Annotated in this window: 111 protein-coding genes, 1 other RNA gene, 4 pseudogenes, 1 riboswitch and 1 other annotated feature; of the genes and pseudogenes, 19 read left to right on the top strand and 97 right to left on the bottom strand. The window is 40.7% G+C overall.

The annotated features are described in order from the left end of the window. Positions 1-250: 250 nt before the first annotated feature. From ACZ9AO_RS08990 to ACZ9AO_RS08980, 3 genes are all read right to left on the bottom strand, one after another. Entirely contained in the window at positions 251-1,438 is a 1,188-nt protein-coding gene (locus ACZ9AO_RS08990; protein ID WP_476108894.1) for a Ger(x)C family spore germination protein, read from the bottom strand. 26 nt (positions 1,439-1,464) lie between these two features. After that, positions 1,465-3,090, bottom strand: a complete 1,626-nt coding sequence (locus tag ACZ9AO_RS08985) for a spore germination protein (RefSeq protein WP_476108996.1) — start codon at positions 3,088-3,090, stop codon at positions 1,465-1,467. Between the two features lie 659 nt (positions 3,091-3,749). After that, the gene (locus ACZ9AO_RS08980) at positions 3,750-4,103 is read right to left on the bottom strand and encodes a GNAT family N-acetyltransferase (RefSeq protein WP_095392012.1); all 354 of its coding nucleotides are present in this window, start codon (positions 4,101-4,103) and stop codon (positions 3,750-3,752) included. A gap of 565 nt (positions 4,104-4,668) precedes the next feature. Between ACZ9AO_RS08980 and ACZ9AO_RS08975 the strand changes: the two genes are divergently transcribed. From ACZ9AO_RS08975 to ACZ9AO_RS08960, 4 genes and pseudogenes are all read left to right on the top strand, one after another. Then, a complete protein-coding gene (locus ACZ9AO_RS08975) occupies positions 4,669-4,824 on the top strand; it encodes a hypothetical protein (protein WP_476108893.1) in 156 nt (51 codons plus the stop codon). Then, positions 4,815-5,668 (top strand): annotated as a pseudogene (locus ACZ9AO_RS08970) (GerAB/ArcD/ProY family transporter). The gene ACZ9AO_RS08975 and the pseudogene ACZ9AO_RS08970 overlap by 10 nt, the downstream one beginning before the upstream one ends. Before the next feature lie 238 nt (positions 5,669-5,906). After that, positions 5,907-6,473 (top strand): DUF2238 domain-containing protein, encoded by a 567-nt coding sequence (locus ACZ9AO_RS08965; RefSeq protein WP_476108892.1) that lies wholly within the window; start codon positions 5,907-5,909, stop codon positions 6,471-6,473. A 20-nt stretch (positions 6,474-6,493) separates the two neighbouring features. Further along, positions 6,494-7,069 (top strand): DUF2238 domain-containing protein, encoded by a 576-nt coding sequence (locus ACZ9AO_RS08960; protein WP_034307807.1) that lies wholly within the window; start codon positions 6,494-6,496, stop codon positions 7,067-7,069. A 969-nt stretch (positions 7,070-8,038) separates the two neighbouring features. Here the strand turns inward: ACZ9AO_RS08960 and ACZ9AO_RS08955 are convergent. After that, positions 8,039-8,509 carry an endolytic transglycosylase MltG gene (locus ACZ9AO_RS08955; RefSeq protein ID WP_048688488.1) on the bottom strand — a complete coding sequence of 157 codons (471 nt, stop codon included), beginning with the start codon at positions 8,507-8,509 and terminating at the stop codon, positions 8,039-8,041. Continuing rightward, positions 8,499-8,879, bottom strand: coding sequence for a hypothetical protein (locus ACZ9AO_RS08950; protein ID WP_222619893.1), 381 nt, complete (start codon positions 8,877-8,879; stop codon positions 8,499-8,501). Before ACZ9AO_RS08950 ends, ACZ9AO_RS08955 begins: the two co-directional genes overlap by 11 nt. Positions 8,880-9,343: 464 nt before the next feature. Here ACZ9AO_RS08950 and ACZ9AO_RS08945 point away from each other — a divergent pair, with 464 nt between their 5' ends. Then, the gene (locus ACZ9AO_RS08945; RefSeq protein WP_048688486.1) at positions 9,344-9,790 is read left to right on the top strand and encodes a DUF5392 family protein; all 447 of its coding nucleotides are present in this window, start codon (positions 9,344-9,346) and stop codon (positions 9,788-9,790) included. Between the two features lie 191 nt (positions 9,791-9,981). Here ACZ9AO_RS08945 and ACZ9AO_RS08940 read toward each other — a convergent pair whose 3' ends face one another. From ACZ9AO_RS08940 to hmpA, 14 genes are all read right to left on the bottom strand, one after another. After that, on the bottom strand, positions 9,982-11,013 hold the full coding sequence (locus ACZ9AO_RS08940; protein WP_476108891.1) for an aromatic ring-hydroxylating oxygenase subunit alpha: 1,032 nt from the start codon (positions 11,011-11,013) through the stop codon (positions 9,982-9,984). A gap of 63 nt (positions 11,014-11,076) precedes the next feature. Beyond that, the gene (locus tag ACZ9AO_RS08935; RefSeq protein ID WP_476108890.1) at positions 11,077-12,519 is read right to left on the bottom strand and encodes an aldehyde dehydrogenase family protein; all 1,443 of its coding nucleotides are present in this window, start codon (positions 12,517-12,519) and stop codon (positions 11,077-11,079) included. Positions 12,520-12,634: 115 nt separating this feature from the next. Further along, positions 12,635-14,065 (bottom strand): amino acid permease, encoded by a 1,431-nt coding sequence (locus ACZ9AO_RS08930; RefSeq protein WP_063593964.1) that lies wholly within the window; start codon positions 14,063-14,065, stop codon positions 12,635-12,637. 70 nt (positions 14,066-14,135) lie between these two features. Beyond that, positions 14,136-15,305, bottom strand: a complete 1,170-nt coding sequence (locus ACZ9AO_RS08925; protein WP_476108889.1) for a Glu/Leu/Phe/Val family dehydrogenase — start codon at positions 15,303-15,305, stop codon at positions 14,136-14,138. A 51-nt stretch (positions 15,306-15,356) separates the two neighbouring features. Beyond that, positions 15,357-17,021: a thiamine pyrophosphate-dependent enzyme gene (locus tag ACZ9AO_RS08920; protein ID WP_476108888.1), complete on the bottom strand. Its 1,665-nt coding sequence runs from the start codon at positions 17,019-17,021 to the stop codon at positions 15,357-15,359. Between the two features lie 79 nt (positions 17,022-17,100). Next, complete coding sequence (locus tag ACZ9AO_RS08915; protein WP_251540712.1) at positions 17,101-18,597, bottom strand: sodium:solute symporter family protein; 1,497 nt, start codon at positions 18,595-18,597, stop codon at positions 17,101-17,103. After that, complete coding sequence (locus ACZ9AO_RS08910) at positions 18,597-18,788, bottom strand: DUF3311 domain-containing protein (RefSeq protein ID WP_034307824.1); 192 nt, start codon at positions 18,786-18,788, stop codon at positions 18,597-18,599. The genes ACZ9AO_RS08915 and ACZ9AO_RS08910 overlap by 1 nt, the downstream gene beginning before the upstream one ends. A gap of 86 nt (positions 18,789-18,874) precedes the next feature. After that, complete coding sequence (locus tag ACZ9AO_RS08905) at positions 18,875-19,849, bottom strand: hydroxyacid dehydrogenase (protein ID WP_063593968.1); 975 nt, start codon at positions 19,847-19,849, stop codon at positions 18,875-18,877. A gap of 188 nt (positions 19,850-20,037) precedes the next feature. Further along, on the bottom strand, positions 20,038-21,972 hold the full coding sequence (locus ACZ9AO_RS08900) for a sigma 54-interacting transcriptional regulator (RefSeq protein WP_251540713.1): 1,935 nt from the start codon (positions 21,970-21,972) through the stop codon (positions 20,038-20,040). A gap of 285 nt (positions 21,973-22,257) precedes the next feature. Further along, entirely contained in the window at positions 22,258-22,395 is a 138-nt protein-coding gene (locus tag ACZ9AO_RS08895; RefSeq protein WP_251540715.1) for a hypothetical protein, read from the bottom strand. A gap of 237 nt (positions 22,396-22,632) precedes the next feature. After that, on the bottom strand, positions 22,633-23,067 hold the full coding sequence (locus ACZ9AO_RS08890; protein WP_082196440.1) for a general stress protein: 435 nt from the start codon (positions 23,065-23,067) through the stop codon (positions 22,633-22,635). A gap of 80 nt (positions 23,068-23,147) precedes the next feature. Next, on the bottom strand, positions 23,148-24,395 hold the full coding sequence (locus ACZ9AO_RS08885) for a glutamate-5-semialdehyde dehydrogenase (protein ID WP_251540717.1): 1,248 nt from the start codon (positions 24,393-24,395) through the stop codon (positions 23,148-23,150). A gap of 35 nt (positions 24,396-24,430) precedes the next feature. Further along, on the bottom strand, positions 24,431-25,519 hold the full coding sequence (gene proB / locus ACZ9AO_RS08880) for a glutamate 5-kinase (RefSeq protein WP_476108887.1): 1,089 nt from the start codon (positions 25,517-25,519) through the stop codon (positions 24,431-24,433). Positions 25,520-25,576: 57 nt separating this feature from the next. Next, positions 25,577-25,791 (bottom strand) — a binding site (T-box leader). A gap of 62 nt (positions 25,792-25,853) precedes the next feature. Continuing rightward, the gene (hmpA, locus tag ACZ9AO_RS08875; RefSeq protein ID WP_476108886.1) at positions 25,854-27,062 is read right to left on the bottom strand and encodes an NO-inducible flavohemoprotein; all 1,209 of its coding nucleotides are present in this window, start codon (positions 27,060-27,062) and stop codon (positions 25,854-25,856) included. Positions 27,063-27,232: 170 nt separating this feature from the next. Between hmpA and ACZ9AO_RS08870 the strand changes: the two genes are divergently transcribed. After that, positions 27,233-27,697 (top strand): RrF2 family transcriptional regulator, encoded by a 465-nt coding sequence (locus tag ACZ9AO_RS08870; protein ID WP_048688442.1) that lies wholly within the window; start codon positions 27,233-27,235, stop codon positions 27,695-27,697. Between the two features lie 15 nt (positions 27,698-27,712). Here the strand turns inward: ACZ9AO_RS08870 and ACZ9AO_RS08865 are convergent, their stop codons facing one another. The 3 genes from ACZ9AO_RS08865 to ACZ9AO_RS08855 all read right to left on the bottom strand — a co-directional run bounded on the left by ACZ9AO_RS08865 (position 27,713) and on the right by ACZ9AO_RS08855 (position 29,634). Beyond that, the gene (locus ACZ9AO_RS08865) at positions 27,713-28,687 is read right to left on the bottom strand and encodes an HD-GYP domain-containing protein (RefSeq protein ID WP_476108885.1); all 975 of its coding nucleotides are present in this window, start codon (positions 28,685-28,687) and stop codon (positions 27,713-27,715) included. A gap of 84 nt (positions 28,688-28,771) precedes the next feature. Further along, a complete protein-coding gene (locus ACZ9AO_RS08860; RefSeq protein WP_034307842.1) occupies positions 28,772-28,957 on the bottom strand; it encodes a zinc-finger domain-containing protein in 186 nt (61 codons plus the stop codon). Between the two features lie 5 nt (positions 28,958-28,962). Beyond that, positions 28,963-29,634 (bottom strand): ribonuclease H family protein, encoded by a 672-nt coding sequence (locus ACZ9AO_RS08855; RefSeq protein WP_476108884.1) that lies wholly within the window; start codon positions 29,632-29,634, stop codon positions 28,963-28,965. Between the two features lie 211 nt (positions 29,635-29,845). Here ACZ9AO_RS08855 and ACZ9AO_RS08850 point away from each other — a divergent pair, with 211 nt between their 5' ends. Together ACZ9AO_RS08850 and ACZ9AO_RS08845 are read left to right on the top strand one after the other, a co-directional pair. Then, complete coding sequence (locus ACZ9AO_RS08850) at positions 29,846-30,259, top strand: reverse transcriptase-like protein (RefSeq protein ID WP_476108883.1); 414 nt, start codon at positions 29,846-29,848, stop codon at positions 30,257-30,259. Further along, on the top strand, positions 30,243-31,151 hold the full coding sequence (locus tag ACZ9AO_RS08845) for a DMT family transporter (RefSeq protein ID WP_476108882.1): 909 nt from the start codon (positions 30,243-30,245) through the stop codon (positions 31,149-31,151). Before ACZ9AO_RS08850 ends, ACZ9AO_RS08845 begins: the two co-directional genes overlap by 17 nt. A gap of 44 nt (positions 31,152-31,195) precedes the next feature. On the opposite strand, the gene ACZ9AO_RS08840 is transcribed toward ACZ9AO_RS08845, so the two are convergent. From ACZ9AO_RS08840 to ACZ9AO_RS08805, 8 genes are all read right to left on the bottom strand, one after another. After that, the gene (locus tag ACZ9AO_RS08840) at positions 31,196-31,489 is read right to left on the bottom strand and encodes a DUF6123 family protein (RefSeq protein WP_048688421.1); all 294 of its coding nucleotides are present in this window, start codon (positions 31,487-31,489) and stop codon (positions 31,196-31,198) included. Between the two features lie 278 nt (positions 31,490-31,767). Then, positions 31,768-32,643 (bottom strand): 5'-3' exonuclease, encoded by an 876-nt coding sequence (locus ACZ9AO_RS08835; RefSeq protein ID WP_053535539.1) that lies wholly within the window; start codon positions 32,641-32,643, stop codon positions 31,768-31,770. A gap of 85 nt (positions 32,644-32,728) precedes the next feature. Then, positions 32,729-33,556 (bottom strand): sulfurtransferase, encoded by an 828-nt coding sequence (locus ACZ9AO_RS08830; protein WP_476108881.1) that lies wholly within the window; start codon positions 33,554-33,556, stop codon positions 32,729-32,731. 11 nt (positions 33,557-33,567) lie between these two features. Further along, positions 33,568-34,329 (bottom strand): nucleotidyltransferase domain-containing protein, encoded by a 762-nt coding sequence (locus ACZ9AO_RS08825; RefSeq protein ID WP_476108880.1) that lies wholly within the window; start codon positions 34,327-34,329, stop codon positions 33,568-33,570. Positions 34,330-34,344: 15 nt separating this feature from the next. Then, positions 34,345-38,058 (bottom strand): dynamin family protein, encoded by a 3,714-nt coding sequence (locus ACZ9AO_RS08820; RefSeq protein WP_476108879.1) that lies wholly within the window; start codon positions 38,056-38,058, stop codon positions 34,345-34,347. Positions 38,059-38,244: 186 nt separating this feature from the next. Then, positions 38,245-38,403 (bottom strand): hypothetical protein, encoded by a 159-nt coding sequence (locus tag ACZ9AO_RS08815; RefSeq protein WP_476108878.1) that lies wholly within the window; start codon positions 38,401-38,403, stop codon positions 38,245-38,247. Between the two features lie 146 nt (positions 38,404-38,549). Next, positions 38,550-39,080 (bottom strand): isoprenylcysteine carboxyl methyltransferase family protein, encoded by a 531-nt coding sequence (locus tag ACZ9AO_RS08810; RefSeq protein WP_251540729.1) that lies wholly within the window; start codon positions 39,078-39,080, stop codon positions 38,550-38,552. Continuing rightward, entirely contained in the window at positions 39,080-40,168 is a 1,089-nt protein-coding gene (locus ACZ9AO_RS08805) for a type III polyketide synthase (protein ID WP_476108877.1), read from the bottom strand. Before ACZ9AO_RS08805 ends, ACZ9AO_RS08810 begins: the two co-directional genes overlap by 1 nt. 314 nt (positions 40,169-40,482) lie before the next feature. On the opposite strand from ACZ9AO_RS08805, the pseudogene ACZ9AO_RS08800 reads away from it, so the two are divergent. After that, positions 40,483-40,566, top strand: a pseudogene (locus ACZ9AO_RS08800) (chemotaxis protein CheX); the annotation flags it as partial. A 495-nt stretch (positions 40,567-41,061) separates the two neighbouring features. On the opposite strand, the gene ACZ9AO_RS08795 reads toward ACZ9AO_RS08800, so the two are convergent. Together ACZ9AO_RS08795 and ACZ9AO_RS08790 are read right to left on the bottom strand one after the other, a co-directional pair. Beyond that, positions 41,062-42,375: a nucleobase:cation symporter-2 family protein gene (locus ACZ9AO_RS08795; RefSeq protein ID WP_251540731.1), complete on the bottom strand. Its 1,314-nt coding sequence runs from the start codon at positions 42,373-42,375 to the stop codon at positions 41,062-41,064. Beyond that, on the bottom strand, positions 42,368-42,967 hold the full coding sequence (locus ACZ9AO_RS08790; protein WP_034311269.1) for a xanthine phosphoribosyltransferase: 600 nt from the start codon (positions 42,965-42,967) through the stop codon (positions 42,368-42,370). The genes ACZ9AO_RS08795 and ACZ9AO_RS08790 overlap by 8 nt, the downstream gene beginning before the upstream one ends. Positions 42,968-43,126: 159 nt before the next feature. Further along, a riboswitch (purine riboswitch) is annotated at positions 43,127-43,228 on the bottom strand. Between the two features lie 473 nt (positions 43,229-43,701). On the opposite strand from ACZ9AO_RS08790, the pseudogene ACZ9AO_RS08785 reads away from it, so the two are divergent. After that, positions 43,702-43,848 (top strand): annotated as a pseudogene (locus tag ACZ9AO_RS08785) (transposase); the annotation flags it as partial. 4 nt (positions 43,849-43,852) lie between these two features. Further along, positions 43,853-44,013: pseudogene (locus ACZ9AO_RS08780) on the top strand (IS5/IS1182 family transposase); the annotation flags it as partial. 266 nt (positions 44,014-44,279) lie between these two features. On the opposite strand, the gene ACZ9AO_RS08775 reads toward ACZ9AO_RS08780, so the two are convergent. The 11 genes from ACZ9AO_RS08775 to ACZ9AO_RS08725 all read right to left on the bottom strand — a co-directional run bounded on the left by ACZ9AO_RS08775 (position 44,280) and on the right by ACZ9AO_RS08725 (position 57,262). After that, positions 44,280-45,797 (bottom strand): carboxypeptidase M32, encoded by a 1,518-nt coding sequence (locus ACZ9AO_RS08775; protein ID WP_476108876.1) that lies wholly within the window; start codon positions 45,795-45,797, stop codon positions 44,280-44,282. A gap of 133 nt (positions 45,798-45,930) precedes the next feature. Then, positions 45,931-47,844: an ATP-dependent DNA helicase gene (locus tag ACZ9AO_RS08770; protein WP_251540734.1), complete on the bottom strand. Its 1,914-nt coding sequence runs from the start codon at positions 47,842-47,844 to the stop codon at positions 45,931-45,933. A 229-nt stretch (positions 47,845-48,073) separates the two neighbouring features. Next, positions 48,074-48,274, bottom strand: coding sequence for a cold-shock protein (locus ACZ9AO_RS08765; protein WP_034307871.1), 201 nt, complete (start codon positions 48,272-48,274; stop codon positions 48,074-48,076). Between the two features lie 193 nt (positions 48,275-48,467). Continuing rightward, positions 48,468-49,616 (bottom strand): THUMP domain-containing class I SAM-dependent RNA methyltransferase, encoded by a 1,149-nt coding sequence (locus ACZ9AO_RS08760; protein WP_048688389.1) that lies wholly within the window; start codon positions 49,614-49,616, stop codon positions 48,468-48,470. A gap of 621 nt (positions 49,617-50,237) precedes the next feature. After that, an RNA gene (rnpB, locus tag ACZ9AO_RS08755) (RNase P RNA component class B) lies at positions 50,238-50,627 on the bottom strand. Between the two features lie 80 nt (positions 50,628-50,707). Beyond that, positions 50,708-51,019 carry a cell division regulator GpsB gene (gpsB, locus tag ACZ9AO_RS08750; RefSeq protein WP_034307876.1) on the bottom strand — a complete coding sequence of 104 codons (312 nt, stop codon included), beginning with the start codon at positions 51,017-51,019 and terminating at the stop codon, positions 50,708-50,710. 198 nt (positions 51,020-51,217) lie between these two features. Further along, the gene (locus ACZ9AO_RS08745) at positions 51,218-51,769 is read right to left on the bottom strand and encodes an SLOG family protein (RefSeq protein ID WP_476108875.1); all 552 of its coding nucleotides are present in this window, start codon (positions 51,767-51,769) and stop codon (positions 51,218-51,220) included. 66 nt (positions 51,770-51,835) lie between these two features. Further along, positions 51,836-52,354 carry a CotD family spore coat protein gene (locus ACZ9AO_RS08740; protein ID WP_476108874.1) on the bottom strand — a complete coding sequence of 173 codons (519 nt, stop codon included), beginning with the start codon at positions 52,352-52,354 and terminating at the stop codon, positions 51,836-51,838. Between the two features lie 452 nt (positions 52,355-52,806). Next, entirely contained in the window at positions 52,807-54,063 is a 1,257-nt protein-coding gene (locus ACZ9AO_RS08735; RefSeq protein ID WP_251540738.1) for a ribonuclease H-like domain-containing protein, read from the bottom strand. Between the two features lie 36 nt (positions 54,064-54,099). Beyond that, positions 54,100-56,376: a DEAD/DEAH box helicase gene (locus tag ACZ9AO_RS08730; RefSeq protein WP_323597724.1), complete on the bottom strand. Its 2,277-nt coding sequence runs from the start codon at positions 56,374-56,376 to the stop codon at positions 54,100-54,102. Between the two features lie 124 nt (positions 56,377-56,500). Beyond that, positions 56,501-57,262: an alpha/beta fold hydrolase gene (locus ACZ9AO_RS08725; RefSeq protein ID WP_476108873.1), complete on the bottom strand. Its 762-nt coding sequence runs from the start codon at positions 57,260-57,262 to the stop codon at positions 56,501-56,503. A 141-nt stretch (positions 57,263-57,403) separates the two neighbouring features. Between ACZ9AO_RS08725 and ACZ9AO_RS08720 the strand changes: the two genes are divergently transcribed. After that, positions 57,404-57,856, top strand: coding sequence for an Hsp20/alpha crystallin family protein (locus ACZ9AO_RS08720; protein WP_048688374.1), 453 nt, complete (start codon positions 57,404-57,406; stop codon positions 57,854-57,856). 70 nt (positions 57,857-57,926) lie between these two features. On the opposite strand, the gene ACZ9AO_RS08715 is transcribed toward ACZ9AO_RS08720, so the two are convergent. From ACZ9AO_RS08715 to ACZ9AO_RS08700, 4 genes are all read right to left on the bottom strand, one after another. Next, positions 57,927-58,601 carry a YppG family protein gene (locus ACZ9AO_RS08715; RefSeq protein WP_476108872.1) on the bottom strand — a complete coding sequence of 225 codons (675 nt, stop codon included), beginning with the start codon at positions 58,599-58,601 and terminating at the stop codon, positions 57,927-57,929. Between the two features lie 76 nt (positions 58,602-58,677). Beyond that, on the bottom strand, positions 58,678-59,046 hold the full coding sequence (locus tag ACZ9AO_RS08710; RefSeq protein WP_476108871.1) for a YppE family protein: 369 nt from the start codon (positions 59,044-59,046) through the stop codon (positions 58,678-58,680). A 69-nt stretch (positions 59,047-59,115) separates the two neighbouring features. After that, on the bottom strand, positions 59,116-59,391 hold the full coding sequence (locus tag ACZ9AO_RS08705; protein WP_134782115.1) for a hypothetical protein: 276 nt from the start codon (positions 59,389-59,391) through the stop codon (positions 59,116-59,118). 355 nt (positions 59,392-59,746) lie between these two features. Beyond that, positions 59,747-60,688, bottom strand: a complete 942-nt coding sequence (locus ACZ9AO_RS08700; RefSeq protein WP_476108870.1) for a DUF2515 family protein — start codon at positions 60,686-60,688, stop codon at positions 59,747-59,749. Between the two features lie 141 nt (positions 60,689-60,829). Between ACZ9AO_RS08700 and recU the strand changes: the two genes are divergently transcribed. Next, entirely contained in the window at positions 60,830-61,441 is a 612-nt protein-coding gene (recU, locus tag ACZ9AO_RS08695; RefSeq protein ID WP_034307899.1) for a Holliday junction resolvase RecU, read from the top strand. A 26-nt stretch (positions 61,442-61,467) separates the two neighbouring features. Continuing rightward, positions 61,468-64,224 (top strand): PBP1A family penicillin-binding protein, encoded by a 2,757-nt coding sequence (locus tag ACZ9AO_RS08690; protein WP_476108869.1) that lies wholly within the window; start codon positions 61,468-61,470, stop codon positions 64,222-64,224. Between the two features lie 42 nt (positions 64,225-64,266). Here ACZ9AO_RS08690 and ACZ9AO_RS08685 read toward each other — a convergent pair whose 3' ends face one another. The 6 genes from ACZ9AO_RS08685 to ACZ9AO_RS08660 all read right to left on the bottom strand — a co-directional run bounded on the left by ACZ9AO_RS08685 (position 64,267) and on the right by ACZ9AO_RS08660 (position 69,081). Then, positions 64,267-64,806, bottom strand: a complete 540-nt coding sequence (locus tag ACZ9AO_RS08685) for a YpoC family protein (protein ID WP_476108868.1) — start codon at positions 64,804-64,806, stop codon at positions 64,267-64,269. Continuing rightward, positions 64,803-65,459 (bottom strand): endonuclease III, encoded by a 657-nt coding sequence (gene nth / locus ACZ9AO_RS08680; RefSeq protein ID WP_476108867.1) that lies wholly within the window; start codon positions 65,457-65,459, stop codon positions 64,803-64,805. Before nth ends, ACZ9AO_RS08685 begins: the two co-directional genes overlap by 4 nt. A gap of 22 nt (positions 65,460-65,481) precedes the next feature. Continuing rightward, complete coding sequence (locus ACZ9AO_RS08675; RefSeq protein ID WP_048688355.1) at positions 65,482-66,177, bottom strand: DnaD domain-containing protein; 696 nt, start codon at positions 66,175-66,177, stop codon at positions 65,482-65,484. A 114-nt stretch (positions 66,178-66,291) separates the two neighbouring features. Beyond that, positions 66,292-67,584 (bottom strand): asparagine--tRNA ligase, encoded by a 1,293-nt coding sequence (gene asnS / locus ACZ9AO_RS08670; RefSeq protein ID WP_054400296.1) that lies wholly within the window; start codon positions 67,582-67,584, stop codon positions 66,292-66,294. A 247-nt stretch (positions 67,585-67,831) separates the two neighbouring features. Beyond that, positions 67,832-67,987: a helix-turn-helix domain-containing protein gene (locus tag ACZ9AO_RS08665; protein ID WP_476108866.1), complete on the bottom strand. Its 156-nt coding sequence runs from the start codon at positions 67,985-67,987 to the stop codon at positions 67,832-67,834. Further along, positions 67,984-69,081, bottom strand: a complete 1,098-nt coding sequence (locus tag ACZ9AO_RS08660; protein ID WP_476108865.1) for a 4-hydroxyphenylacetate 3-hydroxylase family protein — start codon at positions 69,079-69,081, stop codon at positions 67,984-67,986. The genes ACZ9AO_RS08665 and ACZ9AO_RS08660 overlap by 4 nt, the downstream gene beginning before the upstream one ends. A 205-nt stretch (positions 69,082-69,286) precedes the next feature. Between ACZ9AO_RS08660 and ACZ9AO_RS08655 the strand changes: the two genes are divergently transcribed. The 3 genes from ACZ9AO_RS08655 to ACZ9AO_RS08645 are packed head-to-tail and all read left to right on the top strand — an operon-like array spanning position 69,287 to position 71,264. Beyond that, a complete protein-coding gene (locus ACZ9AO_RS08655; RefSeq protein ID WP_476108864.1) occupies positions 69,287-70,075 on the top strand; it encodes a fumarylacetoacetate hydrolase family protein in 789 nt (262 codons plus the stop codon). Beyond that, the gene (locus ACZ9AO_RS08650; protein WP_476108863.1) at positions 70,072-70,860 is read left to right on the top strand and encodes a fumarylacetoacetate hydrolase family protein; all 789 of its coding nucleotides are present in this window, start codon (positions 70,072-70,074) and stop codon (positions 70,858-70,860) included. The genes ACZ9AO_RS08655 and ACZ9AO_RS08650 overlap by 4 nt, the downstream gene beginning before the upstream one ends. A gap of 17 nt (positions 70,861-70,877) precedes the next feature. Continuing rightward, on the top strand, positions 70,878-71,264 hold the full coding sequence (locus tag ACZ9AO_RS08645; RefSeq protein ID WP_034307909.1) for a 5-carboxymethyl-2-hydroxymuconate Delta-isomerase: 387 nt from the start codon (positions 70,878-70,880) through the stop codon (positions 71,262-71,264). A gap of 79 nt (positions 71,265-71,343) precedes the next feature. On the opposite strand, the gene hpaB is transcribed toward ACZ9AO_RS08645, so the two are convergent. Continuing rightward, the gene (gene hpaB / locus ACZ9AO_RS08640; RefSeq protein ID WP_476108862.1) at positions 71,344-72,816 is read right to left on the bottom strand and encodes a 4-hydroxyphenylacetate 3-monooxygenase, oxygenase component; all 1,473 of its coding nucleotides are present in this window, start codon (positions 72,814-72,816) and stop codon (positions 71,344-71,346) included. Between the two features lie 163 nt (positions 72,817-72,979). Between hpaB and ACZ9AO_RS08635 the strand changes: the two genes are divergently transcribed. After that, positions 72,980-73,849 carry a LysR family transcriptional regulator gene (locus ACZ9AO_RS08635; RefSeq protein WP_476108861.1) on the top strand — a complete coding sequence of 290 codons (870 nt, stop codon included), beginning with the start codon at positions 72,980-72,982 and terminating at the stop codon, positions 73,847-73,849. A gap of 173 nt (positions 73,850-74,022) precedes the next feature. Here the strand turns inward: ACZ9AO_RS08635 and ACZ9AO_RS08630 are convergent, their stop codons facing one another. From ACZ9AO_RS08630 to ACZ9AO_RS08530, 21 genes are all read right to left on the bottom strand, one after another. Then, complete coding sequence (locus tag ACZ9AO_RS08630; protein WP_476108860.1) at positions 74,023-75,588, bottom strand: solute symporter family protein; 1,566 nt, start codon at positions 75,586-75,588, stop codon at positions 74,023-74,025. Between the two features lie 3 nt (positions 75,589-75,591). Beyond that, entirely contained in the window at positions 75,592-75,930 is a 339-nt protein-coding gene (locus ACZ9AO_RS08625; RefSeq protein ID WP_048681590.1) for a DUF485 domain-containing protein, read from the bottom strand. 242 nt (positions 75,931-76,172) lie between these two features. Beyond that, complete coding sequence (locus ACZ9AO_RS08620; protein ID WP_476108859.1) at positions 76,173-77,057, bottom strand: cytidyltransferase; 885 nt, start codon at positions 77,055-77,057, stop codon at positions 76,173-76,175. Positions 77,058-77,235: 178 nt separating this feature from the next. Then, the gene (gene hpaD / locus ACZ9AO_RS08615) at positions 77,236-78,219 is read right to left on the bottom strand and encodes a 3,4-dihydroxyphenylacetate 2,3-dioxygenase (protein ID WP_476108858.1); all 984 of its coding nucleotides are present in this window, start codon (positions 78,217-78,219) and stop codon (positions 77,236-77,238) included. Between the two features lie 31 nt (positions 78,220-78,250). Continuing rightward, positions 78,251-79,765, bottom strand: a complete 1,515-nt coding sequence (gene hpaE, locus ACZ9AO_RS08610; protein WP_289350358.1) for a 5-carboxymethyl-2-hydroxymuconate semialdehyde dehydrogenase — start codon at positions 79,763-79,765, stop codon at positions 78,251-78,253. Between the two features lie 77 nt (positions 79,766-79,842). Then, positions 79,843-80,760 (bottom strand): 2,4-dihydroxyhept-2-ene-1,7-dioic acid aldolase, encoded by a 918-nt coding sequence (gene hpaI / locus ACZ9AO_RS08605; RefSeq protein ID WP_476108857.1) that lies wholly within the window; start codon positions 80,758-80,760, stop codon positions 79,843-79,845. Between the two features lie 109 nt (positions 80,761-80,869). After that, positions 80,870-81,547 (bottom strand): GntR family transcriptional regulator, encoded by a 678-nt coding sequence (locus ACZ9AO_RS08600; RefSeq protein WP_063594006.1) that lies wholly within the window; start codon positions 81,545-81,547, stop codon positions 80,870-80,872. 257 nt (positions 81,548-81,804) lie between these two features. Continuing rightward, positions 81,805-82,989: a pyridoxal phosphate-dependent aminotransferase gene (locus ACZ9AO_RS08595; RefSeq protein WP_048681610.1), complete on the bottom strand. Its 1,185-nt coding sequence runs from the start codon at positions 82,987-82,989 to the stop codon at positions 81,805-81,807. 19 nt (positions 82,990-83,008) lie between these two features. Continuing rightward, positions 83,009-83,485, bottom strand: a complete 477-nt coding sequence (locus tag ACZ9AO_RS08590; protein ID WP_251540789.1) for a cell wall elongation regulator TseB-like domain-containing protein — start codon at positions 83,483-83,485, stop codon at positions 83,009-83,011. An 18-nt stretch (positions 83,486-83,503) separates the two neighbouring features. After that, positions 83,504-83,674: a YpmA family protein gene (locus ACZ9AO_RS08585; RefSeq protein WP_065310840.1), complete on the bottom strand. Its 171-nt coding sequence runs from the start codon at positions 83,672-83,674 to the stop codon at positions 83,504-83,506. 151 nt (positions 83,675-83,825) lie between these two features. Continuing rightward, on the bottom strand, positions 83,826-86,606 hold the full coding sequence (gene dinG, locus ACZ9AO_RS08580) for an ATP-dependent DNA helicase DinG (protein WP_476108856.1): 2,781 nt from the start codon (positions 86,604-86,606) through the stop codon (positions 83,826-83,828). A gap of 160 nt (positions 86,607-86,766) precedes the next feature. Further along, positions 86,767-87,150 carry an aspartate 1-decarboxylase gene (panD, locus tag ACZ9AO_RS08575; RefSeq protein WP_476108855.1) on the bottom strand — a complete coding sequence of 128 codons (384 nt, stop codon included), beginning with the start codon at positions 87,148-87,150 and terminating at the stop codon, positions 86,767-86,769. 24 nt (positions 87,151-87,174) lie between these two features. After that, the gene (gene panC / locus ACZ9AO_RS08570) at positions 87,175-88,023 is read right to left on the bottom strand and encodes a pantoate--beta-alanine ligase (RefSeq protein ID WP_057276302.1); all 849 of its coding nucleotides are present in this window, start codon (positions 88,021-88,023) and stop codon (positions 87,175-87,177) included. Next, complete coding sequence (panB, locus tag ACZ9AO_RS08565; protein ID WP_251540805.1) at positions 88,020-88,856, bottom strand: 3-methyl-2-oxobutanoate hydroxymethyltransferase; 837 nt, start codon at positions 88,854-88,856, stop codon at positions 88,020-88,022. Before panB ends, panC begins: the two co-directional genes overlap by 4 nt. A 342-nt stretch (positions 88,857-89,198) precedes the next feature. Then, entirely contained in the window at positions 89,199-90,179 is a 981-nt protein-coding gene (locus tag ACZ9AO_RS08560) for a biotin--[acetyl-CoA-carboxylase] ligase (protein ID WP_048681627.1), read from the bottom strand. Continuing rightward, complete coding sequence (locus ACZ9AO_RS08555) at positions 90,164-91,348, bottom strand: CCA tRNA nucleotidyltransferase (RefSeq protein ID WP_251540812.1); 1,185 nt, start codon at positions 91,346-91,348, stop codon at positions 90,164-90,166. Before ACZ9AO_RS08555 ends, ACZ9AO_RS08560 begins: the two co-directional genes overlap by 16 nt. Positions 91,349-91,361: 13 nt before the next feature. Continuing rightward, entirely contained in the window at positions 91,362-92,501 is a 1,140-nt protein-coding gene (bshA, locus tag ACZ9AO_RS08550; RefSeq protein WP_251540813.1) for an N-acetyl-alpha-D-glucosaminyl L-malate synthase BshA, read from the bottom strand. 7 nt (positions 92,502-92,508) lie between these two features. Continuing rightward, positions 92,509-93,219 (bottom strand): bacillithiol biosynthesis deacetylase BshB1, encoded by a 711-nt coding sequence (bshB1, locus tag ACZ9AO_RS08545; protein WP_054400281.1) that lies wholly within the window; start codon positions 93,217-93,219, stop codon positions 92,509-92,511. Continuing rightward, positions 93,203-93,628, bottom strand: a complete 426-nt coding sequence (locus tag ACZ9AO_RS08540; RefSeq protein WP_048681639.1) for a methylglyoxal synthase — start codon at positions 93,626-93,628, stop codon at positions 93,203-93,205. Before ACZ9AO_RS08540 ends, bshB1 begins: the two co-directional genes overlap by 17 nt. A gap of 18 nt (positions 93,629-93,646) precedes the next feature. Then, entirely contained in the window at positions 93,647-94,447 is an 801-nt protein-coding gene (gene dapB, locus ACZ9AO_RS08535) for a 4-hydroxy-tetrahydrodipicolinate reductase (RefSeq protein ID WP_048681640.1), read from the bottom strand. After that, entirely contained in the window at positions 94,440-94,835 is a 396-nt protein-coding gene (locus ACZ9AO_RS08530; protein ID WP_476108854.1) for a nucleotide pyrophosphohydrolase, read from the bottom strand. The genes dapB and ACZ9AO_RS08530 overlap by 8 nt, the downstream gene beginning before the upstream one ends. 132 nt (positions 94,836-94,967) lie before the next feature. Here ACZ9AO_RS08530 and ACZ9AO_RS08525 point away from each other — a divergent pair, with 132 nt between their 5' ends. Further along, positions 94,968-95,840 carry a YitT family protein gene (locus ACZ9AO_RS08525; protein WP_034307964.1) on the top strand — a complete coding sequence of 291 codons (873 nt, stop codon included), beginning with the start codon at positions 94,968-94,970 and terminating at the stop codon, positions 95,838-95,840. Positions 95,841-95,977: 137 nt separating this feature from the next. Here the strand turns inward: ACZ9AO_RS08525 and ACZ9AO_RS08520 are convergent, their stop codons facing one another. The 22 genes from ACZ9AO_RS08520 to folE all read right to left on the bottom strand — a co-directional run bounded on the left by ACZ9AO_RS08520 (position 95,978) and on the right by folE (position 115,125). Continuing rightward, a complete protein-coding gene (locus ACZ9AO_RS08520) occupies positions 95,978-96,652 on the bottom strand; it encodes a zinc metallopeptidase (RefSeq protein WP_048681645.1) in 675 nt (224 codons plus the stop codon). A gap of 85 nt (positions 96,653-96,737) precedes the next feature. Then, positions 96,738-97,523 (bottom strand): sporulation protein YpjB, encoded by a 786-nt coding sequence (gene ypjB / locus ACZ9AO_RS08515; protein WP_034307968.1) that lies wholly within the window; start codon positions 97,521-97,523, stop codon positions 96,738-96,740. A gap of 119 nt (positions 97,524-97,642) precedes the next feature. Next, positions 97,643-98,239 carry a lipoprotein heptaprenylglyceryl N-acetyltransferase LhaT gene (gene lhaT, locus ACZ9AO_RS08510; protein ID WP_048681648.1) on the bottom strand — a complete coding sequence of 199 codons (597 nt, stop codon included), beginning with the start codon at positions 98,237-98,239 and terminating at the stop codon, positions 97,643-97,645. 177 nt (positions 98,240-98,416) lie between these two features. After that, positions 98,417-99,184: a menaquinol-cytochrome c reductase cytochrome b/c subunit gene (locus tag ACZ9AO_RS08505; protein WP_048681651.1), complete on the bottom strand. Its 768-nt coding sequence runs from the start codon at positions 99,182-99,184 to the stop codon at positions 98,417-98,419. Between the two features lie 56 nt (positions 99,185-99,240). Beyond that, positions 99,241-99,915, bottom strand: coding sequence for a menaquinol-cytochrome c reductase cytochrome b subunit (gene qcrB, locus ACZ9AO_RS08500; protein WP_034307974.1), 675 nt, complete (start codon positions 99,913-99,915; stop codon positions 99,241-99,243). A gap of 3 nt (positions 99,916-99,918) precedes the next feature. Further along, positions 99,919-100,425: a Rieske (2Fe-2S) protein gene (locus ACZ9AO_RS08495; protein WP_048681654.1), complete on the bottom strand. Its 507-nt coding sequence runs from the start codon at positions 100,423-100,425 to the stop codon at positions 99,919-99,921. Between the two features lie 160 nt (positions 100,426-100,585). Continuing rightward, complete coding sequence (locus tag ACZ9AO_RS08490) at positions 100,586-101,047, bottom strand: YpiF family protein (protein ID WP_476108853.1); 462 nt, start codon at positions 101,045-101,047, stop codon at positions 100,586-100,588. Between the two features lie 161 nt (positions 101,048-101,208). After that, on the bottom strand, positions 101,209-101,760 hold the full coding sequence (locus ACZ9AO_RS08485; protein ID WP_034307987.1) for a ReoY family proteolytic degradation factor: 552 nt from the start codon (positions 101,758-101,760) through the stop codon (positions 101,209-101,211). Positions 101,761-101,801: 41 nt separating this feature from the next. Then, a complete protein-coding gene (locus tag ACZ9AO_RS08480; RefSeq protein ID WP_063594016.1) occupies positions 101,802-103,073 on the bottom strand; it encodes a tetratricopeptide repeat protein in 1,272 nt (423 codons plus the stop codon). A 369-nt stretch (positions 103,074-103,442) separates the two neighbouring features. After that, positions 103,443-104,729 (bottom strand): 3-phosphoshikimate 1-carboxyvinyltransferase, encoded by a 1,287-nt coding sequence (gene aroA / locus ACZ9AO_RS08475; protein WP_252267000.1) that lies wholly within the window; start codon positions 104,727-104,729, stop codon positions 103,443-103,445. Between the two features lie 22 nt (positions 104,730-104,751). Beyond that, a complete protein-coding gene (locus ACZ9AO_RS08470) occupies positions 104,752-105,855 on the bottom strand; it encodes a prephenate dehydrogenase (RefSeq protein WP_249594753.1) in 1,104 nt (367 codons plus the stop codon). Between the two features lie 47 nt (positions 105,856-105,902). Further along, positions 105,903-107,015, bottom strand: coding sequence for a histidinol-phosphate transaminase (hisC, locus tag ACZ9AO_RS08465; protein WP_251540818.1), 1,113 nt, complete (start codon positions 107,013-107,015; stop codon positions 105,903-105,905). An 81-nt stretch (positions 107,016-107,096) separates the two neighbouring features. Continuing rightward, positions 107,097-107,465, bottom strand: a complete 369-nt coding sequence (aroH, locus tag ACZ9AO_RS08460) for a chorismate mutase (protein WP_251540819.1) — start codon at positions 107,463-107,465, stop codon at positions 107,097-107,099. A 24-nt stretch (positions 107,466-107,489) separates the two neighbouring features. After that, positions 107,490-108,569: a 3-dehydroquinate synthase gene (aroB, locus tag ACZ9AO_RS08455; RefSeq protein WP_476108852.1), complete on the bottom strand. Its 1,080-nt coding sequence runs from the start codon at positions 108,567-108,569 to the stop codon at positions 107,490-107,492. Between the two features lie 3 nt (positions 108,570-108,572). Beyond that, positions 108,573-109,745: a chorismate synthase gene (gene aroC, locus ACZ9AO_RS08450; RefSeq protein WP_251540821.1), complete on the bottom strand. Its 1,173-nt coding sequence runs from the start codon at positions 109,743-109,745 to the stop codon at positions 108,573-108,575. Positions 109,746-109,997: 252 nt separating this feature from the next. After that, positions 109,998-110,771, bottom strand: a complete 774-nt coding sequence (locus tag ACZ9AO_RS08445; protein ID WP_476108851.1) for a CheR family methyltransferase — start codon at positions 110,769-110,771, stop codon at positions 109,998-110,000. 186 nt (positions 110,772-110,957) lie between these two features. Then, positions 110,958-111,404, bottom strand: a complete 447-nt coding sequence (ndk, locus tag ACZ9AO_RS08440; RefSeq protein ID WP_034308008.1) for a nucleoside-diphosphate kinase — start codon at positions 111,402-111,404, stop codon at positions 110,958-110,960. Between the two features lie 96 nt (positions 111,405-111,500). Beyond that, positions 111,501-112,463, bottom strand: coding sequence for a heptaprenyl diphosphate synthase component II (hepT, locus tag ACZ9AO_RS08435; protein WP_476108850.1), 963 nt, complete (start codon positions 112,461-112,463; stop codon positions 111,501-111,503). A 34-nt stretch (positions 112,464-112,497) separates the two neighbouring features. Continuing rightward, positions 112,498-113,208, bottom strand: coding sequence for a demethylmenaquinone methyltransferase (locus ACZ9AO_RS08430; RefSeq protein WP_034308012.1), 711 nt, complete (start codon positions 113,206-113,208; stop codon positions 112,498-112,500). Between the two features lie 3 nt (positions 113,209-113,211). Then, on the bottom strand, positions 113,212-114,042 hold the full coding sequence (locus ACZ9AO_RS08425) for a heptaprenyl diphosphate synthase component 1 (RefSeq protein ID WP_251540824.1): 831 nt from the start codon (positions 114,040-114,042) through the stop codon (positions 113,212-113,214). 247 nt (positions 114,043-114,289) lie between these two features. Then, on the bottom strand, positions 114,290-114,538 hold the full coding sequence (mtrB, locus tag ACZ9AO_RS08420; protein ID WP_251540825.1) for a trp RNA-binding attenuation protein MtrB: 249 nt from the start codon (positions 114,536-114,538) through the stop codon (positions 114,290-114,292). Between the two features lie 20 nt (positions 114,539-114,558). Further along, positions 114,559-115,125 (bottom strand): GTP cyclohydrolase I FolE, encoded by a 567-nt coding sequence (gene folE, locus ACZ9AO_RS08415; protein WP_034308020.1) that lies wholly within the window; start codon positions 115,123-115,125, stop codon positions 114,559-114,561. Between the last annotated feature and the right edge of the window lie 218 nt (positions 115,126-115,343).

The following is a 115,343-nucleotide window of genomic DNA, read 5'->3' as shown; positions in this document are numbered from 1 at the left end:
CGATACCTCCCTAGGATAAAATGCGATCCATAAAATGAGCGAGTGGACTATATATTTTCGTTATCCAGTCGATAGGGGTGGGAATGGAAATATCCTTGATTATTAAAATACTCAATGTCATGCCAACTAAAAGCAATAAAATGAAAATGACAATTTCCTTCCAGCATTTCTTTTTAATTAGAGGGGGTATTTCAAAAAATGAAATAATAGCTCCAGTACAAACTGTTCCAATAATTGCCCACATTGGTCTTTACTCCTCAATTTCTTTTTGAAAGGATTCTGATATCGTCCCTAAATTGCGAATCTTTGCTTCAACGGATACATTCACGTCCAAATTTGCGAATTCCTGTTCCCAATTTTCCTGTAAACGTTTCCATGCTTTAGGATCAGTTCTATGAATTTTGTCACCAAAACCGAAGATATCACTTTGATATTTCTCTTGTAGCGTCTTTATAGATCCTTCTATTTTAGCTTTAATATCTTTTTCGTATCTTTTATTCAATTCTTCGATTTTTTCGGGTTTAGTTAAATCGATTGTGCATTCTACCTCACCTATACTCCCTTCTGAGGTGACGTTTATATCAATTTTGGGATTTCCTTTTTCCATTTTCCCCTTGATTTTCGTTTGGGAACTATTCGTGATGACCGTAATTTGCTCACCTTCACATGGTATGTTTACCGCAGTGGACTTAACATGATCTGTAATGTAACTAACACCTTTACTGTCGTTCCTGTTTAACCAGCCGACAAGTTTATCTTTCTTGAATACTCCAAGATAATCCAATCGCAAACCGGATTTCGGGGAGATATTTTGTGCGTTCGTAACATTGCTTCCGGATTCAGGATCACCATAAACTAGAATCCCCGTTAGCATGGCCTGTCTGCCTTTACTAACGATACTGCTGACCAGCTCATCCAATGTGACTGTCCTTGTCGGCGCCCATCTTCTCTCTGAATTTTCCAAGGCGTCAAACACTTTATTTGCCGGTATTTTTTCAAGGGCCGTTTGCACATTAAGCGTATCATAAGCAGTTGACCCCTTCGCAACAGTCATATAGAAATCGGAACGCAACTCCTTTAGCCGGGAAAGGAAATCCAGAGGTTTTGCTATTCCTGCCCTGGCCATTTCCTCACCAAAGACAACTTCACGAAGATGTGCTACATATAACCTCCTTGGTACATCAGTTGATAGGCTTCTAAGGGCTTCATAAATGGTGTTACCACTCTTCCTGAAGGTTACAACTTCCGTGCGGCCGGACCTGGCATCACCTGCCAGCTCACTCGAATTCAGAACTTGGACGGTTACAAGATATCCTTCTTCCGTTTTATCAATTCCCATGGCAGTAACAATGGCAAGTTCATTCAACTCAATGCTGCTCCAACAGCCGGATAAACAAATTATAGGTAACATTAAAAATACCTTTAGCATTTTTTTCATCGTAAAACCCTCATAATCTCATCATTTTATCTAGGTGGTTTCGGAGAACTGACATCTCCTCTATCTGTATCATTTTTACTGATCAATCGAGGCCTCTTTAATAATGACCAATGTGGCATACGAATGATGTTGTCTTTTTGATCTTGTAAAATGAATGGTGCATTTGGAGCTAAATATGGTAAACCAAAAGATCGTAAGCTATTTAAATGCAGGACCATCACGATCAGCCCCAAAATGATCCCGTATAATCCAAATGTAGCGGCAAGGATCATAAACAAGAATCGAAGCATCCGAAAAGCGCTGGCCATACTATTGGCTGGAAACACAAAGCTGCAGATGGCTGTCAAGGACACGATGATAACCATTGTTGCTGAAACGAACCCTGCTTCGACAGCAGCCTGTCCAATAACTAATGCACCAACGATGGAAATGGATGAACCGATTGCCCTAGGCATCCTCACACCTGCCTCACGTAAAATTTCAAACACTACCTCCATCAGCATCGCCTCTACAAAAGCAGGAAAAGGGACTCCCTCTCGTTGTGAAGCTAGACTTATGAGTAATGGAGTAGGAAGCATTTCTTGATGAAAAGTCGAAACAGCTACATAAAGTGACGGGGTTAGCAAAGCAAGGAAAAAGGATAAATACCGTAATACTCGAATTAATGTGGAAATGTCTGCCCGTTGATAATAGTCTTCACTGGACTGGAAAAAATGCACCATCAGTGCTGGAACGATAAGAACAAACGGCGTTCCGTCAACCAGTATCGCAATCCTTCCTTCTAAAATGGCAGCGGCCACGGCATCAGGACGTTCCGTATTATAAACGGTTGGAAATGGAGTGTATACTTCATCCTGAATAAGCTCTTCAATGTATCCACTCTCAAGAATCGCATCTATATTGATTCGATTTAACCGGCTTTGCAATTCTGAAACCGTTTTATCATTGGCAACACCTTTTAAATACATAATCGCAACGTCTGTTTGCGTTTTTTCTCCAATCTGCTTTGTTTCAAGCCAAAGGTTAGGATCTTTTATTCTCCGTCTAATTAAAGCAGTATTTGTTCGCAGTGTTTCAGTAAATCCATCCTTTGGCCCTCTTACTACTGTTTGGGAGGAAGGTTCTTGAACTCCGCGATCGACCCAACCTCTTGAGCCGAGTGCCAATCCTTTTGGGGAGCCGTCCATCAATAACATCGTGTCTCCCGATAAAACATGGTTAAAAAGCTTTTGAAAATCAGTTATTTCCACTATTCCCCCTAAAGGAAGAGTATGTGATTTTATTATTTCAAAACAATCAGGGACCGCTACTTCCAAGTCAGAGTTTCGAATTTCAACCATCAAAGTGTCGAGGATTAAATCTTGGATGGAAGCAGAATCCGTTAATCCATCTGTGTAAATGATGCCTAACTTAATTTCACCATTTTTACCTGCTTGAAAATCCCTTATAACGATGTCTGAACTATTTCCTAACGTTTTCTTAATATGGTCTATATTATATTGAAGATCAGCGGATATAAGTTTTGTGTGATGATTCTTCGAGTCTTTATTTCGGTTTTGGGCTTCAACTGGATTTTGGTTTTGATTTTTAGTTTTATTGGAGTTTGGATTTCCGCTTTGATTTTGGTCTTCTTGCTGTTTTTTATTTTTCACCGATTGTTTATCTTCAATTAACTTCCTCAATGGGATAGGAATTCGAGATTTCAATGCTAACCCCCTCATAACCAAAAGCTTGTTAAAATTATGTTTTCACCTTGGCTGCAATTATATCCATGGTAGTAAAATAAATTGCCATGCAAAAAACATAATATACATGATAATATCAAAATTCTACTTTTTTCCAACAAATTAAAACCACTTCCTGCCATCTTTTCTATTTTCCTTTAGCAGTCAATTCAGCAGGTTGCACAATCTAAATCAAATTCATTGTAAATTATGTATAAAAGGATCCTATGAGTAAATGCATAGATTGCCAATATTCGCATAATCCATTATTAGACTAAATTGAAGGAAAAAAGGATGGTTTAAAGCAAAAAAAAACTCTGCAGACCTCACAGAGTTTTTAAAAGCTTTCAACTAATATGGCTTAGATTAGGGAGCAAAGAACTTTTTTTCCTTTAGCTTGTTTTCATTCCAAGTTTATCAATACCTGGTTTTAACTCAACTTCATAATTGTTTTGTCTCCATTTTCCCAACACTCTTGAAGTCGCAACATTTCATTTCCGGTATATATGTACGAAAAAAAGCTACACCCAATAGGTACCCTTCCCATCCTAAAAAATTGTACATTTATGGGTGACAAGGCGCCGATTTCAAGCTTCCAATGTAATATATTCAGCTCCTTGTTCTTTTGCCCAATTATGTATATAACTGAGCAGATTATATCCAAGGCCACTAGGACGATGATTTACATCAGTAACCAAATCTTGTACATATACATAGCGTTCATTATATGAATCTTCACGCCAGCTAATACCTGCTAATGCTACGATGCTTGTATCATGATATAAAGCAAATAACTGTTTTCCCTCCTTACGCATATCATTTAATAAATCTAGATACTCCTTTAATGTCAAATCAGTACGTAACTGACTCAATATAGGATAAGCCTGTAAAAATTGATGTTCTACAGTTAACTCCACTATATTTTCCACTGGTATTTTCATACTAATATTCTCCTAACATTTTAAGTTTTACTGCTCCGTCTTCCCCTTTATGCCGGATTAATTTTCTGACATTTAAGTCTATCAAATATGCTCGATAACCTAGAACTTAAATGTTTTTCAATAATTGAGTGTCCAACAGTTTCCCATCCTCTTCCTTTCTCCAAATATTAGATATACCAATAAATCATATGCAAGTATTGTGCCATACCAAAGGATATGTACAATTTCAGTACAATTAATATCGTCCTGGAAAGTAGAGAAGGGCCATATCAAATACTATGAGGATTTACTGAAAAATTAGGCCACAGTTAAAACAATATACGGTTCCTAAACCATTAAAGTTCGGGACTAAGGAATTAAATTACTTACTCTTGGACAGGGACAGTAATTCGATGAATGAATACTAGAGCTATATCAGTAAAAAGACAGAAAATCGCGGCCGATAGATGATACGGGGCTGGATTGTTGAAGATAGGCAATTGATGTCCGTGTGAATATCTTGAACAAGAATAGCCAAAAATAAGGAGTATTAAGAAGGAAGGAACAAACAAATAGGTGAATACTAATGCCTGGTAGTTTCAAAATTTCATCACATCAATTGATGATTTTAATCCTTTTGTATTCGGTAGGAACGGTTATTTTACATACTCCTTCTCCTTTAGCTGGTTTTGCAAGCAGGATGCGTGGCTTGCTGCATTATTTGGAACAGGAATCGCATTAATTTTTGTATGGTTTTACATCAGGGTTGGAAATTTATATCCTGATCTCGCTTTAGATCAAATAAATGAAAAGGTTTTCGGTAAGTTAGTCGGAAAGATGATCAATCTCACATTTTTCTTCTGGTCTTTTTCAACTGCTGCCGAGACCACTTATTATGTCGGGAGTTTCATTGAAACTTTTTGGATGCCGGAAACCCCGCTTTTAGCATTACATACATTGTTGGCTGCCGTGGTATCTTTACAGTTCGCCTTGGTATTGAAACTTTTACACACACTCTGGAAATATTCTTCATACCCGTATTACTATTACTGACTATTTTTTTGGTTTCCATCATTCCTCAAGCAAACATTCAAAACATTCAGCCAGTATTTGAAGGAGGCGCTAAACCCTTAATACGGGCGATACTTTTTTATGTCTGCGTGTTCACGCTGTCCCCTGTTATGTTTTTAATGATTTTCCCTTCAAAATTCAGTGAAAGAAAAAAAGGGGGAAAAGCTTTTTATATTGGCACTTTGATCGGAGGAATCATATTAATTCTGGTTATCATGATGGATATCTTGGTTCTTGGACCCGATAACACCGTAAGAAATATCGCTCCAAGCTATACGATGGCCAAAAAAATAAATGTTGGGAATTTCCTAATGCGGATCGAAGCAGCAATTGCCACTATGGATTTTCACAACCTATACGAGGACGGTTATGTATTTTTATGTTTCGGTTGTCGTATTTTCAAACATTTTCAATATAAAAGATTATCGGCCATTTACTACAGCTCTAGGGATGATAATGTTTTTTTATTCATTGATTGTTTTTCCGACGGTCTCTTCATCCGGGGAATACAATAAAAATATATGGTTATTCCATGCAGCGGCTTTTGGTCTGGTCATGCCTTTATTATTGTTTATAACGGCTAAATTTAGAAACATCATTAAAAAGCCCCATGGTAGACAAAAATGATCATACTAATGTAAGATGGAAAATTTAAAAAAGAACAACATAAAAATACGCTAAAAATTCAATTTTGCCGTTCAATCTGGCTCGATTAGATAATCGTAATGAATATTTACGAATGAGGTGAGTATATTGAAACATAAAATAATCAATATTTTTAGTTTGGTATTTATAGCATTCATGACTGGTTTACTCATCTTTTACCTCAAAAAAGATGATTCTTCCCGATGGATGGTAGCTCTTGGGGGAATATTGGTAAGTGCCTTGCCCATTTCATTACTGTTTGTAAAAAATAATCCCTTTAACATTCCTATCATAATCGGCTATTATGTTTTTGTTTTCTGTACGACATTTTTAGGGTCCATCGCAAATTTTTATGTTGATTTTAAATGGTGGGACTCTGGACTTCACTTCTACAAAGGCATCTTCGTGGGTTTTGTGGGGATTGCCCTTTATAAACTATACATCCCTCAAAAAGCGAGAAAAGATGTTTCAAGGTGGGTCATTTTCCTTTTTGTTCTCTCACTTTCAGTCACTGCCACCGTTCTTTGGGAAATATATGAGTTCGCAGGAGATCTCACTTTTACTCATACCATGCAGCGAGGCGGTAACAAAGATACCATGTACGATATAATTTTCGGACTAACCGGCGGCCTGCTCATTTCCATTTATTCTAGTGTACAAAAATTAAAATTTTGAAGATTTGTTGAGGTAATCATATGAATCGTAAGCTAGTTATTTCATTAAGTTTAGTGTATGTACTTTTCATGGGAGCTTTATCCATTTATTACTATACAGCCGATGAAACTTTCAAATCACTGGTTTCGATAGGCGGTGTGGTATGTGGGGCAATTCCCCTTTCACTGGCCTTATTTACCAAGCTTCAATTCAATTTGCCAATTATCATTTCCTATTTGATCTTCTTATTCGGTTCACAATTTTTAGGATCTATTTTAGGTTGGTATGGATTGGGTTGGTGGGACACATTTTTGCATTTGTTAAGCGGTTCCCTTCTTGCTTTTACGGGAATTGCTTTATATGAACGATTGGTATACAGAAATGCAGGCAAAGAGATATCCCCTTGGTTCGTCTTTTTGTTTACCCTTTCTTTCTCGGCACTTGGTGGTGTCATATGGGAGATCTACGAATTTAGTTCTGATCAATTATTCGGAATGACACTACAAGGCGGAGGAAATAAAGATACAATGATCGATTTAATCGCGGATACGATTGGAGGACTTATCATTGCAGTGTGGGCCGGAGTGCGGACAAAGATTAAGTTAAAAAAAATATAAAACAACATTCCAGTTGATCTCAGAAACCCGCTCCCTTTCCGCCGACTGTCTGCCAAGCCTCCTCGACGCAAACGTCTCCGGGGTCTCGGCTAGCCAGTTATTCGGCAGGAGTGTCGCAAATTTCTTCAATCTAATGAGGTTTCTTTCTATTTAAATGAATAAAGAGTCATGGTGTATAACCAAGTTTATTTTGAAATGATGGTATCCATTCCCTCAGAAAAATCGTGAAAGGGATTCGGATAAGACCATTCACCCCTATGCTGTAAACTAACTGAGACCAACATATTCCATTAGCGGTCTAAAGTCTTTTTTAAAAAAACATTCCAGTTGATTTCAGAAACCCGCTCCCTTTCCGCCGACTGTCTGCCAAGACTCCTCGACGCAAACGTCTCCGGGTCTCGGCTAGCCAGTTATTCGGCAGGAGTGTCGAAAATTCCTTCAATCTAATGAGGTTTCTTTCTATTTAATTGAATAAAAAGTCATGGAGTATAACCAAGTCTGTTTTAAAATTATGGTATCCATTCCCTCAGAAAAATCGTGAAAGGGATTCGGATAAGACCATTCACCCCTATGTTGTGAACTAACTGAGACCAACATATTCCATTAGCGGTCTAAAGTCTTTTTTATTTTAAAAAACGTTCCAGTTGATTTCAGAAACCCGCTCCCTTTCCGCCGACTTTCTGCCAGGGGGTTCGGGATGACCATATCCCTTTTATAGACAAAAGGAGTTCCATCCAAAAATATTCTTGATTGGAGCGGGTGTGCGGGACTCCTGCGAGAATAGCGAGTCCAAGGGAGACCCCAAAGGCGCAAGTGAGCCGAGGGCGAACCGCTCGCGGAAAGCGAGTGCCCTACGTTCCAATCAACGTCCAAATTTGTACAAGCAAAAAAAAAATGTAGACAAACTCGATTTTCATCGAGTTTGTCTACATTCTGAAACGACCATCTTACCGATGGTCATTTTTATGTTCATTTAAATATGATGGAAATTATTTTTTCCGTCGTCATGGCACTATCCACCACATATGTTCCAGGTCGCAATCCGTTGGCCTTGCCTTTCTTTTCAACCGCGTCGGAAAACTCATTGGCATTTTTGATGACTTTTGCTTTTTGTAGGGTTTTACCCACATCGATGCTTGTCGAGCCTTTAGACACAGTAAGAACAGTACGGTATATGACTTTTTCCGTTGGTTCTTTTACCGTTTCTTTTTCCGCCTCCGCCTTATCTTTAACCGACTGTGCTTCAGCAATCTGATCTTCCCATTCTTTTTCGGAATGTATGACATACCCTTCTGAAGCCAGAGACTCTTTCATTTCATCTTCTGATAGTTTCTCAGACGTGCCGGTCGCTTCACCTGGACCAAAGAAGTACACTGCACCGCATAAGCCTGCGGCAACAACAAGGCCTCCGGCAAAGCTGCGCATTGATTTAGATGTCATTGGCCACATTTCTCCTTTCATTCGTCGTTTTCATGTAAGGAGTAAGCATCCGTTCTATTTCTTCTTCCGGCTGTTTTGTCTTCAGTGCGATGCTTTCAAATGAATAGCCTCGCTTATGTAGGTCGAGTACTTCACGCAACATGTTTCGCTTTTCGGAAGACATTGCCAGAATGCCTGCCTCTTGTACCGTAATTTCAGCATCTATCTCGATGTTCCTGATTTTTTCCTGTAATACATTCATTTCATCCCCAAAAGTGCTGGCAATCTGTTCCAATTGACTGTCCACTTTTACAGAATCCTTTTTAATAAACGATAAAATGAACAGTAATACTGCTGCAGCGAACAAAATGATCAGAGCCCATTCCATCATTCTATGTCCCTCCTTAATCTTTGAATCTACTATCTCGCTTTCTAATTATATATTGATTTGTTCCAAAACTCGATTTAAAAGTACTAAATACCACAATAGTCACGTATTTATGACAAAAAAAGGCGTGGGAAGGTCATCCATGACTATTAATAATGAAAAAACGAAAAATAAATCTTCCATTTGAGGACCATTTTACCATAACCAATTCAACATTTACACCAATGTTAGTATATTAAGGCAACATACTGCAAGAACGCTGTCTAACTAGGTTATTCAAAGGTATAAATGGCATTCTTATTCACATCACTGCTTGTACTTTCCCTTTAAAAGATTCCAAGGGTATATTAAATGACAAACATGTTTCCAAACGATAAGATATATATAGGTTCCTTTTCCTATTTCATTAATAGGTACGATTTTACAGTGCCATTTATTTATTGGTGCAAGATAATAAGGAGGAAACAATGAATATCAAAATAAATAATATACCGGGTTTCATGCAAGACGAAATCGAACAACTTCAATTAAAGTTGTCCCCCTTGTTGAAGAAAAATATGAAATACGGTTTTTTTTCAACGGTGATGATAGGCTTTTCCATCATTAATCTTTTTTTTCTTTTATTTAAGAACGACTCTTTACCCATTTCGAAAATCGCACTTGGAATCTATGCATTGGTGGGAGCTGTAGGATTTGCCTTATTAAAAGAAAACAAACACAATCAAAGAGAAATAGTGAAAATGAGTCAGAAATATATGTTGGAGAGAATCAAAAAAAGCAACTATTTAACAGATGCCAGAAAAAACAACTACTTTAAACGAGTAAATGAGCATCCGCTTACTGCCATGAATGTTTTTTTTGAGTTTCTTGCTGAAGAACAACAATGGAAGAACAAATCCTCCCACCCCGAATAAATAAAAGGAAGTTCGCAAATTTCATAACTTTATCGGTGTTCAAATAAGGCAAAAAAGGCTGCAAAAAAAACAACTCAACCAGTATGCTCCGGTAAACTGCCGAATCACACTGGTTGGTTGCTTAGGTTTTTTGATTTACAAATTCTCCCTGAACGTTCTTTTTTAGTGCATTCCAATAGCGAGCTCAGTGGTTAGTTCTGGAGCTTATATTCAATGAGTTCATGAAAATAGACTGCAGCATGTTCTGTTGGAGAAAAGATTCCATTTGTAAATGCCTCGGAACTTAATCCTTTTTGCAGTTTTTCCACTAGATCAAAATCTTCCTGCCGTACTTGATCAACAAATTTAAAATATTCTTCTTTTTCTATGTTTGTTTTTTCATCTAAGGAATAATCCCGATAAATACCTAACGAGGTCACAGCATCAACGGGAATTACTTGAATGGTATTAACGTTTCCGTCTCCTGGATAAACGTTAATCATCATATTCGGCCAAACCCAATAAAAACGCGCTTGTTCCCCTTCGCCATTCTTGCTTGCTGTCATATATTGATAGGTGAATTTGTCGTGTGTCGTTGTGCAAAAGTTTGCTAAATCAAAGGATTTAGCAAAACCAGGATGAGCAATGGAACAATGATCACATTCAAGGTAATTGTCAACAACGGCCTTCCAATTAGCTTTTACTTCACGGCGGGTTTCCCTAACTAATTTCAGTGAATCAAAGAATGGATACTCTTTCATTTCCTCTAAAAATTCCTGATATGCTTCTGCCATAGAGGGTGCATTTTTGTCAAGATTGACAAAAATCATGGCATTCTGAACTTCTAAGCGAATGGATTTCATACAGCTGTGTATTCCCAGTTCATTCGTTTTAAAATTAGGGGCTCTATTAACACTTCCGTCTAATTTGAACGTCCATCCATGGTATCCGCATTGTAAAAGTTTCTTATTTCCTTTATCGGCGTTTTCTACTTTCATTCCGCGATGAGGGCAAATATTGTAGAAAGCACGCAGTTCACCATCGGTACCATGTGAAACGATAATAGGCTCTCCGGCGATATCTAATGTCATGAAATCGCCTACCTTTTCCACTTGGCTTGCATGCCCCGCCAATATCCAACTCTTTCTGAAGATTTTTTTACTTTCTTCATTGAATACCTCTGGATCGACATACCGTGAATAAGGCAGTGTAGGGCTGAACTGTACATTTTCTTTCGTGGACATATTGAATCCCCCTCCTGTTTTTGATCTAATTTAAAAGTTTAAACACGCTTAGTTCAATTTGAGTTATACCCGATCCATATAGACTGTCTTGACCTCTGTATAGAATTCAACGGCACTCTTCCCTTGTTCACGGCTGCCCGCACTTGAATTTTTACATCCGCCAAATGGCATTTGCGGTTCGGTTCCTGCTGTTTCCGAATTGACATGAACAAGACCCACTTCAACATCTTCAATAAACCGTTGAGCCAATGTTAAATTGTTTGTACAAATGGCTGCGCTCAACCCATACTCTGTATCATTCGCCATCTTAACTGCTTCCTCATAATTTCCGGCCTTAAAAAGGGCAATGACTGGTCCAAAGATTTCTTCACGCGCAATGCGGGCATGTTGAGGAACATTTTCAAAGATTGCCGGCTTGACATAAAAACCATTCGCCAATTCCACTTCTGCCGGGATTTCTCCTCCGCACAAAAGTGTAGCTTCTGATTTGCCAACATCGATCATTTCAAGCACGCCATCGCGTTGTGATTTAGATACAGCCGGACCGATATATGTTTCTTCGTTGAGCGGGTTGCCCACCTTTAATTCTTTCGTACGAGCCACCAGATGATCCCGGAACACTTCATAAATTCCTTCTTCCACAATCACCCGGCTAGTGGCTGTGCATTTTTGCCCTGTGGATTTAAAAGCTCCGCCTATAGCTATTTCCACTGCTTTTTCAAGATCAGCATCGGCGAGGACGACAAGCGGGTTTTTCCCTCCCATTTCCGCTTGCACTTTCTTTCCATGCTCAATGGCTTGTTTTTGAATTTGCTGACCTACTTGATTCGAGCCCGTAAAAGATATAGCCTTCACATCAGGATGTTCCACTAATGCAGCACCAATGACGGAACCCCTTCCGAATACACAATTGATGACACCAGGCGGAAGACCCGCCTCATCGAAGGCTTTTATCAAATGATAGACAGACTTAGGTGTAAGATCAGCCGGTTTAATCACGACTGTATTCCCGTAAATCAGGGCAGGCGCCAATTTCCATACAGGGATGGCGATAGGAAAGTTCCATGGTGTAATCAAACCCACCGGACCTAGCGGGATGCGGATAGTGTATAAAAATGTATTGGCATTGGCTGAAGGAATTACTTCCCCGATTGGCTGCCGGGCTTCAGCAGCATAATATTCAAGTATGCTGGCAGCTCGATTGGCTTCCCCCATCCCTTCCAAGAATGTTTTTCCTTCTTCCTTTATCAAATCTTGACCTACTTCCTGAATATTCTTTTTCAAAATATCAGCTGCTTTCTGCAAGTATGAAGCCCGTTGCTGAAACGACAACTTTTTCCAGTCAGGAAATGAATTTTTTGCGGCTGCCACTGCATCATGTAAATCAGCCGCAGCACTTGATGGAAATTCTCCTAAATTTTCACCATCATGGGGACTAAGGTTTTCTCTATACTCTCCTGTAGTGGGTTCTTTCCATTTTCCATTAATATAATTTAAGTAACGCATACTATTTCCTCCGTATTCTATTATTCTACTTCTCTAAATTATAGGTTTTGCTTTTAACTGCACTTCTAAATGAATCTTAAACGACCGTTTTCTTATATCTTGGATATAATAATCACTATTGAATAAAATCATTGGTCTGTTCATTTGTTAGGGCTGGCACCTCGACGTTTCTTCGCGCATATCTAAAATAGTAAAAAATATAGCAAGCAATGACGAAACCTAATCCCCAATACAACGAAGTTCGCTGTGTCGGATCATAAGCGGTAAACACGAAAATACCTAGACACATAATAATGCAAAGAATTGGGGCAAACGGGAAAAAAGGTACTCTAAACTTCAGATTTTCAACCTTTCCGCCTGTTCTGATATACTGCTTACGGAATCTGTACTGTGCGAACGCAATCGCCATCCAAGTAAGCACCCCTCCAACCCCGCTTATGGAAAGCAGCACAACGAATAACGTTTCTTCCGCTACTACACTAGTAAGCAGCGACAGCAAGGCAAAGACCATGGTGACTAGTAAGGCGTTCATAGGTACACCGCGCCGATTGAGCTTTCCAAATGAAGAATGTGCCATACCGTTTTGAGAAAGGGAGAAAAGGATCCTTGTACAAGCAAACAGACCAGTGTTTCCTACAGAGAGGACCGCCGTCAAAATTACGAAATTCATAATGTCTGCTGCATAAGGAATGCCTACCATTTCAAACACGGTAACAAATGGACTTTCCAGTACCCCAACTTCTTTCCAAGGAACGATGGCCGATAGAACAAAGATTGCCAGTACATAGAAAAGCAGCACACGTATTACGATGTTTCGAATCGCTCTCGGAATGCTTTTTTGCGGGTTTTCCGTCTCTCCTGCTGCAACACCCATGATTTCCGATCCCTGGAAAGCATATACGACTGTCATCATCGATATAAACACACCCGTGAACCCTGTAGGGAATAGTCCATCTCCTATAAAATTGGAAAGGAACGGGGCAGGATGTGCATCCTCCATATGAATCAATCCAAACATCGCTGCTGCACCGATAATTATGAAGAGAATGACGGCAAGCACTTTAATCCCGGAGAACCAATACTCTGTCTCTGCAAAACTTCGCGTAGTCAATGCATTTATAGTGAATAAAAGGACCGTAAATATCACACACCATATCCATACTGGTATATCGGGAAACCATCTGGTCATGAGCAAACCGGCCGCTACAAATTCCAGGCCTACGTAAAGAGCCCAGCTTAGCCAGTAAATCCAGCCAATGACAAATCCAGTGGCGGGACCAATAAATTTCGTTGCATGGACCTGAAAGGAACCGGATACCGGCATCACTACCGATAATTCACCGAGACAAATCATCGCCAAGTACATTAATAAACCACCGACCAAATAGGCAACAATCGCTCCTAAGGGTCCAGCTTCACCGATTGCATATCCTGATCCCAGGAAAAGACCTGTTCCAATTACCCCACCTAAGGAGAGCATGAATAAATGTCTACTCTTCATTGAACGCTGTAATTCTTTTGGCTGATTTTCATGTTCTGTTTGCATGAATTCCCCCCCGTTCCTGTTTGATAAACTGCCTGAACACTTTCATGATTAACACAAGTTAACGAGAGTTTCACGATAACGCTTCGGAAGGCACTGCATATTCTGGAAGGTCGCTGATTGTCGGTTTAAATATTTCATAAGCTACTTCTCTTTGATATTTTTTTTGTTTTTTTGCTTGAGTAAACAAATGATACGTATTTTTCCTGCATAGTTTTTCTATATCATCGACGACAGCTTGTGGATTTGGTTTAACCAGTCCGAAAATAACCGCATCATAAAATCTTATCGCCCCCAGGTTGGCAACGAAATCATTGACAACATCTATTCCTCTCTGTCTTATGATTTCGTCTCCCTCAGAAGAAAGGGGAATGTTCGCCGCCTCCACAATCAAGCTCGCTTTTACGCTTTTGGCATTGGATATGTGGATGACATCCTCCAATGCGGACGGAATTAAAATGTCGCAATCTATGTCGAGCCATTCCGTGTTTGGCCTTACATCATAATGCGGTTCAAAAAAGGCTTTATCCATTTCCCCGTACATATTCTTATGATCAATAAGCTTTTGGACATCCAATCCTTCGTCACATGTAACCAAAAGGGCTGCATCGGAAATTCCCACAACTTTATAACCTAACTGGGACATTTTCAATGCGCAGCTTGCCCCTACACAGCCGAATCCTTGAATGACAACTCTTGCTCCACCTTTTCCGTTTTTAAATTTCCATGCCTCATCTGCGGAGAAAGCCACACCATAGCCTGTTACGACATCGTTTAAAAACAACCCGTCGATTTTTGTCGTCAACAGTTCATCGAAATCTTTTATCCCTTGCAGAACATTCGGATTCTGCTTCATTGATTTCGTTAGGGGGATATCAATGCCAAATTCATTAAATATTTTGAGTACATCTTCATATTTGGTACCTAAATCACTGCCTAACGATACCCCTATATCTATATAAGGCATCATCGCAATCAGAAATCTTCTTAACACTGCATATGCGTCTGGCGCTTTATAATCATAGGCAATGCCCGCTTTACAACCGCCAGTCGTCTCAGACTCACAGGCTACATACTTATAAGCCATCGCCTCGGCCAGCCTTTCGACCTCTTTTCTTGTAACTGTTGGGTGCATTCTAGTACCGCCTCCTGTGTATCCTTTTACAAAGTTATGGACGACCAGCCAGCCTTTAGCATCTGTTTCCGTATCATTCCATTCAACAACTATATATGGTTTTAACAACTATGATACCTCCCTTACATGCCTTTTATTGGGTCCTGCTAACTTCCAAAGTTAATTGTTAGACACTAACTTTTCGTATACTTCCTTCTTGTCCTGGCCTACAGATAGAATCTTTGGATTGACTGCAACTTCTATGACAGACGGCAGCCCTGAAGCAATCGCCCGTTGCAGCGCTGGCGCAAAATCAATATTTTTTTCAACCTTTTCACCATGTGCCCCAAATAAGCGGGCCAATCCAGCAAAATCAGGATTAGATAAGTCAGTTCCAACGGCCCGGTTTGGAAAATGCCTTTCTTGATGTGCTCGAATTGTTCCGTAAATATTGTTGTTCACAACAATTGATATGGTCGGAATTTTATACCTTACAGCGGTTTCAATCTCTTGGAGAGTCATCATGAAGCCGCCATCCCCCGAAATAGAAACAACATGTTTGTGAGGCTGCGCCAGTTTTGCCCCAATAGAAGCAGGCAGTCCATATCCCATTGCACCCGACGTTGGCCCGACGTATGTGTTTTCTTGTTCAAAACGATAATATCTTGATAGCCATCCAAAAAAGTTGCCTGCATCATTTGTAATGATGGCATCCTTCGGCAGGCAGACAGCCAGATCATGCATCAATCCGTCCATATCCACGAAATCCTCTGTGTAATCGGCCTTCGGTTCAGAAAATTCCATATATTTATCGTGCAATTCTTTCAGATGATCTTCGCCTGAAATAAAAGATCCTGATTCTGGCGCTTGCAGTGCTTGTTCCAAAAAGCTCTTGGCATCCGCTTCAATGGCAAGAGAAGGAGCATACACTTTACCAAAAATATCGGGACAAATATCCACATGGATCAGCTTTGAAATTTTAGAAAGCAAGGTGTAATCTTGTGTTCCTACTTGGGAGAATCGTGTCCCTAATGCCAAAACTACATCTGCATCCCGGATTGCATCAAGTAAATATTGAGGTGTCCCAAATCCAAGCCACCCTGCATAGCAAGGATGTGAGTTCGGAAACGCGTCAAACCGACGGAAAGCTGTAACGACAGGAAGTTTCATTGCCTCCACAAACTGTACAAGCAACCTGTTGGCCTTAGCATGAATCACACCTCCGCCAGCAATCAATACGGGGCGCTCCGCGTTTCGTATCATATCCATCGCCTGCTTCACATCTTCCATATGTGGTTGAGGAGGAAGCGAGCGATAAGAAGGGGTTATGTTCAACTCTGCCTCGTCTTCCAACATGTCATGCGGCAAAGCCACTAATACAGGGCCCGGACGCCCCGATCTCGCAATATGGAAAGCCCTTTGCAATAATTCCGGGATTCTTTCCACACGATCGATCTCTACCGTCCATTTACATATATGACTGAAAAAACCCGTCAAATTCACTTCCTGGAATGCTTCCTTTTCTTTAAAAGGGCGTTCGACTTGGCCAATAAGCGCAACCAAAGGGGTTGAATCCTGAGCAGCAGTATGAATGCCGATAGCTAAGTTTGTAGCACCCACTCCACGCGTTGCCATACAGACTCCCACCTCTCCTGAAGCCTTGGCATACCCTTCCGCCATAAAAGAGGCACCTCCTTCATGCCTTGCGGAAATAAGTTCTATTTCAGGATGTTGGTACAGTGCATCCATTACACTAAGATAACTTTCACCTGGTACACAAAAAGCTTTTTTTACCCCTTCTTTAGCCATTACTTCTACGACTGCTCTTCCTCCACTGACTTTCATAATCAAGCCTCCCGCTTTCGAAAACGTGTTTTTATTCTAGTAATCTACGATTATATGAATATTGGACTGATTCCCACTGTCATTTAACAAGCTTTTCCATTCCTGAAGCCTGTTTATTATCTTCTTTCATCCCAATTGAAGTTTTTCTTGTAACGGCACTCACTCCTAAAGTTACTGCGATGTTGATGAATAATACAGCTAACCCTACATCAAGATCTTGTATTGCTTGCGGCAGAGATGGAAATAATGTAGCAAGTGTCGTACCTGATGTGGTCGAGTATACAACAATTAGAATTCCAACGATCATTCCGGCAAATGCTCCTTGAACCGTGACAGGATTCTTTTTCCACAGACTGAAAAATAGTGCTGGAAACAACTGTGCCATGAAGCTATATGCCATAAGATACAAGGTAAAAATCGATTCCCCGCCATTGAACGTAAAATATAGAGTCACTATAGAAATGACAGGTACTAACATCCTGCTCAATCTTTGTAGCTGGTCATCTGATGTATTCGGCTTCCATACCTTATATACATTTTTTGAAAGTATCGTAGCCGTAGCCGTCAACACGAGTGAACTGGGAATAAGGGCGGCCATTGCCCCTGATGCTCCAATAACTCCGACAAACCAGGGATCAAATGACATCTTCGCCATTTTAAATAAAGCTAAATCTGCTTCTGCTCCCTGTAAATTCGGGACTTGGAGAATCGCAGAAAAACCAATAAATAAAGAAAAAATGATGATTACTTGATAAATTGGCATAACCCCAGCATTCCAACGAAGTGATTTCGGACTTTTTGCTGAGAACACTCCCGCTAACATATGAGGAAACATATAGAATGCCAGTGCTGTCATGATCGTAGCTGATATAAACCAAGAGATACTCAAACCTTGTTCCGGGAAAATCAAAAATCCTTGTTTTGCTGTATCGATTGCTTCAAACATCGGCTGTATACCATCGTAATAATGAAGTGGAAAATAAATCCCCATAAAGACGACAACAGCCAGAATCATGATATCTTTAATGACCGCGGTCCACGCCACTCCATGCATCCCTGAAGCCGTTACATAAATTGTGATCGCAATTACCCCAACAACTATAGCCACATTCGGAGATATGGACCCATAGGAGGCTTCCGATACGATTATTCCTAATCCTTTCAACTGCATGATCAGATATGGAATAATTGAAATGACGCTAATTACCGCCACAAGAACACCTAGAGCAGGACTGTTGTACTTTTTGTCATAAAAATCAGATTGAGAAATGACATTATTTTTTTTGGCATACCTCCAAATAGGCGGTAACAGCCAATAGGCGATTACAAAATAGAAGCAATTGAAAGCGTATAAGGCAGGAGGCATACCAGATCGATAAGCTCCGCCGCTTGCCCCCAAAAACGTATATGTCGTAAACATTTCACCTGCTATCAAGAAGAAGAGCAAAAAGCTGCCGAAGCCTCTTCCGCCTATAGCCCATTGTTCCAAACTCATGTTTTTACCTTTTCGAGCTTGAAGCCCTAACCAAATACACAGAACCAGAAAGAAAAGGATAACAAGCAGGGCTTCATTCATCAGTCTTCTTCCTCCTCGGTTGCAGGATCAAGTTTATTAGCAATTATCAAAAAAACTGATGTAAGACAGACCCATAATATGGCCCAAAAAAGAACAAATGGCATCCCTAACACATAAGGTTCAATTCGATTGATAACCACAAGCGAGCCAAGTGCCGGTATTGCACTTATCACATAGATTATTTTCTTCATTTGTTCACCACCCTTATCAACAAATGCAAAACTCGAATTTTCCAAACCTCATTTTTCAGAAAAAACAGATAATTATTAATGTATTATTACATTGACACCCCTTTAGTTAAGGGCTCATTTACAGCCCAGTTCGGTTTCGCGCCAGTAAGAACTTGTTCCACCTGCATTGCGGCATGTACAGCCATGCGTACGGAACCTTCCTTCGTCAAAGCGGCATTATGAGGACTGACAATCACATTATCCAATTTAAAAAGTGGATTCCATTTATCAGGAGGTTCAACTTCAAATACGTCTATTCCAGCACCGGCAATCTCGCCTGCTTGCAAAGCGTTTACTAAATCAATTTCCTTCACCACACCGCCTCTGGAAGCGTTTACAAAAAAAGCGGAAGTTTTCATCCAGGAAAACTCACGGCTTCCTATTATTCCTTTTGTTGTTTTCGTTAACGGCAGATGCAGACTAATAACATCAGCGTTTCTGAATACCCATTCTAAATCTGTTGCTATCTCCAGCTCAGAATTCGGGCTGGCTGTAACATAAGGGTCGTAGCCAATTACTTTCATATCGAAGCCTTCGGAAGCCTTTTTTGCCAGTATTCTACCGATTCTCCCTAGTCCGATAATCCCCAAAGTCTTGCCTTCCAAGTCCATGCCAAAAAGTTGATTACGGATAGCAAAATTCCCGCTGCGCAGCTCTTTATCAGCCAAGCTTAAGTTTTTGGACAATGATAAAATTAATGCCATTACATGTTCCGCTACAGAATTCGCATTCGCCTCTGGGGTATTTGTTACATATATGCCACGCTCTGTAGCGGCTTCGATATCGATATTGTCCAAGCCCACTCCATACTTAGCTATTACTTTGAGGTTTTCAGCTGCTGTAATAACTTCTCTATTTATTACAGCCGTTGATCTCGTTAGTACTGCATCACAACCCTTGATTTCTTCCATAAGAATTTCTTGCGACAAATCAGACCCTACTTTAATCTTAAAGCCTTTTTCTACTAAATAACTTTTCCCCTCTTTCTCAATATCTTGAGGAATATACACTAAATGACTCACACATTCCCACCAACCTTTCATGTTAACCTTGAAGGAAAAACCTTTCCTACTACATTGTTTATATACAATTATTGTGCCAAGATAAAAAACATCCGTTTATTCAAGAAAGAAGCCAATTCGTTCTCAAATTAAGAGATAAATAAAGTAAACAAATTGTTTCATAATGAATTAATTTGTTTCAATCCGTTTCAATTTGTTTCAATATTCAAATCTTTCATCTTTCTCCATAAAGTCGTGCGACTCATGCCTAACTCAAAGGCAGCTTTTCCTTTATTAAAATTCACCTTCATTAACGTTTGAACAATTCTTTCACGCTCGGATAAATGTATCCCAGGTGACATATCCATCTCTTCGTTTTGGTCCGAAAACAGTATTTTCTTATTACTTTTATTCGGAAAATACATCTCGATATCATACACATCAATTAATTTGTTCTTATAAAGTGCACATAATCGCTCACAAAAATTTTGCAATTGGCGAATATTCCCCTCCCAATTCCCTTCACTTAGCTTTTTCATGGCACTATCCGTGATCTTGATTTGTTTTTGTTCCGAATGACCTTTCCGAATAAAGGCATTCACCAATAACGGAATATCTTCTCTGCGTTCCCGAAGCGGAGGCAATACAAGGTCCAGCACACTCAAGCGATAATACAGATCCTCCCGAAAGTCATTACTCTTTACCATTTGCATGAGGTCTTTGTTCGTTGCCGACACTATTCTCACATCAACCGGGATTACTTTATCATCACCGATGCGCATGATTTCACGCTCCTGCAGGACACGCAGCAGCCGGCTTTGCATTTTTGGGGAGATTTCTCCTATTTCATCTAAAAAAATCGTACCTCTATGGGCCAGTTCAAAAAATCCTTGCTTTCCGCCTTTCATGGCTCCCGTAAAAGCTCCTTCTGCATATCCGAAAAGCTCACTTTCCAATAGATTTTCGGGAAGGGCTGCGCAATTAATGGCTACAAACGGGTTATTTTTACGGTTGCTATGATTATGTATGCTTTGGGCGAATATTTCCTTGCCCGTTCCAGTTTCTCCAATTATAAGAATGTTTGAATCTACTTCACTATAACGTTGAGCCGTTTCAATCGTCCTCTTGATTTCCGAACTCCGATACAATATATCATCAAATGTGTACTTCGCCACATGTCCGCGTGAATGAAGCTTTCTAAAGAACTTCCCTTCCATCTCCTGAATGCGGGTAACATCTTGAAAGGCGACCATATCCCCCACTTTTTTACCTTTTAAAAATATCCCGACTTTTTTTACCGATAATTGAATGGATTGGTAAGCAACGGTATCCTTTTCGTATTCATCGTCGCTTAAAAGCATATTACGAAATTTTCCGGGCCTTATTATATCGTATACAGAATTTCCAATTAAGCTCCCCTTGGAAATGGCTAATATCTCCTGAGCGGCTGTATTGAATACGGATATTTGTCCTTTTAAATCTATTGCAATAACCCCTTCATAGGCATAATTAAGAATCGTTTGGTAACGCTTGGTCTTCTCCTGTTCCCTTCTGCTGACAAGAGCTACTCGTTTCGCCTCAATCAACGCCTGCCGAAATGATTCCTTTCCAGTATCAACCAGAATGGCTCCCAACCCTATTTCTTCGGCATATTTACATGTACTTAACCCACTTAACACAACCTCACAGCCATCTCTAGCGGCTAAATCCACTAAACTGACTGAGGACTCGATATCATTTAATATATAGGACTGAATTGGCAAATCAACGATATCCGAAAGGTTTTCAACACCATAAATCATATTTAACGCACCTATGACAGCCACTTTTTTACTGCCAAAACGAGCCTTGCAATCATGCAGGGAACGAATGAGGTCAATGCCCTGTACAGGTATATCTACGATAGGAATGAATTCATTGCATTCTTTTAATAGTTTCGTGATTAACCCCCTTGAGATGATTACATCGGCATCAAGCTTCAACTTCCCAATCTTATCGGCATCCTCAACTACCTCCTCTAATACAAACTTCACCGATCCGTTATCATTGTTTTCCGCTGCTTCCAACTTGTTGAATTCCTCAAATCTTTCAAAGGCGTCCGTAATATACCCTTTTCGAGGAACAACGAGTTTTATTTTTATCAAAATACCCACCTCCAACCTAAATCATTTTGCTTTATTGGATAAAGCTCAAAGCCCTGGTCATACAAGGTCTTGATAGTTCGAGTTAGCTAAGAATGCCGTAGAGTTTTTCAAAGCCAGAATATGAAAAGTTAATGCCTTAAGTACGCATGAGATTAATTCCCCGTTTTATCAAGATATTCCATCTTTCACTTTTAAAAATAAAAAACCCTGTTATCGTGGGTTTTTTCATTACAAGGATTTCGATTGGTATTAAATATCACAAAAAGAATGGTCATTCAATTCTTCTCAATAAAACTTGCTTTTCATCACTGGAAAACGCTTTTTAACATTATAATCAGTATAATGATTCTCAAAGGGAAAATCATCATGAATAAAATATCTATAATTTCTTAAAGTGGCATCGGCTTCTGCTTTTTGCACCATAATCCCCCTCCCTTTCTCGCTAATAGGACTATATTCCTTTATTCTTCATACCAATGTGGAATTCCTTTTGATTTTATCGTTAGTGACAATAAAATTAGCCTACAAACAGATTAACCCCGTTCAAGAATCCTGAACGGGGTTTTTCAATAAATAAGAGCTGTTTAATTTTGAGTTTTTATGGAGTTTAGTTCTCAAACATCATAAGTCTGTTCATTCAAGGTGGTTTTACTTGCAAACTTAAAAAGGGTCGGCTATGACAAGGATTTTCCCTGCTTTAATATCCTCCATATATTGATCGACTTCGGCTTCCTCCAGTCCAATGTCCAATAATGGCTTTCTTAATCCGCCTGCTCCCGATGCTGCCCCGGCTGCCGCTCCCCCAAAAGTGGCGAAAATCGGTCCTGCTGCCAATATCGGACCTATTCCTGGTACGGCCAATGCACTCATTCCAATAAGCAGGCCTGTCAATCCGACAGCTCCGCCGGCTGCTGCCCCAGCTACTAATCCATCAGTTTTTGCCGGGCTGACTTCCTCTGCTTCATTTGGTAATTTATCAATGTTTTTTGCCAATACTGATATTTGATCGGATGTATATCCTTGTTCCTTTAAGTTTCCGACTGCTGAAATCGCTTCATTTTCATTTTCATATATTGCTATAAACCTCTTGTCCATGGTATCTGCTCCTTTAAAAGTAATGTATTATACAATACCCTTAATTGAGTTTTAATAACCTTCCATGAAAGAAATGAATTCTATTCCCGGATTTGCCCCTGGCCATAAATGAAGTACTTGCTTGATGTTAATGCAGGTAAACCCATTGGTCCGCGCGCATGCAGCTTTTGTGTGGAAATGCCGATTTCTGCGCCATAACCGAATTCAAAGCCGTCGGTAAAACGGGTTGAAGCATTGTGATAAACGGCTGCGGCATCCACTTTATTCAAAAATGCAGAAGCATTTTGTTCATCCCCCGTTAAGATTGCTTCAGAATGCTTGGAACCGTATCGGTTTATGTGATCAATGGCATCGGATACACCTTTTACAGTTTTCACGCTGAGTTTTAAAGCCAGGTACTCAGTTGACCAATCTTCCTCCGTAGCCGTTTTCGCTCTCGGAAAGGAGCTGCAAACCGCTTCATCTCCATATAATTCAATACCCTTTTCGTCCAGGAGTTCCAGGATACGCACTCCATTTTCTTTCAACCATTCTTCATGGATTAGAAGCCCCTCAATAGCATTGCATACGGATGGGCGCTGAGTTTTACCGTTTAAGACAATTTTCTCGACCATCGTAATATCTGCGGTCTGATCGATGAAGATATGGCAATTGCCTGCTCCTGTTTCAAGGACGGGGACAGTGGACTCCTTAATCACCGTTTCAATTAAGTTCTTTCCGCCGCGGGGAATCAAAACATCTAAATACTCATTAAGATGAAAAAGTTCCTTAGCGGTTTCACGACTTGTATCCTCGATCAACTGAACAGCTTCTACAGGGATTTCCGTATTCTCCAATGCTTTATGAATGGAAGAGACAAGTGCCATATTGGAGTGTTTGGCTGACGAGCTGCCTCTTAAGATGACAGCATTCCCCGTTTTCAAGGATAATGTAGCTGCATCGATGGTCACGTTAGGCCTTGCTTCATAAATCATTCCGATTACCCCGATCGGCACCCGTTGCTTTTTAATCAATAAACCATTCTCTTTTTCAATCGTCTCCAATTGTTCCCCAATCGGATCATTTAACTCGATTAGAAGCTCAATGGCCGCTGCCATATCATCAATTCGGTTACCATTCAACATAATTCGATCTAATGTAGACTCACTGAAGCCTTTTTTCCTGCCATCTTCCAGATCCTTTTGGTTTTCCTTTATCAAAAAATCTTTATCGATAATAAGTTGTTTAGCAATTTTCCCAAGAGCCTCATTCTTCTTTTCCGTACTCAAACCGATTAGCTGATAACTGGCTTTTTTTGCTGCCTTTCCTTTCGCCGTCACTTCACTCATTTCTAAATTCCCCCTTTTTTCTTGAAATTGATTTTTTATGCTTTCACCCATTTATCGCGATGGATCACTTCTATGGAAGTGATTATAAGCTCGGATGTCCTCTTTCCCATCGCCTGTTTTAATTCTTCGTCGGAATAAAGGACCTCACCCCGCCCTAATAACCCATTTGCACCAAAGACTTCGACAACATCACCCTTATTGAAGACTCCTTTAATTTCATAAATTCCAGCTGGCAGCAGACTGCTGCCATTTGAAACTAAGGCCCTTTCGGCACCTTCATCAACGAAAATTTTCCCGGATACTTTTGAATGAAGTGATATCCATTGTTTGTTTTTCGTTACCGTCGTCAAGAGATCATTCCCAATGTACGTGCCATCACCATTGCCTTCAAGGATTGTTAGAAGTTTATCACTCCCCAAACCAGAACCGATGAATACTTTCACCCCTAGAGACAATGCCGTTTGCGCTGCAATCAGCTTCGATTTCATCCCACCGGTTCCGACATTGGAACCTGCACCTTCTGCCATTTGCAATAAATCATCCGTTATTTCGGATAGCTTATCAAATCGTTTAGCCCCTGGATTTGTCTGTGGATTGGAATCATAGAGCCCATTAATATCCGTTAATATGATCAAGTTGGACGCGTGGACTAATCCGCTTACCAAGGCGGATAGCATATCATTATCACCAAAAGTCAACTCCTCGACCGATACTGTATCATTTTCATTTATGATCGGAAGGATGCCGCGTTCAAGCAATTCCATCAATGTGGCATATGCATTTTTATATCTATCCTTTTTCGAGAAATCTTTCCTTGTTAATAAAATCTGCGCCGGAACGATTCCAAAGTTCCCTAATTGTTCCATATATGATTGAATCAATAGGCTTTGCCCCACCGCTGCAGCAGCTTGTTTTCCTTTGAGAGTGACAGGTCGCGTAGGGTAGCCGAGCTTGCGAAAACCTGTCGCTACAGCACCAGATGAAACAAGGACAACTTCATGCCCCGCTTTCCTTAACGCTGCCACTGCCTGGATATGATCGGAAAATTTGTTTTGGTCGATTTCACCTTGTGTATTGGTCAAAGAACTACTTCCTATCTTAACAACGATGCGTTTCTTTTCCATCGATTACTTCCTCCAATAAATATCTAAGACATGAAAAAAAGCCCTTTTCATCCTCGAAATAAGGACGAAAAGGGCTGCTCTCCGTGGTACCACCTTCATTGAATGCAAGTTCATGCATTCCACTTTGCCTGATAACGCCAGGATTTGCGCCTATGTTTTGCATAGGACTCAAGAAGCAGGTTCTGCGCTTTCCTGTCGCGGGTCTTCCAGCAATCGACGCCGCTCTCTGTCACAGTGATTCTCGCATACTAATCTTCTCTCAACGTTCATTGTTTTAATATAGTATGCAAAATTATCTTCTTGATGTCAATAACATTCCTGCGATGAATGATCCTTATAACGCGATTGCTGGGCCGAAGAACTCATAGTGAATTTTATCCGTATCTATCCCCAACTCTTTCAGGTAAGTGATGATCGCCTTCATGAAAGGAACAGGGCCACACACATAATAATCAGCTTCAGGTTTAACAAAACTGCTCAATAATTCCTTATCAATATACCCTTCCTTTTCAAAATTCGGGAGGTTCTTATCATCCTCACTCGGATTTTTAAAGACAAAGGATAATTGATAGTTGGTAAGCTTGTGTCCTAGTTCTGTCAGTTCCATTCTGAACGGCTGTAAATGGCCATTATCTGTTGCATGAATGAATTGTACATCACGCTCAGGTGTTTGTTCAGCTACCGCATGGACCATGCTCATGAAAGGCGTTATGCCAACGCCTCCGCTCAAGAATACTGCCGGTGTTCGTTTATCCAAGTCGATGGTGAAATCACCTGCAGGAGCCGTTACGTCAATACTGTCACCCATCTGAATGGATTCATGCAAGTAGTTAGAGACCCTACCATCAGGAGAGGTTCCCGACTTTTCTTTTTTAACGGAAATACGGAAATAATCTTTTCCCGGAACATCAGATAAACTATACTGACGGTTGAATAAATAGCGTTCACCCGGTATCTCAATCCGAACGGTAATATATTGTCCTGGAAGAAATGCCGGAACCTTATCTCCATCTGATGGCTTTAGATAAAAGGATGTGATTACTTCACTTTCCCGTACTTTTTCCACTACTGTGAATCGTTTGAAATCAGACCATCCGCCGACCTGATTGGAAGCTTCGTCGTACATTTCCTTTTCGATGCTAATGAAAACATCCGCAATGACTCCATACGCCTCTCCCCAAGCTTGAAGGATTTCTTCTGTAGCCGAATCTTGTAACACTTCTTTGATTGCGCCTAATAGGTGTTCTCCAACAATCGGATAATGTTCGGCTTTGACTGCAAGACTTCTATGTTTTTGTGCTATTTGCTTCACGGCAGGTAAAATCGTTTCTAGTTGATCTATATATTTAGCTGCTGCCAAAACCGTGTTGGCAAGTGCAGTTTGCTGGCGCCCCTTTTTTTGATTGGCATGATTGAAAACATTTAATAATTCAGGATGTGCTTCGAAAAGATTTTTATAGAATACAGTTGTGATAGTTGTACCATGCACTTCTAATACAGGTACGGTTGATTTGATAATATCGATGGTTTTCTGGGATAGCATAGGTAAACCCCTTTTCATAAACAAGTATTTTGAATACATGTTTATATTAGAACTTAAATGCATTAAAAGCAATATTTTTTATACATCTTTTCAGATAATAAGTTTTCATGTTTATAAAATGTTCACATTTATGATATAGTCAAATGGGGATAGAATGTGAGGCGATAAACATGAGGTTGACGAGTTATTCAGATTACTCACTTAGAGTGTTGATTTACCTGGCTACCCACGACCAAAGCAAATTATCAAATATCAAAGAGATTTCTGAAGTATATCAACTGTCTAAAAATCATTTGATGAAAATTGTTCATAATCTAGGTAAATTAGGCTATATTGAGACGATACGTGGAAGAAATGGCGGTTTCCGGCTTGCAAAATCACCCGCTGAAATAAATGTAGGGGAACTTGTGCGGAGAACCGAAGAAGATTTTTATTTAGTGGAATGTTTTAAAGATCACGATAACTGTGTGATTTCTCCCGTTTGTTCATTGAAATTTGTCCTTAACAATGCCTTGGATGCTTTTTTAAAGGTCCTTGATCAATATACGATTGCAGACTTCAGCGAAAATAAAGTAATGCTCAAAACCTATTTTGATTCGGTAAAGCAGAATGACGAAAAGCCCGATTTTTTATAATCGGGCTCTTTTTCATTAACCGATGATTCGTTCGATTTGCCATTCTTTTTCCATTCGTAAATCTATGATCTCTGTACCGGTTTTCAACAAAGCTTTAAGGGGATCGTATGGATCGATCATGATGATCGTCCCGATTCGTCCATTGGTAAGGGTGACTTCTTTTCCGACTAAAGTGGACATTAATCGGTTTACAAACTCCATTAGGATCTCAGGATTAAATTTACCGAACTTATCGCTGTTCATTTGCTCAATCACCTTATAAAACGGCATGGCCCGATGATATACACGATTTGAAGACATCGCATGGAATACATCGGCTATTGCGACGATTTTCGCATGATGATGGATATCATTCCCCATCAGACCATGTGGATAGCCCTTCCCATCTTCCCGTTCATGGTGCTGAAGGGCTGTTAATGCAATCGATGGTGGGATTCCTGGGATACTTTTAAGTAATTCATAACCATAAATGGCATGGAGTTTCATTTCTTCATATTCTGCTGCAGTCAGTTTACCCGGCTTTTCCAATATACTATCCGGAATCCTTGTTTTACCCACGTCATGCAGTGTGGCTGCCAGTGTCAGTGCTGAAAGGTTTTCTTTCGATAATCCAAGCTTCATCCCTAGATAAGTGGCAATGATCCCGACACCGATATTATGCTTATACGTGTACTCGTTATTTGCTTGCAGCTCTTCGAAAAGGTAATAAACATCAGGATTCTTTGCAGCTTCTGCAATGACAGGTGCAACTTTTGCTTTAATCAATACAATCTTATCAAGCTGTATTTTTCCTTCATTTCGTATATCTTGAAAGATGTTTTTCAATTGAAGCGAAGCTTCGTTGATTCTTTCCTGAATATTTACGTTAGGTCGTGCATGATCTACCGTTAAAGAAGTTGCATCTTTTTTCAATTCTTCCCTTATGAAATCAATTCTGGGTATGGTAAGAGGCGTTTTCGCATTATATAGTTTCCCTCTTCTATTTTTCATTGCTCTCACACTTTTCTCTATTTTTCACCTATAATACCATATCCTTCATTGCCTTGTGTCTTAATGAAAGCAATTTTTGGGCACTTAAGTTCGGTCACTAAGTTCATTGCCCAGCTGTTTTAATTTTTCACCAACCGTACATTCTGAAATACAGAACTGATGGGCATACGTACGCCCCTTCTCTTTTCGAAAATGCTTTCTTAAAAAACAATCTTGGCAAAATGAAGCGAGAACATCTTCCACTTCTTCATATATTTTTTTCCTGTTCATTGTTGTTATGGCTCCTTTGACCCAGCAATTTCTATTTTACTGAAAATGGCTTTTCCTTGCAGTGCAAGTGTGGCCAGGCGATCGGCTTCCTGGTTTTCCTTTCGAGAAATCGGCTTGCAGACAGGAATGATCTTTAATTTATCCAGTTTCGCTTCAATGCGGTCCAGCCATTTATTTAAGTTTTCTTCCATACAGGGCCATTCACCGGAAAGTTGATTTAAGACGACGAGAGAATCCCCTTTAAAGACACAGCTTTGATGGTGGATTCCAAGTTCGTCCATCTGCCTGACCGCTTCATGAAAAGCCGCATATTCAGCTTCATTATTGGATTCGAATTGCTCCAATTTCACATTCGTGCGTAACCGCCAGAACTTTTTTCCTTGACGATAATAAATGGCAACACCAATTCCTGCCACCTTTTCATCTTTTTGAAAACCTCCATCAAAGAAAACCGTCACATCCTGCGGTTCTTCCTCAATTTCCGTCAGGAGTTTCTTTAACTCCTTCTTGGTCCATGATGTATCGAATTCATCCTTGAATTCCACTTCTTTCAGCCTTCCTGCCTTTTCAAGATCTTCGGTAATGACCAGTGCAGTCCCGGCATCGAGCCAATCCGAAACGAAATCGGCAGATGGTTTTTTTGAAGCTTGATATGTCCATTGCATAATTACCTTCAAAGATTTCCAGCTCCTTATCCATTCACGATTCATGCAGAACAGCTTACAAATTTCATACCTTTTTTTCGTCATACCCTTTATAATATATTGTAAGCATTTTAATCACTCTTTTTAATTATAGTTCCCATATCAGCCTGAAATTCTCATGTTTCAATCTTAAATTTAAATGAAACGTAACATTTTAACAGTTAAACTCGAGGAGGAGCACATCTTGATCGAAGTGTATATTGATGGTGCCAGTGCGGGCAATCCAGGGCCTAGCGGTGCAGGTGTTTTCATAAATAATAACGGTGTGGTCGAGAGGCATTCCTTTCCTCTTGGGAATATGGAAAACCATGAAGCGGAGTACCATGCCTTAATCAAAGCATTGGAGATTTGTGTGGCCAATAAGTATCAAGTCGTTTCTTTTCGTACGGACTCCCAAGCCATCAACCAGGCCATTGAAAAAAGATTTGCAAAAAATAAGTATGCCCTTTTGCTGGAACGGGCTTTAAAGCTTTCCGACGTGCTTGATTTATTTTTCATGAAATGGATTCCAAATATCGAAAATAAGTCCGCAGATGAGTTGGCGAGACGGGCCATTCGATTGAATAAGGCTGAGGAAATTCATGAACAAGACAGCTGATTTTTCGTTATTATTCGTTGTATTCATCTGGGGCGTCACTTTTGTCATGGTCCAAAATGCGCTGTCTTTTCTTGACCCCTTCACGTTTAATGGCGTCCGTTTTTTCATGGCGTTCGTATTCTTGCTCATCCCTTATTTATTGACTCTACACAAAAAGGGGAAAAACGGGAGCAAGGGCCTTTTTAAAGCTGGGTTTCATATTGGTGTATGGCTTTTTCTCGGTTATGGGCTTCAAACGATCGGATTGAATTATACAACGCCTGCAAAGACTGGCTTTATAACAGGATTAAGTGTTGTCATGGTACCTGTTTTTTCCCTGCTGCTATTAAAGCATAGGCTTTCCCGCAATACAATAATAGGTGTCGCAGCCGCAACCATCGGACTTTATTTAATGACTTTCGCTGACCGCTCCAATTTGAATATCGGTGATTTACTGGTATTTTTATGTGCAATCAGTTTTGCCATGCAAATCATCACTACCGCTAAATATGCCAAGACCCTTCCCGCTTTACCGCTGACGTTGGTTCAGGTTTCCACCGTATCTTTATTATCATTTGTTTCAGCTTTCATTTTCAAAGAGAATCATTCCGTCATCTTCAGCTCAGAGGTCATGTTACAGAAGGATGTATGGACTGCTTTATTGGTTACGGCAGCCCTTGCCACGGCGTTCGCCTTTTTCGCACAAACCTTCTTCCAAGCCTATACGACACCTACAAGAGTGGCGCTGATCTTTTCAATGGAACCGGTTTTTGCAGCGTTATCCTCATACATATTGATAGGGGAAAAATTGACTTCCGCTTCCATCATCGGCTGCGCATTCATATTCTTGGGAATGATTTTTGCAGAACTGCCTGTTAAGAAAAAGAAACCGGTGACAAAGGGGTTTTCTTGAAAAGCCCAATAAAATAAATCGGACTTCCAGTTACGAAGTCCGATTTATTTAAGTAGCCCCTGTTCTTTTGCAAACGATACCGCTGCACTACGCGTTTCAATGCCATTTTGTTTTAAGTTTTCCAAAAAGGAGATATAAAAGCTGCCATCAAAATTCTTTTGTACCTTCAATGTCAACTCTATTGCTGCATTGACTAAAATATCACTTGCATCTGTGTAGCGCTTACCAAAATAAATAAAACCAATCGCGTCATTACCAAAAGTGAATCCCTTACCCTCTAAAAAACTAACATACTCTTCAGTTGATTTCGCCACTTCTGCATCCACTCCATACTTCATGCCTTATTTTCATCTTACCGTATATAAAAGAATTTGACTATCCATTTTTCGACAAAAAAATCATCGTACAAAATAAAGGACCTCCCATTAGGGAGGTCCCAGACTGTACAATTTGAACGTTGATTGGAACGTAGGACACTCGTTTTTCGCGGGCGGTCCGCCCTCGGCGCAAGCGCCTGCAGGGTCTCCCTTCAACGCGCGGGCTAGTAGAGCCCCAATCTCTTAAATTCAGGCGAAAATTTAAAGGGAATTTCAAAAGGGGAGCTCCCCTTTTTTGATTAGATCATTCGCAGTAAAGTCCTGAATTCATGATCCCTAGCCAGATTTTTGACCTTTTCGCGATCATACTGATAGACCGCATCGTCCAAAGGACATGAAATTGGTACATCACATTTTATTTCTGCTAGCTTTCTGGATAAATGAAGCATATCGACAGCGGATTCAATTTTAGCCCGTTGCCCATTCGTCAATGAAGCAACATTTTCAAGAATGCCTTCGATACTTTGATACTGTATCAATAATTTCAATGCTGTCTTCTCCCCAATTCCTTTAACCCCGGGATAGTTATCAGCTGTATCACCCATTAAAGCTTTTAAATCGATCATTTGCCTTGGTGTAATCCCTTTCCACTCAAAAAAGCTATCGGGATTATGCACCTCATAGTTACCATACCCTTTTTTTAACAATAGTACGGAAATGTTTTCATCTATTAACTGAAGCATATCTTGATCGCCAGTCAATATACCCACTCGGCTATGCTGTGCAGATGCTTTGGCAATTGTTCCGATACAGTCATCCGCCTCATAACCAGATAGTCCTATGTTAGGGATATCGAATGCTTCAACCGCTTTTTTCGCTAAGTCGAATTGAGGGATCATTTCGACTGGAGCTTCTGATCGATTCGCCTTGTATCCATCAAATAATTCATTTCTGAAAGTCTTGCTGCCCATATCCCAGCATACCGCTACATGACTGGGTGAAAAGTGATTCACCGCCGTCAGCATATGCTTCAAAAAACCTTGAACGGCATTGGTCGGGATGCCTTTGGAGTTAATCATGAATTGACCAGTAACGGCCGTTGCATAAAAAGCTCTAAATAAAAGCGCCATTCCATCGACAAGCATAAAGGATGGATGCTGCTCATTTTCTTTCATTAACACATTATCACCTCTATCATGATGTACTTCCATTTTATCATAACTGTCCCTTTTTTTAAGGATCGTTTAATTGGAAAAAATATTATTCAATTGGATTATCATCATACGAGATCCAGTCACTGAAACTGCCAATATAAATCTTCACATCTTTAAAGCCCGCTTCTTTCAGGGCGATATAATTGGGTGAGGCCGTTACACCTGAACCGCAGTACACAATGATTTCCTTATCTTTACCGATGCTTGTAAAATTCGACTGAAGATCTTCCTTCTTTTTAAAATAGCCATTTTCCAGAACGTTCGTCCACACCTTATTTACTGCACCAGGTATATGGCCGGCTTTTTTATCAATTGGCTCCTCGATTCCCTCGTAGCGCTTAGATTCCCGTGAATCCATTAATACGATATCGTCAGGTCTATTCAAAGTGTAATCCTTCACTTTTCGAAAAGATGCAAAAACGTGCTCATTTAAATCGATACGATTTTCGGTTGGCATATAATTCATTTGAATCGAGTCAATCGGATAGCCCGCATCCCTCCAGGCGCGATATCCCCCGTTCAGGACAAAGACTTTCTGATGCCCAAGGTAGCTTAGCAACCAGACAAACCTGGAAGCAAAAGAACCTTCCCCGCCGTCATAAGCGATAAGTACAGTATCGTTGGTGATTCCATTTGATTCCAGTTTATCTTTAATGGTTTCCAGGTCAGGAAGAGGATGTCTTCCGCCATGTTCTTGAACCTGACCCGATAAGTCCTTTTCAAGATCGAAATAAACAGCGCCTGAAATATGGTCTTTTTTGTAATCATTATACCCTGCGTCAGGAGAGCCTAATTGAAAGCGGCAGTCACAAATTCTGATATCTCTAGAATTCAACAACGGCAACAGCTCTTCTTTTTCGATTATAAAACTCATCTCATATCCCCCTATTCCAAAATGGCCCAAATTAATTCATTAAGTTCCATTTCCATGTTCTTCCCTTGATGTAGCCTAGTTATCTCATTCTTTATGGAAAGTGATTTCCCTTCTATTAGAGAAAGATTATTTTCACTTTCATTGTTGCTTATACATTCTTCCATTTGTTTTGCTTTAAATATCCGGGTCATCCTGTTTTTCATTCCTTGATCCATTGAAACCGAATCAAGTAATTCCCATACCGATAATGGTGGCAGCGAACCCCGTTGGATGATATATTCAAGGGTTAAATACGAACGGTATACTTGTACCCATATTTTTAGCTCTTTTCTTTCGGAACCCCTTGTTTTTGTCAATTGTTGAAGATTGTCGCTCATCATCCGATAGTAATGGTGCCCCAGTGCCTTTTTGGAATAGCAATCCGGTATCAAACCAGTCATCTTCCTATAATAATCCGGATGGGTTATCAACCTGATAGGCGACTGAAACAATTCAAATAGAGCAGGGTTACTCTTTAAGGTAAGACGGGATGATTTAAAGAGATCCCAGCCTTCCATGTCAAATAGGCCTTCTTTCACTTGAATGACTTCAACTGGCTGACTCAAGCTCAAGTATGATCGCTTATCATTATGAACAAATATAAACCGAACATCGTAATCCGATTGGACCGATGATAAACCAAAAGAATGGCTGCCAGTAACAGCAGCCATCAATATGGTTATATCCTCATTCTTTTCCAGGTATCTCAAGCGTGAAATAAGGTTTTCTTTCATGAATGAACCTCGTTTCTATTTCGAATGCATTTTAGCCAATTCCGCTACAGCATTTTCATAATACGGTAAATCAACCGTTTCCTCCAATGCTGCACGTAAACCTGCAAAGATATCCGATACTTCCGTCTTAAACTCTTTTTGAATCGCGAGTAACTCTTGATCGAGGACTTCATTATACATTTCGTAAATCCGCTCACCCTGTTCTTTTGCATATATAAGGGCAGGTTCATCCAAACGCTTCTGAAGACCTTCACTCATTTTCGCTTTTTCATTCTTTTCAAAGAAAGATTTTGGATTCTTGAATAATGCCAATTCCTTTTTGAATTCCCCTGTATCCAATTGGGCAAAAGCACCAGTGAATTCAAGGGATTCCCTCTCATTGGGTTCATATGGCTGTAATGAAAGGGTTCTTCTTATTTTTTGCATTTGCTGAAGCAAACTGCCCTGTTTCTCATTCAGTAATTTATTTACGAACATTTCCGTCCTTAAAGCCGTAGCACGCATTTCCTGGGCAAGGTCAAAGCCTAACGCATCCAATAAGTTCTTCATCGATTGCTTGAGGACAATTTTCAGATCGCCTCCATCATCTTTTAAAACAGCTGGATTGAACGATTCTTTGAAGAAATCATTAAACCGGAAGAAGACCCGTTGTTTACTATAGAAAGTCAATTCGTCTATCTCTTTTTTCAACCGTTGCTTTTCGGCATCCCCTTTAATGACTGAAAGGAGTTCCGAAATGGCCTGTGACTCATGAGAAAGGGTCTCCAGGGCTTTTCGTTTCGCTTTCTCATCCTGTCTGGAAGCTGTAATTACATCTCGTAGCAATTCTTCGGTTCTTTTTACAGCCGCTTGAGCAGATTCAATCGCAAGTCCAGTTAAATCGTTTTCTATGAAAGAATCGAATTGGCCTTGGAATTCCATGATTCCGCTATTAGGAAGGAATGAATGCTTAAACGAACCAGGCGTTTGTTTTTCCATCAACGCCCCCTTACTCGTAAGCGGGAACAGTTTTGGAAAACGGATACCGAATCCATTCAATTGATCTGTGACATAATCCATCACTTCGTCCAATTCGTCAGTCGTTTGTGCCAGGTCGACGGCATTGACGATGAAAAACATCTTATCCATAGCGAAAGAATCCTTCACACGTCCAAGCTGTATCAGGAACTCCCTGTCTGCCCGGGAAAATGGATGATTATAATAAGTCACAAATAGGATGGCGTCCGAATTCTTAATATATTCGAAAGCTGCTCCTGTATGGCGTGCATTAATCGAATCGGCCCCAGGTGTGTCAACAAGGACCATCCCCTGCTTTGTCATTTCACAGTCATAACGCAATTCGATCAGATCAACAAGACATGACTTGGACTCTTCCGCAGCAAACCGTTTAAAACCTTCAAGGTCTACCGTAACCACATTTCCTAAATCATTTTGGTACTCGGGAAGCCCTTGATGAAACGCCCTAAGAAACGATAAGTGCGTTTTACCCTTATCAACTTCCCCTGCCTTCGCAATGATTTGCCCTGCTAGTTGAAGTGCTTCATCCAGAGTCTTTGCCGATTTATCAAAAGCTGCCAATGCCAGGCTTACATCTTCCAACAGCATCGCTTCGGTCTTTAATTTGACGGTTGCCGTTCCATGTGGATGCTGAGCGTCCGAAGACATGATTTTGTTGATTGCGGCAGTTGTCGGATTTGGTGAGACAGGAAGGACGCTTTCTCCCATCAAAGCATTGGCAAAGGAAGATTTACCCGCACTGAATGCACCGAAGAGGGCAACCGTGAACGTCTGTTGTTCCAAGCGATTTGCCTTCTCTTTCAATTCTTTATAAAGCGATTGAAACCCTCTCAGAGGTTGGATCAGCTCGGCCGCCTGTTTTAAACTCGCTGCAGTTTCCATCAGCTTTTCTTTTCCGCGTAAATCAGTAGCATCAGATGAAGAAACAGTCACGGAAGGTACAGCTTCCGTGATTTCTTTAACATGATCACTTACAGATTGTTCGTTGACGGGCCTTGAATTACTTACTTTATCGGTTGTCATGATTTTGACTGTAATATTTTTTTCCTCTTCATTCCATTGAGTTAACAGCATATCGATTTCACGCTCATCGACTAATGATTCAGTTTGATGGGCAATGGCCTCTAAACGTTCCGTTTGGTACTCGATTTCCGCGTTCATCGCAGCAGTAACTTTTAGAGCTTCCGCAAATTCAGAAAAACCTTCAAGTTCCTTATCGATGGACATAGACTGCTGTTCCACTATTCCTTCCATAACGGTAACCATATCATTCAAAAATCCTTCTGATACATCACGTGCTTTCTTTTTGATCGCTGATGCCAAATCATTCGTATAGTTTAAAACGTATTCACCCGTAATATCGACTTGAGGTTTCAAAGAGTTTTTTATGTAAGATTCCGTTACCTCGATTTGAAGTGCCTGAGCCTTACTTTCAAGTGTTGAATCATGGATTTCCGCTTGATTAAGCGTTTTAACCGCCAGTTCTTTAAGATGCCATTCAAGCTGGGTTTTCACCTTTTCTTGTAGATCGCTCAAGAACGCCTTAATACGTGCCTCACGTTCGGCATCCGTTTTTTTCTTGGCAAATAATAGACCCATTTTAAAGTCCGGCTGAGCTGATTCCAAGAATGATTTACCTAGGTCCCGTGTTGCCGCCGGCATGATGTATGCGCCTTTTAAAATAGTTTCCAATGCATCGGCATATTGGCCCTTGATTTCCTCTATGCGTCCAGTCAATGATTTTTTTTCTTTCAATAGGCTGTCCACCTGATTTGTCAGGTGTAGCCGCTCTTCATGAGGCAGTTCTGATAATACTTCAAAATCATCGGCATGTTCCTCTTCATACTGCTCCTTCAGCCAATTAAGATGTCTTTCGACAAGGGCATTAGCCGATTGCATGATGGCATCTTTCCCATCATTTAAACCTTTGCCCGCCATTTCATATATGAATTGCTTGACCACTTCTATTTCATTTTCGGTATTGTTCAAGTCTCTTACGGATGTATAAAAAATACCATCAGGATATACATTCCAGTTCGCAAAAGCTTCAGAAACGGAAAGCTTGAAGTCTTGAAATCCAAGCTCGTTCTCATCATGCTTATCGATCATATTGATAATTAAGTATGTCGGTTTTTCAGCCTCCAACAATTCTTTCGTGAATAGGAAGTTCACTTCTGATTGGACGTGATTGTAGTCCATGACATAAAAGACGACATCAGCTAGATGCAGGGCAGATTCCGTAGAAACTCTATGTGCATCGTCTGTCGAATCGATTCCTGGCGTATCCATGATCGCACATGAATCCGGCAGTGAAAAATCATTGGAACTTATCGTTATTGCCGATACTGAATCTCCATCCTTGGCAAATTTCTTGACCTCTTTAAAATCATAAGGTGCAGGAAATAAGACTGGTGGCTGATGATGGTAAAAGACTTTGGCATAGTCTTCCCCTTTTTGTACCTTTACCGTATTTGCACTCGTAGGAATCGGACTTGAAGGCAATACTTGATCACCAAGGAGAAAGTTGATCATACTAGATTTCCCCGCTGAAAAATGCCCGCAAAAAGCAATGATGAACTCCTCATTATTCACTTTCATGATTAACTGTTTCATTTTATCTGCATTGCCTGTATCACCTGCCGATTGAAATTTCTCATACATGGCAGTCAAAATTCCCAATTTGGACTGTTGCTTTAATGTTTCTTGAATCATGAATCCATACCCCTTAATCTATCGTCATTTTGATATTCTTATTGTAAACGATTTCGTTTGTTATTCATACCGTCAGCTTTATTTTACTATATGATTCATAACAGGCCATGTTCAAAAAAAAACCACCAATTGGTGGATTCGTGCAATTTGATCATATTGTTGGAATGCAAAAAAAAACCAGGATGTTTACCTGGTTGTTGGGGTGGGGTTAAAAGCAGCTCGTTTTTCCATTGGTGACTCGGTATAAGGTTTTACTGCCTTTGCCGGTTTTTGAATATTATTCAATACATGTTTCATCACAAAACCATATGTAGCGATTGTCAATAAAATGAATACCCAAACCATTACCAACACCATCCTCTTTTATATTGATTAGCTTTTAGTTTTTAGTTAAAATAAATGATTGAAATCCGAATGAGAATAATTTTCATCTTCATTTAGAATCTTATCACGAACGATAATCATTTTCAATAAGTAATTAAATTTTTTTATTATTCTCCCTTAAAAACCGTAGAATATTCCGTGTGTTCCTTTAATGCCTTCTCTTCCAGTGGGATTCTTACCATCATCATCCAAACATTCAATAAACTAAAGATGATAGCAGTATAATATGCATTGAATAATAAGGAAATAACTAAAATCTCAGTTGCCACTATGATATAGTTCGGATGTTTGAAAAATTTATAAGGACCTTTAATGACTACATCGGCATCAGGAACCACTATGATTTTTGTATTCCAATGTTTTCCCAATGAACGGATTACCCAAATCCTTCCTGACTGCGCAATTAGAAAAAGGGGCAGCCAAATTGGCCAAAGTCCAGATATATCCCTTTCAAGGGCGACCACTTCAATAATGAGAACAATAAAAAAACTAAGATGCATTAGAACCATCCATTTGTAATGGGACTCACCGTATTCTACTGCTCCTCCAGCTTTCAACTGTTTTTCATTTTGTTTGGCGATATATAATTCAACAAGGCGCTGTATAGCGATCAAGATAATGAAAATGGCGAAGATCATCACTTCCACCTCATTAATACAAGTTCAGATGAAAACCCAGGTCCCAATGCAGCAGCCAGGCCCACCTCACCTTTATTCCCGCCCCGCTGCATGAACCTCTCCAGAACGTACAAAATAGTTGCTGAGGACATATTGCCGAATTCACGCAATACGCTCATTGACTCTGCCGTCATGCTTTCATCGAACCCGAGGGCTTCGTGATAAGCATCAATTACTTTCTTGCCTCCAGGATGAGCGATGAAATCTTTTACATCGTTTAGATCGAATCCATTCTCCATTAAGAACTCTTGAACATTCGGTTTAAGCCAATCCTTGATGATTGTAGGGATATCTTTCGAAAAAATAACGTATAACCCTTGATCTTTAACATCCCACCCCATTACATCCAATGAATCCGGCATAAGCGTCGATTGCGAATCCAAAAATTGCAAATGCCTTACTTTTTTTGAGAACCGTTCACTCGGCACTTCATCACCACAAACCAAAACACAGCTTACTCCGTCGGAAAATAGGGAAGTCCCAATTAAATTGCTTTTGGAGATATCATTCCTTTGAAATGTCAGACTGCATAACTCCACGCTTAAAACAATGACCTTCGCAGTCGGGTATGCTTGGCAATATTCAAAAGCACGTGATAGGCCACTCGCTCCCCCTGCACAGCCAAGCCCCCAAATCGGAATCCTTTTAGCATGCGGGTTAAATGTAAGTTCATTCATTATCCTGGCATCAATGGTCGGGGTGGCAATCCCCGTGCTTGAGATAAAGAAGAAAGCATCTAGCTCGTTTGCCTGCAGTCCTTCTTTTAAAAATTCTGTGTTGTCTAAGCATTTTTCTATAGCTTCTTTCCCAAATTTGATTGCCTGCTGTATATATAAATCATTCCGATCGGCAAAAGAATGATCCTCTTTAAACCAATCGAGATCATTTGAAAAATATCGATTTTCCACTTGTCCATTCTTAAAGGCCTTTAGTAACCGTTCTATATTCTTAAATGATGCCCCAAATATTTCTCTCGAAAATTCCATGATTTTTTCTTGTGAAAGTAAATGTGGCAGCTTTACATGAGATGCAGATAATAAATATGGCATGATTCCACCCCTAATTATTCATGATATGGTTAATATACCCACCAGGACATCAATTATACTTTATAGCTAAATGGTTATATGTATAGGCATTTAATAATATTTTTTCAATTTTCTTCTAAATAACTAGGTAATTAAAAAATAAAGAATATAACCATACAAGCGGAGGAATACTTCCACGAATATCACCTTTCATGCCGATAAGGACGCTAATGGATTTCCTGTACGAAAGGCTGTCTTTTGAGGTACGGCTTTTGAATGTCCAAGGAATAACGGAGTTAATGATCGAGGGAACAAACCGATGGGCTGAGTAAAACGGTGAAATCATGTTTGGCATGCCGTTAGAAGGTGAAATGCTTAAATCCTTTGCAGCAGAATTCGGCAGCATGCTTGCCGGTAACTATTACCGCCTCTTTAGCAGGAGACAAAGCATTTATTATCATACCCATACGGGCAATATCGATAAAAGGGCGAGGTACCCTTCATATCATCTTAATAATCGAAAAGTATTCACGATATAATAAAACCCCCTTACCCATAATTTGGTAAGGGGGCGCTTTCAGTCTTCTTTCTTTACTGAAGATTGATTTTGCACTTGTATAATGATGTTTTGAAACTCCTCTTTTCCACACACACTGCACCTATACTCCTGGCTTAGTATGGTCCGGCAATGAATACAATATTTTTTCTCCATCCCTATCACTACTTTCCTGAACATATACTATCAATATATTCAAAAAGTGAAGAGAGTTTCCTTTTATCTGACAAAACTCCAAATTCATTATCAATGATATGCTTCGGCCCTAAATGAAAAAAATGCCCAAAATCCTCTTCAACTGAGAATTTTGGGCATGTAAATGGGTGAATCTATCAAGATTACCCGAATCTATTTTTAATCAGGCTACATTTTGCCCTTCAATACGGGCTTCCTTCACCTTCCCTTTTGTAGGGATGATGTTAAAGACGATATTCAAGAATATGGCTGTCAAACTTCCGGCAACAATACCGTTTTCCGTTAGGATTTGAAAGCTTTCCGGAATTTGCGCAAATAGCTCAGGAACGACGGTCACCCCTAGTCCCATCCCTACTGAACAAGCGATGATCAATAAATTTTCTTGAGAAGCAAAATCCACTTTGCTCAACATCTTAATTCCAGCGGCAATTACCATCCCGAACATCGCCACCATTGCACCGCCAAGCACGGATGAAGGGATAATTGTCGTGAATGCACCGATTTTTGGAACAAAACCTATGAAAATAAGAATGCCAGCCGTTGTGTATATGACATTTCTTGTTTTAATGCCTGACAATTGAATCAAGCCCACATTTTGTGAAAAAGCTGTATACGGAAACGCATTGAACAAACCGCCAATCATGATGGCAAGTCCTTCAGAACGATATCCGCGAGCCAGATCGTCTTCTGAAATCTCTTTGTCCGTGATTTCACCAAGAGCATAATAAACACCAGTCGATTCCACCAAGCTGACGATCGCCACCAATGTCATTGTAATGATTGCCGTGACGTTGAATGTCGGGGTTCCAAAGTAGAAAAAATGAGGCATATGCAGCCAAGTGGCACTGACAACCGAGCTAAAGTCCACTTTCCCAAGGAAGAAAGCTGCAAATGTTCCTACTAACAGCCCCAATAAAATAGAGATGGAGCGTACGAATCCTGATGAGAATTTATACATGAATATAATGAATAACAAAGTTCCGAAACCAAGAGCTACATTATTCAAGTCTCCGAAATCAGCAGCTCCTTGGCCACCACCAAGGTTGTTGATGGCAACAGGAATGAGCGTAATGCCAATAATCAAAACGACCGATCCAGTGACAATGGGTGGGAAGAACCTTGCCAGTTTTCCGAAAAACTTACTAATGACAATGACGATCAACCCCGACGCCAAAATAGATCCATAAATGGAGTTGATTCCATATTGCGTACCAATTGCAATCATCGGGCTAACCGCTGTAAATGTGCAGCCCAGGACGACCGGAAGCCCAATTCCAAAGAATTTATTTTTCCATACTTGCAATAAAGTTGCTATCCCGCACATCAAAATGTCTATCGAAACTAAATAAGTTAACTGCGCTGCAGTCAATCCCAGCGCCCCACCGACTATCAATGGAATGACGACTGCACCGGCATACATGGCAAGAACATGTTGTAATCCTAATGAAGCAACTTTTAATGGTGATTGATTAGACATTGACGGCTTCTCCTTCCTTTTCCTCAGCGAACGTTATCTCACCGAATTTCAACTCAGCAATCCGTGCAAGTGATTCCACTTGAAAACCTTGTTCCCTAAGATCCTTACCACCGCTTTGGAATGCTTTTTCAATCACGATGCCGATTCCGGCCACTTCTGCTCCAACCTGCTTACAGATTTCCACCAAACCCCGGGCTGCCTGTCCGACAGCAAGGAAGTCATCGATGATCAAAACCTTATCTCCAGCTTCAATATATTTATTGGAAACCGTAATGGTATTGGTTTCTTTTTTTGTAAAGGAATGAACGGACGCCGTTACTAAATCATTTGTTAAAGTAAGTGATTTACGTTTACGGGCAAAAATGAGCGGAACTTCCAATTCCAGCGCAGCCATCAAACCAGGTCCAATGCCAGAAGATTCAATTGTCAGCACTTTCGTTATTTCCTTTTGTTCGAAACGTTTTACGAATTCTTTACCAATTTCTTTCATTAACATAGGATCCATTTGATGATTTAAAAATGAATCCACTTTTAAAATATCTTCTGATAAAGCTTGACCCTCGGACAAAATTTTATCCTTTAAAAGTTGCATGAAGGTTCCTCCCAATCTTGGATGTTTATTGACCATAAACCATGCAATTGTTTCCAGCATATAAAAAAGCCCAAGAAACATTGCAGCACTTTTTTGGAGTGAAGCAATACTTCTTGGGCATGAATGAATAATGAATCAGCAAAAGCCTTCATTATGCAACAAGATCTATTACTCACCCATAGTCGAATTATTTACGGTAATCCGGTAGAAACTTGCAGGCCATATCCCTGCTATTATACGAGTGAAACTTAATATTTTATTAATATATGAATTATAACAACGCTGACTCTATTTGAAAAGTTATTTTTGATAAAAACCGAACTTTCAATAAAAAAAATAAGTCATCATTCGTATTATTAGAAAATTGTGAAATCACTAACCCTAAATAGGAATGGATTTACCTATAAAGAAAAAACATCGCTCCTACTTCAAATAACATTAACTGGTATTTTGCTCATGCCCTTTTATGGTTTGTACAATTTGACCATTGATTTCCTCTCTACAGGTACTCGCTTTCCGCGGGCGGTCCGGGAGCCTCCTTGTCCCCATCGCGCCTGCGGGTTCTCCCCGGGACTAGTTTTCCCGCAGGAGTCTCGCACACCCGCTCCAATCAACTTTGTTTTAACTTTTAGATAGAACCCTTTTGCCTAAGTCTTGGTTGTTTATAAATTTATAAAACTTGAAGGAATGAGGATGCTTTCTATCATGATTCTATTCAGCGAAATCAACTGGAAATGATTACTTTAAATCAACTTGTGCCAGCGAACCATTTGTTTCGTGAAATGGAGGCTGCCATTGACTTCTTTTTCATTTATGATTTGGTGAAAGATATGTATTCAGAGGTAGGACGCCAAAGTATTGATCCAGTTATATCAGTTAAACCGCCCTTTGGGTGAGCTATTAATGTACTCCACAACATATAAAGAGGGCTATCGTGAGTACAAATCGCCAAAACACATCTGTGCAACATCCTCATCTTTATCACAGTGTACAAAAAGAATATCTGGCAAACATATGTGGAAGAAGCACATCATCTGCGTCATCATTAAGATGTAAAAACTATATATGCGAAACGTAAAGAAACGATTGATCGTGTATTCGCATAATTTCGCTGCGATTATTTTAAAGCAGATGGCCAATTGGACATAGTAAGGTCCAAAAATAGCCTAACCTAGTGGGCTTCTAGAGCCCCAATCTCTTTAGGCGGAAATTTAAAGGGAATTTAAAAAGGGGTTCGGAATTTTTTAATTCCGAACCCCTTTTGTCTTCAAACTGAGAAGGCCTTGACAATGCAAGTCCTTCTTCCTTTGATTTATTTGATTTTATAAACTTCTTTATATTTATCTTCAAGATACTTTATTAAATACTGAACATTCAGGCCTTCCCCTGTCGTTTCTTTCAAAATCTCCAAAGGTTTTTTTGTTTTTCCATATTTATGTATCTTTTCATTAAGCCATTCCCTGATTGGCGCAATATCCCCCGCTTCCAACAGCCCATCAAAATCAGGCAAATCTTTAAGCATCGCTTGCTTGATTTGGGCTGCATACATATAGCCCAATGCATAAGAAGGGAAATAACCAAAGCTGCCATCTGCCCAGTGTACATCTTGCAACACGCCCATGGCATCATTTTCAGGAACAATTCCCAAATAATCATTGTATTTTTCATTCCAGACTCCCGGTAAATCCTTCACTTCAAGTTCTCCATTAAAGAGAGCCTTTTCCAGTTCATACCGAATCATTATATGCAGAGGATACGTCAGTTCATCTGCTTCAATACGGATGAACGATGGTTTCGATTCGTTAATGCCCCGGTAAAATTCATCCAGCGTCACGTCATTGAATTGTTCGGGGGCATATTCTTTTAATAAGGAGAATTTATTTTTCCAAAAGCTATGGTTCCGTCCAATGAAGTTTTCGAAAAATAAAGATTGTGATTCATGGATCCCCATGGATGTCCCGGAATCAAGAAGTGTTCCGGTTAACTCATTGGCGATATTCTGTTCATAAATGGCATGTCCACATTCATGAATGGTACCAAAGATTGCCCCCCTAAAATCATTTTCATCGTATCGGGTCGTCACCCGGACATCGCCCCTATTTATTCTAATTTCGAATGGGTGAACCGTTTCATCCAGCCTGCCAGCCTTGAAATCGTATCCTAGCTGTTTTAGAATTTCCAAGTTGAGTTGATGCTGTTTTTCTTTAGGAAATTCTTTATAAAGGAACCCTGTTTCAGGTCTATGTTCGCTTGTTGCAATCTGTTTTACCAAAGGAACGATTCTCGACCGAAGCTCACTGAATACGCTGTCAAGTACATCTACAGTCATGCCTGGTTCATACATATCCAAAAGGGTATTATATTTCGTCCCTTCATATCCCCAGTATTCTACAAACTTACGGGTATACGCTACAATTTGCTCCAGATAAGGTTGAAATAAAGAAAAATCAGCTTTTTCCCTTGCCTCTTCCCATGCACTTTCAGAACGCGATTGTAAAATGACGAATTCCTTATATTCGTTAGCAGGAATTTTCTTATTCCTTTCAAAATCTTTCTTACACTCTTGCACCATTTTATTAGTCGTTTCACTAAGAGAGGCTTTCTCCATCGAAAGTTCTCCAATGAAGGATTCCATTTCTTTACTTGTGCTCATATTAAACACCTCGGAGGAAAGCACCCCGATAACTTCGGAACGCTGCTCAACACCCTTTTTCGGTGCACCTGTACGCAAATCCCAAAAAATTAACGCGAGTGCTTCATTATACGCCGAGATTTTCTTTACATATTCTTTAAACTCTTTTTCTATCAGATCGATACCCTTTTTTGTCATATTCACAGCTCCTTCCAACTACACTTTACCATATTATACAAAAATCATTCCTATCAGAACCACTCCGATTAACAAATTAAAATAAAAAAAGAACCAAGGGGCACCTTGGCTCTTTTTAATGGATAGAATGGAGTTAAAGCGTTACAGGAAGAATGGATACTATCTTCTCTTTAACCTGCTCCGAAAGATCCTTATCAATCAAAATCTGGACTGTCCCCGAATCATTGCTCGTCCTGATCAAACGCCCTATTCCCTGGCGCAAGCGAAGGAGCATGTATGGAAGGTCCACTTCTTCAAATGCGTCGGTAACCGAGTTGCGTTTGGCCTCGAAAACTGGATCGCGCGGCGGGAATGGCAGGGAGTGTATCACAACATTCTGTAATGAAGGCCCTGGAACATCAAGCCCTTCCCATAAATGATAGGAGAAAAGGACAGATTGCTCTTCCTCTTGGAACTTCTTAACCAGCTCGCTGATTTCCGCTTCCCCTTCAAAATAAAATGGATAAGAAGACATTGGGCAGTTTTCCTTGAACCAATGCAATTCTTCTTTTGACTGGAACAACACGAGTGTTCGACCCTCATTTTCCTCAATCGTCTTCATCGTATATTGAAGTTTAGCCAATTGATTTCCATTTTCGAAGGCAGGCATGTTCATTTTCATGACTTCATCGTAATCAAACGGTGATTCAACGGAGAAGCTGTCATACTTTTCTATCCCTAAACTATCTGCAATGTATTGGAAGGATTTATTATCCGATAATGTTGCCGATGAAAAAATGTAAGGGATTTTTTTAGAGAATACCTGTTCAGACAAAATATCCTGTACGAGCCTTGGCATGATGACCAATGTTTTGGTCATTTCATTTTCTTCAAACCAGGATACGGCCTGTTCATCCTTTACAAATAGAGAAAGGGAGTAGCCCAGCTGCTCTAAATATTCTTCCGTCACTTTTAAATCATAATCATTGATCGTGTACATTTCCGCTTCAAAAACTAGGTTCTCCTCTAATTCCTCAACCTTTTTGTGAAGCTTATGGGCAAAGCTTGTAATTTCTTTGGACATTGGGATTTCATAACGATTAGATCCGCTGACATGTATCGCTTTTTCATCCAACAAATCAAAAAATTCTTCATTGATATCAATTAAATCCTCAATGATATATAAGGTTTCTTCACGAACCTGATTGGCTGTAAGCAATTCTAAAACCGAGGCAAGGGTTTGTTCCCCAACTTTATAAGTTAAAGCCTTTTGAGCAGCAAATTCCAATAAGTGACCTTCATCAAAGACAACGCAGCTATGATCTGGCAGCAATGGTAACTGTCCTTCACGCTTACGCTTTTCCTTGGTCCATACATGCTCCATGAAGAAGTCATGTGAACAAATGATCAAATCACTTGATTTTCGATAGTGGTCCCGTGATAGGGTTTGCCCGCATCGATGGCGTTTATCACAAGTGAAACAGTTTTGGAGTTGATCCCAGCCAACTTTAGACCAGTCTTCATCATTTAAATATGGGTACTGTTTACGGTCCCCATATGCTGTATAGGCGTTCATGGATGAGTTATCATGGACAAACTTGGGAAGTTCATCATATAGTTGATCTATCCCCTCTGAATCTTCATGATTCACTGCGTAATCCAACTTCTTTAGACATACATATTGATCGTGGTATTTGGCAAGCCGAACATCCACTTCAATACCTAAAGCATTCTTGATTTTTTGGATGTCGCCTTCCTCTTTGACAAGCTGTTCAATCAACGTTTCATCTGCACACGAAATAATGGCCGGTTTATTCGTATATCTCGCATAACAAATCGCATATAGTAAATAGACCAATGTCTTACCGGTCCCTACCCCTGCTTCAGCAAAACTTACATTCTTTTCCTTAAAGGCTTTTTCTAACTGAAATGCCATGAAGATTTGTTCGTCACGCAGCTCAAATCCTTTTTCGGGAAGAATATCGTAAAAAACATCACCGATCCATTCTGAAAGCTTATCGTAAAAAGAATCTTCCTTTGTTACCGAAAAAGGCAGTGTTTTAAGCATCCTGGTCTCCCCTTTTATCTATCATCAGTGTATAGAATTCGAATCATTATAATCTTAGGCAAAAGTATATTATCCTTTATTTCACATTAATAGTCAAGATATTTACCAACCATTAGAAAATGAAACGTATTATGTATGTTTTTTCTATGCATGCTGCCTGGTTGCCCCATTCGTAAAATAAAAGACAGGCTCCAAAAGAGAGCCTGTCTGTAAATAATATAGGGTTGAATTAAGCTTTGTTTACGTTTGATGCTTGTGGTCCACGTTGACCTTGTTCTACATCAAATGTAACGTCTTGGCCTTCTTCAAGAGTTTTGAAACCTTCGCCTTGGATAGCTGAGAAATGTACGAATACATCGTCTCCACCTTCACGTTCGATGAATCCAAAACCTTTTTCTGCGTTAAACCATTTTACTTTACCTTGTTCCATTTTTGTTGCCTCCTAGTGTGTTCTCCACACATTATATTACTATCCTTGCTCAAAAGAATATTAAGGTATTCCTTAAATCTGAACAAAAATAATTCATTATTAGAATAACAGAAAAGGAAATGATAAGCAAGACTGGAACCTATTATGAATAAATCGTCCTGACTAGCAAAATCCTCCGTTATATTCTACCTACTTATTCACCTTGAGGCTGTCTTGGCGGCCTTTTCCCCCAATATTGATAAAGGTCAGCACGGATGAAACCATTGAACAATTTCCTTTTTTTCGTTGCAGGCTTACCATAATGCTGTTCGAAGTCAGGGTTGGAGGTAATCATGTATACTGACCATGTATCAAGCTTCTTGAAGGCTTGGCCCATTTCCCTATACATCTGCTCAACCGCTTTTTTCTCACCAAGGCGTTCTCCATAAGGCGGGTTCCCGACAATGACACCATACTCTTTCCTGGTCGAGATATCCCTCACCTGCATTTGTTTGAATTCAATCAGATCACCAAGACCGGCTTCAAAACTATTAGCTTTAGCTATATCGACCATTCGATGGTCAATATCACAACCGGTTATGTCCAAGTACTGATCATAATCGGCTAAATCTTCAGCCTCGATCCGTGCTTCATCCCAAACCTTGCTGTCCATCCATGACCAAGTTTCTGATACGAATTCCCTATTAAACCCCGGTGCTATGTTCTGACCAATTAAGGCCGCCTCGATGGGAATCGTTCCAGATCCACAAAATGGATCTATGAAAGGTTTATCCGCTTTCCAATTGGTCAGCATGATTAACGCAGCCGCCAATGTTTCTTTAAGAGGTGCCTCCCCCTGCCCGGTTCGATATCCCCGTTTATGCAAACCTGCACCTGAAGTGTCTATGGTAAGTGTCACAACATCTTTTAAAATAGATACTTCAATTTTAAACAAAGGACCAGTCTCGGCAAACCAAGACACTTGCTTGTATTTACTTTTCAATCTATCAACAATTGCCTTTTTGACAATTGCCTGACAATCAGGGACACTGTAAAGCTTTGACTTAACGGATTTTCCACTCACGGGAAACTCGACATCGGCCGATAAGTAATCTTCCCAATTCAATGCCTTTGTTTTTTCAAACAACTCATCAAATGAATATGCTTTAAATTCCGCGACTTTAATTTTCACCCTATCAGCAGTGCGCAACCATAAATTAGAGCGGGCAATGGCGGATTGATCACCTTTATACGTGATTTTACCATTTTCGACTTGACAATCGTAACCAAGATCCCGAACCTCCTTGGCAACAATTGATTCCAATCCCATTGCTGATGTTGCGATAATATCGAATTGTTTCATTAATTCTGCACCTTCTTTCCATTAATCCAAATCAATGGCACCTTTTCACGAATTTCTTCATTTATGTATTTTAGAAGCAGGCATTGATTTTTTACATGTAAACCTTATTTAAAAGGTCCACCGCCTTTTATCTTGTCGTTAGAATTCTTCATTGTTGGCCTAGCTACTATCATGATCATATAGCGGGAACATCTATGGATTACCGTGAAATAAAAGCTTTACTCTATTATCACTGCACCTTAAGATAATCGCTCCAATTATATGCTTGAAATCATCCAAACCAATTATGTATGGTTCCCATCCATAATCCACCTTCATTTTTAGGGCTAACAGAAGAGTTAAGGAACCTTTATAAATAGGATACCCAGAATCAAGGAAATGCTTAACATTCCAACACTATTTTTAAAAACGTTTCCGAAGTCTTCATTCAAGCCATTTTCTTTCCGCTGGACACTTTTCGAATGGAATGAAAAACTTGCCAAGTTCTTAGTTTAACACAGCGGAGTTTCCGAAAACGAAAAATAAAAGGAAATGCCCAATCTTTTTATATTAGGGCAATCTCCATAAACAAAAACTCTCCTTTTAAAAGGAGAGTTTTGCTTTTGGTGTAATATGATAACGTTTTGTAAGCCATGTTTTGTTCCTCAGTACTGCAAGCGACTCGCGTCTCGTACTTCGGCGGTAATCATCTATCTACAGAAGCATGTGCTCCTGTCCTTCTCCTCGTTCATTTCCAAGGAAGAAAGCGCCCCTACCATTAATTTGGGTTTCTCGCTCGTGGGGTTTACCTCGTTCCACCCTTTACATTTCTGTAAAGGCTACGTCACTGTGGCACTTTTATAGGTATTCATGCCATATCCAAAAGGACTTAGGCATTTTCCCAGCCGTCAGCAATCCAAGATTGCTGCCCAAGCTTATTTTTTCGCCAGGCACGAACACTACGGACATCGCAGTCCGTGCGAGCATGGACTTTCCTCTACTGCATAAATGCAGCAGCAATTACCCAAACGTTAACATAACATAATTGATTATACTCCATTATTCATGAAAACACAATACCAAAATAATTTTTACTTTTACAAAGCAAAACCTCAATCAAAAAGCTTGTTACCAAAAACGTGCTTTTCCAAGTTGGATAACCGTTTAAGGATGTCAAAGTTAGTGGTTCCCGGGGTGGCACTTGGAGCAGGTTGATTTGGACGTTTTGTACTCTCGTCGGCTTGTTTTTTCAATTTAAGATTTTCTTGTTTAAGATCTTCAATTTCCTGATGGAACACTTCATAATCTTTAATGATCAGATCCAGGAATTGATCCACATCTTCAGGTTTATACCCGCGCATGGCTGTTTTAAAATCTTTTTCAAGAATATCTTTAGCCGTTAATTTTATCTTATCGGATAGCATAAGACTTCACCTCAATACTTTCGCCAATACAATCGACTTTTTATTATTTTTTCAAATCTGCTTGGGTTTGTCAACGAAACACCTTTTTGTATCTTACTGTTTCAGTGAACGGTATGTATTCCCATTAAAACTGTATCTAAATTTCATAATAATATGATTATGCTTTAGAAACAACTTTTAATCCATAATTATTTTCTCTCATTCTTCGGACCAGCTCGCTTCTTCCGCAGCCGATTGCAAATCATCAAAGTTTATCTGAAAGATGGGGTATGACTGTGTTTCAGCTTTTTTCATCGCTTCGAAATAAGGATATCGGGCTGATCCTTCTTTTTCGGCTTCGAAAATGATGAGCATGGCATCGCTTTTATGGACCATATACCTATTTTTGATTTTAAGCTGTTCGGGCCCTTCATATGGTTTGTTAAAAATCGATTCAACAAAATCGGCACGGGCCAATATGGATCGGTAAAACTCTTGATTCGTTTCATTCCATGACTCTTCCTGTTTCAGGAAAGGAGTAAGCACACCTAATTTAAGCTGATGAAATTCTTCCTGTAATTCGAAAACCACTTCTGCACCCCATAGTTCCGTACCCAACTGACCTGAGATGATCACCCATTCCAGCCCATCTTCCACCAATGGCAGGAGACGCTGTTTCATCGCTTTCTTTATATATTTTACGGCTTCATGGTCATTTTTAAATATCCCGAATTCAAAAGCTTTGTAGCCGGTCATATACAAAACCTTCATTGCATAGTCAATCTCCCTTTTAACATGATTATGTAAGAAAACAAGGGCTTAATAAGCCCTTATTTTTTAGTATCCAAAATGCCTAGGCGGACAGCCTGGGTTATGCGGCGGCCTTCCACAGATCAAGTGTTGATTATAGCACTCGTTCACAACGGATTGAGTATGCGGGAAATAATGCTTAAACGTGTTCACATGTTTATTGACATTTGTAGTATGTGATGGATGAACGACAGGAATCACTGTGTTCGATACATTCGTATTGACATATTGCTGTGTTGGAGAGACTTGCGCTGGGGCAACTTGAGATGGAGATGTTTGTGTTGGACCATATTGCGCTGGAGACACAGCCATTGGACTATAGGCTCCCATTACGTCAGACGCTCCCATTACGTTGGAATTTTTTTTACCGGTTGATGCGCCCATTACATTGTTGTGTGCGCCCATTACATTGTTGTGTGCGCCCATTACATTGTTGGATGCGCCCATTACATTGTTGGATGCGCCCATTACATTGGATGTTCCCATAACATTGTTGGATGCTCCCATAACATGGGGTTTATTTCCTCCACAATTACGAAAATACATTTATAATACGTCCCCTTTCATCATGATAAGTTTAGTCTTACCATTACAGACTATGAAAAAAAGGGGATACGTGTACTGATGAAATGACCTAATTATACAGAATAAGTATAAAACGATGTATGGCTGTCGATAAGTACACTATTATATGAATGCTATCTCTTCAAATATAGAGGGTAATTTTCTACAAAAAGGAATAGAGACTGTCTTTTAATGAAGTAAATAAAACAATCGTTAAACAAAGGACAACAAAAAATAGAAATAAAGTCGTTTTATACATTTCTCCGCTCCGCTTTCACCTTAATTTTATTTGATGTAAAGGTATGAAATGAACGCTTGGAATTTCACCCTCAACTCTTTCCATTTTACACACAATAGTTGAAGGCTACAATAATTGTATACATATTTTTTATTTTCAGCCTTTTGCACTAAAAGACCATTCTCATTCCTTTATTTTATACAGAAATATCCTTTGAATCTTCTTTCCTTTCGAGCCGCCGAATCCTCTTTTCCAATTCCAATTGTTTTTTTCCCTGAGTGATCCCTTCTCTTACCATCTCTTGATGGGCGATTATTGAACATTTTAGAGCATGACCGACTTCCTTAAATTGATGTTCGTATAATTTTGCACATTCAATCTGTGCCTGTATCCTTATTTGTACATTCCCTTTTAAGGCAACTTCCTTCCAAATCTCCAAAGCTTCATTGAATTGTTTTAGCTTCTTTTTCTGGAAAGCTAAGGCATGACCAGCCATTATCCGATCTTCCTCACTTCCCGCTTCCAATATTTTTTGATATGTCTCAACTGACTCCTCTTTTTTTCCCAAATAATCGAGCCATCGTGCAATCTCCATGGACTCTTCCGTATATCCATCGATTTGGAGGATTTTTCGGGACAAATGAATATACAATGTGATCAGTGATAAGATATCCCATTCATTATGCTTCATGATTCCAAACAGAATTTCCGGATTCTTCCTCTCAACAAAATCAAAATATATCATCGGCGCCAAATATCCAGGAATATCACCCTCTCTATGTACACCTAGAATATCTGTTTCGACCGCAGATAATTTCACTCGCTCCAATTTGTTTCTCCAAAGGCGTCTTGAAGCATGATACAAATCGAAATGTCCGAACTCCGGTAGTTTTGGTACATGTTCTTTTATCAAGGTATGTCTTGTTTTTAGCTGAGGCCAATCAAAGGATTTACCATTATATGTGACAAGGGTTTCGTAATTGATGTTTTCCAGAAAGCTTTGATAAAGCGGGATTTCACTTCCAGGCTGCGGAAGGATATGTTGCTTCACGACAACTTCTTCACCTTCTAAATACGCATAGCCAAGTAAAAAAATGGTATTGCCCGCTCCGCCTCCAAGCCCTGTCGTTTCCGTATCGAAGAAAAACAGATCTTCACTTTTAACACCCTTGGCGGAGAGTGGATGCTCCAATGAAGCTTGATTCCACTCTTTTACGACCTTTTTCAGCTCGGAAAATGCATATAAGCCGTGTTTGTGATTTATAGGGTAGCGGACTTCCCTAATGAAACAATAGTCACCATCGAAATGAAAGGAAACGGTATCGTTCTCCAGCCACTTTTCAAAGTAAGGAATTTCTTCATTCTCTTTCTGTTCAATTACTTCTATAGGAGAAGTATGTTTCTCTAGGTTCATATGGGTTTTCATACGGTTTAGTTTATTTTTTAAAGACATGAAATTACACCTCTTTTCACGGATCACTGTAATCTATTAATGTTTTTGCTTACAAAATTGACCTAATAATTGTTTGGCATCACTCTTGGCTGTTTTCGTTGCGGATTCCGTTCCGATACAGGAGGGACAGCCGCTTTCACAAGTGCAATTCTCGATCATTGATATTGTTTCCATCAGGATGACTTCAGAGTTTTCATATACTTTATCACTTAACCCTATGCCACCCGGATAACTATCATAGATGAAAATGGTCGGTTTTTCATTATGCGCTGCCTTAACCTGCGGATACACATGGATATCATGCGGATCGCACATAACATATAGCGGAATCATGTAATTTAGAGCATGGGAGGCTCCTATCATTCCTTGTTCTATTCGATTTTCGTCCCAATTGAATATATCAGAATCCATGGAAAGCATGGCCGAACTCGTATGCAGCTCCATCTCCGGAAGACTGATTGGTCCTGACCCAATATTTTCATGAGTTTCGAATTTGATTTTCTTGAAGATCGTAGGCATTGCCCGGATTGCGACATCACCAAAAGCAGCTGCTGTGGAAGCGAAAGATCGCTGTTTATCGACTTCCAATACAGACAACTGGACAGCAAGGTTAGCATCCGTATAATAGTCCACATTGACTTCTCGTACATAAGCTTTCTTTTCATCCCAATCAAGTTCTTCCACCTGAAATTGAATTCCCTGGTGCAAATAAATGGCTTCATCGTGGAGAAGGGTCATTGCACTGAACGTATCCATTTCCCCGATGACCCGATTAACCGGTGCATTCGTTTGGTCGATGATCACGACATTTTCCTGTGCCGCTGAACGCAGGCTGATATTGCTTGCGGGAAAAGCATCATTCATCCAATGCCATTTGTCCCCATTCAAGTGCAAGACCCTTTCTTCTGTAAGGAATTCAAGAACGTCCATAATCTCTGTTTTCCCAAATGTATCGCCTTTTTTAAATGGCAGCTCATATGCTGCACATTTCACATGATCAACCAGGATCAAAAGATTATCCGGATTGATTCTTGCCGTTTCTGGATTTCTGGTAAAGAAATAATCGGGATGCTGTACGATATATTGATCAAGGGCACTGGAACTGCCAACCATGATGATCAATGCTTCACCATGTCTTCTTCCTGCCCGTCCCGCCTGTTGCCAGGCACTCGATATGGATCCCGGGTAACCAGTCATTATGCATACCTGAAGCTGGCCTATATCGACACCCAACTCAAGTGCATTTGTGGATACCACTCCATAAATGGAACCATCCCTGAGGCCTTGTTCAATTTCCCTACGCTGTGTTGGCAGATATCCGCCGCGATAGCCCCTGATTGATTTTGGCCCCAATTGCTTTGACACAAGTTCCTGTAAATATGTCAATAGAATTTCCACACGAACCCTGCTTCGTGCAAAAACGATGGTTTGAATTTTATTTTTCAAAAATTCATTTGCCAGTTTCCTGACTTCCAAAACCGCACTCCTGCGTATGTTCAGCGGTTTATTGACTATTGGGGGATTGTAAAACACAAAATGCTTTTTCCCACTCGGGGCTCCGTTATTATCGATAAGGACCATTTGTTTTTCCGTAAGCTCTTCTGCTAACTCTTTTGGGTTATTGATCGTTGCGGAAGTACAGATGAATACAGGGTCACTTCCATAAAAATTGCAAATCCTTTTTAACCTTCTAATGACGTTGGCTGTATGACTTCCGAAAACGCCGCGGTAAATATGAAGTTCATCGATGACCACATACTTCAAGTTTTCAAATAAAGAGACCCATTTCGTATGATGGGGCAGGATTCCTGAATGGAGCATATCAGGATTGGTGATCACGATATGTCCGGCCTGGCGGATTTTTTGCCTGATATTTGAAGGTGTGTCCCCGTCATATGTATAACTATTTATTTCAGCATCCATTTCATGGATCATTTCATTCAATTCGCTTTTTTGATCATAGCTCAGTGCTTTTGTCGGAAAAATATAAAGCGCCCTGGTTTTTTCATCTTCCAGTATTTTTTGAAGGACCGGCAAATTATAGCATAATGTTTTACCAGAAGCTGTAGGTGTGACCGCTACAAGGCTATTGCCGCTGACAGCAGTATCAAATGCAGATGCCTGATGGGTATACAACCCATTTATCCCCCGTATTTCAAGAGCATGCTTGATCTTATCATTCATTGCATCGGGAAAAGGAACATGTTTTGCCTCTTTTGCTTCAATTACTTGCCAATGTACTATATTATCTTTAAAATCTTCATTTGTTTTTAGATCCTTGATGACTTCTAATAAATTTTTTCGCAGTTTCATTTAACCACCTCATACTCCTATTCTACCGAATGAACGTTCTATGCAAAAGGGAAACTATTTCCTATTCAAAAAAAAAAAGCTGGAAACGTCCACATCTCGTTTCCAGCCCGGTCATTTTTTTTATTTAATTTTTCTCGACAAAGCGAATGATTTCTTCGATTAGTCTGCCTGGAGATTCCAACATTCCCATATGGCCGCTGCCCTTAAGTATTACTTCATTGATATGGCTCCCTTTTACAGAAAAGGTTTTTTCAACGGGAATCACCTTATCCTGTTCACCTGCAACCAAAAGGACAGGCAACTTCGTATCTTTGAGAACATGATTTCTGTCTATTCTGTTCCTCATGGCATGTAAAGACCCTATCGCACCAATTTCACTTGTTTTATATCCGATTTCCTTTGTATGGTCAATATTGGGATCATCGGAATTAGCGAAAAGCTTTGGTATAAGTCCGTCAATGAACGCAGGGATTCCCTCACTTTCGATTTTCTCGACTGATTTTAAGCGTCCCGTCTTTCCAGTCTCATCATCCGGGAAAGCGGTGGAATGTACCAATGAAAAACCAGACAATTTCCCAGGAAACCTTTCTGCGAATGCCAAGGTGATATAGCCCCCTAGCGAATGACCAAACATATATACCTGTCCGATTTCCAGTTCTTCCAAAAATGATGCAATATCAGCTGCCATATCTTCAATCGAGAAAGATTCCCCTATTTCCTCACTTGCACCATGTCCCCGTAAATCAACGGCAATTACCCGGTATTCTTCCTTTAATCCAGCAATGATGTCACTCCAATATTCATGGCTTCCGCAAAATCCATGGATAAACAACAATGTTTCCTTTCCTTTCCCGGTATCTATGTAGGAAAGCTTGCTATCTGTCATATTAATCCCTCATTTCCTTTATTAATCATTCAGTACCGTTATTCCCTTTGGACCTGAATCTGAAACCCAACAGTCCATTCACATTTCTTCATTCCTCACATAGCTTATAGGCAAAGGAATTTTTTAGAAAGGAGCACCGTGATGACCTCTTCTGAAAAAAATAATAATCGGAATCGAATAGAACCCTTTTCCCATTTCATTAACAAAATGGATCGGCTGTTTTCCGAAAGGCCTCCTAAAGGCATGTTGAAATCTCTTGACGATTTCTTCGGTTCGGCGAAAGAACGCAGCTTTCCGGTTGATATTCACGAAACGCATTCAGAATATACCCTTACTGCCACCTTGCCCGGAATTCCACGCAGCCAAATATCAATTGATGTACTGGCCCATGCCGTAACCATATCTGCAAAGCATGTAGATAGAAAGCATAAAAATCAAGGATTGTTCCAAAAGGAAGTTTCAGCCGGTACTTTTTCAAGAACCATTTCCTTTCCAAAACCGATTGATGAAGCAAATGTGACCGCTCGACATCGCGATGGCATCCTCACGCTTCACCTACCCAAAATCAGGGGGAATCGGATTGAAATCCATTAGGCATGAATAAAAGCAGACTTAAAAAAGTGGCTGGTCACTTGTAAGTCTGCTTTTTTCTTTTATTCACCATCTATGCTTTGAAGAAGCCCCCTACTCCTTTGACCATTGAAGATACTTGGGAAACTGTATTCATCATTTGTCCAGCTGTATTCATCATTTTCGTTATATCCATGGAGCCATCTTGTGTTTTAAATTGATTCATGACCGATTTGAAACCCGATGGCTGGGGTTTTTGCATGAACTGCTGCTTTGGATATGGATTATGAGCCTGCTGCTGGCTTTGCGGAGGTCTTTTAGCTGGCTGTAACGGATTTGCGAACGGACTAAAAGCTTGCGGATGAAGATTGGACTGGATTGACTGCATTTGTGTCATTGGCTGCATTTGTGCCATTGGCTGCATTTGTGCCATTGGCTGCATTTGTGCCATTGGCTGCATTTGTGCCATTGGCTGCATTTGTGCCATTGGCTGCATAACACTGTTGCCCGGATAAGCTCCCACAGGCATCGCCTGCTGCGGGACTGGTTGAAATGGGTGATATGCTGCCTGCTGAAAAGGATCATGATATGGCGTCACATAGCCCCCTGTATCCTGGTGATGATATGGATACATAAATGGTTGTTCAAGATTATGATCATTTGGCGGAGGATACGGCATTGGCTGTTGGTATCCTCCCCAATTTTCCGGCATTGATTGAGGAAACTGTCCTTGATTTGGGGAGATTTGGTTATAACCGGATCTCATCATGTCAATGAGCCCTCCTCTTTTTCATTACATGGTTCTGATAATATATGAAAAAAGAAGGAATAAAGTGTAGGTGTTTTTATGATAAAATCCGATCGATTTCCGTTTTTACATTATTAAGGATGAATTCGATCGACTGGACATGGCTTTTAAATCGCTTATAACTTGTTTTAAGAAAAAATGCCTGAACGGCCACATCAGAAAGGTTATGGGCGGTTTGTTCGATTTGCTCGGGGAAAAGATGCCTAAATTCGGTTTCTTTCATCCACTCCTTCATTCCGGTTTCCCATTCGATGCATACGGTCATGACCTGATCTGCAAACGGCTTTACTTCCGAAAAGAAATCCTTTTCCTTTCCTTCCAGGCGTACACCCTCATAAATATCATCTGCCTGGTCTGTATATTTAATCAATTGTTCTGTTAATAGCTGCAGTTTTTCTTTTTGCACAATATATTCCTCCGTACATTTGTTTCCCTTAGTATAATCCAGTTCTTCATAAAATGAAATTCCTGCGGATTATACGTGCAATTCAGTGAAAACCTTTTGTTTTATAATTGTTTTTTCCGGAACAATGGAAAAGGAGTGGTTCACACCTTCAGCATTCACCCAATAATCCTCGGCTTTCTCAATGGCTTCCTGGGCTTCATTAACTAATGTATATTGTTCCGCCCATAGTTTACACCGCACTGTATTTACAGTTTCCCCATATGAAATTTCCAAACGATCTAGGCTGGTACTGATCTCAGCTATCATCCTTAATATCTCTTCTGTTGCGACACTTTTATTGACCATGCTGATCCCTCCCATTCTTTACCTGTACTATTCTTTTTTTTATCTGAAAGCCCTTCATGACTGACAAAACTAGAAGCGAATCGGCAAAGAAAGTGCAATTCACTTAATTTATTATGCCCTTCGACAACAATGGCAGAATGAAGAATGAAGTTTTAAACAAGAATACAGACAGGAGGTGATTTTATGCAGTCGAATGAAAGCAGACAGCAGAAAAACGAAAAACGACAAAAGCCGCCCACTAAAAAGGCAGGAACGGGAAACCCGAAACTTAGTGGAGAAAACCGCCCCTCTACGTAAGTAATAAATACTGAACGATAAACAGGGAAGGCTTCATCGACGCCTTCCCTGTTTCCTATTATAAAATCCAATTTTTGATTATTGCTGCCGTGTGCAGCTGTTTTTGTTTATGATCATACCATTCCGTCAAATGCGGGTCTTCTTCCCATTTGGGTTCAATGAACCATTTTTTTTTAACCTTTTTTTTCATATCCCATTGCTCTGTCTCCCCTGATTGATGATGAATCAATGGATATACTCCTCTCAGCATCGGGGTTTCATGGTACCTAGGCTTTTTTCGATATTGTTCATAATCGTATCTGGCACCCGTTGGTTCAGTCCTGCAGGAGAATTCATAAAATAGTGGAAATAAATCTTCAGAAAATAAAAGCCCAGCCAACCTTTTCCCCAATTCAATCCTTTTATCGATATTTCTAAAATGCGAAACGGACGAGCCATACAGTTCTCCATTGCAAGTAGGAAATAGAACAGTGCTAAAATGCATCCAGTCCTGCAGGAAAAATAACAGAGAATGAAAAACGAAGGATTGCTTTTTAATAACCGGTTCTTCAATGATGTTTTGTTCATTTATGATAAGCGCAGTGACTAATTTTTCACGATTTCCATGTTTCCAAAAGGAATACCATTCGTTCTTCATGAATTTGGTAATAAAAAAATACTGACATAAGTGAAACAATGGACGTCCATATTTCGTCGAATAATGATAGAGAAGTAATTGCGGATATGCATCTTGGAATATTCTCCAGTTGGCTTCTTCATACGTTAGGAATAATTGGCGCCTGTATTTAAGGCCAAGTAAATTGGAAAACCAAATCCCTTCAAGATCACACATATTCCAGCCTGCATTCCTGGAAACCATCCCGGCTAAAAAAGACCATTGTATTTCTGGATGGATTCTAAAATATTGTTCATATGCTTTCGTTCTTGATATATTATCCCTATTCCCTTTTACAGTTTGGGCTTTTATGGATTGGAGCAACTGCTTTTCCGTCTTTAACATTCGCATCTAGCCTTTCTATAGCGATGAATTGTGACATATAGTTGTACATAAATCCTATCGTTCTAAGAAACAATTCTTTTTATTCACATTTTGGATTCTTTTTTTGCTAATATAGATAAGTGAAAAAAAGGAGGGGTAAAAGTGGCATTTCATTATCCCAACGGACGAAGATTTGTACCGCAGGCTATGGAAGAAAAGAAAAGTCCACTAAAAAAAATCAGTTACAGCAACCGGGGAAAAACATTGGAAGACGATTTGAACGAAACCAATCAGTATTATTTAGCACACGGCATTGCCGTCATCCATAAAAAACCGACACCCATACAAATTGTCGATGTCCACTATCCGAAAAGAAGTGCTGCAGTCATTAAAGAAGCTTATTTCAAACAAGCATCGACCACCGATTATAATGGTGTTTATAAAGGAAAGTACATTGATTTTGAGGCAAAGGAAACGAAAAACAGCAGTTCGTTCCCGCTAAAGAATTTTCATGACCATCAAATTGAACATATGAAGCATATCGTTCAGCATGACGGAATTGCGTTTGTCATCATCCGGTTTTCCGCAATGGATGATATATATTTAATGAGTTCCGAACAACTGAGTTTTTATTGGAAGAGAATGAAAGAAGGCGGACGCAAATCTATAACTCTTCAAGAGGTTGAAAGCAGTTCACGAAAGATTACTCTTGGCTTTCAACCGAGAATTGACTATATTAAAGTAGTAGATTCGCTCATCTCAGAAAATTTTTAGTTTTTTAGAAAGGCAGGTTAGCTGTAATGGCTGAAAAATATAATACTAGAGAAGAACGCCGAAAGCAGGGGCAGACTCAAAAAAAGGGACAGAATAAAAGTCCTAAAAAGCCAACCAATATGCTTAAGCGAATTTTCCTTATACTTGTTACAATCGGAATAATTGGCCTGGTTGCCGGAGGAGCTGCAATGGCTTACTTTATCAGCGACGCTCCAGAACTTGACGAAAAGCTTTTGAAAGATCCGGTCACATCCAAGATTCTCGATGAAAATGGTAAATTACTTGCTGAAATCGGAAAGGAAAACCGGGATTATGTAAATTATGAAGACATACCCGATCTTGTCAAAGAAGCTTTCCTGGCAACGGAAGATTCCCGCTTTTATGAGCATCACGGGGTCGATTTCTTACGTCTGGGCAGTGCCGTCATAGCCAACTTCAAAAATGGATTCGGCTCAGAGGGTGCAAGTACATTGACCCAGCAGGTCATCAAGCGTTCTTATTTAACGCCTGATAAGACCATTAAAAGGAAAGTCCAGGAAATGTGGCTATCTATACAGCTTGAAAGAAAGTATACAAAAGAAGAAATTTTCGAAATGTATGTGAATAAGATTTTCTTTGCAAACCGTGCCAACGGTATCTTAACTGCATCGCAAACTTATTATGGAAAAGATCTTAACGAATTGAAATTGAACGAAGCGGCCATGCTTGTAGGATTACCGCAAAGCCCAAGCAGGTATGACCCGTATAAATACCCTGAACGTGCGAAAGAACGCCGTGATATTGTCCTGCACTTAATGAACAAACATGGATATATCACTGAAACGGAAATGAAAAATGCACAAAGCATCGATATAACAGAAGGACTTCAAGAAATCGATAAGAGCCAAATCGATACGACCGCATACGATGCATTCATCGATTTGGTAATTGAGGAAGTTGGAGATATGGGTGACTATAACGTATTTACCGATGGTTTGGAAATCCAGACGACCATTGATAAAGATGCCCAAGAATATGTTTATAACATGTTGAACAGTGATGAAATCATTAATTATCCAAGTAAAGATCTCCAAGCCGGAGTCACATTACTCGATACAGAAACTGGTGAAATTAAAGCAGTGGGCGGCGGCAGGAATACGACGGTAAAACGCGGCTGGAATTATGCAACGGATGCCAAGCGATCACCTGGTTCGACCATTAAGCCGATTCTGGATTACGGTCCTGCCGTGGAGTATTTAAATTGGTCCACCTACCACCAAATCAAGGATGAGGAATACACTTACAGTGATGGAACACCGCTTAAAAATGCTTCCGGACGACATTATGGCACTGTAACGACTAGGGAAGCACTGGCACGGTCATTAAATATTCCTGCCTTAAAAACGCTTCAGGCAGTCGGCTTGGACCGGGCACGTGACTTTGCCACTGATCTTGGGATTCCTTTCGACAAGGAAATTACCGAATCGGCAGCATTGGGCGGCGGTAAGGATGTTTCTACACTTGAACTTGCCGGTGCATACAGTTCATTCGGAAACAATGGTATTTATAATGAACCGCATAGTGTGAAAAAGATTGTTTTACGTGATAAAACAACCATCAAAAATAAGACGGATTCAAAACCGGTCATGAAAGATTCTACAGCTTTCATCGTGACGGACATGTTGAAAAGCGTCATGAAAGAAGCTTATGGAACAGGAAGGTTAGCCAATATCCCTAGCCTCCCGGTAGCCGGTAAAACCGGATCAACCAATTTCACGCCTGAACAGCGTGCAAAGAACAACATCCCATCTTCCGGTGTAAAAGACAGCTGGATGGCGGGTTATACAACGAATTATACAGTCGCGGTTTGGGCTGGTTATGATAATGCATCTGGTGAGCAAATGGAATATCTGGGTGAATCATCTCAAAGGATCCCTAAATTCATCTTTAAGAATTTAATGGAACATATGGCTCAATCAAAAGAAACGAAAGACTTTGATCAACCTGACAGTGTTGTGAAGGTTGGTGTCATCAAAGGTTCGAATCCAGCTGTTAAAGCTAATGAATATACACCAAGCAGTAAAATCACTTATGAATATTATGTTAAAGGCCACGAGCCAACACAAGTGACGACAGAATATGAAAAAATCGACTCACCTGGCATTAACGCTTCTTACAACCAGGAAAGCAATGCAATCAATCTATCATGGTCATATCCTAAAGGTAATGGGAATACCCAATTCGAGGTTAAGATGTCCGTGGACGGCGGTGCACAGAGCGTATTAAAAAAATCGAAGGATACTAGTTTAACGATCCCTAATCCAACCCCTGGAAGTAAATATACTTTCTCAGTGGTAGCTCTAGTTGATAACCAACAAAGTGATCCTGCGAGTACATCTGTCAAAATACCTGCTGAAGTGGAAGTCCCTGAGGATACTGAGGACGAGGAGATTGAAGATCCTGCCGAAGGTGAAAATCCGGAACAAGAAGCTCCTGCAGAAGGCGAAGAGGATAAACAAGACAAAGACAAAGACAAAGACAAAGACAAAAATAACAATGGCGAAAATAGTGAAAACGGCAATAACGACAATAACGGAAATAATGGAAATGGGAACAATGATAATAATGGTAATGGGAATGGAAATGGCAACAACACTGATGACGGAAATGGCAATAAGGGTGATGAGGACGTCGAAGGCGGGGATGATGTCACTGACCCCGGAACGGTAGAAGAGGAAAAACCAGTCGAAACCCCTGAACCTGACCCTAACCCGGACCCAGATCCAAATCAAGATACTGAATAAATATATATGAAGAATGAACAAAAAAACGTCTAAGCTTTTGGCTTAGACGTTTTTTTGGTTGTTATTATTTTTGATCATGAACTTTACATATTGTTTTTCAAATTCTCGGAACAACTCACTGAGCTGTCTATAAGAATGAAAAAAAGCGGGTCTAGCAAGGATGAAAGAAAGCCTTTCATCCATGTTCACCGGAATATTGTTAAAGGATTGTATTTGGAACCGGAAATCATTCAATGCAACTGGCTGCCCATGCATCCAGAAGGCTGCGGTTAAAAATAAACCGATCCCCTGCTTCATGAGTCCCAAGGTCTGTCCCGCTTTTCGCTCAGAAAATAGCAAACTGCATTCCGAATCAATTCCCTTCCATCTCTCCAGCAGTTCCTTTACATGCATTGCCCCCTTCGTCCAAGGAGCATACGCTTCTACATTATTATAATAAAGTAACTCGTATGGGAAAGACTCGAATGGAACCGTTTCACTCCAACCTGCATATCGTTCTTTTTCCAAGATGGTTTCCTTTGCCGGAAAAAACAAATGATGGACCAATTCTTCAGGGACTTTTAATGATATGGACTGCGTCAATTGGCTTCTTTCCTTTTCATTCTTTTTTTTCCTTCACGGCATAATTCGAGAAGCGGGCAGGTTTCACATCTTGGTGACTGGGCCTTGCAATGATAGCGTCCAAAGAATATCAGGCGGTGATGCGTAACGGACCACTCATCCTTTGGTATCTTAGCCATCAACGTTTTCTCAACGTCGAGGACACTATCCTTCCAACGGCATAATCCCAGGCGCTTGGAAACACGCTCTACATGGGTATCCACAGCGATCGCCGGCACATCAAAAGCAACGGAAACGACTACATTTGCAGTCTTTCTGCCAACGCCAGGAAATTTAACAAGCTCATCACGATCTCTCGGAACTTCCTTACCGTATTCTTCGATCAGCATGCGCGACAGCTTTTGTATATTCTTAGCCTTGTTACGAAACAAACCGATTGAGCGAATGTCATTTTCCAACTCTTCAATCGGAACGCTTATGTAATCCTCAGGCGTTTTATATTTCTGAAATAAATCCTTCGTCACTTTATTGACTAATACATCCGTACACTGAGCTGACAGGGCAACAGCAACCACCAATTCAAAGGGATTGGAGTGATTCAGCTCACAATGGGCATCCGGAAACATTTCACCCATCGTATCCAGACAATATCGAATTTGAGCTTTATTCAACATATTGGTTCTCCTTCAATTTACATTACTGCTCGAGCCAGTTATAGAAAGGCACATCTTTCAATGGTTGTGCAGTCTCCGTTTTTCGGTCCCTCTTTTGATGAACTCTAAATTTTTGTCCTTGCTCCCTTGCCTGTTCCAAGGTTTTAATTCCATTCTTTTTCCATTCGAATAAAATTCGATCAATGTATCGGAAATTCAATTTTCCGGAAATGACAGACTCCCTCAGAGCTGACTTAATGATTTCAGGTTGATGGTCATCCTCCATCCACATTGCCAATGTCTCACATTCAAAGGGAGATAAAGGGCGGCCGAACTCCTGTTCAAAAATCGTATAAAGGCTCTCCCCCGCTTTTTGGATTTCTGCAGACTCTGCCTGTTTCAAAGTTTTCAAGAAACAGTCCATCATTTTTTCATAAAGTGGAGACAACGAATATTTTTCCTGTCCGATTTCTTGGCTCCCCTCAACCACCATTTCAACAAATCCCCTTTGGACCAAACGCTGGATCATGAATAGACATTCGGTTTCCTGCAATGTCATTCTGTCAGAAAGTTGGGATGGTGCAGGGAAATGATTACCTTTATCGATGAAGCTTTGCAATTGTAATAATAGGACCATTTCTTGTTCATTCAGTCCCATTGTACTATAGTTAGTCAACAAAAAGGATGGAATCGTTATCGTTCCTTCCTTAAACCACGCATATAAATGTTCTTTATTCATGTTTTTGGACACCTCTGGTTTAGTATAACATGAATACGGCTCATCGAATAAGTTTATAATTTTAACAAAAAACGGTTATCTGCCAATAGGCAAGATAACCGCTTCATTACGGAATCAAGGATATAATCGATTTAATAGACGTGGGAACGGGATGGTTTCACGGACATGCTCGACTCCACTGATCCATGCCACGGTGCGTTCCAATCCCAAACCGAAGCCTGAATGCGGCACAGAGCCATATTTTCTTAATTCCATATACCATTTGTAAGCATCTTCGCTCAAGCCATGCTCATTGATTCTCTGTTCAAGCAATTCCTGATCATGAATCCGTTCTGAACCGCCAATTATTTCTCCATATCCTTCCGGAGCGATCAAATCGGCACAAAGAACGACTTCTTCCCTGTCAGGATCTGGCTGCATATAGAAAGGTTTGATTTTGGTTGGGTAATGAGTTATGAAAACGGGCTTATCATAACTTTCCGCTATCGCAGTTTCATGCGGAGCTCCAAAATCATCACCCCATTGAATATCATCAAATCCTTGTTCATGAAGGAACTTAATGGCTTCATCATATGTAATGCGCGGGAAAGGAGCTTGGATTTGTTCAAGCTTCGATGTATCACGGCCCAGTGTATTCAACTCAAGCTCACAGTTTTTCAATACGGATTGGATGATGGAAGAAACGAATTTCTCCTGGACCTCCAGGTTTTCTTTAAATTCGATGAAAGCCATTTCTGGTTCAATCATCCAGAACTCGATTAAGTGTCGTCTTGTTTTGGATTTTTCTGCCCTGAAGGTTGGACCAAATGAAAATACCTTCCCAAGTGCCATGGCAGCCGCTTCCATATAGAGTTGACCACTTTGTGAAAGGTAAGCATCCTCATCAAAGTATTTAGTCGCGAACAATTCACTCGTTCCCTCTGGTGCGCTTCCCGTTAAAATTGGGGGATCCACTTTAACGAAGCCTTCTTCATTAAAGAATTCATATGTAGCACGGATTATTTCATTCCGGATTTTCATGACTGCATGCTGCCGTTTTGAACGCAGCCACAAATGGCGGTTATCCATTAAAAATTCAGGACCATGCGCTTTAGGTGTAATGGGATAATCCAATGATTCATGAATGATTTCAATATCTTTCACCTGTAATTCAAAACCGAACGGGGAGCGTTCATCCTTTTGAATGACACCTGTTACATACAAGGATGACTCTTGTGAAACCGATTTCGCACGAGCGAAAATCTCTTCACCCACTTCAGCTTTCACGACCACCCCTTGAATAAAACCAGAGCCATCACGTATTTGAAGGAAAGCAATTTTCCCACTGGAACGTTTGCTGGCAAGCCAGCCTCCAATGGTTACTTCTTGATCGACGAATTTGCTAGCATCTTTTATTGTAATTTTCACGGAATTTACCTCCAAAAATAACTTAACTTACTAATGAATTTACTCTACTTATTATACCCATAGCCCTGCTTACAAGCAAATAAATCAATTGAAGCGGGGGTTCCATGCCTTTTATATCATTCTTATTATGTTTTTTAGTGTATTCGCTAGATTGCATGGTAGTTTACCATTCACGAACACCTGCTCTGATTACAGTAAAATCATCTCGGTATATGTTATCGATGGACTTTTCCATTTCCTAAACAAATTAACGAATGGTAATCGTTTTCACCTTTAACAGGGTTTCAAATGATGCATATAATTGAAAAGCACTTTTAGGATTTCTTATTTGGCAGGAAAGCAGTTCCTCAAGTCTTTTGATCCGATAGCGTAAACCACTCATTGAAATGTTCAATTCTTTCATACTGCAGTTGCATATATGCTATTGGGGAGAACAGTGCCATTTGGCCCTTCCATCGGATCTGTTGCCATCGCTGTCGAGATTGCCCAAAACATATTCCTGTAAGCAAGCACTTCCCCGATATTGGCTTGAACTCCCCTGACTTGATTCGTTCCTGCCATTTCCGTAGCCTTCATCAGAAGCCCAGCCATAAAGTCCAATTTCACCGCATAGCGTGTGCAGCCATGAAATGCATATCGATTCATCCGCCCAGTCTTGGATCTAAATCCATTTGCAATTTCCACATTATTATAGGCGAATACATTCTCCCATGGCACGAATACATAATTAAGGACGATGACTGCGTCATTTTCGTCGAACCGACTAGAAAGCGGGTAATCGAAAGGAGTGCCTGTCTTGGCAGCCGTTTCTTCAAAAGACTGTCTGCTGATCATTTTTAATCCCGGCGCATTCATCGGCACAAAGAAAATCAATGCATGGCTTCTATCTCCTTCCCCAAGATCGACAGGAGAATAATTCGCGACAAAATTATAATTCGTAAGTGCTGCAGAAGTTCCAACCATTTTGGCTCCGCTTACGATTATTCCATCATCCCGCTCTTCCACGGTACGTACAAATACCTCTTTATTTTCATGTAGCGGTTTATTCCTGTCCATTGCCGGATTTATAATTGTATGGTTACAGAAGGGAACGTTCCTTGTGGTTTTTTCATACCATCTTTTCGCATTATCTTCAAATCCCTTATAAAAATCGCTATAAGGTCCCAATGATCCTGTAAATGCAGCTTTGTAATCAGGGGTACGACCCATGAAACCATAGCTCAACTTTGACCATTGTGCTATGGCATCCCTTGCTTCAAGCAGCTCTGTTGCGTTCTTTGAGGCCTTGAAGAACTTATGGGTAGTATGGCCTTCATCTGTCTTAGCCGTTAAAATCCGTGCAGTATCCGGATCATGTAGAGCATCATATAGCTGCGCAATTGACCTGGCAGAATTGCGATATGCTGGGTGTGGCGTCACATCATCTACCTTATCACCGTTCAAGAATACCGTTCGTCCATCTCGTAAACTTTCTAAATACTCTTTGCCATTCATCATCGGAACATCCCCCATTCACAATCTTTCAATTTGAATTCCTAGCTTCATACTAACTAAATGTTCCAGGCATTTTTCTGTTGAAACCCACCTTTTTTCTAACATTTTTTGTCTAATTATACTGAATAATCTAAATATGTTGAACTTAAACAAAAAATCATATACGATATCATATATGATTAATTATAAAATCAAGGGGTGAGTGTCCATGTCAAAAGCAAGAGTGAAACTCCAAAAGTCAGATTATTCAGAAGAAGTGGAGATACTGTCGAACCGCTATATATTAATGAACGGTGTTAAGTATGAGGTATCACGAATCAAGTTGGATAACCCTATTTCAGGAACGGTATATGGAACATTATTAAACTATAAAGGGTCATTGGAAGCATTGAAGGGGAAGATCGACCATCCGCCTTATAATGAACCTCCTAAAGGGCCGATCCTTTATATTAAACCTAGAAACACGTTTTCTTCTTATTCAAATCCAGTTCCCCTTCCAACCGGCATACCTGAATTGGAAATCGGAGCAGCACTTGGAGTAGTGATCAGTAAAACGGCCACAAGAGTCAAGAAAGAACATGCATCGGATTATATAGAAGGTTTTACGATCGCCAATGATATTAGCATTCCTCATGAAAGCGTTTTCCGTCCTGCTATCCGCCATAAAGCCCGTGATGGATTTTGCCCGATCGGTCCATGGGTCGTATCCAAGGAATCCATCTCCAACCCCGATTCTTTAGGACTTCGTGTATATATTAATGGAGAGCTAAGGCAAGAAAATTCAACTTCAAATCTAATTCGCTCCATCCCCCGGCTTATTGAGGATGTAACGGACTTCATGACCTTGAGTACGGGTGACGTCATTCTAGTTGGTGTTCCTGAGAATGCACCGCTGGCCAAAGCCAATGATCAAGTCAGGATAGAAATAGACGAAATTGGTTATTTGGAAAATACGATCATTTCCGAGGAAAAATTATCACTGGAGGGGATTTTATGAAGAGAGCACGTGTAGCCTATGCAGGTGCCATACATCCAGCAAGTGAATATCATGGCCAGCTCCAATTGGCGGATGGCCGGCTTGTCAATGAGCAGGACGTTGTCTGGCTTCCCCCGGTGGAACCACGAACTGTCTTCGCGCTTGGCTTGAATTATGCAGACCATGCGAAGGAACTAGCTTTTAAATCCCCGGAAGAACCCCTTGCGTTCTTAAAAGGTCCCAATACATTCATCGGCCACCGGGGACAGACAAGGCGGCCTGCTGATGCAGCTTATATGCATTATGAATGTGAACTGGCAGTGGTCATCGGTAAAAAGGCGAAGAACATAAAAAAGGAAGAAGCCTTTAATTATGTAAGTGGATATACGATTGCAAATGATTATGCAATACGGGATTATCTGGAGAACTACTACCGGCCAAATTTAAAGGTCAAAAATCGCGATACCTGCACCCCCATTGGTCCCTGGCTCGTCGATGCCGAAGATATTCCAGATCCTTCGAATCTTGCCATCAAAACTTACGTTAACGGAAAATTGACTCAGCAAGGCAACACGAAAGACATGATTTTCGGCATTGCTGATTTAATTGAATATTTCAGCAGCTTCATGACATTGAGTCCAAACGATATCATATTGACAGGTACACCTGAAGGCTTGGCGGATACTGCTGTAGGCGATGAAATCATCACTGAAATTGAAGGTATCGGAAAACTCGTTAGCACAATAGTCGGGGACGATGTATTTACTGAAAACGGGGATCAGCCTCATCTAAAAATCCACAAATAATGGAAGTGACTAATCATATGCCTCATATAATTATTGAATATACGGATAATATCAAAGATGAAATCCAGATTGACGGGTTATTAAGAAAGGTGAATGATGTACTGATATCCTATCCCTCCATCTTTCCAATTGGCGGGATTCGATCCCGGGCCATTGAATTGAAGCATTATCGTGTTGCCGATGGTACAGAGGATGATGCATTTGTTCATGCCATACTAAAAATTGGCGCTGGACGCCAGGACAGTGATAAAACAAAAGTATGTGACCACCTTTTCGAAACGATGGAGTCCCATTTGGCATCCCTCTTTTCAAAAAGATATCTTGCCCTCTCCATGGAACTTACGGAATTCAGTGATTTTGGCACATATAAAAAGAATAATATCCACAATCGCTATAATAAATGAACAAAGTTTTCATATTTAAAGGCCTTCCACATCATCGGGAAGGCCTTTAAATTAACATGTTTTGCCACCGCTACCTGGCTCAGTTGATTTCTGCAAGGTTTTCAGTGCGGTTCAAGAACTCTTTGACACGGTCCACATATTCCTGTTTATCATAGCCGTTATATAAAGCGCTAGCCATACGGACCGGATCCCCAAAAAAGAACCTTTCGTACAGTGTTTGCCTGGATCCAAATGAACTCATGCATACATCCCATGCAAGACGATACAATTTAACCCTGTCATACGCTCCACCATTCGCGGCTTGAAGATATTTATCCAAATCCGGTCGAAGCTCCGAATTGAAATCAGCTTCATTTGGTATCGCCATTAAGCCACTAGCTCCAAGAAGCTGCATTATTTCACTGAATCTAGGGTAAATCTTCGGATAATAATTACGGGCTATGTTTAAAGGTGTGAAATCGGGTGTCATCATTCCCCACTTATCCACTTTCGCATTTGCCTCAGAAGCTGTAATGAAAGCCTTTACCGTTTCAAGCGCTATGATGACTTCCGAGATTTTCTCCTGAACATGCTGGTATTGTCCGATATTGATGGTTTCCACCATTAGCTGCAAAATCCCCAGAATGAACTCGGTTTTGGCGATATTCTTCGATACCACCTGATGGGTCATATGAACAACGGCATTGCTTTCATTATAAGCCTGGTTGCAAATGCCGACATCCCCATATGCAAATACCCGATTCCAAGGTACGACTACATCATCAAAAACGATAATCGTATCCATTTCCTCAAATCGTGAACCAAGTGGATGGTCAAAATGTGATTTGCCATAGTCGAATGATTCACGACAGATGAATTTCACCCCCGGTGTATTATTTGGGATGGAGAATGCGAATGCATAAGGGTTTTCTTCTTCTGATTGTTTAAGCAATGTGGAAGGGAAAACCATGATTTCATCCGTTATTCCTCCTTGTGTAGCTAATAATCTGGCACCCTTTATAATAAGCCCTTCTGAATTCTTGCCGGCAATCCGTGCAGCGATGTAAGGGTCCGGAAGCTTTGCGGCACTTACTCCCCTATTAACCTGGGGTTGAATCAAGGTATGTGTCAATGACAAATCCTTTTCCCGGCAGAGCTCATAATAATCCTTCATATTTTTTGCAAATGCTGAATCCTGAGTGCCGAACATATCAGCTGCAGTACCGTACGCCATCATCCCACTGTTGATATAGTCAGGGGAACGTCCCATCATTCCATTATTATGTCTTGCCCATTCTTGAATCATTTTCCGCCTTTTTTCAAGGTCTTCCTTAGTCCGCGGCTGCATGAATGAGGTTCCTACTCTTTCGTTTGAAGTTGGTGAAATATAAGTCATGATGTCATGTTTCGCGGAATCATGCTGCAAATCATATAATTCGGCCTGTGTTTTCATGACCCCTTTAAAAGCTGGGTGTTGACTGATCTTATCTTTTACTTGCTCTCCATTGATCCATACATTCGCCTTTGCTTTGTCTACCCTATCGATATATTCTTTACCTGTTTTAGCCGGCATAATTATATCCCCCTTAGCATCAAAGTGATGAAGCGCTTACAATTAAATAAATTCCAAATATTGAATTAATTCCTATAACAAAATATACCATGTGTTATGATATATATATAATACTTAAAAAATTCAATATGTATATGTTAATCATATGTATGAGGTGTATATAATGGACATCCGGCAGTTAAAATATTTTGTGACGATCGTTCAGGAAGAGCAAGTAACCAAAGCCGCAAAAAAATTACATATGGCTCAACCGCCTCTTAGCCAGCAACTTAAATTAATGGAAATGGAAATCGGTGAAAAACTTTTCGATCGGAATGGAAAGAAACTTGAACTCACTGAAACTGGCAAGGTCCTTTATAAAAAAGCTGAAGCTCTAATAAACCAGTTCGAAGAATCACTACTGGAAGTGAAGGAAGTCAGTAAAGGGGTAAAGGGCACTCTTTCCATAGGGTCAGTAAAAACTTGCTTTTCTTACATTCCGCAAAGGATGAGAACCTTTAGAGTTAAATACCCTGACATACGTTTCAAGTTAATGGAAGGTGATACGTTCCGTTTGACAGAAGGCTTAATAAACAGGGAAATCGAGCTGGCCATTGTAAGGCTTCCTATTAACGGTAAGCAATTCTCATCGATTAACCTTCCGCCGGAAGATTTTGTGCTTGTCACTCCAAAAGATTGGGATATCCCAGACTCGATCGAATTCAAACAAATTAAGGAATATCCCCTCTTATTGCTACATAGGATTAGCGGTCAAGGCACTTACGAACTTATAGTGGATGAATGCTTAAGACATGGATTTGAACCTACGATTGTATGTGAATGTCCTGATGCTGCAATGATCTTATCTTTAGTGAAGGAAGGAGTAGGCGCTACCATCATGCCACGTACCACGTCCAAATCGTTTTCAACCCAGGGGATAAAAATAGTCGAATTGATAGATTGTGAAGTACAATCGGAAGCCGCCCTTATTTGGCTTGAAGAACGCTATCTTTCCAAAGGCGCCGTCAAATTCCTAGAAACATTTTCTGAATGAATGCCCAGTTACCCTTGAATATTAGTGCACCTGTACCTCAATCTTTGGTATTTGTTCGGATTTCTTTATCCATTGAAAAGAAAAAAGCAACCCATCAGGAGATGGCTGCTTTTTCAAATCCATTCACAAGTGCGTTGACCTGCGCTTTATTAATAGGCATGCCTTTACATCATTCAATGTCGCAAAACACCCTTAACATCATGACCGGTATTGGACTTTACCAGGATTTCATTATAATTGTCTTTTGCATCCGTTTTCGGACCGGTCCTGCGATTACCGATCAAGGCACCTAAATAGCAGGCGATGAATCCAAGCGGAATGGAAACGATTCCTGGTGAATTCAAAGGGAAAATTGGTTCACCTGTCATTATGGCTGCTCCGGGGACCGGGTTCCAGACATTTGGACTGAGGGCCACGAGCAAAATTGTACCAAAAAGACCTGTCATCATACCGACTATCGCTCCAGTTTTATTGAATTTTTTCCAATAGATCGTTAGAAGGATTACTGGCAAATTCGAACTGGCGGCCAATGTAAAGGCGATAGATGCCAGAAACGCTACATTGAATTCCTGCAGACCTAATGATAAAACAATCGCAAGTGCAGTCACACCAATGGAAGCCCATCTAGCCATCGTCATTTGCTGTTTTTCCGTCGCTTTTCCATCTTTTAATATTTCATTATAAAAATCATGTGAAAATGCCGTAGCACCTGTTAAAACGATTCCCGCAACTACTGCGAGTATCGTTGCGAAGGAAACGGCCGCAATAAATGCGAATAAGATGTCCCCGCCCACAAGTTGGGCCAATAAAGGTGCAGCCATGTTACCTGCTGGATTAGCGGCCATGATATTCGATGTTCCGACCAACTTCGCAGCACCGAATCCGAGATAAATGACCATGATATGAAATGCACCCATAATCCACATCACCCAAACAACCGACTTTCTTGCCACTCGTGCATTCGGGACAGTCAAAAAACGTATTAAAATGTGAGGCAGACCTGCCGTTCCCAGAATCAGGCCCAGTGACAAGGATGCTGCATCCCACCCACTGGCATACTTAATTCCTGCCTTCAGGTAATCTGCACCCATGGGTGTCGCTGTTTTCATATCCGTGAAAATTCCGATGAAACTAAAATTCAACTTCCACATGACGATCATGAATAATATAAACACTCCGCCTATCAGCAGGATGGCTTTAATGATTTGCACCCAGCTCGTCGCCGTCATCCCCCCAAATAGAACAAATACCAACATTACAATACCTACGATGATGACAGAGGTATTATAAGGGATGTCCAAAAGCAATTTAAATAAAGCACCTGCAGCAACAAGTTGCCCCAGCATGTACATGACTGATATCACCAGGGTATTAAAAGCGGTCACTCCCCGGACCTGTTTATATTTAAACCTTGTAGTAACCATATCAGCCAATGTGTATTTCCCTAAGTTCCTTAATGGCTCAGCCACTAGGAATAACACGACAAGAAATGAAACAAGTGCTCCATACATCAGGAAAAATCCATCATATCCCGTTAAGGAAAATGCCCCTATCAACCCTAAAAACGTGGAAGCCGACATAAAATCCCCGGCCAATGCAAGTCCATTTTGCCTAGCGGTCAACCCGCCCCCAGCCGTATAAAAGGAGCCTGCCGTTTTAGTTTTTTTGGAAGCGAAATACGTGATGAAAAACGTACCTATCGACATTAGCGCAAAAAGAATGATAACTGTCCAATTCATGAATCAAAGCCCTTCTTTCTCGATGATTTCTTTTATTTGTTCATCGATTCTTTCAGATTTCCTTACATATATGCTGCAAACCCATACAGACATAACCGTAATGGAGACACCGTACACCCACGCCCATGTTATGTCCCCAATGAAAGGGTGATCCAGGATATCTGTGTAAAAAACTAAGAAGGGCAAAAGCAAGGAATATCCCATAAAGAAAATCGTAAAAGGGATGACGAACTTCTTTTTGTCGGAAAGCATATTCTGAAACTCTTTTGAGGCAACAATTTTTTCATAATCCACTAGATCGGTTTGTTCCGATTCTTCAAGTTTCTTTTCCAGCCGAACCATCTCTTCACACCTCTTCTGATATTTATTTTTTCCAAAGACGGTCCTGGTAGTATTCCTCCGATGTCAGCAGCATTCTTCAACGGCACATCCCCCTCCATCCCAGAACACCTACAACCTCATCTTCCCAAAGAGGGTCTGAAGCCAATTCCCTAAGCTTTCCGTTCTCCTTTTGTGAAAACGATGAAACTTACAAATAGGGCAGCAGTAAGCTCCCACTGCTGCCCTGTACCAGACCATATCTTTTAAAAGGCTTGCACTTTCACAATAGTCTTGGCTCGCCTATCCTTCATCTGTTTCGACTTCTTGATACATTCACTTTTCCATTTGATATGAATCTTCTTTCCTTTCAAGTGAAGAGAATCATTGAAATGTAAGTGCCAACTCCCTTGAAATGATCCGTCCATTATTTGATGGGCTATTCCTTCATGAACATTTCCTTCGGTATTGATTTCGATTAAATACACGCCGGGCGGGGGTGTCAGGAATGCTTCCGATAATGTAACGATGACGTGTTGATTATCCTCGGAATCGATTGTCCCTTGACTTTCAAAATATGAGCCAAGATATGACGGGATATCTGCGAACCTACCTTTCGCAATCAAGTTTCTAAGCTTAGTAGAACTTACTTTTTCATGATCAATTTCAAATTTCTTCATTTCCGTCACTTCAAAAAATCGCTTACCTTCGATTTTCAGCGTTTCCATATTCCCTTCCCCGTTATGCCCATAGCGGAAATCGAATCCAGCCACGGCATGTTTGCATTTAAATCCACATAGATAATCCTCGATAAAATCAGAAGGAGAAAGATTGGCAAATGCGGAATCGAGGTTCACGACCATCAAGGTATCTACACCTAAATCCTGCATTAATTTTGCTTTTTGCTCTAAGGGAGTAATGTATGTTTGAGGCGTTTGATCGTTACCAATGATTTGCTTTGGATGTGGAAAAAAAGTCATGACTGCCAATTTCAAATCTTGCTGTTTGGCAATCCTTTTGGCTAGATTTATCAATTCTTGATGGCCTAGATGAACTCCGTCGAAAAATCCTAGAGCCAGCACACACGGTTCTGCTTCTGCTGTATATATACTGGAAAGTGGGTGCTGAACATGAATGATATCCAAATCCATCTTCCTTCCTATCCTTCTTGAAAGGTTCCATTTTAGACTCAGTAAAAGGAACCCTCATAATCCAGCAGCCTTCCATCAACTTTTCACCATTTGCACTGGCGCCCTATTGAAAAGACTATGAGAGTCCATGTATGTTTTACCGAAAGTCTCCAACATTCATCCTAAATCCCGCTTCTTTTTAGATGATGAATTCAGGCTTACTTTTTGCCAGGATCGGTTCTTTAAGAGGAACATCTTCTCCTGATATTATATCAAGTACAGAAGATGCCTCATCAAACCATGAATCCGGAGCTTGGGCTCCCCAGAATGTCTGGCGTCTTGGATCATTCAAATCCCAATGAATCGGTTCGGTATCCGGGTCAGATGTTAAGTAATCCCCATTGTATAATTCGATCCTGTGACCGTCCGGATCTCTTAAATATAGGAAGAATGCATTGGATAGGCCATGCCTCCCTGGGCCGCGTTCGATCGACTTTGCATATCCAAGAGATGCCAGTACATCACAGGCATGGATAAGTGCAAGGGGGTCAGGCAGAAAGAAGCCTACATGATGAAGTCTTGGACCGATACCGTTCATGAATGCCTGGTCATGGACCGTTTGCTTTCTATGTAGCCACGTTGCCCATAATTTGCCCGACTCATCCACTGTATCTTCCGAGCAGGCAAAACCTAATTCATTCATATAAAAGTCAGAGGCTTTTTGCACATTTGGCACACAACAATTCACATGATCGATTCTTTGGACCCTCGAACCCCTATGCATATCATATCGTTGCAGCAATCTCTCGGCTTTATCCATTTTGTAAAAAAACTCCACTGGCAATCCTGAAATATCCTGAACTCGCAGCGACTTGCCTAGTGCATGCTGTGTTCCTTCCTGCATCCACTTCATTTTCATTCCATTGGACAGGAAGAAAGATTCCAACCCTTCAAGGTCTTCCTCTTTTTCAACCTTGTATCCTATTGCTTCAACGCTTGGCTTTTCTGCCTTTTGCAAGATAAGCGAATGATGATGCGCTTCCTCTAAACCACGTAAATATATGTGGTCATTCGTTCTTTCCGTTTCAATAAAACCTAAAGCATCCACATAAAAGGCTCTTGATTTATCTAAATCTGTTACATTAAGTATCGTTCTCGCAACACGAATAATAGAAAAATTCATAGTATTCTCCCCTTCTTTATTGAAGCCCGGTTTATTTTTCAGCAGAAGAAACGGCATTTTGTTTTACGTCACCAAATTTTGGAATGTGATGTTCTCCAATTGCCACGTGGATAACTTGTGTTTCGGTATAGAATTCAAAGCTATAATGGCCGCCTTCACGTCCTACCCCACTATATTTCGATCCTCCAAATGGAATCCGCAAATCCCTAACGTTTTGGGAATTCACCCAGACCATCCCACTATCGACAGCTTGAGCAAATCTATGTCCACGTTTCATATCATTGGTCCATACATAAGCAGCCAGCCCATACTTTACATCATTAGCCATTCTCAGTACTTCCTCTTCAGTCTTGAAAGGAATGACTGCCATGACTGGTCCAAAAATCTCTTCTTGGGCGACCGTCATATCATTTGTACAGTTCAAAAGAAGCGTCGGGGCAATATAATTCCCTTCCTTGAATGCACTTGGGATGGCACCGCTTACAATTTCCGCCCCTTCATCTTTTGCTATATCCAGATAACGGGAGACATTATTAAAATGGTTACGATGGATCAGGGGTCCGATTTCCGTGTCTGGATCCATTGGGTTTCCAATTTTGATATTATGAACACGTTCCTTCAATTCTGCCACGAACTGGTCTATTATCGATTCATGGACAAATAATCTGGAATTGGCTGTGCAGCGCTCCCCATTGAATGAATAGATTCCCCATACCACTGAATCCAGGGCCTTTTCTAAATCGGCATCTTCAAAAATGACTGCTGGTGATTTACCGCCGAGTTCCATGGAAAAACGTTTCATTGTATCTGCACCATTTTTAATGATTTCAGCGCCGGTTGTCGTTTCTCCGGTAAAGGATATCAATTGGACTTCAGGATGGGCAACCAAGGACGCCCCCGCTGTCTCCCCAAAACCGTGAACGATATTGAATACGCCTTTTGGCAGACCGGATTGATCAATGATTTGAGCCAATTTATTGGCAGTCAATGGAGACCACTCCGCCGGTTTAAGGACACATGTATTTCCTGTAGCCAGGGCCGGGGCGATCTTCCAGGTTTCTAACATGAAAGGGGCATTCCAAGGAGTGATTAATCCTGCCACTCCTATCGGTTTATGAATCGTATAATTGATGAAAGTGTCATCCACTTGATATGACTCTCCTATTAGCCTGCTTTTCACCATTTCAGAATAAAAACGGAAATTCTCCGCTCCCCTTGCCGCTTGTTTTTTTGTCTGGCTAATGGGCAACCCTGTATCCAGTGATTCCAAAAAGGAGATTTCTTCGGCATTTTCTTCAATTAGATCAGCAATCCTATTCATGTACTTCAATCTTTCTTCCACTTTCATCGTTCTCCATGGGCCATTATCGAATGCAGCTCTTGCGGCGGCGACCGCTTGATCAATATCCTCTTTAAAGCCTTCTGCCACATTATTGATTGCTTGATTATTAAAAGGGCTTAGATTTTCAAATGTTTTTCCTGAGATACCCTCGACAAATTGACCATTGATGTAATGCTTCACATCCTGCACGGGAAAAGTTTGCATGATAAATCCTCCTTTAAAAATTAATTCGGGAAGATGACAATAACCGTTTGGATTTGTGCAATCTTCCCAACTAGCCATTATGACTGGATTTTTTGGTCAATCAACCCGTATGATTGAAGGGTTTCACGCAGTTCTTTTTCCAATGGTTCCGAAGGCGGTCCCATAGGCGGCCTTAATGCGGGATTGATTTTCCCCATCATCCCCATCGCAGCTTTTAATGGTCCTGGATTGGTTTCTTTAAACAAAACATCGTTCAATGGCATTAATTTGTAATGGAGGTCAAGCGCCTTATCTACATCACCCTCCACCCAAAGGTTATAAATGTCCGCCACTTCTTTAGGAGTGATATTGGCAGTAGCACTTATATGTCCTGCCCCTCCAATAGCCAACATTGGATAGCATAATAATTCAATGCCAGAATATAAGAGAAAATTCCTTCCGCAATTCAACAAGACACGGTTCACATGTTCGAAATCTTTATTAGATTCTTTTACACCAATAATATTTTCACAATCTTCAGCAAGACGTGCCAATGTCTTCACTTCTAAATTCGTCGCCGTTCTTCCGGGAATGTTATAAACGATCAGCGGGATATCAACAGCATCGGCTACCGTTTTAAAATGATTATAAAGTGCCTGTTGATTCGGTTTATTGTAATAAGGAACGATGACTAAAGCAGCATCCGCGCCCATTTCCTGTGCCCTTTTTGTCAAATGCAATGTTTCTTTCTGATTGGCAGATCCGGTACCTGGTGCAACTGGAACACGGGCTTTTGCTGCTTTAATTGCCGTTTCCATCACTAATTCCCGTTCCTCAATCGTTAGTGAACTCGGCTCTCCTGTAGTCCCGCATACCGAAATTCCATGAGAACCGCTTTCAATATGCCAGTTTACTAGATTTTCAATGGCCTTTACATCAACTTCCATCTTGTCATCAAAGGGAGTGATAACCGGTGCGATGGATCCTCTTAAACGACTTTTGATTTCCTCGTACATTTTTTCTACCACCTTTTCATTATTTGAATATTCGGAATAATTTAAGTGAAAAAATCGGCCTTGCTTTTATCAATAATCAATTGACTATAATAAAACAAAGCCTGGGTCATCAAAGTGCCTGATCTTGATTCGTTTCCGCCCTTTGCTTGAAAGTGCTTATCGCATTCAGTTTATGCTTTCTCACCAATGATTCAATTTCTTCAAAAGATGCTTTTTCCTTTAGGAGCTTTATGATGCTTTCATGTTCACGAATCGATTGGACTGCGCGTTGCGGCACCATGGTGAACATGGACTTTCTGACTCTATTCATTCTTTGTTGTGCCTGTTTGATTTCCTCCATTAAAAAGGAATTTCCGCACTTTTCATAAATTTCCGCATGGAAACATTCGTTTAATTTACCAAACAGCTCTAATTCAAAGTTATGGAGGGCTTTTTCCATTTCTTTGTTTAAATTAATTAGATTTTCAAAATCATGATCATTCATGGTCAAAGAACTGAGGGCAGCTGCATATCCTTCAAGCAAAGATAAGACAGAAAGAGTTTCAATGTATTCGCTCTCATTTATGCTTGTAACCACCGCTCCACTATAAGGCTTATATTGAATAAGACCATCAGATTCCAGTTGCCTGATCGCTTCCCTGACAGGAATCGGACTTAAACTAAGTTCTTTTGCCGTTTGATCGATAATGATCCGCTGTCCAGAACCATATGTTCCATTCAAGATTAATTTACGAAGGTGCTCATAAGCTATTTGCTTTTTGCTGGGGTTTTTGTTTTTCTCTTCCATATTTTCATCATATATGAAATCATATATGATTGCAATCGATTTTCATTAAAAATCATATATGATTTTTCCACATGCTTGTTTGCCTATATGAATGATCTGGGCCTATGAATAGACTGAATGTAACTAGAAAATCCGGCAGCCCACCTTTTCCTTTACAATAGTGAAGTGAGCTAAAATGCATTGTCCCGCCTTCTTCGCGTTTCGAAATATAATCCAACTAAAAAAACCTGCAGACCCAGTCTGCAGGTTTTAATAAATTAGGCCATTTTTGAATTAACGAATGAATGTATTCTTTCAACGGCTGCTTCCAGCAGCTCCAGTGAAGTTGCATAAGAGAGTCTGATGTTATCAGGTGCACCAAACCCTGAACCTGGAATAACAGCCACTTGAGCTTCTTCAAGCAACGCAGTCGTAAAATCTTCGACATTGCTGTACCCTGTTAATTCAACTGCACGTTTAACGTTCGGGAATAAATAAAATGCCCCTTGTGGTTTAATGCAGCTTACTCCTGGAATTTCAACCAATTTATCATAGATTTTATTCAAACGGCCTTCAAATGCTTGACGCATTTCCTCAACAGGCTCCTGTGTACCTTCATAAGCCGCAATCGCACCATATTGAGCGGTTGTGGTTGGGTTGGATGTGCTATGGCTAGCAAGGTTCGCCATTGCTTTAATGATGGACTCATCACCGACTGCATAACCTATTCTCCAGCCAGTCATCGAATGCGATTTAGAAACACCATTGATGATGATCGTTTGCTTTTTCAGTTCAGGTGAAATCTCTGCAATGGATGTATGTTTAGCATTTCCATAAACCAATTTTTCGTAAATTTCGTCGGAAACGATCAAGATATCATGAGCCAGGCAAACTTCCCCGATAGCCGCCAATTCTTCCCTGGAATAAAGCATGCCCGTTGGATTGCTTGGAGAGTTGATGATAACCGCTTTCGTTTTTTCGGTAATTGCTTGTTCTAATTGTTCTTTCGTGATTTTATATTGATTTTCTTCCGTACCGACTATATAAACCGGCTTACCGTCTGCAAGCTTGATTTGCTCAGGATAGCTCACCCAATATGGTATCGGAACAATGACTTCATCTTCTTCATCCAGGATCGCTTGAAACAATGTGTACAGCGAGTGCTTGGCACCTGAGCCAACTGCAATTTCAGACGGTTTGTAATCCAAGCCCTGATCACGCTTCAATTTAGCCGCAATTGCTTCTTTTAGCTTCGGCAGACCAGCGGATGGCGTGTATTTAGTTTGACCTTCATTCATGGAAAGAAGTGCTGCATCTATGATATGTTTGGGCGTATTATAGTCTGGTTCACCAGCACCCAAACCAATTATATCTAAACCTTGGGCCTTAAGTTCCTTTGCTTTTGCCGTAATGGCCAATGTTGTTGATGGCGTTAATGACTGAACACGGTTCGCTAATTTCATTTTAAATTAATCCTCCATTCTAAATGCTTCGATAATACTTTAGCCATTCCCCAGTTTTAAAATCATAATAGTCATAGTTAAAGCGCTCGGACTCATCAAGATACGTTACTTCCCAAAGCGGGACGTTCTTTTCCATGCCTAGCTTAACCGAAATGATTTTTTGGGGATTAAGCTTTTCTTTGACAATGTTCATGATCTCTTTTTTTGATTTACCATCTTTATAGTTTTTCACTACTATTTCTTTCTTCTTGTCTTCAGGAAGCCAGACTATTTTCTTAGTCCCCTTTTCACCTTCACCAATGATGACGGAGTATGAATCCTGCCCATTATAAAGGTAGAACTCTTCCATGGTCACAAGGCCGCCCTCTTCCTTTGCCTTTTTAAAAGCCTCATTACCAGCCTCTTTTTTAGGCTGCAACGCTTTAATATATGCCCCGCTGACAAATCCGATAAAACAAAGGACTAGGATGGAAGCAATAATCAACCATTTTTTCAAAGCTGCTTTTCCTTCTTTCTATGTACGATAAATTGTAAATATCGCTTTTTCTTGATCTTGGGAATCCAATGCCAGACCGAACATCAAGTCATCTTTTTTCAATGTTCGGTTCAAGGAATCCACAATTTTATACAGATCAGGAGAATGTTGCAACCTGACTGTTGAAATTACTTCGATTTTACTTTCCATGAAAACGCCCCTCCATTTTAATAAATTGTCAACAACAACTGGTATGAATAGGATTTGAAGGCTTTACCACCTATCACATTATACCAGTTCAAAGGTTATTTTTCTTTATAAATTCATAAAAATTCCTGGATTAATGAATAATCAAGATCCTTTAAATCCACTCTTCTATCATTTCAGCCATTTCTGATATAGAGCCTTGGTGCCAGTCCACTTTCGGAATGGCCTTTTGAAATTCAGTTCCGTATTTGGCAGTGATGATGCGGCGATCAAGTATAACCAAAATCCCTTTATCTTCTGGAGTGCGTATAAGCCTGCCGAAACCTTGTCGGAACCTTAATAGGGCTTCGGGTAATGAATACTCAGAGAATGGATTGCGCCCCTGCTTCTCGAGAAGTTGGCATTTTGCAGCTGTCACAGGTTCATCCGGTGGCGAAAAAGGCAGCCTGACAATGATTAAACAAGATAAATCCTCGCCTGGGATATCGACGCCCTCCCATAGGCTGGTTGTCCCAAACAGGACCGCTTTCTCGAAGTTTTGGAAATTCCTGAGCAGCCTCATCCGGCTTCCGCCAGAAATCCCTTGTGCAAACAGGGTGAACTCATCCAGAACACCACAATCTTTGACCGAATGATAGGTCGCCCGCAGCATTTCATGCGAGGTGAATAATACCATCATTCTCCCTTTCGCTGCCTGAGCGGCAGCAATAATATGGTTTGCCGCGGTTTCGGAGAATTCCTCCACCGATAAACAATTGATATCTGGCAGATCATTTGGAACCAGTACCTTTACGAGTTCCTTATAAGGAAAGGGTGATGGAAAACTTGCTGTCTGGATCGGCTCATTCTCTAATCCGAGTTGTTCCTTAAAATACTTAAAAGAATCCTTCACCACAAGGGTTGCCGATGTCATGACCACACTTTTCTGGCGCCCGAAATAGGAATCCCATAGCCGTTTACTGCCTGCAATCGGCTGAACCGTCAAAGTCACCCCATGCTGAGGTGCTGCATTCGTATAATCAAGCCAATAAATATTTTCTTCGTGGGGCTTGATGAAAAACTCATGCAAGGAGTCCCTGGTATCCTGTAAATGTCCAAGCAGCACCTCGATATCATTCAAGTGAAATAATGAATTTTTTCCTAATGGGGACTCATTATTCAATAAAAGGGCCAATCTTTTCTCTAACTCCTTGATGATGTATCCTAATAAATCCACCAACCGCTCAGCGACAAGAATCGCTTTACCCCATCTTCCATCATTTATTTTGAATGAAAGCCGTTTTGGGCTCACAGAACGTGAAAGTTTTTCCGCCTGATTGGAAAGGTAATAAAAAAGCTGTTCGAATTCATACGAAAAATCACTAAGCTTTTGATCTAATTCATGTGATGACTTTCCATCCGTCAGTCCGTTATTTAAGAGCATCCTGTCCAATTTATATAATAATTGCTTTTGATCAGATGTCCCCAGTCTGTTCAAAATCGTCTTCACCGAAATGTAATTAAGCCTGCTCCCAAGCTGTTTGGATGCAGCCTGTTCCAAATGGTGTGCTTCATCGAGAACCAAATACCCTTTTTTGGGGATCAATGCGTCTTCTGTAAGCAGATCCGTCATTAAAAATGAATGGTTAGTAATGATGATATCCGCCTTGGCAGCTATTTTTTTTGCCCGTTCAAAAAAATCCAATTCAAGCCAGGGCTGTTTTAAACCGGCGTATGTAAGACCATCACTTTGAAGCCTATTCCAAAATAGCTGACCGCCGCTTGTAAGGTTCAATTCATCTTTATCACCTGTTACGGTTTCAGTAAGCCAAACCAATATCTGCATTTTCGTTAAGGCCGTTTCATAATTATCTTCCTTTTCACGCAACGCCCTTTCGAACTTTGCCAAGCTCAAATAATTGCTTCTCCCCTTCAGTAAAACAGCTTGAAAGGTAAAAGGAAGGATTTTTTTAAGCTTAGGAACCTCGTTTTGAAGAAGTTGGTCCTGCAGCTGAAGCGTATACGTCGAAACGACGACAGGTTTTTGATGTTTTTTTGCAAAATAAACGGCCGGAAGCAGATAACCTATGGATTTTCCAATACCTGTTCCAGCTTCAATGATTGCATCCTGGCTGGTTTCGAAAGAATTGTGAATCAGGTTCATCATATCAAGTTGTCCGCTTCTTGCTTCGAATGCTGGGAATGCATTTTGAAGCATGGCTATTTTTTCCTCATTGTCGAGCGGGAATTTCGCCCCCGTGTCTTTATGATCACCTTCCTGTTCGGCCTTTTTAAAGGCAAGGCCCCTATAAGTAATTAGATCAGGTGAATGGACTTCTGCTTTAGCAAGTTTGCTTGCAATGCAAGCATCTATTAATTCGGAAACCTCACTTTGTAAGGAATAAGATAATCGATACAACTGTTTTAGTGTCATGACTGGAAGATTCATCAGCTTTTTTTTCAATTCCAACAACAATAAAGCGGTGGCATATGCATCACTATCCGCTTGATGGGGCCTGGAATGATCTAGGTTTTCTTCTTTAGCCAGCTGGTGCAGCTTATATCCATCGGATGTTGGTTTTAATATTTTCGCTAACTCCACTGTATCAAGGGTGGAACCATAAAACGGCTCAAACCCGCATCGCACTAGTTCTTCCTGTAAAAAAGATAAATCAAATAAAACATTATGGGCAACAAAACAAGCCCCTTCTATAAGCCTGGCAATATTTTCTGCAACATCTTCAAAGTCAGGTGCATTTTTTACCGTCTCGTTGCTTATTCCGGTCAATTCTTCAATAAACAAGGAAATTTCCTGTCCAGGGTGGATGAATGTCGAGTATTCATCCACAATTTGGTCATTTTCGATGACCACTCCAGCAAATTGAATAATTCTATCTCCTTTTTTCGGAGAATTCCCTGTTGTTTCCAAATCGACCACTACATATCGTTGCATCATGAATTGTACACCTCAAACTTCACTTTCTCCACTTCCTGATGGAATTCTCTTATCTTTTTTATACCATAATAATCGTAATAAAGGAAACAAGCCGTTCATCAACAGACGAAAAGGGCCGGCACCTGTATGCATGTTTCATGCACATGTGCCGGCCCTCCGCTTACATGATTGTAGCTGCAGGTTCGTTTGAAATTAAATCAATGATTCTATTGTTTTCATCCATGATCGCAACTTTTGGTTTGTGATCTCCTAGTTTTTCCTCAGAAACCATCACATAAGAAATGATTATCACGATATCATCCGGCTGCACCAGTCTTGCTGCCGCTCCATTCAAACACACGACACCGCTACCCCGTTCACCCGCAATCACATACGTTTCAAGCCTTGCACCATTATTATTATTCACGATGGCGACTTTTTCATTAGGCAAAATGCCCACCGCATCTATTATATCTTCATCAATCGTAATGCTGCCTACATAATTCAAATTAGCTTCAGTTACCTGTGCACGGTGGATTTTTCCATTCATCATCGTTCGAAACATCTAAATTCCCCCTGATCTTATGATTTATTCTATATATAAGGTGATATTATCAATTAGTCTTGCATGCTTGAACTTTACAGCCATTGCAATGATGATGTTTCCTGCCAGTGATTCAAGTGGTTTAAGTTCCGGGTATTGATAGACTTCAATATAGTCGATCACGCCACTTGTTTGGGCAGTAATATGTTCACTAATTAGAGCCGTGACGGTAGCTGCATTTCTTTCACCTGATTCAACCGCCTCTTTGGCCTTCAATAAACTTTGGTACAGCTCTTTAGCCTCCATGCGTTCTTGATCTGACAGGTTCACATTTCGCGAGCTCTTCGCTAACCCATCTTCCTCGCGTACGGTATCTACTGCAACAAGCTGGATAGGGAAATTGAAGTCTTTGATCAGGCCATCTATCACGGCAACTTGCTGGGCATCCTTCTTTCCAAAGTAAGCTCTATCGGGAAGGATGATATTGAAGAATTTCGTTAAGACTGTCGCTACACCATCAAAGTGTCCAGGCCTTTGTCTCCCGCATAAAACATCCGTCCTGCTTTGGACAACAACTTTCACAGATGGTTCTTCACCGTACATTTCATGGACTGTTGGATAGAAGAGGTAATCCACTCCGCCATTGGCAGCGACATTTTCATCCCGTTCCAAATCCCGTGGATATGTTTCAAAATCCTCATTCGGTCCAAACTGCATCGGATTTACAAAAATACTCAATACCACAATATCATTTTCTTTGCGTGCCTTTTCCAGGAGGGTTGCATGCCCCTCATGCAAAAACCCCATTGTCGCTACATAGCCAATGCTTTTGTGATTGTTTTTTTCCTCTCTAAGTGCCAATTGCAAATCAGCTGCTGATGTAAAAGTTTTCATCTTTTTCCTCCGTAAAGTTCAGAAAGCTGCTCTTCCTTCATCGTGAATGTATGTTCTTGCGACGGAAAATCTTTAGATTTCACTTCATTCACAAAGCTTGTAATCGATTGGCCAATCAGTTCATTTGCATCTCCATAAACTTTTACGAATTTGGCTAGCCGGTCTACCCCATACTTGATGACATCATGGTAAACGAGGACTTGACCATCCGTTTCTGCGCCTGCCCCAATTCCAATGGTTGGAATTTTGAGGTTCCGTGTGACGAGTTCCCCCACTTGATATGGAACACATTCAAAAACTACCAGCATCGCCCCTGCTGCTTCACACTTTCTCGCATCTTCCAAGAGCTGTGCTGCACTTTCTGCATCTTTTCCTTGCACTTTATATCCGCCCAGAACGCCGACGGATTGAGGGGTCAATCCAAGATGGGCTACAACCGGGATGCCTGCCTTTGTCAATGCTGATATTTTTTCAACAACATCATCCGCTCCCTCGAGCTTCACGGCATCCGCATGACCTTCCTGCATGATGCGGGCTGCATTCTTCAGTGTTTCATCCATAGATAGGTGATAGCTCATAAAGGGCATATCCGTCACGACAAATGTATTTGGCGCCCCGCGTTTTACTGCCTTTGTATGATGGATCATGTCATTCACCGTAACTGGAATCGTTGAGTCATACCCTAATACGACCATTCCTAAAGAATCACCGACTAAAATCATGTCTACACCTGATTGTTCGGCTAACTTTGCTGACGGGTAATCATAAGCCGTGAGCATCACAATCTTCTCTTGATTTTGTTTCATCTTCAAAAAATCTCCGGACAATTTCATTACGTTTCCTCCTTTTAATGGAGGAGATGAAAACATCAGCGAAAACTGGTGTCTATACATTCATGCGCAAAAAAAGGACTGACTAAAAAAGTATCTGTTTCGCTACGAAAAATGGCATGAAAAGCCACAATTCGATCAATAAACAGCACTTAGCTTTTTAGTCAATCCCTTTGTTTCATCAGAAGTTTCATCCCTCCGTCCCAGTCCAGTTCTCTGGATCAAGGCAGATTTTCAAATAATTTGGTATTTATGGGGGTGCAGTTCAAATAAGATACTGCCCACTTGCATTATATCAAGCAAAATGAAAATTTTCTATTTAATTTTCACGAATTTGACAAAAATCTACTGAATTTCAATATCTGCAGAATATATCGAATGTACGGTACCTTTTCCGTCTTCGAGAAGTAAAACGCCTGAATCCGTTATGCCCAATGCCTTTCCGACAATCGTGTCATTAACGGTACTGGCTTTGATTACCTGTCCAAGACTGATTGCATAACTCTCCCATAAATCCTTTATAGGCATGAACCCTTGATCCAAATAGAGTTCGTACAAATTTTCAAGACGAAATAATGCTCGTTGAATGACCTTGGACCTTGAAACCGTCCCTCCACTTTCTATGAGAAGGGAAGACGCTTTTTCCTGCAGTTCTTCAGGAAAATCCTCCAATTGCTGATTGATATTCATTCCAATTCCGATAATGACAGAATGGATCCTATCTGACTCCGCCTGCATCTCCGTCAGGATGCCCACCACTTTCTTGCGATTCACCAAAATATCATTCGGCCACTTTATCTGCGGCTTCAAATCAGTGGTATCCTCTATAGCCTGAGCTACAGCGACCGCGGCCAATAATGTAAGTTGTGGCGCCTCATGAATCGGAATTTTTGGTCTTAGGATCAGACTCATCCATATCCCGCTGAATTTTGGGGAATGCCAAGATCTCATTAGCCTTCCTTTTCCGGATAACTGCTCCTCGGCAACGACGAGGGTTCCCTCCTGAACACCTTCATTTGCTAGTTGATGCGCAATTTTTTGAGTGGATTCCACAGTTTCCTGATAATGGATCATTTTGCCGATCGTTTTTGTTTCCAAGCCAAGTTGTATTTCACTCTCGGACACTTTTTCCGGCGCCGATATGATCCGGTAGCCTTTTTTCCTAACAGCTTCGACATTATACCCTTCACTGCGCAGGTCTTCTATATGCTTCCAGACCGCTGTGCGTGAACAGCCAATGTATTCAGCAATTTCCTGACCGGATATAAACGCACCATCCGCTTTTGAGAGGGCTTCCATCAGCTTTGTTCTTAACTCAGATTGCATTTCACCAGCCACCTCTTAATTTCTTCTTTATCATTTCTTAATTCTTCATTCAAGACAGCTTTCAATATTTTTTCCAAGTATTCCTTGACCCATGGACCTGGCTTTTCTTGATGCCAAATCAATAAATCCGTCCCCGTGACGGCAAGATCCGACATTTGTTTTATAATAAGTCCATTATAGCGGTGGTGTGCATTCTCTTCAGCATCCGATACATTCCCGCCATTCAGTGCAGCTCTGACTTTAGCAGCTTGTACCGTTATGCCATGACCTGCCTGAAATACATCGATGGCTGCTGGTTCCTTACTCTTCACCAGCTTTATCGTACGTTGAACGTTTCTTATGGTTTTCAATGGCAGCTTCCATGCCCTCAAAGCCTCTTCGATTTCCTGATCCTTTGTGTGAATCATGATGATAGACCATATTTCTGCCGCATTCAGTTGATGAAGCGGCAGGTTCAGTAAGTCCATTAGATGTTCTTTTTTACTTGAGAATAGAGGCAGGTATTGATATAATCCGCTTTCAAGCAAGAGTGAGAAAGCCTTTATCTTATTAGAGCCGGCCGCTAGTTTCTCAAATTCAACCAGGATTCTTTCGACAGCGATTTCACTGATGTTCTGGGCGTTCTCTTTAAGGGAATCAAAGGTTTCATGATCCAGTTCAAAATCAAGTTGACTGACGAACCTTAAAGCACGCATCATTCTCAATGCATCCTCATGAAACCTTTCATGCGGGTTACCAACCGTGATAATCCTTTTTTGTGCCAAATCGCGCTTACCATTAAATGGATCAATGATCTTTCCGGTCTTATCCATTGCTATTGCATTCATGGTAAAATCTCTTCTTTGCAAATCTTCGGTCAAAGAACGGACAAACTCTACGGCATCGGGCCTGCGAAAGTCCGAATACCCGCTTTCCGTTCTAAACGTCGTAATTTCGTATGTACCCGTATCCGTAATGACAAGCACTGTACCGTGGTCGATACCGATATCAGCCGTATTAGGAAAAATCCTTTTGATTTCCTGGGGTGTGGCGGAAGAAGCGATGTCCACATCGTTTATGGGCCTGCCAAGGATATAATCCCTTACAGAGCCGCCAACGAAATAAGCCTCATATCCTGCTTCTTCAATCAATTCCAGAATGGGTACTGATTTCAAGAATAATCGATCCATCAGCGACTCCTCCCTATTCCATGGATTTACCTTCAAGTGCTTGAATGTAGATGGCTTCATACTCTGACATAATCGTATCACTATGAAAATCGGTATTGGCCCTTTCAAGCGCAGCTTCAGAAAAGCGTTTATGTAAACTCGGGTCGCTTAAAAGTCCAATCGCTTTTTCAGCAACCATTTTGACATCTCCCAGTTCACAAATATAACCAGTCTCCCCATCAACGATGACTTCGGGTATTCCCCCGATATTCGTCCCGATACAAGGAACTCCACATGCCATCGCCTCGAGCAGCACAAGTCCGAAACTCTCTTTTTCCGATAACAGGAATATCAAATCACTGATTGAATATAATTCCGCAAGGTTATCCTGCTTACCAAGGAACAAGACACAATCATCGATTCCAAGATCTTTAGCCAATTTCAATACGGTTGTCACTTCCGGCCCGTCTCCAACGAGCAGTAGCTTTGCAGGCATTTTCTTTTGAGTTAAATAAAACGCCTGGATGACATCTTTCACTCGCTTGACCGAACGGAAATTAGAAACATGTATGATCACTTTTTCATCTTCCCTGATTCCGTATTCATCCTTAAGGTAATCGGAATCGGTTTTACGGTACTCTCTTTCATCAATAAAATTATAAACGGTTTTGATTTCCTTATCCGGTGCGATTAATTCGTGCGTTTGCTGAACAAGGGAATTAGATACTCCTGTAACGACATCTGATTGCTCTATGCCGAATTTAATCAAATTGGTCAATGAGGGATCCTGTCCCAAAACAGTGATATCTGTACCATGCAGTGTAGTTACGATCTTTACTTCATTACCTGACATCTGCTTTGCAAGAATCGCACAAACAGCATGTGGAATTGCATAGTGAACGTGTAGGATATCTAATTTCTCCCGTTTTACGACATCCGCCATCTTGCTCGCAAGCGCCAGGTCATATGGTGGATATTGAAAGACTGAATATGAGTTCACTTCAACCTGGTGATAAAAAATATTACAGTACATCTTATTTAAGCGAAAAGGGATGCTTGAAGAAATGAAATGTATTTCATGTCCTTTTTCTGCAAGCATCTTACCTAATTCAGTTGCTACGACACCAGAACCCCCAACTGTCGGGTAACAGGTAATTCCAATTTTTAATTTCATAAGATTATTATTCTCCTAACAAGTCGGCATCGATAAGTAACGGTTTTTTTGTCATGAATCCCTCCGCAAAGGCGACACCCACTTCTTTGCCAAACATCCGCTCCCGTGCCTCTACAGTCTCGATATAGCCATTAACTAACGGTGTTTCTACAGATACTTGACTTTTTTCGAATTGGCTCCCATATGCCCTAAGGCTATCCAGCTTTTTCGATATTGTAGAAGTGATATCCACGACGAAGTCCGGTTTGTGAAACCCATTGATCATATAATAGTGCATATTTTGGACACGATGGGAATCCATGCCTTCTTCTTCCATATACTTTCTTACTCCTGCCGAAAAAACTGCTTCCTCCACTAATTTGGCACAGTTACCATGATCGGGATGGCGGTCTTCCAAAAATGGGGCAAATACAAGTGCAGGTTTATATTGGCGAATGACCTTGATGATTTGATTTATGTATTCCGCCTTCATGTATAGGCCCCTGTCGGGTAGATCAAGGGAAATCCTCTTCACCCCAAGGATTTCAGCAGCCTTATCGGCTTCCTCTTGCCTCAATGGAACGGTTCCATTGGACGACATTTCAGCTTTTGTCAAATCACAAATGACAATTTTCCTGCCTTGTTGCACATATTTAGCGATCGTGCCACCCATTCCGATTTCAACATCATCCGCATGTGCCCCGAAAGCCAGGATATCTATGTTACTTTTGTTTATCATTTATCTCACCTTGTTTTTGCCTTAGTTTTAGCCAGTCCATATATCCATGTTTCAAACCTTGTATGAGCACTTCTGCAGTGCCCATATTCGTTGCCAAGGGAATTTCATATACATCTGATAGGCGGATAAGCGCCGATACATCAGGTTCATGCGGCTGTGATGTCAAAGGATCGCGGAAAAATAGGACCATGTCCATTTCTCCACGTGCAATCATTGCACCTATTTCCTGATCCCCGCCAAGAGGTCCTGAATGAAAACGATGGACAGGCAGTGATACTTCTTCCATGATTCGTTTCCCAGTCGTACCTGTTGCAAATAATTCATGCTGCTCAAATACATCTTTATAGGCTGTAACAAATTGAATGATATCTTCTTTTTTCATATCATGGGCAATTAAGGCAATTTTCATCGTAAATCCTCCTGATCCCTATTCAATAATATTTTCCAAGCCGTATACAAGAACATCCAATTTCATGACGGTATCGACAGCAAGTTTGACTCCTGACATGAACGAAGCTCGATTAAAGGAATCATGCCTAACCGTCAATAGCTCTCCTTCACTTCCGAAAAGCACCTGTTGATGGGCAACGAGTCCCGGTAGACGGACACTGTGGATATGCATGCCATCTACATTTGCACCTCTTGCCCCCTGGATGGTTTCTTTTTCATTAGGGTGCCCCTGTTGTTTTGTTTCACGTACCGCTGCAATCATGTCTGCCGTTTTGGAAGCAGTTCCAGAAGGTGCATCCAGTTTTTGATCATGGTGCATTTCTATGATTTCCACATCCGGGAAATACTTTGCGGCCATTTGGGAAAACTTCATCATCAAAATGGCGCCAATTGCAAAGTTTGGCGCGATGATGCAACCAATGCCTTTTTCTTTTGTCAATGAATCCAGCTTTGCTAAATCATCTTTTGTAAAACCAGTCGTTCCCACTACAGGGCGGATGCCATGATTAAGTGCCGTTTCGGTATGGAACATGCCGACTTCCGGTGTGGTCAAATCGATCAATACGTCTGCCTCTACAGAAGAAAAGCATTCATTTATATCAGAAAAAACCGGCGCTTCGATCCCGTGAAAACCTTCTATTGCGGAAAGGCTTTCCCCGTTATGCTTGCGATCTATGACAGCTGCCAATTCAAACCCTTCTGTCCTATGTACAAGCTTCACCGCTTCATTTCCCATTCTGCCTCGTGGACCTGCTACAATCACTTTCACTTTACTCATCTTTACCTTCCTCCTCCATTTCCTCTTCTTTTCTTGTCCATCTATCTTTATCGCGGATTGTAAATTTTTCCATGACCAAATCATGCGAGTTTTGAAGATCAATCCCTAAAGAATTGGCAAAACAAATCAACACAAAAAGCATGTCCCCCAATTCCGCTTCAATGGTATTCTCTTCCTCTGTCGCTTTCTTTGGTTTTTCACCATGGTAATGATTGACTTCCCTAGCCAATTCCCCAAGTTCTTCAGACATGCGGGCGAGCATGGCGAGAGGGCTGAAATATCCTTCTTTAAATTGTCCTATGTATTGGTCGACTTCCGCTTGCATTTGTTGGATCGTCTTTTGCTTTTCCATATGAGTCACCCATTCTTGATTTTCGTTTTCAAACATCATACCTTCTCCATGTTAGCTAAAAGTGAAACAGATGACAACAGATACGTTTGCGAATCAAAATTGCCCATAGTTGGTTAATTAGTTATAATAAGTAAATTAATGCTATGCAAACCTTTGGAGGTATGGGACATGCTTTTGGGCTTAAAATTGAAAAATATCATATTCATCCTTTTTGGGGCTGGAATATTCGCATTTGGCCTCGTGCATTTTAACATGCAGAACAACTTGGCCGAGGGCGGATTCACCGGTCTCACCTTGATTATATATCAACTTATCGGGATAAATCCTTCTTATTCTAATTTGATTTTGAATATTCCTTTATTTTTAATCGGGTGGAAATATTTAGGGCGCACATCTTTCTTTTATACGATTATCGGAACGGTTGGACTCTCCGTTTGGCTATGGGTTTTCGAGAGATACGAATTTGAAATTAATCTTGGTAATGATTTGATGCTTGTGGCATTGTTTGCCGGGGTCTCGGTTGGTGTCGGCCTGGGCATCATTTTCCGTTACGGCGGTACAACAGGCGGAGTGGATATCATTGCCCGTTTTGCCCATCGTTACTTAGGGATGGGCATGGGTCGGACCATGTTCATCTTTGATGCCGTCGTCATTGGCCTGTCCATCCTTACCTACCTGGATTACCGGCAAGCGATGTATACCCTAGTTGCCGTTTTTATAGGTGCCCGAGTAATCGACTTTATGCAAGAAGGAGCCTATGCTGCTAGAGGTGCAATGATCATTAGCGATAAAAACAAGGAAATTGCAGAAAAAATCATGAATGATATGGAGCGGGGCGTAACTGTATTAAGGGGCTATGGGTCCTTTACACGCAATGACCGGGAAGTCCTCTATTGTGTTGTTGGGAAAAATGAGTTAGTCCGCTTAAAAAATGCCATAACTTCTGTGGACCCTCATGCATTTGTATCAGTCAGTGAAGTTCATGACGTATTGGGTGAGGGCTTTACCCTTGATGAGAACAAGAATCCCATTGAAAGGTGATCCATTGACTGTGGCATACCGATTGAATGCAACCCTTATGAATGTTGCCCTGTCCAACTGAATTTTATTAGCAATGTGCAGCAAATACTCTTAAAAATGAAAAAAGGACCCCATCCCAAGATGGTGTCCTTTTCTCATTAATCTTCTTCCCTCATTCCTGTATACATAAGCAGAAGACGAACTAATTCCAGTACGGCTACAAGAGCGGCAGCAACATAAGTCATCGCAGCGGCACTTAATACTTTTTTCGTTTCCCGTTCTTCATCATTCCGGATGACCCCGGCGGAAACGAGTTGATCCATCGCCCTAGAAGAGGCATTGAATTCAACCGGCAGGGTTATCACTTGGAACAATACAGCGGCGGCCATAAATACGATACCCGCCAATAGCAACCCAGGAATTGAAGCTAACATCCCGATTAAAATCAAAATCCAAGATATGTTAGAGCCAAAATTAGCTACCGGTACTAATGCATGACGGAAACGCAAGAATGCATAGGCTTCTTTATCTTGAATCGCATGTCCAACTTCATGGGCTGCAACCGCTACACCGGCAACTGAATGGCCGTGATAGTTATCCGATGATAAACGCACTGTTTTATCCCTTGGGTCATAATGGTCAGAAAGCATACCAGGTGTCTCTTCGACCCTGACATTGAACAGACCATTTTGATCTAAAATGGCCCGCGCCGTCTCAGCACCGCTCATACCGGAAGAGGCCGATACCTTTGAATATTTTTTATATGTGCTTTTCACTTTCATTTGTGCATAAATCGGGATTAAAATGATAATCGCCAAATAAATGAAATACATGGTATCCTCCTATAACTATTATTACTCTTAATTCTATGGATTGACGGCTACCGTGTCAAATATAGTGTTCTCTTCCCCTGTCTTTTTAATCATTATGTTCTTTCCTTGGTTTTTCCCTATCACCTTTATATTTCCTCCAGCCTACATAAGAAAGCGTCATGATGATGATTGAGCCTGTCGATATGATGACCCACCAAAGGGAAGGATCTGCATCATCTTCCCCCATATCATCAAAAATGGAGGTTAGTTCGTTTTGCAACGCATCCAGTTCCTTTTGACTTTCTCCATCACTGATTACCTCCGGACGGTATTGGTTGATGTATTGAATCCTCGTGTCCAGTTGCTGCATCGTTTCTTTAGAAAGGTCGACTTTCAAGCTTGGATATATCATTTCATATTGTGATAGGAATAAGTTCAATTGGCTATTGAAGGTAATTGTGTCTTGGTTGATCGCGGCATTCTTTGTCTGCTGGAAGGAATTCATCATTTGATCCTCCATCTCTGTCCAAAGGGGCTGATGGGTAGACTTGACCGCATCAACAACAAGCCGGAACTTTGTAACAGAATTAACCTTTTCGGAATCTCCCTTGTTCATATCCTTTATTGTCATCAACGCCTCATTATGAGCTACAGTGATAATTCGAAGTTCGTCCATGTCAAGGATCTGCTCTTTCGCTGTCTCTTTTAAAAACCGGTCAGAAAAAAACGTCAGCATCTTTTCCGAATCTCCATATCGCTTCAACTTGGTCATTTCCAAGGCTCTATCGGAAATGTTATCTAATTGCTCCAAACTTGAAGAGGATTCTGCATAGACAGGGAAATGTAAGACGACAAATAAAACAGCAATGGTTAATATGAATTTTTTCAACATGCTACTCGTCCCTCCTCATATCTCTACTAAAACGATATGAAAGAAAAAACATGAGTAGACCTCGTTCAACATAAAAAAGTTAACCCTGCTTTTACAAAGCTGTATTTAGAGTTAACTTTTTAATGGATGATGGATAGGGTGGTCCGCTTTTTTCTATATCCAAAGTACCAGCCGACAAAAATGGATAGTATACTGAGCCAAAAAGTGAAATAACCTATCGAATTCATATATACCAATAAATCACGATAAATTGGCATCATTTCAAAAACATAATCGATTATGTCATTATGTATGGTCCAAATTGCAGCCACTATCAAATGCCAAGGTTTTATTCGATAAAATGGTGCATATAATACCCCTTGTATCGCCATCCCCAAATGAGAAGCCATTAACATATAACCTTCCCATGGCAATGAACCGGTTGTCAAGAAGGTCATCAAATTCATTGCAACCGCCCATATTCCATATTTGAATAGTGTCATGATTGCCAACGCTTCCATAAGTCCGAAATTCCTTCTTAACAGGAACCCCAATAAAACAAATACAAAGAACAGGCTAGCTGTCGGGCTGTCCGGTACAAATGCCAAAAAAATCGCCGGAGTGTTTTCCAATTGACTACCGTACCAATAATATCCATAGGCAGTACCGAATATATTTATTAATAATAACAAAGCGAGCATTTGCCGGCTTGCAAGCAAACTGTAAATAACATTCATTCTTTTACCCTCACTTACATTCTCAAGTATATTCATTTTACAGGCCATCAACCAGAAAACCAAGTATTCATTTCAATTTCTTCTCATATACGCTTCAATTTACCAATAAAAAAGCCGACAACCGTAGTCGTCAGCTTCATTTACAGCCTATGATAGAAATTGATGTTGATGGCTATATTACTTTGTCGATAAACCAGATACAAATTCAGCTAATGTTGCCAATTCTTCATCTGTACCCTTGAACATGCCAGCTGGCATGGCACCCTGGCCTTTGACTGCGATTTTAGAGATTTCTTCTGGACTTAAGCCTGTGTCAATTAAGCTTGGCGCTCCTGCTCCACCAGTTAACTCTGCTCCGTGACAGCTAATACAGCCACTGGAATCCATCAGTTTATACCCATCGCTCTCTTTATCAATGTCTGCACCTTCCACGATCGCTCCTTGTTTCTTGGAAGCTTCCCAATCATGGTGAGCTGCAGACTCCCATGTCAAATAGAATACGCCGGCAATTGCCAATAGCATGAAGCCTACAGCAAAAGGACGTTTTGCCGGGCTCCGCTCTGGACCACGATCTAAAAAAGGTGCCAAGAGCAACGCTCCGAAAGCCAAACCAGGTATTACCAGGGCCCCGATTGCATTATAAGGACCTGAAGCATAGGTATACTTAAGTAATTGGTAAAGGAATAGGAAATACCAGTCTGGCAGCGGAATGTACGCTGTATCTGTAGGATCTGCTATCCTTTCCAATGGTGACGGATGTGCGATTGTCAGGCAAAGATACCCTACAAGAAATACAGCTCCTACCATCCATTCTTTTAAAAGGAAATTAGGCCAAAATGCTTCAGTTTTCCCAGGATATTCTGAATAATCTTTCGGAATATTCGGTTTACGGTTCGCGGAGATACGCGAGTCACCTACGAATTTCATACCTTTCCCACGATGCATAGAACAATTCCCCTCCTTTATGAAAAGGTTTTTTTGGTTCTTGGTTCACCATTCTTTTATAGTGGACCTGAAATACCTTGTTTTCGGATCATCAGGAAATGAGCCGCTAGTAATGCAAATAATGCTGCAGGCAGGAAGAATACATGAATTGCAAAGAATCGTGTCAATGTCTGTGCTCCAACGATGGTTGGATCTCCTGCTATCAATGTCTTGAGTGCCGGTCCCATCAACGGTACCGATTCGACAATTGTCAACGTAACTTTCGTTGCGAATAGCGCTTTCATATCCCATGGCAATAAATAACCAGTCAAGCCTAATGCCAGCATGATGAAGAAAATCAATACGCCGACCATCCAGTTCAATTCACGCGGTTTTTTGTAAGCTCCCTGGAAGAAGACACGAAGAGTATGTAAAAACATCATAACGATAACTAGACTTGCTCCCCAGTGATGCATACCACGGACAATTTGACCGAAGGCAACTTCATTTTGCAAATAATAAACAGATTCCCAAGCGTTTTTAATGTCCGGGACATAGTACATCGTCAAGAACATGCCTGACAAGATTTGGATGACCGTAATAAAGAAAGTTAACCCACCAAAACAATATACGAATGCGGAAAAATGATGTGCGGGGTTAACATGTTCAGGAACCTCATGGTCAGCAATATCCCGCCATAACGGCGTAATATCTAAACGCTCGTCCACCCAGTCATATAACTTTGTTAGCAATGTTTACGCCTCCCCGTGCGGTTTTAGTTGACCCAAATAAAGTATTCCATCTTTTTCTTTCGTGTCAAAGACATCCAATGGTGAAACCGGCGGTGTCCCTTTCACATTAATCCCATCTTTCGTATACCTGCCATAATGGCAAGGACAGAAAAATTGATTCGGATTAGTCTTATCCGTATTCCACCCTACCGTACAGCCTAAATGTTTACAGATTGGAGATAAAGCAACGATCTTACCATCATCCGTTTTGTAAACCCAAGCTGTATTTGTTTCTTCAGACTCATACCACCCATCGACCTGTTTAAAACTAAAGTCGACACGGGTCGGTTCGGTAGTCAGATCACCTACCTTCTGCTTAGTTGCAACGTAATCCCCGCCTTTATCAGCTGATAATACAGGATCAATTGCAAACCTAACCATAGGCATCAACATACCGGCCGCCATAAATCCACCAACGCCAGTAAGTGTGTAATTAAGGAATTGACGTCGTGAAACATTATGCTTGCTCATGCGTTTTCCCCCCCTCTATTACTATACTGAGAGCCCAAAGGACCAATAAATAGCGACACTATAAAACTAGGACATTTCCATGATATCTCAATAATTTACCAAGGTCAATATTTGTAAAACCCAAAAGGTGGCAACTATGTGTCAAATAATGCGAAAAATCCTACTTTTTTTCATTTTTCCAATTATAAGAGAAAATATCAAGGATTTGGAGAACTTGCTGGTTAATCATTTCCCTTGCTTGTTCAATTTCAAGCCCTTCCAAGGGAATGGCAGGAATCCATACTAAATTATTCTCTAATTCCCGCTCTTCTTTTTTCCACTCGAAGTCCGATGTAAGAAAGAAAACATGCTCGAAATTATTTCCTTTCACTTCATTGGCCCAACGCTTTAACCGTTCAACCTTATCCATTTCATCACTTAAATAATGAAATGTCGGCAATAAAAGAATTCTACCTTTCATCTGCTTTTCAATTTCCAAGCTTAAAATGGTAAGAAATTCATTCATTGAGCCCGTTTGCTTCATTTGCCCTTTAAAAGATAGGGGAACCAAAGGAATCAAAACGGTATCCACATACTCTTTTGACTGCATATACATGTCAAGATCTTTTGCTGTCCACTTCATTTTTTTCTTCACTCCCGATTTTTTGAATCAACTCCTTATCATTTTACCATTATTTTTATAACATCTTTACCATATACCCATAGTCTTTACAAAAATGTGGATTTTATCAATGTTTTATAAAAAATAAAAACCTTTCCTGATTACGGAAAGGTCAATTTATTTCATCCAAGTACTTTCAATTGATTCAATTGTTCGGTTAAATCCTTAAATGCTTGTTCATCATGCTTATCAAGCGCTTCATCGATTTCCTTAAGCAGACGGTCCCTTTGAAAATACAACATGCTTCTTTCTAAAAATTGTTCAGCTAGCAGCTGATCTTTTTCATTCGATGCCGTCGATTTCGGCATGAAGGGATTGTGCTCGAGTACCGCTGCATATTGATAGGAAGAGTAAGACGATTTAAAATTAAGCTGAATATAAATGTCTTCATCCCGATTTAAACGGATATCATGAAAAGATTTCTCTGCATCGGTCGTCATGATATTGGACTTATAGAACCTGAAAGGGACCTCATCCACACAATGTGTCGACATAATCAGTCCACGTGGGCAATATTGTGCATTTTCTACAAAATGAACCTTTTTCATCAGTTGATCATGACTCATTAAGTAATTCAATATCCACACGCATTCTCTTCGTTTCAGTTGATAATGATTTAAGAACCACCGAATAAAATCCTTCTTCTCATTCACAGAAACAGGGGCAGCCACCATGAATTCCCTCCTCTGTCTTGATTTAGTTTTGTTTCGCTTATCTACATTTCCTCTGTGTTTTCACCTAGCCGCTCCAAAATCATTGCATACTCATCATTCGCCGGATTCATCTCAAGCAGCTTATTAAATACTTCTCTAGATGTGGCTCTGTCTCCTTCTTCAATTAAAAAGAAACCATAATCTTCAAGGAAATCTTGATTGCTCTTGAATGAATTATATGCTTTATGATAGCTGGTTAATGACTCTTTAAATTGTTCGGTATGCTGATAAGATACAGCAGCTATCCAGTCAAACTGAGGATCATCCTCTCCATATCGCCTTACTTCACCTATACACTCCAATACATCTTCATACCTTTCTTGGTGCATATACAATTTCAAAAGGGTGAGTGCAGCTTCCAGATATCCCGGATCAATGGCAAGTGCTTCTTTAAATAGATTTTCAGCCTCTTCGTCAAGACCGCTTTTCAAGGCTATTTTACCACCGAAGAAGTAAAGTTCCTTATTGAATTCATCAGCCTTGATTCCTTCTTTGACCGTTTTCAAGGCATTTTCGAGATCTTCAAGATGTTCATAACTCTTTGCCAGGTACAAATATAGTGAATGATATTCATGATCTAATTCTTTCAGTTCAATAAACTTTCGTACGGCTGTCTCATAAAGACCTGCCTGAAAAGCTGTAAATGCATATTCAAATAAAGTATTGATTTCAAGTCCATCCTTCAAGGCCTTCTCAAAGTGCGGAAGGGCCTCCTCGAACTTGCCCGAGCTGCTTAATGCTTCAGCAAGCCTCTGATTGACATTAACACCAGCGATTTCTTGTTCCTGTTCCAAAACCTTTATGTAATTTGCAATGGCTTCCTGATCCCTGCCTTGATGAAAGAACAGTTCAGCTAGTGCAAAATCAATGATGACCTCATCTGGAAGCATTTCCTTAGCCTGCAGTAATTTCCGTTCGCTGACCTCATCCATTCCCTGTAATTGATAAAGGTCCGCTTCCAAAAGCAAAGCACTTGGATATACTTCATCATCTGCACTTACTTTTTCAAGCATCAGCATCGCTTCATCTTCCTGGTCCATATCAATCAGGATTTCTGCCAACGAAACAATCAATTCTCCTTCATCGGGATAGAGTTGCAGCAGATGTTCAAAAAGATCCTTTGCTTCTTCCGCAAAGCCAAGCTGGAGCATTTCTTCGGCCAGCAATAAAATGTCCTCTGCTGACTCTGATGATTTAATTCGATTTATATGTTTAAGAGCTTCTGTTAATTCCCCTTTTTTTAAATGCTGTATAACTTGTTCCACTGTGTTCATTGTTGAATCCTTCCTTTTGCATGATAGACTTGGTCCCTAGTCATACACACTCACGCCATAATGTAACATATTCTGCCATTAAAAACAAAATACCATGTAATCGCGAGATGCATAGTAAACAGTATTCATTAGTTTACCATACTGCAGCCTTGTATTCCATCGATGAAGTCCCCTCCCATTCTCATTAAAAAAAGGTTACTAGTTAATTCTCCACGCTTCGGTAAATCTCCTTTTTGATCATGAACCCCTTTTTCATTATTTTCATGATCAATACAGGTACAAAATAGCCCTGATGTTAGCGCTTTCAACACTTTTAAGCATTTAAAAAAAGTTTACAGACCAAAAAAGGTATGTAAACTTTTTTTATATTTACTTTATCAATTGCGTCAAATGCCCAAAAAATTGTGGATACGATACATCGATGGCATCAGGGTCGGCAAGTTCCACTTCCCCATCCGTTATCAAAGCCGCTACAGCAAGCATCATCCCGATACGATGATCCCCATGGCTTGTAACCGTACCTCCATTCAGGGCTTTACGGCCTTTGATGATCAATCCGTCTGCTGTCGGGGTTATATCTGCCCCCAGGATGGAAAGCTCATTTGCAACAGTATCAATTCGATTCGTCTCTTTCACTTTTAATTCTGCTGCATCCTTGATTGTCGTTACCCCTTCTGCCTGTGTCGCCAGAAGAGCAATTACCGGTATTTCATCGATGAGACGGGGAATTAAATCACCGCTGATGGTCGTTCCTTTTAATCGGGAGCTTCTGACCGTGATGTCACCTGCAGGTTCGCCCTCGCTCGTCTTCTTCTCTATCGTGATATCAGCCCCCATCGATTTCATGACTTCGATGATTCCAGTCCTTGTCGAATTAAGGCCCACATTCTTTAATACCACTTCACTATTTTCCGTAATCGCTGCAGCCACCATGAAGAAAGCTGCCGAAGAAATATCACCCGGCACATGGATGGCCGTCCCTTTGAAGACTTGATTTCCGCTTACTTTAATCGTTTGGCCGTCTTTTTCGATTTTTCCGCCAAACTCCTGGATCATTCGTTCTGTATGATCACGGGTCTCTTCCGGTTCGATAATGATCGTTTCACCTTCTGCCTGTAAACCAGCCAAGATTATCGCAGATTTCACCTGTGCACTCGCTACAGGCAATTCGTAGCGAAACCCTTGTAATTTGCCTCCTCTTATGGCAAGGGGAGTATATTCTGCTCCTTTTCGGCCATCAATGGCTGCTCCCATCTGACGAAGAGGGTTGACTACCCGGGTCATTGGACGTTTGGCTATCGATTCGTCACCTGCCAAAACGGCTGAAAAATCCTGTCCTGCCAATATGCCCATCATTAACCTGATCGTGGTACCAGAATTTCCGACATCCAGTACTGATTCAGGTTCCTTTAATCCATTAAAACCTTTGCCTTCAATTTTGACGTGCTGGCCATCTTGTTCAATATGGACTCCAAGCTGTTTAAAACAGGAAATCGTACTTAAACAATCAGCTCCTGGAAGAAAATTAGTTACTGTCGTTTCCCCTTCGGCAAGGGCTCCAAACATTATCGAACGATGGGAGATCGACTTATCTCCAGGTATGGCAATCGAACCACGCAATGTTTGGATGTTCGTTTGTAATTTTTTAGTATTCATAAAACCATCCTTCCCTATATTATTATGCCAGGATCGTTTCATAATCTGTATGTCTTGAAATACACTCCGCAGCTTTTATGCGATCAACATCCGTTTGGAAACTGATGACCAGCACACCGTATATCTCTTCCCTGGTTTCAATGATCCTTATGTTTGTAATGCTGATACCTTCTTGTGCCAAATATCCGGTAATCTCAGAAATTATTCCGGCATAATCCGGTATATCGATATATAAATCATAAAACGCTGGTATGGCGCCTTTCGCATGTGTCGGCAAATCATCCCTGAAAATCTTGGCATCGGTAAAGAATCGAAGGATTTCTTCACTATCTTCATTCGCAACCAGACCTTTTATATGCTCCATTTCATTCAGCCAATCATTCATTAATTCAAGCAGCACATCCCGGTTATGTAACAAAATGTCACGCCACATTTCCGGACTGCTTGAGGCGATTCTGGTAATATCCCGGAATCCACCTGCTGCGAGCCTTGAAATCAACTTGTTTTCCTTACTGTAATTTTCTGCTTGCTTAACGAGCCCCGATGCGACAATATGCGGAAAATGACTAATGACCCCAGTCAGCTTATCATGTGTGGCAGGACTAACAATAAGAAAGTTAGCTCTTGTCCCCTGCAGCCACCCTTTCAGCTGCTCAACCTTTTCTTCTTTGATGGAATCCCCGGGAGTTAGCAAATAAAATGCATGTTCGAATAAATGTAATTTGGCTGCCGCAGCGCCGCTCTTATGGGAACCGGCCATAGGGTGCCCCCCGATGAAGGCCACCCCTTTATCTATCAATGGTTTCGCTGCCTTAACGACTGTATCCTTCGTACTTCCTGCATCAGATATGAGGACATCACTTTTTAAATCCATATCAGCCAATTGAGCTAAAATCTTCACGGTTTCATTGACAGGCACAGCAAGTAGAATCAAATCAGCTTCACATGCTCCCGCTTCCAAAGATGATACAGAATCATCAATGATCCCCAATAGCATCGATAGTTGAATATTCTTTTCACTTAGGTCCATACCAACAATCACGGCTTCAGGATGCGCATGGCGTACAGCCATGGCCAATGATCCGCCTATTAGACCTAAACCTATTACAAAAACCTTACCCTTCACTCTTCTCTCCCCCGCATCTTTTATGCTCCTCTAGGTTTGATGAAACGTTAAAGCAGCGAATCAGAAGGTGCCTCAACTTCATTCAAAAAAGCTTTAATAGCCTGGATCATTCCTTCATTTTCTTCCGTAGAACCAATCGTTACCCTCAGGCTGTTAGGAAAACCGAAAGATTTCCCCGACCTTGCGATGAAGCCGCGCTCAAGCAAATATTGAAATACAACATCGGCATCCTGTTTAAAATGGATAAAGATGAAATTACCTTGTGACGGGTAATAAGCCAAATTTTCCTTATTGCAGAATTCATAGTACTGCTTTAACCCTTTTTGATTTTCTTCCTTGCATTTTTCAATAAAGGCCTGATCTTCCAAAGCGACAATAGCAATATTCTGTGCAAATGTGTTCACATTGAATGGTTCCCGGGATGGATCTAATTTCTGGATGATATCCTCATCCGCCAAACCGTACCCTACCCTAAAACTGGCAAGTCCATAAATTTTCGAGAAAGTCCGGAGTATGATCAAATTTTTATATTTATTAATCCATTGATTCGTTCTCGGGTAATCCTCAGCGTTTGCATATTCACAATAAGCTTCATCCAAAACGATAAGAACATCTTCCGGCACTTTTTCGATGAACGATAATAAGTCCTGTTCCGAAATGTATTTACCTGTTGGATTATTTGGTGTACAAAGCCAGACAACCGCTGTTTCATCATCTATTACTTTAAGCATTCCTTCTAGATCATGAGCACCGTCAATATGAGGAACTTCCCTGATTTCCGCTCCTTCTAGCGTGGCATTATGGCGATACTGCGAAAAAGTGCCTGTTGCCATGACCGTATTCTTTCCAGCTCCCAATAGACTCCTGGAGATGATTTGAATGTTCTCATCAGATCCATTTCCAAAAATAAGCTGAGTTTCTTTCACACCTGTATGTTTCGCAACAGCTTCCCTTAGCATCGTTGCATATCCATCTGGATAGATGGCAAACGAATGGGTTGAATTCCTAACGGATTCCTTGACCTTTTCCGAACAGCCAAAAGGATTTTCATTTGAAGCTAATTTCGTGATTTTTTCCAACCCGTATAATTTTTTCACTTCATCAGTGGATTTTCCCGGTTGATAAGACTTCAAGGAAAGGACCGCTTCATTCCATTTCATGTCAATCACCTCTATATTTTTATCACTTTAAAGTAAGAAAGTGTGAGAATAGTATATCATATTCATAGATTTGTAATCATCTTATATCCGCTTTGTCAAGTCTGGCCGTAATACGGTAGCCCCTGCCTGGTAAACATGCTGTATCTCTTTTTGAGATTTTGTCGTATTTACGTGGATCATGACCCGGATGCAAAATGGCAAGGAATTGTTCACCGGTATTTCTTTCATGCATGTAACCGGTACATAAGTCCAGCCTTCGAATTTCCTCAAGGCTTTGGCAGGGAAGACAGAACGAATCTCTTCCGTAGCAGAAAAAAATACAGAAGCTACCATATCGGGATCAATTTCATTGACCTGAATGATCTCGGCCATCAACTTTTCGACAGCAGAAATCACTTCCATTTCTGTGTCTCTTTCTACTGTAGTGGCACCCCTTATTCCTCTTATCACACATAGTCCCCCTTCTCCTGAACTCTAAATCATCTCCGTCATTTCCTCTATCAGCTCAGAGTCGGCTATATCCATTAATAGCGGTGACCCCACTTCGTTTAGCAGGACAAAGGTAGCTGCATCATTGACCGATTTTTTGTCTGTTTTCATTAATTCAAGCAACATTGCATGTTCAAGTCGGGGTGGAATGGTTATTTGATAACCTAAAGAAGAAACCCAGTCAATAAACTCATCTAGTTTAAAATCGAGATCCACTTTCTTTCTGCTTAATTTAAGTGCATATACCATCCCGATTAAAATCGATTCCCCATGCGTAAAGTTTCCGTATCCCATTGAACCTTCCACTGCATGTCCAAGCGTATGACCAAAATTCAAAAAGGCACGAATGCCGTTTTCCTTCTCATCCTCTTCGACAATTTTAGCTTTAATGCCAATCCCTTTTGTAATCATGGTAAGGAATTGCTCATCCGTTATATCATTCAAATCAACAATATTCGACTTTAACCATAGATAAAGCTCATTATCTGCTATCAAGGAATGTTTAATGACTTCTGCAAAACCTGACCTTAATTCTTTAAGTGGCAGAGTCTTTAAAAATTCCAGATCATAAATGACAGCTTCAGGCTGATGAAAGGCCCCAATCATATTTTTCCCTAGCGGGTGATTGATGGCAACCTTGCCGCCCACTGCACTATCGTGGGCAAGCAAAGTCGTCGGAACCTGTATAAATGGAATCCCTCTCATAAAAGTAGCTGCAACGAATCCAGCCAAATCACCGACTGCACCGCCGCCAAGGGCGATGATCAATGACTTGCGATTAATCTGTTGGGATAAGCAGAAGCTTTGGCATTCATAAAACACATCGAATGTTTTAGCATGCTCCCCTTCTGGCACTACATGATGCAAGACCGGTTTTCCCGTCTTGAGCAGGGCGTCCTTCACGGTCTGCAAATGAAGTGCCGCCACTTTCTCATCAGTTATGATCAGAATCTTGTTTAGATGATTCAGTTCATGTGTTATTAATTCGGGCAATTCATTGATTGCCTTCTTGCCAATTAAAACCGGGTATTGCTTGGAAGCCGTTTTAATTTGGATGGATTCCATGATTTAAAACCCCTTTACTTCTTCCCGATATGATCTTATGTACTCTGCTAATTGCTCATAACGATCTGAAGGGAATTGATCAACGATGGCAGCCGCCAGTTCCCATGCCACTACCGCCTCAGCTACCACTGCTGCTGCAGGGACCGCACAACTATCGGAACGCTCGACACTTGCTTCAAACACTTCCTTCGTATCGATATCAACACTTTTCAAAGGTTTATATAAAGTGGGGATCGGCTTCATCACACCGCGTACAACTATCGGCATTCCAGTTGTCATACCGCCTTCAAAACCGCCAAGGCGATTGGTTTTCCGGTAATAACCCTGTTCTTCATCCCATGCGATTTCATCATGGACATCACTGCCGAATAGATGGGCCGCTTCAAATCCTAGACCTATTTCCACACCTTTAAATGCATTGATGCTCATTATCGCTGCGGCTAGTTTTGCATCAAGCTTACGGTCATAATGCACATAACTTCCCACTCCCACCGGCATTCCTTCTACAATGACTTCGACGATTCCGCCGATGGAATCACCTTTTTGTTTCGCTTCATCAATTGCATCCTTCATCTGCTGCTCAACGTTTTTGTCGAAACATCTAACGGAAGATTCTTCTGTTACTTGTTGCAATTGCTGGATCGTATCGTATTTTGGCGGTTCTGCCTTCACTCCGCCAATTTCCAAAACATGCGATGCCACTTCAATCCCCAATAAAGACAAAAGTTTTTTTGCGACAGAACCTGCTGCCACCCTTACTGTCGTTTCACGGGCTGAAGATCGTTCCAGAACATTTCTCAAATCGCGGTGCCCATATTTAATCCCGCCGTTCAAGTCGGCATGACCAGGACGAGGCCGGGTGATTTTACGTTTAATTTCTTCGGCTTCCTCTTCTGAAAGCCCTTCACTTCCCATAATCTTTGTCCAATGTTTCCAATCATCGTTCTCAACCACCAAAGCAACCGGTGAACCGAGAGTGTAGCCATGTCTGATTCCTGAAGAAATAAAAGCCTGATCTTTCTCGATCTGCATCCTTCTTCCACGTCCATGCCCTTTTTGCCGGCGTCCCAATTCTTGATTGATATCCTCATTCGAAATCGGCATTCCCGCCGGTAATCCTTCAATGATAGTAGTCAGTTGCGGACCATGTGATTCTCCCGCTGTTAAATATCTCATCTTCCAGCCCCCTTTTAGCACTTTAAAGTGTATATGTATCAATATACCACAATTTTATGAAATGTGGGTATATGTAAAACGTAAAAACCATATTGTTTGAATTTAATCACTTTTCACTCTATTTTACAAGTACTTAAACATTTTCGATATAGTTTAATCTTTCAAATCAGAATTCTGTTGGATTTACTATTACTCGACAAACGAAAAGGACTGAACGCCCATGAGCAGAATCAGTCCCTTTTTTAAAAGTATTTACTTTTTCTTATAAAAAAATGTGTCGATCGTTTCAAATTGATATTTTCCAGGGGTGAATATTTGCTCTGTACTTCCTACAAAAAAAACCCCGCCGCTCCTTAATGATGCACTGAATTTTTCATATAACAAATTTTTCGCTTCTTCCGTGAAATAAATTAGCACATTGCGGCAAATGATTAAATCGAACCCTTGTTCAAATCGATCAGCGAGAAGGTTTTGCTTTTTAAATGTTACCCTTCTCTTGATTTCTTCATCGACACGATAAAAATCCGCTTTTTTTTCAAAGTATTTCCTTTTGATTTCTTTAGGCACTTCATTTAAGGAACGCTTAGGATACATCCCCAATTTCGCTCGCGCCAACACATTTTCATCCAGATCCGTCGCCAATATCTCTATCTGGCTAAGTGGAACCAGATTGGATAAAATCATGGCAAGCGTGTATGGTTCCTCACCAGTTGAACAGGCCGCGCTCCAAATCTTCAACTTTTTTTTGCTTGCTAATAACCCAGGAAGGATTTTCCGCTCCAACACTTCCCATCTTTTCGCATTTCGATAAAATTCGGAAACATTGATTGTCATTCTATCCAGAAACTCATTTAAAACTTCGGAGTTGGTTTGAATGTCTTTATAGTATTCACGAAATGAATGATATCCTCTTTTTTCATATAGAGATGTCAGTCGCCTTTTCATTTGCCCTTCCTTATATAATGCCAAATCAATGCCTGTCAACGTCTTGATATTGCGAATAAACTCTTCATATTCTTGAGGCATTCCTACGACTCCCCTGCAAATAATTATTTTAAGTAGTCCTTCCCTTTATATATCGGAGAGTGCCATATTTTCTTTAAACTGCAATAATTCCTTACCATGCCGGGAAGCTTAAAAAGCAATGCAAAAAAACGGGTTCCATCGCATAATGACGATGGAACCCGCTTCCTATATAGTGATGAGTACTAATTAATAAACCCACTCGTTTACAAGTTTAGAATACTCAACAAGTTCTTCTTCTTTGAAGAATAAACCGATTTCACGTACAGCGCTTTCAGCTGAATCAGATCCGTGAATGATGTTTTTGCCGACAGTTACGGCAAAATCGCCACGAATTGTTGCTGCTGCTGCATCTTTAGGGTTAGTAGCACCCATCATTTGACGTGCTGTAGCGATTACATTTTCGCCTTCCCAAACCATTGCGAAGACAGGACCTGAAGTAATGAAGTCCACTAATTCGCCAAAGAAAGGACGTTCTTTGTGCTCGCCATAATGTTGCTCAGCCAATTCTTGAGAAATGACCATTAATTTTGCTCCTGCAAGAAGGAAGCCTTTCTTTTCGAAACGGGAAACGATTTCACCGATTAAATTGCGTTGAACGCCGTCAGGCTTTACCATTAAAAATGTTCTTTCCATGAATGTCACTCCTAATATGTATCATTGTTATTTGCCTATATAAGGCAATACTTTTAGAATATTACCATTGTTTGATGAGTTTCGCAACTCCCATTATCAAAACTTTCTTTTTCCGATATTTTTCGCGATATCCGATAAAGTTTTTCTAGCTTTAATGGCAGGAAGACCTTTCAACTCAGTAAAAGCTTTTTCTAAATACATATCACTGATCCTCGCTGCCTGTTCAATGGCACCGGAAGTTTTTATCGCATTGATTATACGGGACATTTCATCTTTTGGCGTATCTTCCCGAACAGTTTCAATAAGCTTTTTTAACTTTGGATCCTCCATAGCGATCAAAACGGGTAAAGTGATATTACCTTGTATCAAATCACTCCCGGCCGGTTTACCAAGTTCTTCTTCCGACGCCGTAAAATCCAATATATCATCGGTGATTTGATAGGACATACCGACATAATATCCGAATTTAAATAGCTTTTCGTGAATTCCCTCGTCAACACCTGCTGAAATGGCTCCCAACTGGCAGCTGGATGCAATGAGCAATGCCGTTTTCCGTTTGATCCGTCTAAAATATATCCGCCAATTCTGTTCGAAATTATACTTATCTTTAATTTGTTCAATTTCCCCAAGACATAGATCAACCATGGTATCAGCGAGAATTTGATGCGCAAGCGGAGACTCGATGACCGCCATCATTTCCAGTGCACGAGCAAAAATGAAGTCGCCTGTGTACATGGCGACACGATTATCCCATTTCGACTTGATGGTAGCCGACCCCCTGCGTAAATCCGCATCATCCACAACATCATCATGTACAAGGGAAGCCGTATGGATCAGTTCCAAAGTCGCTGCGACATGCTTTACGACATGAATATCATAGTTGCCAAACTTCGCACCCAATAGGACGAATACCGGACGGATCCGTTTTCCACCGGATTGCAGTAAATGCAGGGAAGCTTCCCTTAAAACCGTGGAATCCGCTTCAATTGCGGCTTCCAGTTCTTTTTCTATTAATTGCAAATCTGCATTCAAAAATGAATACATCATTTTAAATTTCATACATTCCACCCAGCTTTGTCCATTGCTATTCTGCTTATTTTGAAGGCTTGTACCCGAAATGTGTTGCTGCTACCCCACCGAAATGGGCTTTATAACTGACATTTTCCATTCCTGCCTGCTTAAACATGTTTTCAAGCTTTTTCATGCCTGGGAAATCTCGAGCCGATTCCTGCAGCCATGAGTATTCACTATAGCTTTTTGCGAATAATTTGCCGAACATGGGCATGATGAAACGGAAATAAAAATAATAGCCCTGTTTAAAGCCTAGCATCGTTGGCTGTGACGTATCCAGGCAAACGACCATACCACCTGGCTTCGCTACACGGTTTAACTCTTTAAGCACTTTCATGTAATCAGGGACATTCCGCAGCCCGAAACCGATCGTGACATAGTCAAAGCTATTATCCTCAAAAGGAAGTTCCATTGCATTCCCATGCATTAGGGAAACTTGATCCAGATTGAGTTCCTTCACCTTTTGTTCGCCGATCTTCAGCATGTTTTTACTAAAATCCAGACCAACAACCTTTCCTTCTGGTCCTACTTCATTAGCAAGGGCAATGGTCCAGTCCGCCGTTCCACAGCATACATCCAGTGCATGGGCGCCTTTTGGGACATTCATGATGGCCATTGTAGCCTTCCGCCATTTAAGATGCTGTTTAAAGCTGATGAGGGAATTCATCTTGTCATAATTTCCGTAAATCTTTTCAAAGACATGATGAACTTTTTGCTCTTTAGACTGCTCCATGATTCACCCTTCTTTCACATATGAATTTGCCATACTCTCTGTTTGTTCCAAGATGGCCTTCACTCTTTCCAGTAATTCATCATCCAACTTTGCCAGCTTCCGCATCGAGCGCTCTACGGATTGCCTGGCATCCCTCAGGCACTTGTCGAATCGGGTGCGTACCTGTTCTTCCTTTTCCGAAATGGGAACATCCCCACCGGTCGAGTCATCAAAAGGCATTTCCCTTAGGACATCAAAAACTATTGATTCACCCGACTTCATATAACTGCTCTTCTCGGCATGCAACCGTTTTAAAAGCAGCAGGTCTTCCGATATTTCTATCCAGGCAGGCTCATTATAGTAATCCGCCAGTTTCTGAATCAGCGAAGCCTCTATCGCTTTTACCGTCATTAAAAGCGTTGGTACATCATGAATCGATCCTTGTTGGTATAGAATGATTTTATTATCATTTATTTTTTTTATCGCGCTTGAAAGGATACGGATCATATCAACATTACCTACACTGGCAAGCCCTTGATAATATAAGCCGCTATAGTAATCACCGGCAAGCACTTGTAATTGACGATTTTTCAATACCTCGGGCGACTCGATTCCTTCACCCGAATTCGAGACGATTTCATGGGTATCCAGAGCTATTTGCACTAACATGGTTGAAATGATGTATTGATTCCGTTTTTCGCTTGTAACGTCCAAATCGTTAAACAATCCCCAAAGCAACATCAGTTTATCTTCGTCCAAGCTTGGCTTTTGTATATACTTCAACAAATATGGATGTTGAGCTTTCGTTTCTATTAATCGTTTTAATTGCCTTATGTCGTCCGTAATGTTTAACAATTGAGATCACCCTTGCATCCCCGAAAGATAATTTTTTTCATACATATTGGTTTCTGTCTGTGTAAAATACACATTATTATACCATAAAAACAATCAGATGAAATGGTCAACGTTTATAAAATGAAACTTCCAAAAACAAGGAAATTATCGACTTTTGTTCTTCAAAAAAATGGATGCGGGAAATTTACAGCTTGTTAAACGCGATATCAGGTGATTGATTTATAATGAACCAAGCATTGAGAAACGATCATTTGTCAGATGAATTCTTTTTGGAATCACTTTCTATCTCTCCGAATGGAGTATAGACCTTTGCATGGCCCCTGATTTTAATTGCCGAGGTATGCTCCGTGAATTGTGCGATCATCACCTCTCCTGAGTCCAGTTTTTCGGAGTGGTGAAACTTGGTGTCCGTTCCCCTTGTCAACCCGATGACATTCACACTATCCTCAATGGCTTTGATTACGACAAAATCATTCAGAATCTTTTTATCATTCATTTTTTCCTGCCCCCATATCCTTAGTCTTTAATGAATGCCAGTACTTCAGCTCTAGTACGGTGATCCTTCGCAAACGTTCCCCTTACAGCTGAAGTCACTGTTTTAGATCCGGGTTTTTTTACGCCTCGCATGGTCATGCACATATGTTCAGCCTCTACTACAACCATTACACCATGAGGCTCGAGCTTTTCCATTATCGAGTCTGCAACTGTAGAAGTGATGCGCTCTTGAAGCTGCGGACGCTTCGATACAGCCTCAACCGCCCGTGCCAATTTGCTTAAACCAGTCACTTTTCCGTTTTTCGGAATATATGCTACATGGGCTTTCCCGTAAAAAGGGACTAAATGATGTTCACATACCGAGTAAAACGGAATATCCTTTACAAGTACGAGTTCTTCATGGTCCTCCCCAAAAACAGTATCGAAATATTCCTTTGGATCCTGATTAAGTCCAGAAAAAATTTCTTCATACATTCTGGCTACACGAGCAGGAGTATCCAGCAGTCCTTCCCTCGTTGGGTCTTCCCCTACAGCCTCGAGAAGCATTTTAACCGCTTCTTCTAATTTGGCATGATCAACATTAGCCATTTTTTGTACCTCCTAAAAAATCAATAATATTATGTATTCAGATAAAAAAACCAAAGCGCGTTGCACCCGGAAATCCATAATTGCAATTATTAAAGCTACCGATTACCCAAGAGATTGAATTCCTTTAAAGGCAGTTTCGCCGGAAGCGGTTTCGGATGATTATTTTCTTGTGACAGATTTACCATCTGAAGCGTTTCTAAAATATTCACTGTCTTTTA

It is taken from the genome of Peribacillus sp. TE19612 (assembly GCF_056279465.1).
Note: the sequence above shows the minus strand (reverse complement) of the source record. Positions and strands in the feature narration are given on the sequence as shown.

Bases quoted from the DNA above. Each gene is read 5' to 3' on its own strand.
- ACZ9AO_RS08910 (WP_034307824.1), bottom strand. From the start codon at position 18,788: ATGAAGAAAATAATCTATGTGATAAGTGCAATACCGGCACTTGGCTCG.
- hpaB (WP_476108862.1), bottom strand. From the start codon at position 72,816: ATGCCGGCTAAAACAGGTAAAGAATATATCGATAGGGTAGACAAAGCA.
- ACZ9AO_RS08950 (WP_222619893.1), bottom strand. From the start codon at position 8,879: ATGATGGAATGGGCTCTGATCATTTTGTTCGCTGCAGCAGTATTACTG.
- ACZ9AO_RS08745 (WP_476108875.1), bottom strand. From the start codon at position 51,769: ATGAAGGTTTTGTATATGACCGGCTACAAAGCTTTTGAATTCGGGATA.
- ypjB (WP_034307968.1), bottom strand. From the start codon at position 97,523: ATGTTGAAAAAATTCATATTAACCATTGCTGTTTTATTTGTCGTCTTA.
- ACZ9AO_RS08445 (WP_476108851.1), bottom strand. From the start codon at position 110,771: ATGCCTCAAGAATATGAAGAGTTTATTCGCAATATCAAGACGTTGACA.
- ACZ9AO_RS08560 (WP_048681627.1), bottom strand. From the start codon at position 90,179: ATGCAATCTGAGTTAAGAACAAAGCTGATGGAAGCCCTCTCAAAAGCG.
- ACZ9AO_RS08430 (WP_034308012.1), bottom strand. From the start codon at position 113,208: ATGGAGCAGTCTAAAGAGCAAAAAGTTCATCATGTCTTTGAAAAGATT.
- ACZ9AO_RS08810 (WP_251540729.1), bottom strand. From the start codon at position 39,080: ATGATCTTCGCCATTTTCATTATCTTGATCGCTATACAGCGCCTTGTT.
- ACZ9AO_RS08520 (WP_048681645.1), bottom strand. From the start codon at position 96,652: ATGTATTTCATTTATTTGGCGATTATCATTTTAATCCCGATTTATGCA.
- ACZ9AO_RS08885 (WP_251540717.1), bottom strand. From the start codon at position 24,395: ATGAGTGAAGTGACGGCGAAAGGAAAGGCAGCAAAAAAAGCCAGTTAT.
- ACZ9AO_RS08485 (WP_034307987.1), bottom strand. From the start codon at position 101,760: ATGGTGGCTGCCCCTGTTTCTGTGAATGAGAAGAAGGATTTTATTCGG.
- ACZ9AO_RS08765 (WP_034307871.1), bottom strand. From the start codon at position 48,274: ATGGAACAAGGTAAAGTAAAATGGTTTAACGCAGAAAAAGGTTTTGGA.
- ACZ9AO_RS08795 (WP_251540731.1), bottom strand. From the start codon at position 42,375: ATGTCTAATCAATCACCATTAAAAGTTGCTTCATTAGGATTACAACAT.
- mtrB (WP_251540825.1), bottom strand. From the start codon at position 114,538: ATGAATGATAAAAAGATTCTGAATGATTTTGTCGTAATCAAAGCCATT.
- ACZ9AO_RS08980 (WP_095392012.1), bottom strand. From the start codon at position 4,103: ATGAAAATACCAGTGGAAAATATAGTGGAGTTAACTGTAGAACATCAA.
- ACZ9AO_RS08860 (WP_034307842.1), bottom strand. From the start codon at position 28,957: ATGAACAGGAAAAAAATATATGAAGAAGTGGAAGATGTTCTCGCTTCA.
- ACZ9AO_RS08700 (WP_476108870.1), bottom strand. From the start codon at position 60,688: ATGTTAAAGACGGAAAAGCAGTTGCTCCAATCCATAAAAGCCCAAACT.
- panC (WP_057276302.1), bottom strand. From the start codon at position 88,023: ATGAAAACTTTTACATCAGCAGCTGATTTGCAATTGGCACTTAGAGAG.
- ACZ9AO_RS08620 (WP_476108859.1), bottom strand. From the start codon at position 77,057: ATGGATTTGGATATCATTCATGTTCAGCACCCACTTTCCAGTATATAT.
- ACZ9AO_RS08935 (WP_476108890.1), bottom strand. From the start codon at position 12,519: ATGCGTTACTTAAATTATATTAATGGAAAATGGAAAGAACCCACTACA.
- ACZ9AO_RS08735 (WP_251540738.1), bottom strand. From the start codon at position 54,063: ATGTCTTTAAAAAATAAACTAAACCGTATGAAAACCCATATGAACCTA.
- ACZ9AO_RS08690 (WP_476108869.1), top strand. From the start codon at position 61,468: ATGGCTGAAAAATATAATACTAGAGAAGAACGCCGAAAGCAGGGGCAG.
- ACZ9AO_RS08835 (WP_053535539.1), bottom strand. From the start codon at position 32,643: ATGAAAGAAAATGAGCAGCATCCATCCTTTATGCTTGTCGATGGAATG.
- hmpA (WP_476108886.1), bottom strand. From the start codon at position 27,062: ATGCTATCCCAGAAAACCATCGATATTATCAAATCAACCGTACCTGTA.
- ACZ9AO_RS08920 (WP_476108888.1), bottom strand. From the start codon at position 17,021: ATGAAAGTCAGTGGAGGAAGAGCAGTCGTAGAAGTAATGGCTAAAGAA.
- hpaD (WP_476108858.1), bottom strand. From the start codon at position 78,219: ATGAATTTTTCTATTATTCGTGTTGCGAGAACGATACTTAATGTAACA.
- ACZ9AO_RS08650 (WP_476108863.1), top strand. From the start codon at position 70,072: ATGAAGAGAGCACGTGTAGCCTATGCAGGTGCCATACATCCAGCAAGT.
- ACZ9AO_RS08825 (WP_476108880.1), bottom strand. From the start codon at position 34,329: ATGAAAGAAAACCTTATTTCACGCTTGAGATACCTGGAAAAGAATGAG.
- bshA (WP_251540813.1), bottom strand. From the start codon at position 92,501: ATGAAATTAAAAATTGGAATTACCTGTTACCCGACAGTTGGGGGTTCT.
- ACZ9AO_RS08775 (WP_476108876.1), bottom strand. From the start codon at position 45,797: ATGACAAAAAAGGGTATCGATCTGATAGAAAAAGAGTTTAAAGAATAT.
- ACZ9AO_RS08645 (WP_034307909.1), top strand. From the start codon at position 70,878: ATGCCTCATATAATTATTGAATATACGGATAATATCAAAGATGAAATC.
- ACZ9AO_RS08805 (WP_476108877.1), bottom strand. From the start codon at position 40,168: ATGCCATATTTATTATCTGCATCTCATGTAAAGCTGCCACATTTACTT.
- ACZ9AO_RS08595 (WP_048681610.1), bottom strand. From the start codon at position 82,989: ATGAAATTAGCGAACCGTGTTCAGTCATTAACGCCATCAACAACATTG.
- ACZ9AO_RS08625 (WP_048681590.1), bottom strand. From the start codon at position 75,930: ATGGTTCGGCTGGAAAAGAAACTTGAAGAATCGGAACAAACCGATCTA.
- ACZ9AO_RS08815 (WP_476108878.1), bottom strand. From the start codon at position 38,403: ATGGTTTGGGTATTCATTTTATTGACAATCGCTACATATGGTTTTGTG.
- ACZ9AO_RS08820 (WP_476108879.1), bottom strand. From the start codon at position 38,058: ATGATTCAAGAAACATTAAAGCAACAGTCCAAATTGGGAATTTTGACT.
- dapB (WP_048681640.1), bottom strand. From the start codon at position 94,447: ATGAGTAAAGTGAAAGTGATTGTAGCAGGTCCACGAGGCAGAATGGGA.
- ACZ9AO_RS08480 (WP_063594016.1), bottom strand. From the start codon at position 103,073: ATGAACACAGTGGAACAAGTTATACAGCATTTAAAAAAAGGGGAATTA.
- ACZ9AO_RS08725 (WP_476108873.1), bottom strand. From the start codon at position 57,262: ATGACAGATAGCAAGCTTTCCTACATAGATACCGGGAAAGGAAAGGAA.
- ACZ9AO_RS08665 (WP_476108866.1), bottom strand. From the start codon at position 67,987: ATGAAAGAATTGAACATTTCAATGAGTGGTTTACGCTATCGGATCAAA.
- ACZ9AO_RS08525 (WP_034307964.1), top strand. From the start codon at position 94,968: ATGCTTTTGGGCTTAAAATTGAAAAATATCATATTCATCCTTTTTGGG.
- hepT (WP_476108850.1), bottom strand. From the start codon at position 112,463: ATGAAATTTAAAATGATGTATTCATTTTTGAATGCAGATTTGCAATTA.
- ACZ9AO_RS08830 (WP_476108881.1), bottom strand. From the start codon at position 33,556: ATGAGTTTTATAATCGAAAAAGAAGAGCTGTTGCCGTTGTTGAATTCT.
- hpaE (WP_289350358.1), bottom strand. From the start codon at position 79,765: ATGCAAACTTTTCCCGTGCAGGATGTGAAGCATTACATCAATGGTCAA.
- ACZ9AO_RS08705 (WP_134782115.1), bottom strand. From the start codon at position 59,391: ATGGTCAATAAAAGTGTCGCAACAGAAGAGATATTAAGGATGATAGCT.
- ACZ9AO_RS08490 (WP_476108853.1), bottom strand. From the start codon at position 101,047: ATGAAGTGGACAGCAAAAGATCTTGACATGTATATGCAGTCAAAAGAG.
- ACZ9AO_RS08600 (WP_063594006.1), bottom strand. From the start codon at position 81,547: ATGGAAGAGAAAAACAAAAACCCCAGCAAAAAGCAAATAGCTTATGAG.
- gpsB (WP_034307876.1), bottom strand. From the start codon at position 51,019: ATGCTATCCGATAAGATAAAATTAACGGCTAAAGATATTCTTGAAAAA.
- ACZ9AO_RS08790 (WP_034311269.1), bottom strand. From the start codon at position 42,967: ATGCAACTTTTAAAGGATAAAATTTTGTCCGAGGGTCAAGCTTTATCA.
- proB (WP_476108887.1), bottom strand. From the start codon at position 25,519: ATGGAAAAGAAACGCATCGTTGTTAAGATAGGAAGTAGTTCTTTGACC.
- ACZ9AO_RS08940 (WP_476108891.1), bottom strand. From the start codon at position 11,013: ATGTCCACGAAAGAAAATGTACAGTTCAGCCCTACACTGCCTTATTCA.
- ACZ9AO_RS08585 (WP_065310840.1), bottom strand. From the start codon at position 83,674: ATGGAAAGTAAAATCGAAGTAATTTCAACAGTCAGGTTGCAACATTCT.
- ACZ9AO_RS08930 (WP_063593964.1), bottom strand. From the start codon at position 14,065: ATGCAAACAGAACATGAAAATCAGCCAAAAGAATTACAGCGTTCAATG.
- bshB1 (WP_054400281.1), bottom strand. From the start codon at position 93,219: ATGATAAACAAAAGTAACATAGATATCCTGGCTTTCGGGGCACATGCG.
- hpaI (WP_476108857.1), bottom strand. From the start codon at position 80,760: ATGTACGAGGAAATCAAAAGTCGTTTAAGAGGATCCATCGCACCGGTT.
- lhaT (WP_048681648.1), bottom strand. From the start codon at position 98,239: ATGAATGTTATTTACAGTTTGCTTGCAAGCCGGCAAATGCTCGCTTTG.
- ACZ9AO_RS08630 (WP_476108860.1), bottom strand. From the start codon at position 75,588: ATGAATTGGACAGTTATCATTCTTTTTGCGCTAATGTCGATAGGTACG.
- hisC (WP_251540818.1), bottom strand. From the start codon at position 107,015: ATGAAATGGAATGAAGCGGTCCTTTCCTTGAAGTCTTATCAACCGGGA.
- ACZ9AO_RS08915 (WP_251540712.1), bottom strand. From the start codon at position 18,597: ATGAATGAAGCCCTGCTTGTTATCCTTTTCTTTCTGGTTCTGTGTATT.
- panD (WP_476108855.1), bottom strand. From the start codon at position 87,150: ATGTTTCGAACGATGATGAATGGAAAAATCCACCGTGCACAGGTAACT.
- ACZ9AO_RS08845 (WP_476108882.1), top strand. From the start codon at position 30,243: ATGAACAAGACAGCTGATTTTTCGTTATTATTCGTTGTATTCATCTGG.
- ACZ9AO_RS08720 (WP_048688374.1), top strand. From the start codon at position 57,404: ATGACCTCTTCTGAAAAAAATAATAATCGGAATCGAATAGAACCCTTT.
- aroB (WP_476108852.1), bottom strand. From the start codon at position 108,569: ATGGAATCCATCCAAATTAAAACGGCTTCCAAGCAATACCCGGTTTTA.
- nth (WP_476108867.1), bottom strand. From the start codon at position 65,459: ATGTTGAATAAAGCTCAAATTCGATATTGTCTGGATACGATGGGTGAA.
- panB (WP_251540805.1), bottom strand. From the start codon at position 88,856: ATGAAATTGTCCGGAGATTTTTTGAAGATGAAACAAAATCAAGAGAAG.
- ACZ9AO_RS08870 (WP_048688442.1), top strand. From the start codon at position 27,233: ATGAGGTTGACGAGTTATTCAGATTACTCACTTAGAGTGTTGATTTAC.
- ACZ9AO_RS08770 (WP_251540734.1), bottom strand. From the start codon at position 47,844: ATGCTTAAAACACTGCCTTTTTCGGTAACAAAGGAAGATTCTTTTTAC.
- ACZ9AO_RS08895 (WP_251540715.1), bottom strand. From the start codon at position 22,395: ATGGTGCAAAAAGCAGAAGCCGATGCCACTTTAAGAAATTATAGATAT.
- ACZ9AO_RS08505 (WP_048681651.1), bottom strand. From the start codon at position 99,184: ATGCATCGTGGGAAAGGTATGAAATTCGTAGGTGACTCGCGTATCTCC.
- ACZ9AO_RS08555 (WP_251540812.1), bottom strand. From the start codon at position 91,348: ATGGATCGATTATTCTTGAAATCAGTACCCATTCTGGAATTGATTGAA.
- ACZ9AO_RS08760 (WP_048688389.1), bottom strand. From the start codon at position 49,616: ATGAAACAATTCGATATTATCGCAACATCAGCAATGGGATTGGAATCA.
- ACZ9AO_RS08715 (WP_476108872.1), bottom strand. From the start codon at position 58,601: ATGATGAGATCCGGTTATAACCAAATCTCCCCAAATCAAGGACAGTTT.
- ACZ9AO_RS08730 (WP_323597724.1), bottom strand. From the start codon at position 56,376: ATGAAACTGCGAAAAAATTTATTAGAAGTCATCAAGGATCTAAAAACA.
- folE (WP_034308020.1), bottom strand. From the start codon at position 115,125: ATGGCTAATGTTGATCATGCCAAATTAGAAGAAGCGGTTAAAATGCTT.
- ACZ9AO_RS08530 (WP_476108854.1), bottom strand. From the start codon at position 94,835: ATGTTTGAAAACGAAAATCAAGAATGGGTGACTCATATGGAAAAGCAA.
- ACZ9AO_RS08890 (WP_082196440.1), bottom strand. From the start codon at position 23,067: ATGGACAAGAGGTTTATAGCAATATATGAAAATGAAAATGAAGCGATT.
- aroC (WP_251540821.1), bottom strand. From the start codon at position 109,745: ATGAGATATTTAACAGCGGGAGAATCACATGGTCCGCAACTGACTACT.
- ACZ9AO_RS08955 (WP_048688488.1), bottom strand. From the start codon at position 8,509: ATGACATCTAAATCAATGCGCAGCTTTGCCGGAGGCCTTGTTGTTGCC.
- ACZ9AO_RS08865 (WP_476108885.1), bottom strand. From the start codon at position 28,687: ATGAAAAATAGAAGAGGGAAACTATATAATGCGAAAACGCCTCTTACC.
- ndk (WP_034308008.1), bottom strand. From the start codon at position 111,404: ATGGAAAGAACATTTTTAATGGTAAAGCCTGACGGCGTTCAACGCAAT.
- ACZ9AO_RS08960 (WP_034307807.1), top strand. From the start codon at position 6,494: ATGAATCGTAAGCTAGTTATTTCATTAAGTTTAGTGTATGTACTTTTC.
- ACZ9AO_RS08495 (WP_048681654.1), bottom strand. From the start codon at position 100,425: ATGAGCAAGCATAATGTTTCACGACGTCAATTCCTTAATTACACACTT.
- ACZ9AO_RS08635 (WP_476108861.1), top strand. From the start codon at position 72,980: ATGGACATCCGGCAGTTAAAATATTTTGTGACGATCGTTCAGGAAGAG.
- ACZ9AO_RS08660 (WP_476108865.1), bottom strand. From the start codon at position 69,081: ATGATGAATGGCAAAGAGTATTTAGAAAGTTTACGAGATGGACGAACG.
- ACZ9AO_RS08655 (WP_476108864.1), top strand. From the start codon at position 69,287: ATGTCAAAAGCAAGAGTGAAACTCCAAAAGTCAGATTATTCAGAAGAA.
- aroA (WP_252267000.1), bottom strand. From the start codon at position 104,729: ATGAATACTAAAAAATTACAAACGAACATCCAAACATTGCGTGGTTCG.
- ACZ9AO_RS08975 (WP_476108893.1), top strand. From the start codon at position 4,669: ATGCCTGGTAGTTTCAAAATTTCATCACATCAATTGATGATTTTAATC.
- ACZ9AO_RS08840 (WP_048688421.1), bottom strand. From the start codon at position 31,489: ATGAAGTATGGAGTGGATGCAGAAGTGGCGAAATCAACTGAAGAGTAT.
- ACZ9AO_RS08990 (WP_476108894.1), bottom strand. From the start codon at position 1,438: ATGAAAAAAATGCTAAAGGTATTTTTAATGTTACCTATAATTTGTTTA.
- ACZ9AO_RS08740 (WP_476108874.1), bottom strand. From the start codon at position 52,354: ATGTATTTTCGTAATTGTGGAGGAAATAAACCCCATGTTATGGGAGCA.
- ACZ9AO_RS08675 (WP_048688355.1), bottom strand. From the start codon at position 66,177: ATGAATAAAGAACATTTATATGCGTGGTTTAAGGAAGGAACGATAACG.
- ACZ9AO_RS08945 (WP_048688486.1), top strand. From the start codon at position 9,344: ATGAATATCAAAATAAATAATATACCGGGTTTCATGCAAGACGAAATC.
- dinG (WP_476108856.1), bottom strand. From the start codon at position 86,606: ATGATGCAACGATATGTAGTGGTCGATTTGGAAACAACAGGGAATTCT.
- ACZ9AO_RS08540 (WP_048681639.1), bottom strand. From the start codon at position 93,628: ATGAAAATTGCCTTAATTGCCCATGATATGAAAAAAGAAGATATCATT.